The organism is Pseudomonas sp. B8(2017) (genome assembly GCF_002113575.1).
GTDB classification, from domain to species: domain Bacteria; phylum Pseudomonadota; class Gammaproteobacteria; order Pseudomonadales; family Pseudomonadaceae; genus Aquipseudomonas; species Aquipseudomonas putida_Z.
In genome coordinates this window covers 1-115,343 of sequence record NZ_NEIO01000011.1, presented here as the reverse complement: position 1 = coordinate 115,343, position 115,343 = coordinate 1, and the positions used below count along the sequence as shown (strand labels likewise).

Annotated in this window: 97 protein-coding genes, 4 tRNA genes and 1 pseudogene; 38 read left to right on the top strand and 64 right to left on the bottom strand. The window is 63.7% G+C overall.

Going from position 1 to position 115,343, the window contains the following annotated elements:
- Nucleotides 1–107: 107 nt before the first annotated feature.
- From rfbA to mtnA, 29 genes and pseudogenes are all read right to left on the bottom strand, one after another.
- Nucleotides 108–989, bottom strand: coding sequence for a glucose-1-phosphate thymidylyltransferase RfbA (gene rfbA / locus CAG22_RS17040; protein WP_085590156.1), 882 nt, complete (start codon nt 987–989; stop codon nt 108–110).
- Between the two features lie 5 nt (nt 990–994).
- Entirely contained in the window at nt 995–1,891 is an 897-nt protein-coding gene (gene rfbD, locus CAG22_RS17035; RefSeq protein WP_061550844.1) for a dTDP-4-dehydrorhamnose reductase, read from the bottom strand.
- A complete protein-coding gene (gene rfbB / locus CAG22_RS17030) occupies nt 1,888–2,958 on the bottom strand; it encodes a dTDP-glucose 4,6-dehydratase (protein ID WP_085692414.1) in 1,071 nt (356 codons plus the stop codon). The genes rfbD and rfbB overlap by 4 nt, the downstream gene beginning before the upstream one ends.
- Nucleotides 2,959–3,059: 101 nt before the next feature.
- A complete protein-coding gene (locus CAG22_RS17025) occupies nt 3,060–5,057 on the bottom strand; it encodes a nucleoside-diphosphate sugar epimerase/dehydratase (RefSeq protein ID WP_085590023.1) in 1,998 nt (665 codons plus the stop codon).
- A 58-nt stretch (nt 5,058–5,115) separates the two neighbouring features.
- Nucleotides 5,116–6,129: a glycosyltransferase family 4 protein gene (locus CAG22_RS17020; protein WP_085617693.1), complete on the bottom strand. Its 1,014-nt coding sequence runs from the start codon at nt 6,127–6,129 to the stop codon at nt 5,116–5,118.
- Complete coding sequence (locus tag CAG22_RS17015; protein ID WP_085590018.1) at nt 6,126–7,115, bottom strand: SDR family oxidoreductase; 990 nt, start codon at nt 7,113–7,115, stop codon at nt 6,126–6,128. The genes CAG22_RS17020 and CAG22_RS17015 overlap by 4 nt, the downstream gene beginning before the upstream one ends.
- On the bottom strand, nt 7,115–8,224 hold the full coding sequence (locus tag CAG22_RS17010) for a DUF1972 domain-containing protein (protein WP_085590016.1): 1,110 nt from the start codon (nt 8,222–8,224) through the stop codon (nt 7,115–7,117). The genes CAG22_RS17015 and CAG22_RS17010 overlap by 1 nt, the downstream gene beginning before the upstream one ends.
- The gene (locus CAG22_RS17005) at nt 8,214–9,305 is read right to left on the bottom strand and encodes a glycosyltransferase family 4 protein (RefSeq protein ID WP_085692412.1); all 1,092 of its coding nucleotides are present in this window, start codon (nt 9,303–9,305) and stop codon (nt 8,214–8,216) included. Before CAG22_RS17005 ends, CAG22_RS17010 begins: the two co-directional genes overlap by 11 nt.
- A complete protein-coding gene (locus CAG22_RS17000; protein ID WP_046615532.1) occupies nt 9,302–10,009 on the bottom strand; it encodes an acyltransferase in 708 nt (235 codons plus the stop codon). Before CAG22_RS17000 ends, CAG22_RS17005 begins: the two co-directional genes overlap by 4 nt.
- A complete protein-coding gene (locus CAG22_RS16995; RefSeq protein WP_085590012.1) occupies nt 10,006–10,854 on the bottom strand; it encodes a hypothetical protein in 849 nt (282 codons plus the stop codon). The genes CAG22_RS17000 and CAG22_RS16995 overlap by 4 nt, the downstream gene beginning before the upstream one ends.
- Nucleotides 10,814–12,079, bottom strand: coding sequence for a hypothetical protein (locus CAG22_RS16990; RefSeq protein WP_170929315.1), 1,266 nt, complete (start codon nt 12,077–12,079; stop codon nt 10,814–10,816). The genes CAG22_RS16995 and CAG22_RS16990 overlap by 41 nt, the downstream gene beginning before the upstream one ends.
- Before the next feature lie 2 nt (nt 12,080–12,081).
- Nucleotides 12,082–13,515, bottom strand: coding sequence for a hypothetical protein (locus tag CAG22_RS16985; protein WP_085590008.1), 1,434 nt, complete (start codon nt 13,513–13,515; stop codon nt 12,082–12,084).
- Nucleotides 13,516–13,521: 6 nt separating this feature from the next.
- Entirely contained in the window at nt 13,522–14,793 is a 1,272-nt protein-coding gene (locus tag CAG22_RS16980; protein ID WP_085590006.1) for an O-antigen translocase, read from the bottom strand.
- Nucleotides 14,794–14,796: 3 nt separating this feature from the next.
- The gene (locus CAG22_RS16975) at nt 14,797–15,909 is read right to left on the bottom strand and encodes a DegT/DnrJ/EryC1/StrS aminotransferase family protein (RefSeq protein WP_085590004.1); all 1,113 of its coding nucleotides are present in this window, start codon (nt 15,907–15,909) and stop codon (nt 14,797–14,799) included.
- The gene (locus tag CAG22_RS16970; RefSeq protein ID WP_085590002.1) at nt 15,902–16,369 is read right to left on the bottom strand and encodes an acyltransferase; all 468 of its coding nucleotides are present in this window, start codon (nt 16,367–16,369) and stop codon (nt 15,902–15,904) included. The genes CAG22_RS16975 and CAG22_RS16970 overlap by 8 nt, the downstream gene beginning before the upstream one ends.
- Entirely contained in the window at nt 16,362–16,748 is a 387-nt protein-coding gene (locus CAG22_RS28770) for an FdtA/QdtA family cupin domain-containing protein (protein WP_223998121.1), read from the bottom strand. Before CAG22_RS28770 ends, CAG22_RS16970 begins: the two co-directional genes overlap by 8 nt.
- 27 nt (nt 16,749–16,775) lie before the next feature.
- Nucleotides 16,776–17,336, bottom strand: a pseudogene (gene rfbC, locus CAG22_RS28765) (dTDP-4-dehydrorhamnose 3,5-epimerase); the annotation flags it as partial.
- A gap of 79 nt (nt 17,337–17,415) precedes the next feature.
- Entirely contained in the window at nt 17,416–18,477 is a 1,062-nt protein-coding gene (locus CAG22_RS16960) for an LPS O-antigen chain length determinant protein WzzB (RefSeq protein WP_085692410.1), read from the bottom strand.
- Between the two features lie 234 nt (nt 18,478–18,711).
- On the bottom strand, nt 18,712–20,136 hold the full coding sequence (locus CAG22_RS16955) for an MBL fold metallo-hydrolase RNA specificity domain-containing protein (RefSeq protein ID WP_085705832.1): 1,425 nt from the start codon (nt 20,134–20,136) through the stop codon (nt 18,712–18,714).
- 102 nt (nt 20,137–20,238) lie between these two features.
- Nucleotides 20,239–20,502, bottom strand: coding sequence for a lipopolysaccharide assembly protein LapA domain-containing protein (locus CAG22_RS16950; RefSeq protein WP_085617676.1), 264 nt, complete (start codon nt 20,500–20,502; stop codon nt 20,239–20,241).
- A gap of 19 nt (nt 20,503–20,521) precedes the next feature.
- Complete coding sequence (gene ihfB, locus CAG22_RS16945) at nt 20,522–20,821, bottom strand: integration host factor subunit beta (RefSeq protein ID WP_013971456.1); 300 nt, start codon at nt 20,819–20,821, stop codon at nt 20,522–20,524.
- A gap of 190 nt (nt 20,822–21,011) precedes the next feature.
- Nucleotides 21,012–22,070 (bottom strand): acyltransferase, encoded by a 1,059-nt coding sequence (locus CAG22_RS16940; protein ID WP_170929314.1) that lies wholly within the window; start codon nt 22,068–22,070, stop codon nt 21,012–21,014.
- A gap of 86 nt (nt 22,071–22,156) precedes the next feature.
- Entirely contained in the window at nt 22,157–23,833 is a 1,677-nt protein-coding gene (gene rpsA / locus CAG22_RS16935; RefSeq protein WP_003252673.1) for a 30S ribosomal protein S1, read from the bottom strand.
- 124 nt (nt 23,834–23,957) lie between these two features.
- Nucleotides 23,958–24,644, bottom strand: coding sequence for a (d)CMP kinase (gene cmk, locus CAG22_RS16930; protein WP_003260862.1), 687 nt, complete (start codon nt 24,642–24,644; stop codon nt 23,958–23,960).
- Nucleotides 24,641–26,848 (bottom strand): bifunctional prephenate dehydrogenase/3-phosphoshikimate 1-carboxyvinyltransferase, encoded by a 2,208-nt coding sequence (locus tag CAG22_RS16925; RefSeq protein WP_256573550.1) that lies wholly within the window; start codon nt 26,846–26,848, stop codon nt 24,641–24,643. The genes cmk and CAG22_RS16925 overlap by 4 nt, the downstream gene beginning before the upstream one ends.
- Nucleotides 26,849–27,057: 209 nt before the next feature.
- The gene (gene pheA, locus CAG22_RS16920; RefSeq protein WP_085705831.1) at nt 27,058–28,152 is read right to left on the bottom strand and encodes a prephenate dehydratase; all 1,095 of its coding nucleotides are present in this window, start codon (nt 28,150–28,152) and stop codon (nt 27,058–27,060) included.
- The gene (gene serC, locus CAG22_RS16915) at nt 28,152–29,237 is read right to left on the bottom strand and encodes a 3-phosphoserine/phosphohydroxythreonine transaminase (RefSeq protein ID WP_025338101.1); all 1,086 of its coding nucleotides are present in this window, start codon (nt 29,235–29,237) and stop codon (nt 28,152–28,154) included. The genes pheA and serC overlap by 1 nt, the downstream gene beginning before the upstream one ends.
- A 257-nt stretch (nt 29,238–29,494) precedes the next feature.
- Nucleotides 29,495–32,260 (bottom strand): DNA gyrase subunit A, encoded by a 2,766-nt coding sequence (gyrA, locus tag CAG22_RS16910; RefSeq protein ID WP_085589990.1) that lies wholly within the window; start codon nt 32,258–32,260, stop codon nt 29,495–29,497.
- Between the two features lie 353 nt (nt 32,261–32,613).
- A complete protein-coding gene (gene mtnA, locus CAG22_RS16905; protein ID WP_025338099.1) occupies nt 32,614–33,690 on the bottom strand; it encodes an S-methyl-5-thioribose-1-phosphate isomerase in 1,077 nt (358 codons plus the stop codon).
- A gap of 111 nt (nt 33,691–33,801) precedes the next feature.
- On the opposite strand from mtnA, the gene ubiG reads away from it, so the two are divergent.
- The 3 genes from ubiG to CAG22_RS16890 all read left to right on the top strand — a co-directional run bounded on the left by ubiG (nt 33,802) and on the right by CAG22_RS16890 (nt 36,064).
- Nucleotides 33,802–34,500, top strand: a complete 699-nt coding sequence (gene ubiG / locus CAG22_RS16900; protein ID WP_025338098.1) for a bifunctional 2-polyprenyl-6-hydroxyphenol methylase/3-demethylubiquinol 3-O-methyltransferase UbiG — start codon at nt 33,802–33,804, stop codon at nt 34,498–34,500.
- A 2-nt stretch (nt 34,501–34,502) separates the two neighbouring features.
- Nucleotides 34,503–35,174 (top strand): N-acetylmuramic acid 6-phosphate phosphatase MupP, encoded by a 672-nt coding sequence (mupP, locus tag CAG22_RS16895; protein WP_085589988.1) that lies wholly within the window; start codon nt 34,503–34,505, stop codon nt 35,172–35,174.
- Nucleotides 35,175–35,323: 149 nt separating this feature from the next.
- Entirely contained in the window at nt 35,324–36,064 is a 741-nt protein-coding gene (locus CAG22_RS16890; RefSeq protein ID WP_025338096.1) for a YciK family oxidoreductase, read from the top strand.
- 118 nt (nt 36,065–36,182) lie between these two features.
- Here the strand turns inward: CAG22_RS16890 and CAG22_RS16885 are convergent, their stop codons facing one another.
- The 7 genes from CAG22_RS16885 to CAG22_RS16855 all read right to left on the bottom strand — a co-directional run bounded on the left by CAG22_RS16885 (nt 36,183) and on the right by CAG22_RS16855 (nt 44,138).
- Nucleotides 36,183–36,968, bottom strand: a complete 786-nt coding sequence (locus CAG22_RS16885; RefSeq protein WP_085705830.1) for a TenA family transcriptional regulator — start codon at nt 36,966–36,968, stop codon at nt 36,183–36,185.
- A gap of 30 nt (nt 36,969–36,998) precedes the next feature.
- On the bottom strand, nt 36,999–39,455 hold the full coding sequence (locus CAG22_RS16880) for an EAL domain-containing protein (RefSeq protein WP_025338095.1): 2,457 nt from the start codon (nt 39,453–39,455) through the stop codon (nt 36,999–37,001).
- Nucleotides 39,456–39,693: 238 nt separating this feature from the next.
- On the bottom strand, nt 39,694–41,526 hold the full coding sequence (locus tag CAG22_RS16875) for an ABC transporter ATP-binding protein (RefSeq protein ID WP_075044054.1): 1,833 nt from the start codon (nt 41,524–41,526) through the stop codon (nt 39,694–39,696).
- Nucleotides 41,519–42,151: a DsbA family protein gene (locus tag CAG22_RS16870; RefSeq protein ID WP_085589984.1), complete on the bottom strand. Its 633-nt coding sequence runs from the start codon at nt 42,149–42,151 to the stop codon at nt 41,519–41,521. The genes CAG22_RS16875 and CAG22_RS16870 overlap by 8 nt, the downstream gene beginning before the upstream one ends.
- Nucleotides 42,152–42,154: 3 nt before the next feature.
- Nucleotides 42,155–43,087, bottom strand: coding sequence for a rhodanese-related sulfurtransferase (locus tag CAG22_RS16865; RefSeq protein ID WP_025338092.1), 933 nt, complete (start codon nt 43,085–43,087; stop codon nt 42,155–42,157).
- A gap of 219 nt (nt 43,088–43,306) precedes the next feature.
- A complete protein-coding gene (locus CAG22_RS16860; RefSeq protein ID WP_085705829.1) occupies nt 43,307–43,603 on the bottom strand; it encodes a BolA family transcriptional regulator in 297 nt (98 codons plus the stop codon).
- Between the two features lie 10 nt (nt 43,604–43,613).
- Entirely contained in the window at nt 43,614–44,138 is a 525-nt protein-coding gene (locus CAG22_RS16855) for a DUF2059 domain-containing protein (protein WP_025338091.1), read from the bottom strand.
- 155 nt (nt 44,139–44,293) lie between these two features.
- On the opposite strand from CAG22_RS16855, the gene CAG22_RS16850 reads away from it, so the two are divergent.
- Nucleotides 44,294–45,688, top strand: coding sequence for a class II fumarate hydratase (locus CAG22_RS16850; protein WP_025338090.1), 1,395 nt, complete (start codon nt 44,294–44,296; stop codon nt 45,686–45,688).
- A gap of 123 nt (nt 45,689–45,811) precedes the next feature.
- Here CAG22_RS16850 and CAG22_RS16845 read toward each other — a convergent pair whose 3' ends face one another.
- Nucleotides 45,812–46,774, bottom strand: a complete 963-nt coding sequence (locus CAG22_RS16845) for a DMT family transporter (protein ID WP_085692406.1) — start codon at nt 46,772–46,774, stop codon at nt 45,812–45,814.
- A 252-nt stretch (nt 46,775–47,026) separates the two neighbouring features.
- A complete protein-coding gene (pap, locus tag CAG22_RS16840; RefSeq protein WP_085692405.1) occupies nt 47,027–48,520 on the bottom strand; it encodes a polyphosphate:AMP phosphotransferase in 1,494 nt (497 codons plus the stop codon).
- Between the two features lie 153 nt (nt 48,521–48,673).
- Here pap and mnmC point away from each other — a divergent pair, with 153 nt between their 5' ends.
- From mnmC to CAG22_RS16815, 5 genes are all read left to right on the top strand, one after another.
- Nucleotides 48,674–50,638, top strand: coding sequence for a bifunctional tRNA (5-methylaminomethyl-2-thiouridine)(34)-methyltransferase MnmD/FAD-dependent 5-carboxymethylaminomethyl-2-thiouridine(34) oxidoreductase MnmC (gene mnmC / locus CAG22_RS16835; RefSeq protein WP_085705828.1), 1,965 nt, complete (start codon nt 48,674–48,676; stop codon nt 50,636–50,638).
- 231 nt (nt 50,639–50,869) lie between these two features.
- Nucleotides 50,870–52,657 (top strand): N-acetylglutaminylglutamine amidotransferase, encoded by a 1,788-nt coding sequence (locus CAG22_RS16830; RefSeq protein WP_085589976.1) that lies wholly within the window; start codon nt 50,870–50,872, stop codon nt 52,655–52,657.
- Between the two features lie 3 nt (nt 52,658–52,660).
- Nucleotides 52,661–54,406, top strand: coding sequence for an N-acetylglutaminylglutamine synthetase (ngg, locus tag CAG22_RS16825; RefSeq protein ID WP_085705827.1), 1,746 nt, complete (start codon nt 52,661–52,663; stop codon nt 54,404–54,406).
- Between the two features lie 129 nt (nt 54,407–54,535).
- Nucleotides 54,536–55,720, top strand: coding sequence for an osmoprotectant NAGGN system M42 family peptidase (locus tag CAG22_RS16820; RefSeq protein WP_085705826.1), 1,185 nt, complete (start codon nt 54,536–54,538; stop codon nt 55,718–55,720).
- A gap of 183 nt (nt 55,721–55,903) precedes the next feature.
- Entirely contained in the window at nt 55,904–56,131 is a 228-nt protein-coding gene (locus CAG22_RS16815) for a YheU family protein (protein WP_003252629.1), read from the top strand.
- 114 nt (nt 56,132–56,245) lie between these two features.
- On the opposite strand, the gene csrA is transcribed toward CAG22_RS16815, so the two are convergent.
- A complete protein-coding gene (csrA, locus tag CAG22_RS16810; protein WP_085589970.1) occupies nt 56,246–56,434 on the bottom strand; it encodes a carbon storage regulator CsrA in 189 nt (62 codons plus the stop codon).
- Between the two features lie 120 nt (nt 56,435–56,554).
- On the bottom strand, nt 56,555–57,364 hold the full coding sequence (locus tag CAG22_RS16805; protein ID WP_085692402.1) for an SDR family oxidoreductase: 810 nt from the start codon (nt 57,362–57,364) through the stop codon (nt 56,555–56,557).
- Nucleotides 57,365–57,618: 254 nt separating this feature from the next.
- Here CAG22_RS16805 and CAG22_RS16800 point away from each other — a divergent pair, with 254 nt between their 5' ends.
- Nucleotides 57,619–57,771, top strand: a complete 153-nt coding sequence (locus CAG22_RS16800) for a DUF3309 family protein (RefSeq protein WP_013971433.1) — start codon at nt 57,619–57,621, stop codon at nt 57,769–57,771.
- A 54-nt stretch (nt 57,772–57,825) separates the two neighbouring features.
- On the opposite strand, the gene CAG22_RS16795 is transcribed toward CAG22_RS16800, so the two are convergent.
- The 3 genes from CAG22_RS16795 to CAG22_RS16785 all read right to left on the bottom strand — a co-directional run bounded on the left by CAG22_RS16795 (nt 57,826) and on the right by CAG22_RS16785 (nt 60,901).
- On the bottom strand, nt 57,826–59,490 hold the full coding sequence (locus CAG22_RS16795) for a cation acetate symporter (protein ID WP_013971432.1): 1,665 nt from the start codon (nt 59,488–59,490) through the stop codon (nt 57,826–57,828).
- Nucleotides 59,487–59,798 (bottom strand): DUF485 domain-containing protein, encoded by a 312-nt coding sequence (locus CAG22_RS16790; RefSeq protein ID WP_003260090.1) that lies wholly within the window; start codon nt 59,796–59,798, stop codon nt 59,487–59,489. The genes CAG22_RS16795 and CAG22_RS16790 overlap by 4 nt, the downstream gene beginning before the upstream one ends.
- A 242-nt stretch (nt 59,799–60,040) precedes the next feature.
- The gene (locus CAG22_RS16785) at nt 60,041–60,901 is read right to left on the bottom strand and encodes a glycine betaine ABC transporter substrate-binding protein (protein WP_025338075.1); all 861 of its coding nucleotides are present in this window, start codon (nt 60,899–60,901) and stop codon (nt 60,041–60,043) included.
- Nucleotides 60,902–61,098: 197 nt separating this feature from the next.
- On the opposite strand from CAG22_RS16785, the gene CAG22_RS16780 reads away from it, so the two are divergent.
- The gene (locus CAG22_RS16780; protein WP_085705825.1) at nt 61,099–62,664 is read left to right on the top strand and encodes a beta (1-6) glucans synthase; all 1,566 of its coding nucleotides are present in this window, start codon (nt 61,099–61,101) and stop codon (nt 62,662–62,664) included.
- Between the two features lie 133 nt (nt 62,665–62,797).
- Here CAG22_RS16780 and CAG22_RS16775 read toward each other — a convergent pair whose 3' ends face one another.
- Entirely contained in the window at nt 62,798–63,160 is a 363-nt protein-coding gene (locus CAG22_RS16775; protein ID WP_085589963.1) for a hypothetical protein, read from the bottom strand.
- A 190-nt stretch (nt 63,161–63,350) separates the two neighbouring features.
- Here CAG22_RS16775 and CAG22_RS16770 point away from each other — a divergent pair, with 190 nt between their 5' ends.
- Nucleotides 63,351–64,649 carry a serine/threonine protein kinase gene (locus CAG22_RS16770; RefSeq protein WP_025338072.1) on the top strand — a complete coding sequence of 433 codons (1,299 nt, stop codon included), beginning with the start codon at nt 63,351–63,353 and terminating at the stop codon, nt 64,647–64,649.
- Complete coding sequence (locus tag CAG22_RS16765; RefSeq protein WP_080958529.1) at nt 64,642–65,466, top strand: VacJ family lipoprotein; 825 nt, start codon at nt 64,642–64,644, stop codon at nt 65,464–65,466. The genes CAG22_RS16770 and CAG22_RS16765 overlap by 8 nt, the downstream gene beginning before the upstream one ends.
- Nucleotides 65,467–65,579: 113 nt before the next feature.
- On the opposite strand, the gene CAG22_RS16760 is transcribed toward CAG22_RS16765, so the two are convergent.
- A complete protein-coding gene (locus tag CAG22_RS16760; RefSeq protein WP_085705824.1) occupies nt 65,580–66,728 on the bottom strand; it encodes a patatin-like phospholipase family protein in 1,149 nt (382 codons plus the stop codon).
- 223 nt (nt 66,729–66,951) lie between these two features.
- Complete coding sequence (locus CAG22_RS16755; protein WP_024086430.1) at nt 66,952–67,887, bottom strand: lipid A biosynthesis lauroyl acyltransferase; 936 nt, start codon at nt 67,885–67,887, stop codon at nt 66,952–66,954.
- A gap of 111 nt (nt 67,888–67,998) precedes the next feature.
- Between CAG22_RS16755 and minC the strand changes: the two genes are divergently transcribed.
- The 7 genes from minC to CAG22_RS16725 all read left to right on the top strand — a co-directional run bounded on the left by minC (nt 67,999) and on the right by CAG22_RS16725 (nt 74,745).
- The gene (gene minC, locus CAG22_RS16750) at nt 67,999–68,757 is read left to right on the top strand and encodes a septum site-determining protein MinC (RefSeq protein WP_025338069.1); all 759 of its coding nucleotides are present in this window, start codon (nt 67,999–68,001) and stop codon (nt 68,755–68,757) included.
- A 101-nt stretch (nt 68,758–68,858) separates the two neighbouring features.
- Nucleotides 68,859–69,671 (top strand): septum site-determining protein MinD, encoded by an 813-nt coding sequence (gene minD, locus CAG22_RS16745; RefSeq protein WP_013971423.1) that lies wholly within the window; start codon nt 68,859–68,861, stop codon nt 69,669–69,671.
- A gap of 3 nt (nt 69,672–69,674) precedes the next feature.
- Nucleotides 69,675–69,929, top strand: coding sequence for a cell division topological specificity factor MinE (minE, locus tag CAG22_RS16740; protein WP_025338068.1), 255 nt, complete (start codon nt 69,675–69,677; stop codon nt 69,927–69,929).
- 159 nt (nt 69,930–70,088) lie between these two features.
- Complete coding sequence (locus tag CAG22_RS16735) at nt 70,089–70,724, top strand: RluA family pseudouridine synthase (protein ID WP_011532730.1); 636 nt, start codon at nt 70,089–70,091, stop codon at nt 70,722–70,724.
- A gap of 169 nt (nt 70,725–70,893) precedes the next feature.
- Nucleotides 70,894–72,183, top strand: a complete 1,290-nt coding sequence (locus tag CAG22_RS16730) for a M18 family aminopeptidase (protein ID WP_025338066.1) — start codon at nt 70,894–70,896, stop codon at nt 72,181–72,183.
- Nucleotides 72,184–72,379: 196 nt separating this feature from the next.
- The gene (locus CAG22_RS28525) at nt 72,380–72,547 is read left to right on the top strand and encodes a hypothetical protein (RefSeq protein WP_170929313.1); all 168 of its coding nucleotides are present in this window, start codon (nt 72,380–72,382) and stop codon (nt 72,545–72,547) included.
- Nucleotides 72,548–72,591: 44 nt separating this feature from the next.
- Nucleotides 72,592–74,745: a mechanosensitive ion channel family protein gene (locus CAG22_RS16725; protein WP_085705823.1), complete on the top strand. Its 2,154-nt coding sequence runs from the start codon at nt 72,592–72,594 to the stop codon at nt 74,743–74,745.
- Between the two features lie 118 nt (nt 74,746–74,863).
- Here CAG22_RS16725 and phnR read toward each other — a convergent pair whose 3' ends face one another.
- Nucleotides 74,864–75,577, bottom strand: coding sequence for a phosphonate utilization transcriptional regulator PhnR (phnR, locus tag CAG22_RS16720; RefSeq protein ID WP_085692397.1), 714 nt, complete (start codon nt 75,575–75,577; stop codon nt 74,864–74,866).
- A gap of 317 nt (nt 75,578–75,894) precedes the next feature.
- Here phnR and CAG22_RS16715 point away from each other — a divergent pair, with 317 nt between their 5' ends.
- The 6 genes from CAG22_RS16715 (at nt 75,895) to CAG22_RS16690 (ending at nt 81,203) form a co-directional block, all read left to right on the top strand.
- Complete coding sequence (locus tag CAG22_RS16715; protein ID WP_085692396.1) at nt 75,895–76,959, top strand: ABC transporter substrate-binding protein; 1,065 nt, start codon at nt 75,895–75,897, stop codon at nt 76,957–76,959.
- Between the two features lie 146 nt (nt 76,960–77,105).
- A complete protein-coding gene (locus tag CAG22_RS16710; protein ID WP_085705822.1) occupies nt 77,106–77,912 on the top strand; it encodes an alkaline phosphatase family protein in 807 nt (268 codons plus the stop codon).
- Nucleotides 77,909–78,760, top strand: a complete 852-nt coding sequence (locus CAG22_RS16705; RefSeq protein ID WP_046616725.1) for an ABC transporter permease subunit — start codon at nt 77,909–77,911, stop codon at nt 78,758–78,760. The genes CAG22_RS16710 and CAG22_RS16705 overlap by 4 nt, the downstream gene beginning before the upstream one ends.
- A complete protein-coding gene (locus CAG22_RS16700; RefSeq protein WP_013971414.1) occupies nt 78,750–79,544 on the top strand; it encodes an ABC transporter permease in 795 nt (264 codons plus the stop codon). Before CAG22_RS16705 ends, CAG22_RS16700 begins: the two co-directional genes overlap by 11 nt.
- Before the next feature lies 1 nt (nt 79,545).
- Nucleotides 79,546–80,535, top strand: coding sequence for an ABC transporter ATP-binding protein (locus CAG22_RS16695; protein WP_085705821.1), 990 nt, complete (start codon nt 79,546–79,548; stop codon nt 80,533–80,535).
- A gap of 14 nt (nt 80,536–80,549) precedes the next feature.
- Nucleotides 80,550–81,203, top strand: a complete 654-nt coding sequence (locus tag CAG22_RS16690; RefSeq protein ID WP_085705820.1) for an HAD family phosphatase — start codon at nt 80,550–80,552, stop codon at nt 81,201–81,203.
- A 113-nt stretch (nt 81,204–81,316) separates the two neighbouring features.
- Here CAG22_RS16690 and CAG22_RS16685 read toward each other — a convergent pair whose 3' ends face one another.
- Nucleotides 81,317–82,279: an NAD(P)H-quinone oxidoreductase gene (locus tag CAG22_RS16685; RefSeq protein ID WP_085589951.1), complete on the bottom strand. Its 963-nt coding sequence runs from the start codon at nt 82,277–82,279 to the stop codon at nt 81,317–81,319.
- A gap of 143 nt (nt 82,280–82,422) precedes the next feature.
- Between CAG22_RS16685 and CAG22_RS16680 the strand changes: the two genes are divergently transcribed.
- Together CAG22_RS16680 and CAG22_RS16675 are read left to right on the top strand one after the other, a co-directional pair.
- Complete coding sequence (locus CAG22_RS16680; protein ID WP_025338057.1) at nt 82,423–84,504, top strand: carboxy terminal-processing peptidase; 2,082 nt, start codon at nt 82,423–82,425, stop codon at nt 84,502–84,504.
- A 118-nt stretch (nt 84,505–84,622) separates the two neighbouring features.
- Complete coding sequence (locus CAG22_RS16675) at nt 84,623–85,591, top strand: EAL domain-containing protein (protein ID WP_085589918.1); 969 nt, start codon at nt 84,623–84,625, stop codon at nt 85,589–85,591.
- Nucleotides 85,592–85,651: 60 nt separating this feature from the next.
- On the opposite strand, the gene CAG22_RS16670 is transcribed toward CAG22_RS16675, so the two are convergent.
- The 6 genes from CAG22_RS16670 to CAG22_RS16645 all read right to left on the bottom strand — a co-directional run bounded on the left by CAG22_RS16670 (nt 85,652) and on the right by CAG22_RS16645 (nt 90,172).
- The gene (locus CAG22_RS16670; protein WP_013971408.1) at nt 85,652–86,020 is read right to left on the bottom strand and encodes a hypothetical protein; all 369 of its coding nucleotides are present in this window, start codon (nt 86,018–86,020) and stop codon (nt 85,652–85,654) included.
- On the bottom strand, nt 86,017–86,355 hold the full coding sequence (locus CAG22_RS16665; protein ID WP_039614580.1) for a helix-turn-helix transcriptional regulator: 339 nt from the start codon (nt 86,353–86,355) through the stop codon (nt 86,017–86,019). The genes CAG22_RS16670 and CAG22_RS16665 overlap by 4 nt, the downstream gene beginning before the upstream one ends.
- A gap of 111 nt (nt 86,356–86,466) precedes the next feature.
- On the bottom strand, nt 86,467–86,907 hold the full coding sequence (locus tag CAG22_RS16660) for a YkvA family protein (RefSeq protein ID WP_085705819.1): 441 nt from the start codon (nt 86,905–86,907) through the stop codon (nt 86,467–86,469).
- A gap of 293 nt (nt 86,908–87,200) precedes the next feature.
- On the bottom strand, nt 87,201–87,965 hold the full coding sequence (locus CAG22_RS16655) for an FKBP-type peptidyl-prolyl cis-trans isomerase (RefSeq protein ID WP_003257347.1): 765 nt from the start codon (nt 87,963–87,965) through the stop codon (nt 87,201–87,203).
- Between the two features lie 334 nt (nt 87,966–88,299).
- The gene (gene pcaQ, locus CAG22_RS16650) at nt 88,300–89,232 is read right to left on the bottom strand and encodes a pca operon transcription factor PcaQ (RefSeq protein WP_085692390.1); all 933 of its coding nucleotides are present in this window, start codon (nt 89,230–89,232) and stop codon (nt 88,300–88,302) included.
- 10 nt (nt 89,233–89,242) lie between these two features.
- Entirely contained in the window at nt 89,243–90,172 is a 930-nt protein-coding gene (locus CAG22_RS16645; RefSeq protein ID WP_085589916.1) for an AraC family transcriptional regulator, read from the bottom strand.
- A 416-nt stretch (nt 90,173–90,588) separates the two neighbouring features.
- Between CAG22_RS16645 and CAG22_RS16640 the strand changes: the two genes are divergently transcribed.
- From CAG22_RS16640 to CAG22_RS16625, 4 genes are all read left to right on the top strand, one after another.
- Nucleotides 90,589–91,929, top strand: coding sequence for an MFS transporter (locus CAG22_RS16640; protein ID WP_085589914.1), 1,341 nt, complete (start codon nt 90,589–90,591; stop codon nt 91,927–91,929).
- 131 nt (nt 91,930–92,060) lie between these two features.
- A complete protein-coding gene (locus CAG22_RS16635; protein ID WP_085589912.1) occupies nt 92,061–92,771 on the top strand; it encodes a fumarylacetoacetate hydrolase family protein in 711 nt (236 codons plus the stop codon).
- 17 nt (nt 92,772–92,788) lie between these two features.
- The gene (locus tag CAG22_RS16630) at nt 92,789–93,547 is read left to right on the top strand and encodes an SDR family oxidoreductase (protein WP_085589910.1); all 759 of its coding nucleotides are present in this window, start codon (nt 92,789–92,791) and stop codon (nt 93,545–93,547) included.
- Between the two features lie 24 nt (nt 93,548–93,571).
- Nucleotides 93,572–94,522: a 2-hydroxyacid dehydrogenase gene (locus tag CAG22_RS16625; RefSeq protein ID WP_085589908.1), complete on the top strand. Its 951-nt coding sequence runs from the start codon at nt 93,572–93,574 to the stop codon at nt 94,520–94,522.
- Nucleotides 94,523–94,646: 124 nt separating this feature from the next.
- Here the strand turns inward: CAG22_RS16625 and nirD are convergent, their stop codons facing one another.
- From nirD to CAG22_RS16610, 3 genes are all read right to left on the bottom strand, one after another.
- Nucleotides 94,647–95,009 carry a nitrite reductase small subunit NirD gene (gene nirD / locus CAG22_RS16620; protein WP_085589906.1) on the bottom strand — a complete coding sequence of 121 codons (363 nt, stop codon included), beginning with the start codon at nt 95,007–95,009 and terminating at the stop codon, nt 94,647–94,649.
- Nucleotides 95,009–97,561: a nitrite reductase large subunit NirB gene (gene nirB / locus CAG22_RS16615; RefSeq protein ID WP_025338051.1), complete on the bottom strand. Its 2,553-nt coding sequence runs from the start codon at nt 97,559–97,561 to the stop codon at nt 95,009–95,011. Before nirB ends, nirD begins: the two co-directional genes overlap by 1 nt.
- Before the next feature lie 305 nt (nt 97,562–97,866).
- Nucleotides 97,867–101,892, bottom strand: coding sequence for a bifunctional nitrate reductase/sulfite reductase flavoprotein subunit alpha (locus CAG22_RS16610; protein ID WP_085692389.1), 4,026 nt, complete (start codon nt 101,890–101,892; stop codon nt 97,867–97,869).
- Between the two features lie 338 nt (nt 101,893–102,230).
- Between CAG22_RS16610 and map the strand changes: the two genes are divergently transcribed.
- The gene (gene map, locus CAG22_RS16605) at nt 102,231–103,007 is read left to right on the top strand and encodes a type I methionyl aminopeptidase (RefSeq protein ID WP_371858039.1); all 777 of its coding nucleotides are present in this window, start codon (nt 102,231–102,233) and stop codon (nt 103,005–103,007) included.
- A 225-nt stretch (nt 103,008–103,232) separates the two neighbouring features.
- Here the strand turns inward: map and CAG22_RS16600 are convergent.
- The 4 genes from CAG22_RS16600 to CAG22_RS16585 all read right to left on the bottom strand — a co-directional run bounded on the left by CAG22_RS16600 (nt 103,233) and on the right by CAG22_RS16585 (nt 103,734).
- A tRNA-Asp gene (locus CAG22_RS16600) sits at nt 103,233–103,309 on the bottom strand.
- A 13-nt stretch (nt 103,310–103,322) separates the two neighbouring features.
- Nucleotides 103,323–103,398 (bottom strand) — tRNA-Val (locus CAG22_RS16595).
- A gap of 170 nt (nt 103,399–103,568) precedes the next feature.
- Nucleotides 103,569–103,645, bottom strand: a tRNA-Asp gene (locus CAG22_RS16590).
- Nucleotides 103,646–103,658: 13 nt separating this feature from the next.
- Nucleotides 103,659–103,734: transfer RNA gene (locus tag CAG22_RS16585), tRNA-Val, on the bottom strand.
- Nucleotides 103,735–103,951: 217 nt separating this feature from the next.
- On the opposite strand from CAG22_RS16585, the gene rdgC reads away from it, so the two are divergent.
- From rdgC to sugE, 3 genes are all read left to right on the top strand, one after another.
- Entirely contained in the window at nt 103,952–104,872 is a 921-nt protein-coding gene (rdgC, locus tag CAG22_RS16580) for a recombination-associated protein RdgC (protein WP_085589900.1), read from the top strand.
- Nucleotides 104,873–105,059: 187 nt separating this feature from the next.
- Nucleotides 105,060–106,025, top strand: a complete 966-nt coding sequence (locus CAG22_RS16575; RefSeq protein ID WP_013971400.1) for a bile acid:sodium symporter family protein — start codon at nt 105,060–105,062, stop codon at nt 106,023–106,025.
- A gap of 229 nt (nt 106,026–106,254) precedes the next feature.
- Nucleotides 106,255–106,572, top strand: a complete 318-nt coding sequence (gene sugE / locus CAG22_RS16570) for a quaternary ammonium compound efflux SMR transporter SugE (RefSeq protein WP_009686221.1) — start codon at nt 106,255–106,257, stop codon at nt 106,570–106,572.
- A gap of 9 nt (nt 106,573–106,581) precedes the next feature.
- Here sugE and CAG22_RS16565 read toward each other — a convergent pair whose 3' ends face one another.
- Complete coding sequence (locus CAG22_RS16565; RefSeq protein WP_015269262.1) at nt 106,582–108,459, bottom strand: MFS transporter; 1,878 nt, start codon at nt 108,457–108,459, stop codon at nt 106,582–106,584.
- Between the two features lie 269 nt (nt 108,460–108,728).
- Here CAG22_RS16565 and CAG22_RS16560 point away from each other — a divergent pair, with 269 nt between their 5' ends.
- Both CAG22_RS16560 and CAG22_RS16555 read left to right on the top strand, forming a co-directional pair.
- Nucleotides 108,729–109,907, top strand: coding sequence for an MFS transporter (locus CAG22_RS16560; protein WP_085693473.1), 1,179 nt, complete (start codon nt 108,729–108,731; stop codon nt 109,905–109,907).
- A 226-nt stretch (nt 109,908–110,133) separates the two neighbouring features.
- Entirely contained in the window at nt 110,134–113,610 is a 3,477-nt protein-coding gene (locus CAG22_RS16555; protein ID WP_085693475.1) for a hybrid sensor histidine kinase/response regulator, read from the top strand.
- On the opposite strand, the gene rmuC is transcribed toward CAG22_RS16555, so the two are convergent.
- Together rmuC and CAG22_RS16545 are read right to left on the bottom strand one after the other, a co-directional pair.
- Nucleotides 113,582–114,955: a DNA recombination protein RmuC gene (rmuC, locus tag CAG22_RS16550; protein WP_170929316.1), complete on the bottom strand. Its 1,374-nt coding sequence runs from the start codon at nt 114,953–114,955 to the stop codon at nt 113,582–113,584. The genes CAG22_RS16555 and rmuC overlap by 29 nt on opposite strands.
- A 273-nt stretch (nt 114,956–115,228) precedes the next feature.
- Nucleotides 115,229–115,343, bottom strand: a 115-nt coding sequence (locus CAG22_RS16545) for an IS3 family transposase (RefSeq protein WP_139833478.1), incomplete at its 5' end; no start/stop codon positions are given.

Genomic DNA, 115,343 nt, shown 5'->3' with positions numbered 1-115,343 from the left:
ACCTTGGTGAGTCACGATCTTAGTGGAAGTATAACGATATATATTAGCCAACCAGTCAGAATTAACTTCTACTATACGATTGAGGAGTAAATTGAAAATATTACTCCTCAATAAACCCTATCCCCCACCAACCTCTTCAAATACTGCCCATACCCATTCTTAGCCAACGGCTCCGCCAACTTCAGCAACTGCTCCGCCCCAATCCACCCCTGCCTGTACGCCACCTCTTCCGGACAAGCCACCTTCAACCCCTGCCGCCGCTCAATGGTCGCGATATACCCACTCGCCTCGAGCAACGAGTCATGCGTCCCGGTATCCAGCCAGGCATACCCGCGCCCCATTATCTCCACCGACAACCGGTTCTGCTCCAGGTACACCCGGTTCAAATCGGTAATCTCCAGCTCACCCCGCGCAGATGGCTTGATGCCTTTGGCAATCTCGACCACGTCCTTGTCGTAGAAGTACAACCCGGTCACGGCATAACTGGACTTCGGCTTGGTCGGTTTCTCCTCCAGGCTGATCGCCTTGCCCTTCTCATCGAACTCGACCACGCCGTAACGCTCGGGGTCGTGCACGTGGTAGGCGAACACGCTGGCGCCTTCGTCGCGATCCATGGCGTTGCGCAGCAGTTGCTGGAAGTCGTGGCCGTAATAGATGTTGTCGCCCAGCACCAGTGCCGACAGGTCGTTGCCAATGAAGTCTTCACCAATCAGGAAGGCCTGCGCCAGGCCGTCTGGCGAGGCCTGCACGGCGTAGCTGATGTTGATGCCCCACTGGTGGCCGTCGCCCAGCAGTTGCTCGAAACGCGGGGTGTCCTGCGGGGTGGAGATGATCAGGATGTCCTGGATACCCGCCAGCATCAGGGTGGTCAACGGGTAGTAGATCATCGGCTTGTCGTAAACCGGCAGCAGCTGCTTGGAAATAGCCAGTGTCGCGGGGTGCAGACGGGTACCCGACCCGCCCGCCAGAATGATGCCTTTACGCTTCATAGTGGTCATTTCTCGTGTATTTCCGTAAGCATGCGAGCCACACCCAGGCGCCAGTCTGGCAGGTTCAGGGCAAAGGCTTGCTGCAGTTTATGGGTGTCCAGACGCGAGTTGGCCGGCCGCTTGGCCGGGGTCGGGTAGGCGTCGGTGGTCAACGGGTTGACCTGTTCGGCGTGGGCTTTCAATGGCACACCCAACGCCGCTGCCTGCTCCAGCACGTAACGGGCGTAGCCGCACCAGGTGGTTTCACCGGCCGCCGCCAGGTGATACAGGCCAGCCAGGGCCGGGTCGCGGCGGGTGGCGGTGATGGCGTGGGCAGTGATGTCGGCGATCAGTTCGGCGCCGGTCGGGGCGCCGTGCTGGTCGTCGATCACGCCCAGGCTGTCGCGTTCCGCAGCCAGGCGCAGCATGGTCTTGGCGAAGTTGTTGCCGCGTGCGGCATACACCCAGCAGGTTCGGAAGATCAGGTGCTGGCAACCGGCGGCCTGGATGGCCTGTTCGCCGGCCAGCTTGCTTTCGCCATAGGCATTCAGTGGGCCGACGCTGTCGTCTTCGCGCCAGGCTTGAGTGCCCTGCCCCGGGAACACGTAATCGGTGGAGTAATGCACCAGCAATGCTCCGCAGTCGGCGGCGGCGCGGGCCAGCACGCCGACGGCTTCGGCGTTTACCTTGAAGGCTTGTTCACGGTCGCTTTCCGCCTTGTCCACGGCAGTGTAGGCGGCGGCGTTGACGATTACATCGGGGGCGTAGGCGCGCACTGTTTCGGCCAGGCCCGGCAGGTTGGCCAGGTCGCCGCAGTGTGCCTGGCTGCGGGAATTGAGCGCCAGCACCTGGCCCAGCGGGGCGAGGCTGCGTTGCAGCTCCCAACCTACCTGGCCGTCCTTGCCCAGTAGCAGAATCTTCATGCCGAGCGCCCTGCGTAGTTTTTCTCGACCCAGTCGCGGTAGTTGCCGGACTGTACGTTCTGCACCCACTCCTGGTTGTCGAGGTACCAGGCCACGGTCTTGCGAATGCCGGTTTCGAAGGTTTCGGCAGGCTTCCAGCCCAGTTCGCGCTCGAGCTTGCGGGCGTCGATGGCGTAGCGGCGGTCATGGCCCGGGCGGTCGGTCACGTAAGTGATCTGCTCGGCGTAGGGCTTGCCGTCGGCGCGGGGGCGCAGTTCGTCCAGCAGGGCGCACACGCGGTTGACGATTTCCAGGTTGGGCTTTTCGTTCCAGCCGCCCACGTTGTACACCTCGCCGGTCTTGCCGGCTTCCAGCACGCGGCGGATGGCGCTGCAGTGGTCCTTGACGTACAGCCAGTCGCGAATCTGCTGGCCGTCGCCGTATACCGGCAGCGGTTTGCCGGCCAGGGCGTTGACGATCATCAGCGGGATGAGCTTCTCCGGGAAGTGGTAAGGGCCGTAGTTGTTCGAGCAGTTGGTGGTCAGCACCGGCAGGCCGTAGGTGTGGTGGTACGAGCGCACCAGGTGGTCGCTGGCGGCCTTGCTGGCCGAGTACGGGCTGTTGGGCTGGTACTGGTGGGTTTCGGTGAAGGCCGGTTCATCGGCGGCCAGCGAACCATACACTTCGTCGGTGGACACATGCAGGAAGCGGAAGGCCTGACGCGATTGCTCATCCAGGCCGCCCCAGTAGGCGCGTACGGCTTCCAGCAGGCGGAAGGTGCCGACGATGTTGGTTTCGATGAAGTCTTCCGGGCCGTGGATCGAGCGGTCGACGTGGGACTCGGCGGCAAAGTTGACGATGGCGCGTGGCTGGTGGGTTTTCAGCAGCTGTTCCACCAGCGCGGAATCACCAATGTCGCCATGCACGAAAATGTGCCGCGCGTCGCTCTGCAGGCTGCTCAAGGTCTGCAGGTTGCCTGCGTAGGTGAGTTTGTCGAGGTTGACCACGGGCTCGTCATTGCCGGCCAGCCAGTCCAGCACGAAGTTCGCGCCAATGAAGCCCGCACCACCAGTTACCAGAATAGTCATCGTTCAGTTCTTCCCAATTCCCGCGTTCAAACTTCACAGCGTTTGAAGTTCATGTAGGCGTTCCTGTATCGGCACCGCCGTTCATTTTGTAAGTGCAGCGTTCAGGGCTCCATGCGCCGGCGCTGGTACAGCCAGTCCACAATGTCGCCGCCAGGCACGTAGCCGCTTACGGTGTCACGCAGCAGCTGTCGCACGGTGGCAAAGTCATCTTCCGCAGTCGCCGCGCGCAGGGCGTCAAGGCGCTGCTTCAGCACATCCCAGGGCAGGTAGTCCTCGTGTGCGCTCATGATCATGGGGTGGCGGGTGGCAATCACGTTGTCGCCGATCAGCAGCTCTTCGTACAACTTCTCGCCCGGGCGCAGGCCGGTGAAGTTGATGGCGATGTCGCCCAGCGGGTTGCGCTCGGAGCGGATGCTGAAGCCGGACAGGTGAATCATCTTTTCCGCCAGTTCCACGATCTTCACTGGTTCGCCCATGTCCAGCACGAACACATCGCCGCCCTGCCCCATGGAACCGGCCTGGATCACCAGCTGCGCGGCCTCGGGGATGGTCATGAAGTAGCGGGTGATTTTCGGGTGGGTCACGGTCAGCGGCCCACCGGCCTTGATCTGCTTGTGGAACAGCGGAATGACCGAGCCCGACGAGCCCAGCACGTTGCCGAAACGCACCATGGTGAAGCGGGTCTTGTTCACCTGTGAGACATTGCCGGTTTCGCCCATCAGTACCGGCGCCAGCTCACGGCTAAGGGCCTGCAGCACCATTTCGGCCAGGCGCTTGGTACTGCCCATCACGTTGGTGGGGCGCACGGCCTTGTCGGTGGAAATCAGCACGAAGTTGGCAACGCCGGCCTGCAGCGCCGCCTGGGCGGTGTACAGGGTGCCGAACACGTTGTTCGTCAGGCCTTCGGCAATGTTGTGCTCGACAATCGGCACATGCTTGTAGGCAGCGGCGTGGTACACGGTGTCCACCTGCCAGGCGCGCATCACGTCGAGCATCTTGGCCTGGTCGCGGACCGAGCCGAGGATGGGGATCAGTTGCACCGCCAGGCCTTCGCGAATGATGCGCTGCTCCAGTTCGCCGGCAATGGTGTACAGGTTGAATTCGCTGTGATCGAACAACAGCAGGGTGCGCGGTGTCTGCCCGAGGATCTGGCGGCACAGCTCGGAGCCGATAGAGCCGCCGGCACCGGTCACCATGACCGTCTGGTCGATGATGCAGTGCTGTAGCAGGTCGCCTTGCGCCGGTACCGCGTCGCGGCCCAGCAGGTCGGCAATGTCCACCTCCTGGATGTCGTCCACCTTGACCCGGCCGCTGGCCAGGTCCATGAAGCCGGGCACACTGCGCACGTGCAGCGGGTAGCCTTCCAGCAGGTTGAGGATTTCGCGGCGACGGCTGCGGCTGACCGAGGGCAGCGCCAGCAGGATTTCTTCGGCGCCGGTATCGTCGATCATGCGTTGCAGTTGTTCCGGCTGGTACACCTGCAGGCCGGCGATCACTCGGTCAGTGATGCTGGCATCGTCGTCGATAAACGCTACCGGGCGCATGGCCTTGCCCATGCGCAGCGCCGCCACCAGCTGGTTACCGGCCGAGCCGGCGCCGTAGATGGCCACCCGTGGCAGGCCGTCGTCGCGGTTGGCAAAGGGCACGTGCTGCACGGCAGTGGCAAACCAGTCGCCGAGGAAGTACTGGCGCATGGCCAGACGCAGGCCGCCGACCATGATCAGGCTCAGCCACCAGTAGTTGAAGGTGATCGAGCGCGGCACCACGTTCTGGTGGTTGCTGGCCCAGTAGATGATGAAACCGAGGATCAGCGCCGACAGGGTCACCGCCTTGATGATCGCGATCAGTGCGTCATTGCCGAAATAGCGCATCACCGCCCGGTAAAGACCAAAGCGGATGAACAACGGGATCGAGATGATCGGCGCCGTGATGAACAGCCAGGTGTGATCACGGACAGGGTTGGCCAGGTCATCGATGCCCAGGCGCACGACAAACGCCAGCCACAGCGCGAACCAGACCAGAATTACATCGGTCGCTACCTGGATCAGCCGTTTGTGGCGTCGAGGTAGTCCAAGCAGTCTTGAGCGCAGCTTATCCATAGAACCTCTGAGAGTGTTGCAAAGTGACATGTCTAGCGTCTTCTTTCTATCACTCTAGCTAGTGTTCGAGTTCACCGGCGCGCCAGCGCACGGCCAGAAACGCCAATGGCAGGTAGGCGATGATCACGCCCAACACGCCGTCCAGGCCCAGCAACAGCACACACAAGGCCACCGGCAGCAGCCAGAACAGGTTGAGCCCGGCCACAGCCAGGGTCACCGGCAGGTGCTTGCCATAGTGGCGCGAGGCGAACTGGTAGGCGTGGCTGCGGTGCGCTTCGTACACCTTGTCGCCGCGCAGCAGGCGGCGGATCAGGGTGAAGGTAGCGTCGACCACGAACACGCCCAACAGGATCAGCCAGCACCAGAACAGCTGCGGCGCAGCCCAGGCCGCCTGCAGCGACAGGCCTGCCAGCACGATACCAAGGAAGCCACTGCCAGCGTCACCCATGAAGATCCTGGCCGGCGGGAAGTTCCAGAACAGGAAGCCCAGCGTGGCCGCGGCCAGCAACAGTGGCAGCGCCATCAACTGTGGCACACCGGCCAGGGCCGAGAGCAGCACCATGCCCAGGCAGGCGGTCACCGCTTCGACGCTGGCGATGCCGTCGATACCATCCATGAAGTTATACAGGTTGAGCATCCACACGCTGTAGAACGCGGCCAGGATGTAGCCGAACCACTGCAGGTCCAGGGTAAAGCCGAACACTTGCAGCGGCGCCAGGCCACCCAGCCAGTACAGCATCCAGGCGGCCGCGGCGAAGTGGCCAAGCAGGCGCCAGCGGGCAGCGATGTGGCCGTGGTCGTCCATGAAGCCGATTACCGCGATCAGTGCCCCTGCCCCGCCGATGGCAACCAGTGCCGGCAGCGGCACAGCGCCCGCCAGGCCCAGCAGCGGCAGGCAGCCAAGAAAGCTCAGCACAATGGCCACACCGCCACCCCGTGGGGTTGGCACGGTGTGCGAACTGCGCGCGTTGGGCACGTCGATGATCTGCTTGTTCAGGGCGTAGCGCCGCAGCACTGCGGTCAAAAGCAGGGATGCCCCTGCGACCAGGGGGATAAGCCACCATGCCATCATTTGTCTTGCTCTTTCAGAAAGTTGAGTGCCGTGGCCCGCAGTGCCTGGTCGACATCCAGCGGAGGCTGCCAGCCCAGCAGTTCACGGGTTTTGCCAATGTCTACCTGCAGCGAACCGCACAGGCGTTGGGCCAGCCCGGCCTTGCCGGCCAAGGTGGCCGCGCCCTTCAACCAGGCGGCGGGCACGGGCAACAACCTGGCTGGCTTGCCCAGCGCCTTGCCCAACCGTTGCAGCAGTTCGGTGGTGGACAGGTCGTGGCCATCGCTAGCCAGAAAAGTCTGGTTGGCGGCGGCCGGGTGGTCGATGCAGGTCAGCAGCAGGTCCACCAGGTTGTCCAGCGCCACCAGGCTGCGTTTGTTGTGGATGGCGCCAAATGGCAGCGGCACACCTTTGCTCAGCCAGTTCATCATGCTGCGGAAGTTGGCTTTCACGCCTGGACCATACACCAGCACCGGGCGCACGATCACCACTTCCAGCCCGGTTTCAGCCGCCAATTGGCGCAGGCCGTCTTCGGCTTCGCGCTTGGAGATGCCGTACGGGTCCGAAGGCGCAGGGGTTTCATCGGCAGTGAACGGCTGGCGGCCGTTGGTGGTTTCGCCGTTCACCTTCACCGAGCTTACAAAAATGAAGCGCCGCACACCGGCCTGGGCGGCGGCTCGGGCCAGGCTCAGGGTACCTTCCACGTTTACCCGGCGGAACTCGGCCAGCGGATCGGCGGCGGTTTCCTGCATTACGTGCACGCGGGAGGCCAGGTGGATTACGGTGTCGACCTGCTCGAAATGCCCGGACGCAACATCCACCGCCGCCAGTTCGCTGAATGGCCGGTAGTCGACGCCCGCCAGCCGCTGGCCAGGCGCTTGCCGTACCAGCGCGCGCGGCGCCCAGCGTGTGTCTGCAGCAAGCCGCTGCAGCAACACCTTGCCGACAAAACCGCTACCGCCGGTGGCCAGGATACCTGGCCGTTGCCCGTTGCCTTGCTCGGCCATCAGCCTCTCCCCGCCCGGCCCAGCAGGCGGGTGAACACGCTACGGTACTGGTCTGCCACCACCGACCATCGGTAACGGCGGTTGGCAATTTCATGCAGGCGCGCCGAAAGCTGCGCACGGGCGCCTTCATCGGCAAACAGGGCTTGGGCGTGGTTGCGCAGCGAGGTGCTGTCGGCAAAGTACAGCGCCTGGTCTTCGGTGGTGGCGCGGTTGAACGACACATCGAAGGCCACCACCGGCAGGCCCAGCCACATGGCTTCGACAAGCGACGGGTTGGTGCCGCCGGCGCTGTGGCCATGCAGGTACACCGTGGCATTGCTGCGCAGCGGGCTCAGTTGCTCCACGTCGTAGATCGGGTCCAGCAGGTGAATGTTGCTTACCCCTTCGTATTGCTTGCGCAGTTGCACGCCGTATTCGCTGTGGTTCCAGTTGCCGATGATCGCCAGCGGCATGCCAGAGCCGGCGAAGGCTTCGAGAATGACATGGATGTTGTTCTCCGGCTCGATGCGGCACACCGTAAAGGCATAGGGCGCACCCAGGAAGGGGTAAGCCTGGCGGGCTTGCTCGCTTGGCTCGCCGGCCCGGGCCTGGTCGCCACCGTAGGCAATCAGTTCGCTGGGTTTGTTGTATTCGGCGGTCACGTATTCCTGCAACACCTTGTTGTCGGTGATGACCGCGTGGGCAAAACGCACGGCCACCGCTTCGGACAACTTCAGGAACCAGCGGGCGAAGTTGGACCACTTGGCGCGCTTCCATTCATAGCCGTCGATGTTCACCACGATCGGCTTGCGGGTCAGCAGGCGCATGAATGGCAGGGCAATGCAGCCGGAAACACCCAGAATCAGCATCAGGTCATGCTTGCGGTAGGCGTGCAGCATGCTCAGCACATCGTACGGAATGCTTTGCACGCCATTGGCCTTGAGGTTCAGGTAGACCAGGCGGGCACGCTCGAAAAACTTCGGGCGCTGGGGGTAATGGGGCGCACTGCAATATACGGTGAGTTCGCAGTCACCCGGCAGGTTGCGCACCAATTGCTCGGTCAGTGTTTCCCAACCACCGTATTGAGCGGGTAAACCGACCGTACCAATCACTGCAATCTTATAGGTCATCAAACACCATCACGATTTTTTTCTGGAAGTTGGCAGTGGAAAACTCACTCGCTTTCCTGCGTGCGCACTCGGACAGTGCCTGGCACACCTGTGGGTCCTGCGACAGGCGCGCAACGGTGCGCACCAGTTGTTCATGGTTTTTCGAATCGATCTGGTAGCCCTCAACCCCGTCACTGACCAGTTCGACCGGGCCGCCTACCGGGGGCACTATGGTCGGGATGCCGAAAGCCATCGCCTCGAGAATGGTCAGGCCAAAGGTTTCAACCCAGCCGTCCACATGGGACAGGTTCAGCACCAGGCTGGCATTGCGGTAGAACTTCGCCACCTCGGCACTGGCCGGGCTGAGCATGAGGTTTTGCGGCAGAACCTTGCCGGCAAAGTAGGCGTCCACTTCCTGCGGGCTGGCATTGAGCACCAGGGTGAACTTCAGCACAGGGTTCGCGGACAGTGCGGTGGCCAGGGCGACAAATTCGTCCACCCCTTTGTAGCCCTTCAACGACGCCAGCATCAGCACGTTGAAGCTGCCGTCGTGCAAGTGCTGGTACGGCGTGGCCATTGCCTGCTGCTGGAAGCCCTCGGCCAGCCCGTTGTACACGGTCACCGCTGGCACGCCGGCCACGCCCTCTTGTACCTGAAGGTACTTCGACACGTAGACCACCTTGCTGGCACAGCCGGCAATCACTCGGCGCAGGAACGCCTTGAGCAGCGCAGGCCGGATGGAGGTTTCGTGCACGTGGTAGACCACCTTGGCACCGCGCAAACGGGCGGCCAGGGCGGCACCAAAGGGCAGCATGGTGTTAACCAGCACGATCGACCCCGGCCGCACCTGGCGCAACAGGCTGAAGAACAGCGCCACCTGCGAGCCGGCATACGCCAGCAAGGTCAGCCAGCGGTTGTCGAAGCGCTTGTAGGCAAACCTGCAGGTGCGTACCTGCAGCTCGTCGAGCACACCGTGGCCGCTGCTGCCCACATGCAGGGTGCAGTCGGCGCCGTGTCGCTGTAGCGCGGTGATGGTCTGGTTCAACACCCGGGGGCTGCCGCTGTAGTCATTCAGCAGATGGACAAAGTGCAACGTTTTCATGCCACCCCTTCTTCCGCTACGCGCGCCTTGATGAACTTGGCCGGCACACCGCCATAAATCGAATTCTTGCGGTACACGCCCGCGGCCACCACCGCCCCTGCGGCGAACACGCAGCCGTCTTCGATCACCGCGCCATCGAGTACGGTCACCTTGGCGCCGATCCAGCAGTTGCGGCCCACCTTGATGCCCTGGCGGGTCACGCCCTGCAGGCGGATGGGTTGCAGCGGGTCTTCGAAGTTGTGGTTTTCCGAATGGAAGCTGACGAAGTTGCCGATGATGGTGTCGCTGCCAATCTCGATGCCGCCGGCGCAGCCCAGGAAGCAGCCGGCACCCAGGCCGACGTTGTCGCCGATCACCAGGCCCTTGCCGATGTTGGCCAGGCTGCCGGTGCACTCGATGATGATGTGCTTGTTCAGCGACACGGCGGTGCCGAAGCGGATGCCGTCATTGGACAAGGCATCGACGAAGCAGCCCTGGTCGATGACCAGCCCCGGGCCGTACTCGATCTTGCCCACTTCCTTCAGGGTTACCCCCGAGCCGATGAACGCCAGGCGCCGCCGGCGCAGGCGGATCACGCCGCGGCAGGCCATCAGCAGCTTGGTCACGAACAGCCCCAGCAGATAGCCCGACGAGATGCGCCGGTCGACAACCAATGGGCGCTTTTTAACCAGCAGCACCAGCTTTTCGAGCAAGGCATGCATCATTTCACGGCCCTCACCTGGGTAAACAAGGCCTTGACGAAGGCCGGGCGGCGGTAGGCCACCGCTTTGCGAATGGCTGCATAGACCAGGTACAGGTCAAGCAGGCCTCGCTCCAGCAGGCCGTGGGAATGGAAGCTGATACGCAGCCCGTGGATCATTTCCTCGAAGCGGAACAAGGCACGCTCGGGGGTATCGGCACTGTGCTCGGACAGGTCGTGGGCAATCTCCACATCCAGCACGCAGGCCTTGGGGAAATAACCCTCGTAGCGGATGAAAAAGTCGGTATCGGTGGCATAGAAGCGCAACCGCTCGTCATAGAAAGGCGTCATGCGCTGGAAGCACTCGCGAGTGAAGATCAGGCCACTGTTGATGCCCAGCAGGTTTTTCGAGTCCACCAGCCCCGCGGCCACGTTGGGGGTAAGGCGGCCCATGAACAGCCAGCGCTTGCCGGGGCTGACCAGTTGCCCATGGCTGACCAGCCGGGGCATGAACACGCCCACCTGCTCGCCGCCTGGCGCACGGCGTACCTGGCCGATCTGCGCCAGGCAGCTGGACAGGCGGATGTTCGAGTAGTTGGTGTCGTCGTCCGAGATCATGAACAGGTCGACCCCGGCGGCAAACGCCTGTTCGGCCACCTGGTTGTAGACCACCGACAACCGCTGGTTGTCCGCCTCGTACCAGCGTACGCCCGGGCACGGCTGTGCCACGCCGGGGGAGTTGTTCCAGACGTACAGCTGCAGGTCGATACCCTCGTCACGCAGTAACGCCTGCTGCGCGAGCAACGACTGCAGGGCAATCGAGTCCTGGCTAGCTTTCCGATACAGAACGATCAGGACTGCCAGGCTCAACTTTTGTTCTTCTGTTTTCACCAATGATCACCATCACCACGATCGCGAAAATGTAGAGGACAACACTGTTCGTATAGGACTGGAAAAAGAACGAGCTCAGGAAGAACGGATAGCTGGCAATCACGAAGTTGCCCAGGCCGTTTTTCCAGGAGCTGCCGTGAGGCCTGTCCCGGACGATGATCGTCACCAGCTTGTGATACCAAAGGATCAACCCGGCCATGATCAGCAGGCCGACCAGACCGCAGGTGGCCAGCAGGTTGAGCCAGAACGAATCGAACCAGTGCGGCTGGCCCGGGCCTACCGCGCCAAAGCCATAGCCCATGGGGTGCGCGCCAAGCACCTCAAACATGTGTAGCCACTGCCGCTCACGGTCCAGTGCCGACAAGTCCTCGGTGTAGCCCATCGACAGGTAGGCGAAAATCGCCACGGTCAGGCCCACGAACTGCAGGTAGCCCAGCAGGGAGATCAGCCAGGCCGTACGCAGTACCCGGGCCGCCACCAGCATCGAGCAGATGCACACCAGGCCGATCATGGCCGTACGCACCGAACCGATCACAATCAGCCCGCACAGCAGCAGGAAGGCAACACTCAGCAGCAGGCGCCGGGTCAAAGACCAGTTGCGCCCGCTGAGCAACACGGCCAGGGTCATGGCTGCGGTATTGAGGATTACCGCAGAAAACTCCAGCGTGCCGGTAAAGAAGCCGGAAACCCGCGGCAGCCCGTCACGCATCGAGTTGTAGGGTTGCAGCTCATAGCCTTTGGCGGTAAGCAGCGGCCAGTACCAGAACTGCTCGGCCGAGACGATGGTCAGGTACTGGTAAAACGCATACGCGCCGGTAAGTACGCTCATCGCCAGCACCGACCAGTACACATGGCGCAGCTTCTTCTCGGTCGACACCGCGTGGGCCCAGATGGCCACCGCCATGCCGACGAACACCGGCACGGCCAGTGCGCGGAACATGCGCACCGACGACGCGCTAAGGTCGCCGAACAGCAGATACAGGAAGACGAAGAACAGCACGACCAGCAACCACCGCCCGACTTCGAGGTTGACCATGCCACGTGCCGTGACACTGGCCAGCACCCGCAGCAGCAGCCACATGATCATCAGCAGGCTGATCATTTCTCGCCAACCGGCAAACACACTGCCCAGCCCCAGCGTCAACACGACGAAGTCGCTGAAGAACAGCAGGCAGAACAGCACGCCGATAAATATCCTGATCACACTCACCCTCGCGCTCTGGTCAGCCTGGCCAGCCGGAACAGCACGACCTTGATCAAGAGTTTGATTCTCGGCACCCAGGCGTAGGCAAACAGGGTTCGCAACGCCAGGTTCGTGTCTATGCGGCACAGGGCGTCGAAGACATCCGCAGGGATCATGCTAGTGACCTTACCTGTCGGTTTCATGAAATCGAGGTTGCCCGTCCACGGCAACATGGCTGCCAGTTCGTTCTCGCTGAATTCGCCCCGCTCGATGCAAGCCAGGTAACGCGCTTTCACCGACTCCAGCGAGTTGACCCGCTGCACCGCTTCCACCACCGAGGCACTGGGCCGGGGTTGTTCGATGCTGTCCAGCAGCTGGTCGATGCTGGCCACCTTCAGGCCGTCTGCCGGGGAATAGCCCTGAATCGGCGCCACCAACCCCACGCAACGCCGGCCCTTGAGCAATTGCTCGGCGAACGCCGTGCCACCGGGTATAGGGTAGCTGTCCAGGTAGAAGTCGGCTTTTTCCGCAAAGGCCAGGTAGTCCTTGTACGGCAGGTGGCGGCGGATGAAGAAGCGCTTGGGGTAGCGCAGCTTCACTGTCCACCACCAGGTGTTGGTCAGGGGGTTGGCACCGATGATCCAGCACTCGGCATTGGGGAAGCGCTGAAGAATCGCCGTGATCGACGGACGCATGTCCAGGCCGCCGTGGGGCTTGTACTTGGCCGCCGAGGCAGCGCTGAACACCTTGATCCGCTCATGGGTTGGCACGGCATCCGGCACTCTGGCGCCGCTGGTCTCGATCGGGATCGCCAGGAAGCTCTTCTGGCAGGATAGGTGCTTTTTCTTGTCCAGATGGTGCCCGTAGGCGCTGATCTCGAAATACACGTCGGCCACCGACGCGCCAAAGCTGAACACGTGGTCGGCATGGTTGACGAAATACACTGTCAGCGCGGCGCCACGTTGTTGCTTCAGCAGGCCGCAGGCGACGGTGGTGATGATGTCGTCCGGGTGAATGTGCAACACCACCTTGTCGTACTGGGCCAGGATGTCGACGATGGACTGCAGGCGGGCGCACGGGTCATCGCCGCGCGCCACCTCGATATGGGCGAAATAGCCTGCCAGGCGTTCGAGCACCTGGGGCTTGGCGCTGCGCGCGACCAGCAGGTCCACAGGCCCCTCGTGCATGTGCGCCAGGCGCTCCATCAGCCGGGTGTGCCCGCCTTGCATATAGGGTTCGCTGACCACATGCAGGCAGCCGCGCGATACGCTGCTGACAGCCGGCAGCGTGACCTGGCTGGCGCATCGGGCCACCAGGTGGCGCTCCAGCGCGGTGGCATCATAAATACCCAGGTCCACCGCCCAGAGCAGTGCCCCATAGACCTGCGCCTGCACCAATGCCTGGGCAGGTTCAGCGCCAAGGATGCGCCCATGTAACTGTTCGATGACGTCCTTCATCTCTACTCAGCTCCGCGCCGTATCGCCAACAATAATGTGCAAACGACGGAATACCGAGAAATACATCACGACTCCGTACAACAGGTAGTTTGCCGCGTATGCAAGGGTAACTTTTTCATACCCCCACAACTGGGTGAAATAGACCGTCAGAGCATAAAGCGAAAGCGTCGAGAGGACTTCGGTAATCAGATACAACCGGGTGAGTGCCTTGCCGAGCATCAGGTAGGCCATCAACCAACTGATGACCTTCAAGCTGTCCCCTACCATCTGCCATGCGAACAGCTCACGCATGGGCAGGAATGACGCCGAGAAAAGGACATGGATGATGAAGTCCCTGAGCAGGTAGATAACCAGGCCGGCAGCAATGGTCAGGGGCAGGATGAGCTTGTATCCCTGAATGATTTCCCGACGAAGTTCACCTGCATCTGAAAGCTCCGAGAGCCTCGGCAGGTAATAGACCGCAAGCGTCGTGGTGATCAACATGAGATAGGCCGTGCTCAACCGCCACATGGCCTCCCAGTAACCAGCGTGATCCCAGCCGAACTCCGCCCCCAGGTAATCCCGGATGAACACATGGCAAACGGGCAGAGAACATGCTGTCACAACGGCCATGAGGGCAAACTTTGCCAGCCGGGACAAGGACTGCTTGTCCAGCGCCCCGATGAAATCTGAGAGGCGGAACCATGATGTGCGCATGCAGATGACCAAGGTGGCCACGAAGCTCAACGACTGGTACACAGCCAGCGAAACCAGCGCACCGTACAACCCCAGCCTGATGGTCAGGGCACAGGTCACCACCAGCGATATCAGGCTGCCAGAAATATTGGCAAGCACGTAGCGCTGAACGTCTTTCTTGCCGTTCAGAATGCCCAGCAGCAAAGAGTTGAAGGCAAAAAATACCAAGGTAGCGGCAAACCACACCAGCACTGGGGCGAGTTTTTCGTCGTTGAAAAACCAACCTGCCAATGGTGCCCGCATGGCCACGATCAGCACTGCCAATACACACGAAACCAGCAGTGACAGCGTCCCGGCAGTTCGCCAGATCCTGTGTTGTTCGTCCGGCCGATCAGCAAACTCCGCCGTGTACTTGGTTACCCCTGTGCTGACAGCGCCGCTGGCCAGTGTCGTGAACATGGTAACGGCATTCTGCAATTGCCCGATCGCCGCGTAACCCGCTGGCCCTACATAAAGGGCCAGCACCTTGTTGAGCCCCAGCAATGTCGCCATCTTTACAAAAACAGCAATAGCATTCAGCAGACTGGTCTTGATCAACGTCATGTATTATTGCCCGGACACAGTAAAACTGTTGCAGGCATCGATGACCGTCTGAATATCCGCGTCGCTCATGGTGGGGTCGACAGGCAGGCTGAGCACTTCATCATGAATTTTTTCAGTCAGCGGCAGGCTCAAACCGTTGTACTGACTGTAAGCCTGCTGCCTGTGAGGCGGGATTGGGTAGTGAACCAGCGTCTGTATCCCTTGCTCGCGAAGATGTTGCTGCAAATCGTTTCTGTGCGGCGTGCGTACTACATACAGATGCCAGACATGCTCCTCGACAACTTTATTTTGCGGCTGGACGATTTGAGCATTTTGAATGCCCGCGCGGTAGCACTTGGTGATGTGCCGGCGCCGGCTGATTTCTTCACCCAGATACTTGAGCTTCACGTCCAGCATAGCCGCCTGGATCTCGTCCAAACGACTGTTCACTCCGACGTACAAGTTCTTGTACTTCTCATGGGAGCCGTAGTTTCTGAGGGCGCGCAGCACTTCCGCCAACTCGGCATCCGAGGTGGTTATCGCCCCGGCATCGCCGAGCGCACCCAGATTCTTGCCCGGATAGAAGCTGAAGCCCGAGGCATTCCCCCAGCTCCCCGCCCGCTTGCCATCGATTGAGGCACCGTGAGCCTGGGCCGAGTCTTCGAGTACCAGCAAACCGTATTCGGCGGCAATCTCGGTGATCGCCTTCATGTCTGCAATTTGCCCATACAGGTGTACCGGCAGGATGACGCGCGTCTTGTCGGTAATAGCCTGGCGTATGAGGGAGGTATCAATATTGAAGGTTGCGGGGTCAGGTTCGACGAGCACAGGCTCAAGCCCACTGGCGGTGATTGCCAGGATGCTCGCAATGTAGGTATTGGCCGGGACGATGACTTCATCACCCTGCTTCACCCGCCCCAGCTGTTTCCAGGCGGTCAAGGTCAACGTCAGCGCATCGAGACCGTTTGCCACGCCAATGCAATGAGCGGTACCGCAATAAGCGGCAAAGTTGCTTTCAAAGCGGGCCAGAGCGCTACCGCCGATGTACCAGCCGGAATCGATGACATCGGCACACGCTTGCAACAATTCTTCGCGGTACTGTTTATTGACGGCCTTGAGATTCAGGAAATCAACCATGCTCTAGCTCCCTTGTTATTTTTGCCGGATTACCCACTACCACGCAGTAATCAGGTACATCCTTTGTCACGACGGCACCGGCACCTACCATGGCGTGTCGACCAATCGTGACGCCCGGGAGCAATGTTGCGTTGGCACCGATGCTGCAGCCTTCCTTCAGCACCGTGACTTCGTAAGCCTCGGGGTAACACTTGGAGCGCGGTACTCTGTCGTTGGTGAATGTAGCATTGGGGCCAATGAAGACATTGTCCTCGATCACGAGCCCCTCCCACAGAAACACACCACTTTTCACGGTGACGTTGTCCCCGACTACAACCCCTCCTTCGATCAGGGTGTGGGCGCATATGTTGCAGTTGCTGCCAATTCGCGCACCTTTGAGGATGACCGCGTATTGCCAGACTCTGGTTTTTTCACCGATGGCATCGGTTTGTACATCGGCCAAGGCATGAATGCTAGGCATGGGCGATCAGCCTCTTGAAGTCATCGTAACTGCGAATGTAATCACGCTCGTCGTAGGTTTCACTGGCGATGACCATGAGTACGCAGTCTTCACTGAAATCATGCATTTCACGCCAGACCATATTCTTGATCAGCAAGGCTTTCTGTGGCGCGTCAAGCATATGGTCGACTCGGCCGGTACCGTCATCCAGGGTCATGCGGCAACTGCCGGCCAGGCAGATTATCAGTTGCTGGAGATCCCGGTGGGCATGGAAGCCGCGGCTGACGCCGGCCTTGGTACCGAAGATGTAGTAGACGCGACGGATGGCAAACGGGATATTCAACGCCTTTTCAATACTGATCAGGCTCCCGCGATCATCACCAATAATCGGTAGTACCAAGTCTTCCGCCTGCCCTTTCAGGATCAGCGGTGGCAAGTCAGCCTCGGCAAGGGTTGGCGCAATCGCATCCTTGTCACTGATCAGCAGCCCCTCCAGCTGTGGCCATTCGATGGCAAGGTCCGGGTCATTCCAGGCAATGCTGCGTTCATGCTCTTTGGAGTAGACATTGGTCGTGCGGTACTGGAACACCGTATCTTCTTCCAGCGCGATAAAACCATGGGCGAAGCCTTCAGGCACCCACATCATCTTGCGGTTGGCCGCCGACAGCTCCATGCCTACCCACTGCCCGAAGGTAGGGGAGCCTTTTCGAATATCCACTGCCACGTCGAACACTGCGCCCTTGACCACGCTTACCAACTTGCCTTGGGCAAATGGATAAAGCTGATAGTGCAAGCCGCGCATGACGCCCTTTTTGGATAAAGAGCAATTTTCCTGAACAAAAGAAGGCGGAAGGGTAATACCTTGCGCACTGAGCAAGGCATGAAACTTAGGCTCGCTATAAGACTCATAGAACCAGCCCCTGTCGTCCTCGAAAACGGTAGGTTCAAAAACGACTACGTCCGAGATATTTGTTTCTATGAGCTTCACGCAACCAGCCTCTTGTTGAAATTTATTACTATCAGTTCGACTCTTCCCGCAGCATACAGGCTCGGGGGTGCGGGGTAGCTCAAACGCGTCCCAGACGACGCTCTCTTTCAGTAGATACCAGGTGGGTAAATGCGGCCAGGAGCACACCCAGTACCAGCCCTGCGAACACACCCCCTACGACAATAAGCAATTTGCGCAGCCGGACCGGGGTATCAGGCACCTCGATGGCACCATCCTGCTGAAACACCTCGATCACGGCCGGGTTCAGCTGCAGATTGCGGTAAAAGTCGAGTTTCTCCTGGATCTCCCGCAAACCGGCGACGAATGGGTCATCGGACTCCCGCGTGCGAAGGTTTGCAAGCTCTGCCTCAAGGGCCTGGCTACCGCGCATGTAGGTCAGTGCGCCCTGCATGCCGCCAGACACCTCAGTATCCATGCCACTGGCAATGATGGGTGGCTTGCTCAGGTTCACTGCCTTGGCAACTTTCAGCGCCTCTTCAAGGCGGGCGATTTGATCTTCCCGCTGCTTGTGCGCCGCATCTCGCGCGCTGCGGATCTGTTGCTCCAGGTTCTTGACCACCACCTTCACTTCAGTATCGGCATCTTCAACCAGCGTCTTTTTAGCAAGGTCGCTGGCCATTTCCGAAAAACGCGTTACCCACTTCACACTCATCTTGGGGTCGTCGCTTAACGCCCTGATCAAAAAGCGCTCGGCACTATCTCCCGCCACAGCCCCCACAGTCAATACCTTGCCAAACTGGTCATAAAGTGCATCTTGAGAGCCTTGGCGGGCGACCTCTGGCAAATTAGGCAAATAGACCGCGCGAAAAAACTGGCGCCGCAGTGACTCGGATTGCAGGGAACGCAGGTAAATCTGATAAACATCTTTGGGTGTAAACGCTTTGAGGCCGCTGGCTTCAGTGCGGCCATAGTTCAACTGGGCAATATCATTCTTGGTAGGTGGCAATATAAAAGACTTGGCCTCATACATCGGCGTCTTTAGCCAAACATAAACAAGAGTAGCTGCAGTAACTAAAACAACGCACGAAAGGATGAGCAGTTTACGACTCCACAAGACATGCCAGAGTTCGAGAACATCAACTTCGTCATTTTCGACTCCGGGACTACGTTCATTTCGCATTTGTTCTCGTTTTCCTTAGATCCGGCCATTTGCATGATTCCTCTGCCAGCCAGGCTTAGCCTTGGCTGCAGCTGACCTGACGAAAGACCAGCTGAAGCTAAGCGTAGCGGCATTTTGCTCATCCACCGCAGACCGCTCGAAACGACCTACAGCTTTAGCACTTATCCGATCTAAGAGAAAGATACCGTCAACAAAGTTCCACCGCCGTTCCACGAGCCGACGGCCTGCGGCTCGCTACTGGGCAACCATGACGTCGACCTCCCTACCGCCGCGCTTGCTTAATGCTTCGGCCAAAGCTGATTTCGCCCGAGCTTCTCCATGTACCAGCACAACCTTCCTTGCGGCTTTCGCACCATCCAGCGCGAAGCTCACCAACCCCTGCTGATCCGCATGACCAGAGTAGCCCGGCAAGGTTACGACTTTTGCGCGCACCTCATACATCCGCCCATCCAGATCAATCTGCACAAACCCTTCCGCCCCTTCACTCGCCTGTATCACCGCGCCCGGCGTGCCCTTGGCCTGGTAACCGACAAACATTACCTCGTGCCGCGGATCCCCGAGCATGGCCTTGAGGTAATTGACGATGCGCCCACCCGAACACATGCCATTGCCGGCAATCACGATCGCCGGGCGCCCGGTGCTCTTCAGGTAATTGACCACCTGCTGGTGGCGGGCATGGGTGTCCACGCTGATCAACTGGCTGAAGCCAAGCGGGTCGCGCCCTTCGGCCAGGCGCGCCCTGGCTTCGGCATCCCAGTAGTCGTGCAACTCCCGGTACACACCGGTAATGCGCTGGGCCAGTGGTGAGTCAAGGATGATGGGCAGCTGTGACCAGTCGAGCGGGTCGCCCTCGGAGGCCGGGCCGGCCTTGTTCAGCAAGGCCTTGCGATGAAGAATGCCTTCGAGCTCATACAGCAGCTCCTGGGTGCGGCCGAGACTGAAGGCCGGAATGAGCAGCGTGCCCTGGTCGGCAAGGGCGCGGTCGATGGCCGCTTCCAGCCGCTGCTGCCGGTCGCCTGCAGGCGGGTGCAGGCGGTCGCCGTAGGTGCTTTCCAGTACCAGCACATCGGCCCGTTCCGGGGGCAGCACAGGGCGCAGCAAAGGGTTGCCACCGGCGCCAAGGTCACCGGAGAACACATATCGGGTATTGGCTTGTTCACGCTGCACATCGCATTCGACATAGGCCGAACCCAGCAGATGACCAGCGCGCTGCAGGCGAATGCGGCAACCGAGGCCGGGGCGCTCGACCAGGGTGTGCCACTGCTCGAAAGGCACGGGCTCGATAAGGTCGCGGATGAACTCCAGATACCTCGCCACTTGGGCGGGCTCACTGCTGATACTCAGTTTGTAGGCATCTTCCAGCACCAGAGGCAGCAGCCGGGCGGACGGCTCGCTGCACAGGATCGGGCCACGGTAGCCGGCAGCCAGCAATGCCGGAATGCGACCTACATGGTCGAGATGCACATGGGTGATGACCAGAGCCTGAATACCCTGCACGTCGAAGCCCAACGGTGCCGATGCTGCGCCTGGCGCGGCCTCGGCGCCCTGCTCCAGGCCGCAGTCGATCAGCAGGCTGGTGGACGGGGCGAGGTGCAGTTGATGGCAGGAGCCGGTGACGCCACGGGCACCACCGTGATGGGAAAGGACAGGATATTCCATGTTGCGCACACTCGCCTGGGCCGAAAATGAAGTGCGTTATTACTCCATGACGGCCGGTACAGGCATAGGTGAGACTTTCCCAAACAGTTGTAGGAAATATCCTTAGTTACCGTTCAGTGCTGCCTGGCGGGCAGAAGCCCTGATCTTGCGCTTGCTGCGCTGCACGCCGTAGGCACCCAGCAGCGGCCCGACTGCCAGGCCAATGACCAGGGCGGCCAGGACCAGCACGGCGACTGGCACGGCCGGGGCTGCCCAACCGAACAGGACCAACGAGACGGTTTGCTGGTTCTCCAGCACGAAGAACAGCACCACAGCCGCCAACAGCAGCACGAACACCGCCGCCAGGGCGCGCTTGAGGTTACGCATCAGATTGCTCCTTGTGGAATCAGGTATGGGCCTCATGTTCTTCTTCATTGACCCGATCGCGCAACTCCTTGCCAGGCTTGAAGTGCGGCACGAACTTGCCTTCGAGGCTGACCGACTGGCCGGTCTTCGGGTTACGGCCTACGCGAGGGGCGCGATAGTGCAGCGAGAAGCTGCCAAAACCGCGGATCTCGATGCGATCGCCAGTGGCAAGGCATTGTGACATCTGCTCAAGCATGGTCTTGATGGCCAGCTCCACGTCCTTGGACGAGAGCAGCCCCTGATGGGTGACAATACGTTCGATCAGCTCCGACTTCGTCATATTTTTCCCTTCGTTATCAAGCAGCTAGATCATTGCTTAACCAGTTTGTAGCACGCTGGGAGGGATTTGAACAGGGTGGTTCTTGACTTAATAAAAAAATTCAAGATTGAAGTTTTACAGGGATGGTCTAGCCGGCGGCACCCGAGCGCGCCCGCCACAGATGCAGCGGGCACACCGACACCCTGAACACCTATGCCAATTGTTCCCGGGAGACCGCTTGGGAAAAGCGCTTTCGCATCGCCAAGGCAGGCTTCTCTACCAGCTCCCACGAAACATAGCCCGCAAACCACGACGCCGGCACCGCAGCCAACATCAACCAGTAGGGACCGGCCCATGGCATGGCCCCCGCCAACACTTGCTGGATCGGAAATGCATACAGGTAGATACCGTACGAGTAATCCTGCACCAACGAAGGCAGCTTCACCTGCGGGCAGTAAGCAAAGTACAAGGTGCCGTAAAGCGTCAGGATGGCGCAGGTAAACACCTCGAAGCGCCCACCCTTGCTCAGCAAGAACAATCCGGCGCAGGCAAGCAGCAGCCACCACCCATGCGGGATCACCGCCCGGCACGAATAGAACGCCGAACCCGCCAGGAAACACACCACCAACTTGAATGGGTACTCCCCATAAGCCGGATGCAGGGTATGCAGCCCCAGCGCAATCACCAGCGCCGCCAGCGTCAGCCCTGCCATCGGCCATCGACAAACCCTGGCCACCAGCACCAATACCCCCAGCACCAGGTACATGCGCATTTCCAGCGGAATGGTCCACAAACTGCCATTGACCGAAACCCCATGAAACCTCGGAGTAAAACTCACGCCTGGCAGCACGAACTGGGCATCCTTGAATATCAACAGCGGGCTGTAGACGTACTTGTAAACCTGGCCTTTCGAGAAATACTCGGCAAGCGGCAACGAGGTAACCACTGGCCCCAGCACAAAGGCCATGAGCAGCAGACACACCAGCAAACCAGGCAAGATCCTCAGTGCGCGCGCCAGGTAGAAATCCCGGGCACCATTGCGCTCACCACTGGCAGTGATCAAGAACCCGCTGACCATGAAGAACACTTCAACGCCCAGGCTGTGAACCGGCACCGGCATACCCAGCAGCAACGCCGGGTCGGCACAACTCAGGCACTCCAGGTAGGACAACGCAAAGGAATGCCCAACCACCACAGCGGTTGCCGCCAGCAACCTGATGATCAGGAAATTGTTATCACGCCCGCGACCTTTCATGACGTCGCCAAACATCAACATCATCCACCCCCGACATGGACCATTTCCGACATAAAAAAAGGGCGACCCGAGGGTCGCCCTTTTTACCGATCAAACAGAACTCAGTTCTGCTTGGCCATTGCTTCGCGCAGCAGCGCAGCCATGGTGGTGTCGGCAGCCGCTTCCGGAGCGTTTTTCAGGCTCTGGATGGCTTCGCGCTCTTCAGCATCGTCCTTCGACTTGATGGACAGGCTGATAACGCGGGACTTGCGGTCAACGCTGATGATCTTGGCTTCGATCTCTTCGCCTTCCTTCAGGACGTTACGCGCGTCTTCAACGCGGTCACGGCTGATTTCGGAAGCTTTCAGAGTAGCTTCGATGTCGTCGGCCAGAGTGACGATGGCGCCTTTGGCGTCAACTTCTTTCACGATGCCCTTGACGATAGCGCCCTTGTCATTGACAGCAACGAAGTTGGAGAACGGATCGTCTTCCAGCTGCTTGATGCCCAGGGAGATGCGCTCGCGCTCTGGGTCGACCGACAGGATGACGGTTTCCAGCTCGTCGCCCTTCTTGAAACGACGCACGGCTTCTTCGCCGGTTTCGTTCCAGGAGATGTCGGACAGGTGAACCAGACCGTCGATGCCGCCGTCCAGGCCGATGAAGATACCGAAGTCGGTGATCGACTTGATGGTACCGGTGATCTTGTCACCCTTGTTGAACTGGCCGGAGAAGTCTTCCCATGGGTTGGACTTGCACTGCTTGATGCCCAGGGAGATACGACGACGCTCTTCGTCGATGTCCAGAACCATGACTTCCACTTCGTCGCCAACCTGAACGACTTTCGACGGGTGGATGTTCTTGTTGGTCCAGTCCATTTCGGAAACGTGTACCAGACCTTCAACGCCTTCTTCCAGCTCAGCGAAGCAGCCGTAGTCGGTCAGGTTGGTAACGCGAGCCTGTACGCGAGTACCTTCTGGGTAACGGGCAGTGATAGCTACCCACGGATCTTCGCCCATCTGCTTCAGACCCAGCGAAACGCGGTTGCGCTCACGGTCGAACTTCAGAACGCGTACGTCGACTTCGTCGCCAACGTTAACGATTTCCGATGGGTGCTTGATGCGCTTCCAAGCCATGTCGGTGATGTGCAGCAGGCCGTCGATACCGCCCAGGTCCACGAAGGCGCCGTAGTCGGTGAGGTTCTTGACGATACCCTTGACCTGTTGGCCTTCCTGCAGGGTTTCCAGCAGGGCTTCGCGCTCGGCGCTGTTCTCGGCTTCCAGCACGCTGCGACGGGAAACGACAACGTTGTTGCGCTTCTGGTCCAGCTTGATGACCTTGAATTCCAGCTCTTTGCCTTCCAGGTGGGTGGTGTCGCGCACAGGGCGGACATCAACCAGGGAGCCCGGCAGGAACGCACGGATGCCGTTAACGTCGACAGTGAAGCCGCCCTTAACCTTACCGTTGATAACGCCCTTGACCACTTCTTCGGCGGCGAAAGCTGCTTCCAGAACAATCCAGCACTCGGCGCGCTTGGCTTTTTCACGGGACAGTTTGGTTTCGCCAAAGCCGTCTTCGACCGCGTCCAGCGCAACGTGAACTTCGTCACCGACCTTGATGGTCAGCTCGCCAGCTTCGTTGTAGAACTGCTCGAGCGGGATGACGCCCTCGGACTTCAGGCCAGCGTGTACGGTAACCCAGTCGCCGTCGATGTCGACAACGATACCGGTGATGATGGCACCCGGCTGAAGATTGAGGGTTTTCAGGCTTTCTTCAAAGAGTTCTGCAAAGCTTTCGCTCATTTTAATTCCTGTAGATTCGGGCGAAACAGACGCCCATAGCCACATTCCAGACAATGTGGGTTTGTTTTAAGTAAAGGAAAGCCGGCAGGACGTTGACTGGTGCCCCTGCCTGCTTTCCTGGCTATCAGAGAAGGTCGCGCAGTGCGATCTCGCTCCTGATACGTTGCAACACCTGCTCGATGGACAACTCGGTAGAGTCCAACTGAATGGCATCGACCGCTGGCTTCAGCGGGGCCACTGCACGTTGGGTGTCGCGCTCATCACGCGCACGAATCTCATCCAGCAGACTCGACAGACTAACATCTTCACCCTTGCCCTTCAACTGCAGGTAGCGGCGACGCGCCCGCTCCTCCGCGCTGGCGGTGAGGAAAACTTTCAACGGCGCGTCCGGGAACACCACGGTGCCCATGTCGCGGCCGTCGGCGATCAGGCCCGGCGCCTCGCGGAATTCGCGCTGGCGCACCAGCAGTGCATCACGCACGGCCGGCAGCGAAGCAACCATCGAAGCACCGGCACCGACGGTTTCGGTGCGGATGACGTTGCTGACGTCCTCGCCCTCGAGGATGATCTGTTGCAGCTTACCGGGCTCGGCGGCGATGAACTGCACATCCAGATGGGCGGCAAGCTTGGTCAGCAACTCTTCGTTGGTCAGGTCGACGCCGTGGTTGCTGGCGTTGAACGCCAGCAGACGGTACAGCGCGCCAGAGTCCAGCAACCTCCAGCCCAGCTCGCGAGCCAGCAGCCCGGCGACCGTACCCTTGCCCGAACCGCTTGGCCCGTCGATGGTGATGACCGGCGCCAGGGCACTCACGACTTGCCCTCTTCCGCCACGCGGATGCCCACCTCGGCGCACAGCGCCAGGAAGTTGGGGAACGAGGTGGCGACGTTGGCGCAATCGTGGATGCGGATCGGTGCGCTGGCGCGCAGCGAGGCAACGCTGAAGGCCATGGCGATACGGTGGTCACCGTGGCCATGCACTTCGCCGCCGCCCAACTGGCCGCCGTCGATGATGATGCCGTCCGGGGTCGGCTCGCACTTGATGCCCAGGGTGATCAGGCCGTCGGCCATGACCTGGATACGGTCGGATTCCTTCACCCGCAGCTCCTCGGCACCACGCAGCACGGTACGCCCTTCGGCGCAGGCAGCGGCGACGAACAACACCGGGAACTCGTCGATGGCCAGTGGCACCAGCTCTTCAGGGATGTCGATACCCTTCAGCTTGGCACCACGCACACGCAGGTCGGCCACCGGCTCGCCGCCGACTTCACGCTGGTTTTCCAGGGTGATGTCGCCGCCCATCAGGCGCAGGATGTCGATCACGCCGGTACGGGTCGGGTTGATGCCAACGTGCTCCAGCACCAGTTCGGAGCCTTCGGCGATGGATGCCGCCACCAGGAAGAACGCCGCCGAGGAAATGTCGGCCGGTACTTCGATACGGGTGGCAGTGAGCTTGCCGCCGGACTGCAGCGAGGCCACCGGGCCGTTGCTGTCGACGCTGTAGCCGAAGCCGCGCAGCATGCGCTCGGTGTGGTCACGGGTTGGCGCAGGCTCGGTGACGGTGGTCTTGCCTTCGGCGTACAGGCCGGCCAGCAGCAGGCAGGATTTGACCTGGGCACTGGCCATCGGCAGCGTGTAGGTCAGCGCCTTGAGCTTGTGGCCACCGCGGATGGTCAGCGGCGGGCGGCCTTCAGGGCCGGTCTCGACCACAGCACCCATTTCGCGCAGCGGGTTGGCCACACGGTTCATCGGGCGCTTGGACAGCGACGCGTCGCCGGTCATGGTCACGTCGAACGGCTGGCCGGCCAGCAGGCCCGACAGCAGGCGCATCGAGGTACCCGAGTTGCCCACATACAGCGGCCCGGGTGGCGGCTTGAGGCCGTGCAGGCCGACGCCGTGAATGGTCACGCGACCGTGGTTGGGGCCTTCGATGACCACACCCATGTCCCGGAATGCCTGCAGGGTCGCCAGCGCGTCCTCACCTTCGAGGAAGCCTTCGACCTCGGTGGTGCCTTCGGCCAGCGAGCCGAGCATGATCGAGCGGTGGGAAATCGACTTGTCGCCCGGTACGCGGATTCGCCCTGACAGGCGGCCACCCGGTTGGGCCAGGAAAATCAGATCGTTGGCGTTCATAGCGTCCACATAGGCCCGGCGGGCCAGGATTTTACTGAAATGCTCGCGGGCAACGCGTGCGCGGGTGAATACACCCAGCAGCTGGTGCCCGTCCCCTTCAGCGATCGCGTCGCGCAAGGCGTCGAGATCGCTGCGATATGTATCAAGCGTGCGCAGGACAGCGTCGCGGTTGGCGAGAAAGATGTCGTGCCACATGGTCGGGTCGCTGCCGGCGATTCTCGTGAAATCGCGGAAGCCTCCCGCAGCGTACCGGAAGATTTCGAGGTTTTCATTGCGCTTGGCCAGTGAATCGACCAGGCCGAAGGCCAGCAGATGCGGCAGGTGGCTGGTGGCGGCAAGCACTTCGTCGTGGCGTTCGACCGACATGTGCTCCACATCGGCGCCCAGCTCGCGCCACAGGCGGTCGACCAGGGCCAGGGCGGCCGGGTCGGTTTCGGCCAACGGCGTGAGGATGACCTTGTGCCGGCGGAACAGAGTGGCGTTGGAGGCTTCTACCCCGCTTTGCTCGGAGCCGGCGATGGGGTGGCCGGGGACGAAGCGCGGCAGGCGCTCCCCAAAGACGGCACGCGCCTCACGCACGACATTGCCCTTGGCGCTGCCGACGTCGGTGATGACGGCATCGCCAAGGTCGAGCTGGGCCAGGCGGGCCAGCAGTTTTTCCATGGCCAGGATCGGCACGGCCAGCTGGATGACATCGGCACCGACACAGGCGGCAGCGAGGTCTTCTTCGCAGCGGTCGACCACGCCCAGGGCCACGGCCTGCTTGCGCGAGGGCGCGTCCAGGTCGACACCGACCACTTCGCGGCACAGGCCGCTTTCACGCAGGCCCTTGGCGAACGAGCCACCGATCAGGCCGAGGCCGACCACGACCAGGCGGTTGATGATTGGTGCGGGTTTGGTTGTTACTGCTTTTACCACTGGTGCGAACCCTGTTCAGAAGTCAGGACAGTCTTTGAGACCGCAGGGGGCTGCTTTGCAGCCCATCGCCGGCAAGCCAGCTCCCACAGGTACGGCGCATGCCATGAGATTTGTGCGGCCCCTGTGGGAGCTGGCTTGCCGGCGATGGGCCGCACAGCGGCCCCGGCAATCTTCGATCAAAGCACCGCCTTCGGATACGAACCCAGCACCTTCAGCGCCACAGCCTCCTGGCTGATCTGCTCGAGCACCGCCTTGATCAGCGGGTCGCGGTGGTGGCCGACGAAGTCGATGAAGAACACGTAGGTCCACTTGCCGCTGCGCGATGGGCGGGTCTCGATGCGAGTCAGGTCGATGCCGTTCTGGTGGAACGGTACCAGCAGCTCGTGCAAGGCACCCGGCTTGTTGCTCATCGAAACGATGATCGAGGTCTTGTCGTCGCCGGTCGGCGGCACTTCCTGGCTGCCGATCATCAGGAAGCGCGTGGAGTTGTCCGGGCGGTCTTCGATCTTTTCGGCCAGGCGGGTCAAACCGTACAGGTTGGCCGCCATGTCGCCGGCGATCGCCGCCGAGTTCCACTCGCCCTTGACCCGCTTGGCCGCCTCGGCATTGCTCGACACGGCCACGCGCTCCACGTTCGGGTAGTGCGCGTCCAGCCACTTGCGGCACTGGGCCAGCGACTGGGCGTGGGAGTAGATGCGGGTGATGCTGTCGGTCTTGGTGTTCTCGCCCACCAGCAGGTGGTGGTGGATGCGCAGCTCGACCTCGCCGCAAATCACCATGTCGTGCTCGAGGAAGCTGTCCAGGGTGTGGCTGACCGCGCCTTCGGTGGAGTTTTCCACCGGCACCACGCCGAAGTTGACGGCACCGGCCGCCACTTCGCGGAACACTTCGTCGATGGCCGCCATCGGCCGGCTGATCACCGCGTGGCCGAAGTGCTTCATGGCCGCAGCTTGGGTGAAGGTGCCTTCAGGGCCGAGGTAGGCGATTTTCAGCGGCTCTTCCAGGGCCAGGCACGACGACATGATTTCGCGGAACAGCCGCGCCATCTCTTCGTTGTCCAGCGGGCCCTTGTTGCGCTCCATCACGCGCTTGAGCACGGCGGCTTCACGCTCGGGGCGGTAGAACACCGGCTTTTCGCCTTCCGCCAGCGAGGCGGTCTTGACCTTGGCCACTTCCTGGGCGCAACGGGCGCGCTCGCTGATCAGCTCGAGGATCTTCTCGTCGAGGCTGTCGATGCGAACGCGCAGCGCCTTCAGTTCGTACTCGGACATCAGCCGTGCTCCTTCTCGAATTCGGTCATGTAGGCCACCAGGGCTTCGACTGCTTCAAGGCCCAGGGCGTTGTAGATGGAGGCACGCATGCCGCCTACCGAACGGTGGCCCTTGAGGTTGAGCAGGCCACGGGCATCGGCGCCGGCGAGGAAGGCCTTGTCCAGGCGCTCGTCAGCCAGGCGGAACGGCACGTTCATCCACGAACGGGCGTTGTGGCTGATCGGGTTGGTGTAGAACTCGCTGCTGTCGATGAAACCGTACAGGCGGTCTTTCTTGGCGCGGTTGCGCTGCTCCATGGCATCGACGCCACCCTGCTCTTTCAGCCATTCGAACACCAGGCCCGAGAGGTACCAAGAGTAGGTGGCCGGGGTGTTGTACATCGAGCCGTTGTCGGCCGAGACCTTGTAGTCGAGCATGGTCGGGCAGCTGCTGCGGGCACGGCCCAGCAGGTCTTCGCGCACGATCACCACTACCAGGCCGCTCGGGCCGATGTTCTTCTGCGCGCCGGCGTAGATCAGGCCGTACTGCGACACGTCGATCGGGCGCGAGAGGATGTCGGACGACATGTCGACCACCAGCGGTACGTCACCGGTTTCCGGCACCCAGTCGAACTGCAGGCCACCAATGGTCTCGTTGGACGCATAGTGCACGTAGGCAGCGTTCTTGGTCAGCTTCCACTCGTTCTGGCCCGGGATGGCCAGGTAGTCGTAAGGCTTGGCGCTGGCGGCGACGTTGACGTTGCCGAAGCGGCGCCCTTCCTCGATGGCCTTTTTCGACCAGATGCCGGTTTCGATGTAGTCGGCGGTGCCGTTTTCCGGCAGCAGGTTCAGCGGGATTTCGGCGAACTGCTGGCTGGCGCCGCCCTGCAGGAACAGCACCTTGTAGTTGGAGGGGACGGACAGCAGGTCACGCAGGTCCTGCTCGGCCTTTTCGGCGATGGCCACGTAATCGTCGCTGCGATGGCTCATTTCCATCACCGACAAGCCCTTGCCACGCCAATCCAGCATCTCGGCCTGGGCGCGCTGCAGAACAGCGTCAGGAAGCGCGGCAGGGCCTGCGCAGAAGTTAAAGGCTCGTTTGCTCACATCCACTCTCGCTCTGCCAAATGGTACAAAATCGTAATTCGGTGCTGACCAACTAAAACTGTGTCGCCTGTCATGGGCCTGCCTTGCAGGCCATCGCCGGCAAGCCAGCTCCCACAGGGACTGCGCAAACCTCGAAGCTCGCGCTGAACCTGTGGGAGCCAGGCTTGCCGGCGATGGGCCGCACAGCGGCCCCAATGACCTGGCCTGATCAGTCAAACGGGGCGACCTTGGTCGCCCCGTTCGGGTTTTACGCTTGCTTACTCCTGCGGGGCCTCTTCGGCACCAGCAGCTTCTTCGTTGTCTGGCGCTTCAGCCTCGACGCCCTCTTCGTCCGTCTCGATCACATCATCGAGCTCGTCCTCGGAAGGCTCCTGGATACGCTCCAGGCCCACCAGCGTCTCGTCGGTAGCCAGCTTGATCAAGGTCACGCCCTGGGTGTTACGGCCCAGGCTGGACACTTCGCCAACGCGGGTACGCACCAGCGTGCCCTGATCGGAGATCAGCATGATCTCTTCGCCTTCCTGCACCTGGATGGCGCCGATCAGCAGGCCATTGCGCCCCTTGGTACCCATGGCGATCACGCCCTGGCCACCACGGCCGCGACGCGGGAACTTGGACAGCGGGGTGCGCTTGCCGAAGCCACGCTCGGAGGCGGTAAGGATCTGCGCGCCGGATTCCGGGATCAGCATGGAGATGATCTGCTGGCCCTTGCCCAGCTTCATGCCGCGCACGCCACGGGCATTACGGCCCATCTCGCGCACCACGCTTTCAGCGAAGCGGATCACCTTGCCGGCGTCGGAGAACATCATGACTTCCTTGGCACCGTCGGTGATGGCCGCGGCGATCAGGGTGTCACCTTCCTTCAGCTTCAGGGCGATCAGGCCGTTGGAGCGCGGACGGGCGAATTGCACCAGCGGGGTCTTCTTCACGGTACCCGAAGCGGTGGCCATGAAGATGTAGGCGCCGGTCGGCTCGGCCACCCACTCAGGGGTGTCGCCGTCTTCCTCGTCCACTTCCTCGGCCTCGACCACTTCGCCTTCGAGCACGGTGTCTTCCGCGTCCTCCAGCTCTTCGTCGGCGTCAGCGTTCTGCTGCAGGGCCTCGAGGTCGATCTGCAGCATGGCGGTGATGCGCTCACCTTCCTCCAGCGGCAACAGGTTGACCAGCGGGCGGCCGCGGGCGGCGCGGGACGCTTCAGGGATGTCGTAGGTCTTCAGCCAGTACACCTTGCCCTTGCTGGAGAACAGCAGCAGGGTGGCATGGCTGTTGGCAACCAGCAGGTGCTCGACGTAGTCCTCGTCCTTCACCCCGGTAGCCGACTTGCCTTTGCCGCCACGGCGCTGGGCCTGGTAGGCGGACAGCGGCTGGGTCTTGGCGTAGCCGCCGTGGGAGATGGTCACCACGCGCTCTTCTTCCGGGATCATGTCGCCGTAGTTGAGGTCGTGGCGCGCATCGAGGATTTCGGTACGGCGGGCATCGCCATATTCGGCGCGGATGGCTTCCAGCTCTTCGCGGATCACTTCCATCAGGCGCTCGGCGCTGCTGAGGATGCGGATCAGCTCGCCGATCTGCTCGAGGATTTCCTGGTACTCGGCCAGCAGCTTCTCGTGCTCCAGGCCGGTCAGGCGGTGCAGGCGCAGGTCGAGAATGGCCTGGGCCTGTTCCGGCGACAGGTAGTACTTGCCTTCACGCAGGCCGTACTGCTCCGGCAGGTCCTCGGGGCGGCAGGAGTCGGCGCCGGCGCGCTCGACCATGACCTGCACGGCACTGGATTCCCAGGCAGTGGAGATCAGGGCTTCCTTGGCTTCGGACGGGGTCGGCGAGGCCTTGATCAGGGCGATGACCGGGTCGATGTTGGACAGCGCGACCGCCTGGCCTTCGAGGATATGGCCGCGTTCGCGGGCCTTGCGCAGCTCGAACACGGTACGGCGGGTTACCACTTCACGGCGGTGACGCACGAACGCTTCGAGCAGGTCCTTGAGGTTGAGCAGGCGCGGACGGCCGTCGACCAGGGCCACCACGTTGATGCCGAATACGCTCTGCAGCTGGGTTTGCTGGTAGAGGTTGTTGAGCACCACCTCCGGCACCTCGCCGCGACGCAGCTCGATGACGATGCGCATGCCGTCCTTGTCGGACTCGTCGCGCAGCTCGGTGATGCCTTCGATCTTCTTCTCTTTGACCAGCTCGGCGATCTTCTCGATCAGGCGAGCCTTGTTCAGCTGGTACGGCAGCTCGGTAACCACGATCTGCTGGCGACCACCGACCTTGTCGATGTCTTCGATCTCGGAGCGGGCACGCATGTAGATGCGACCACGGCCGGTACGATAGGCCTCGATGATGCCCTGGCGGCCGTTGATCAGGCCGGCAGTCGGGAAGTCCGGGCCAGGGATGTGCTGCATCAGCTCATCGATGGTGACTTCGGGGTTGTCGATGAGTGCCAGGCAGCCATCGATGACCTCGCCGAGGTTGTGCGGCGGGATGTTGGTCGCCATGCCCACGGCGATACCGCTGGAACCGTTGACCAGCAGGTTGGGAATACGGGTCGGCATGACTGCCGGGATCTGCTCGGTGCCGTCGTAGTTGGGCACCCAGTCGACGGTCTCCTTGTGCAGGTCGGCCAGCAGCTCGTGGGCCAGCTTGGCCATGCGCACTTCGGTGTATCGCATGGCTGCGGCGTTGTCGCCGTCCACCGAACCGAAGTTGCCCTGGCCGTCGACCAGCAGGTAGCGCAGCGAGAACGGCTGGGCCATACGCACGATAGTGTCGTAGACCGCGGTGTCGCCGTGCGGGTGGTACTTACCGATCACGTCACCGACCACACGGGCGGATTTCTTGTACGGCTTGTTCCAGTCGTTGCCCAGTTCGCTCATCGCATAGAGAACGCGACGATGCACGGGCTTCAAGCCGTCACGCGCATCGGGCAGCGCTCGCCCGACAATCACGCTCATCGCGTAGTCGAGGTAAGACTGTCTCAGTTCGTCTTCGATATTGACCGGGAGGATTTCTTTGGCCAGTTCGCCCATGAGAAGCCTGATTCCTTTTTCTGGTGAAACTTCGCAGCTCCATCAAGGGCCGAACGAAGCTCGCCGCCGCAGCGCATAAGGGTGCGACGACTTACGACAAATCAATGAGTTGTGCCATGGATCTGCGCAATGAAGGCCGCCGTGATGGGCGGTCTTGGAAACTGCCGGATGTTATCACAAAGGCAGGGGCGGTGGGGAGATGTGGCAGGTGGCCTCACACGAGGTTGAATCTTCGGATTTTCACTGGCTTCTTCGCGGGCACGCCCGCTCCCACAGGGATATCGCAACACTCGAGAGTGGTGGTGTCCCTGTGGGAGCGGGCGCGCCCGCGAAGAGGCCAGCGAGCTTTCCGATCAGTGCAGGCGCTTGCGGCAGATCAATTGTGCCAGCTTGGCGGCATCCGGCCGTTCGACGATGCCGCGCTCGGTCACGATCACGTCGATCAGGTCGGCCGGGGTCACGTCGAACACCGGGTTGAACACCTCGACATCCGGCGCCACGCGGGTGCCGCCAATGTCCAGCAACTCGTCGGCAGCGCGCTCTTCCAGCGGGATGTCCTCGCCCGTGGCCAGGTTCAGGTCGATGCTGGTGCTCGGCGCCACCACCATGAAACGTACGCCGTGGTGCATGGCGCTGACCGCCAGCTGGTAGGTGCCGATCTTGCTGGCCACGTCGCCGTTGGCGGCGATGCAGTCCGCGCCCACCACCACCCAGGTGATGCCCTTGCTCTTCATCAGGTGGGCCAGCGCCGAGTCGGCGCACAGGGTCACCGGGATGCCTTCGTTGGCCAGTTCCCAGGCAGTCAGGCGCGAACCATGCAGCCAGGGGCGGGTCTCGCCGGCATACACCCGCTCGACCATGCCCTCCAGGTAACCGGCGCGGATCACCCCCAGCGCGGTGCCGAAACCACCACAGGCCAGGGCGCCGGCGTTGCCGTAGGTGAGCAGGGTCTGGGCGTTGCCCTGGTGGCGGCGGATCAGCTCGATACCGTGCTGGGCCATGGTCAGGTTGGCTTCGCGGTCGCTTTCGTGGATGGCCACCGCTTCGGCCTCCAGCGCCGCCAGCACGCCTTCGTCCGGACGCAGGCGCTGCAGGCGCTCACGCATGCGGTTCAGCGCCCAGAACAGGTTGGCGGCGGTAGGGCGCGCTTCAGCCAGGACAAGGAAGTCTTCTTCCAGGTCCATTTCCCAGTCGCCACCCTCGGCCAGTCGCTCTTCCAGGGCCAGCACCAGGCCATAGGCCGCGGCAATGCCGATGGCCGAGGCGCCGCGCACGGCCATGTCGCGGATCGCCGCTGCCACCTGCGCGACATTGTCGCAGGCCAGCCAGCGCTCTTCCGACGGCAGCAGGCGTTGGTCGAGCAGGTGCAAGACGCCGCCCTGCCAGCGGATCCCGGTCACCTTCTCCGCCGCCAAAAGTCGCTCGCGCATCGCCTCTCCCCGTCGTTCGGATATCAAAAGCCGGCGATTATAGCGACCCTCGGGGCCGAGCGCTCGGGTATACTCCGGCGCAATTTTGCGAAGTTTCAGAGGACTGTTCTAATGAGCAACGTCGACCGCGCCGAAATCGCCAAGTTCGAAGCGCTGGCCCACCGCTGGTGGGACCGCGAAAGCGAGTTCAAGCCGCTGCACGAAATCAACCCGCTGCGCGTCAACTGGATCGACGAGCGCGCCAGCCTCGCCGGCAAGAAAGTGCTGGACGTGGGCTGCGGCGGCGGCATCCTCAGTGAGGCGATGGCCCTGCGCGGCGCCACGGTCACCGGCATCGACATGGGCGAAGCGCCACTGGCCGTGGCCCAGCTGCACCAGCTGGAGTCGGGCGTGCAGGTGGAATACCGGCAGATCACCGCCGAAGCCCTGGCCGAGGAAATGCCTGAACAGTTCGACGTGGTCACTTGCCTGGAAATGCTCGAGCACGTGCCCGACCCGTCTTCGGTCATCCGCGCCTGCTACCGCATGGTCAAGCCTGGCGGCCAGGTGTTCTTCTCCACCATCAACCGCAACCCCAAGGCCTACCTGCTGGCCATCGTCGGCGCCGAGTACATCCTGAAGATGCTGCCGCGCGGCACCCACGACTTCAAGAAGTTCATCCGCCCGTCCGAGCTGGGCGCCTGGAGCCGCGTTGCCGGCCTGCAGGTGAAGGACATCATCGGCCTGACCTACAACCCGCTGACCAAGCACTACAAGCTCAGCAGCGACGTCGACGTCAACTACATGATCCAGACCCTGCGCGAGGAATAAGCATGCGTTTGCAAGCAGTACTCTTCGACATGGACGGCACCTTGCTCGACACGGCGCCGGACTTCATCGCCATCTGCCAGGCCATGCTCGCCGAGCGCGGCCTGCCGGCCGTCGATGACAAGCTGATCCGCGACGTGATCTCCGGCGGCGCCCGGGCGATGGTCGCCGCGACCTTCGCCATGAGCCCGAAGGCCGAAGGCTTCGAGGCCCTGCGCCTGGAGTTCCTCGAGCGCTACCAGCGCGACTGCGCGGTGCACAGCAAGCTGTTCGACGGCATGGCCGAGCTGCTGGCCGACATCGAGAAAGGCAACCTGCTGTGGGGCGTGGTCACCAACAAGCCGGTGCGTTTCGCCGAGCCGATCATGCAGCAACTGGGCCTGGCCGAGCGTTCGGCGCTGCTGATCTGCCCGGACCACGTCAAGAACAGCAAGCCCGACCCCGAGCCGCTGATCCTCGCCTGCAAGACCCTCGGCCTGGACCCGGCCAGCGTGCTGTTCGTCGGCGACGACCTGCGCGACATCGAGTCTGGCCGCGACGCCGGCACCCGCACGGCGGCGGTGCGCTACGGCTATATTCATCCAGAGGACAACCCCAACAACTGGGGCGCCGACGTGGTGGTGGACCACCCGCTGGAGCTGCGCAAAGTGATCGACAGCGCGCTGTGCGGCTGCTGAACCCCGTCTAGACCGCAGCACAGCCCCTGTGGGAGCGGGCACGCCCGCGAAGCAGGCCCTGAGGTGGATGGCACCGGCTTCGCCGGTGTTCGCGGGCTTGCCCGCTCCCACAGGGATCGGCGCTGCCCAATGAACAAGGGAACAATCTGATGTTCGACTACACCGCCCGCCCCGACCTGCTGCAAGGCCGGGTCATCCTGGTTACCGGTGCCGGCCGCGGCATCGGCGCCGCTGCCGCCAAGGCCTACGCTGCGCTGGGCGCCACTGTGCTGCTGCTGGGCAAGACCGAGGCCAACCTGAACGAGGTCTACGACCAGATCGAAGCCGCCGGGCACCCGCAACCGGTGGTGATCCCGTTCAACCTGGAAACCGCCCTGCCCCACCAGTACGACGAACTGGCGGTGATGATCGAAGACCAGTTCGGCCGCCTCGACGGCCTGCTGAACAACGCTTCGATCATCGGCCCGCGCACGCCGCTGGAGCAGCTGTCGGGTGACAACTTCATGCGCGTGATGCACATCAACGTCGATGCCACCTTCATGCTCACCAGCACCCTGCTGCCGCTGCTGAAGCTGTCGGAAGACGCTTCGGTGGTGTTCACCAGCAGCAGCGTCGGGCGCAAGGGCCGGGCCTACTGGGGCGCCTATGGCGTGTCCAAGTTCGCCACCGAGGGCCTGATGCAAACCCTGGCCGATGAACTGGAAGGCGTGGCACCGGTGCGCTCCAACAGCATCAACCCGGGTGCCACGCGCACGGCGATGCGGGCGCAGGCCTACCCTAGCGAAAACCCGCAGAACAACCCGCTGCCGGAAGAGATCATGCCGGTGTACCTGTACCTGATGGGGCCGGACAGCAAAGGGGTGAATGGGCAGGCGTTCAACGCCCAGTAAGCCTGCACCGGCCTCTTCGCGGGCACGCCCGCTCCCACAGGATCACCACAGCCCTTGAGGACTGCGCCATACCTGTGGGAGCGGGCGAGCCCGCGAAGAGGCCGGGACAGGAGAGCGATCAGCCCGCTGCCAACACCGGGCGCATGCGCCCCTGCTGGCGCCCTTCCAGCTGCATGCACCGCTCCAGGAACAGGTACATGCAGTCATAACTCTTGCAAATCGCCTTGCGCAGTTCATTGCGCAGCCCCTGGGTCGGGTTCTCGCCGGCCAGGGTGCAGATGATCTCCAGCGCCTCCCACGGGTGCGCGTCGTCATACTGGGCATGCATCTTCAGCCACTTCATCGCCCGCTTGCGCTGATCCTCCGGGAAGCCCAGCGCATAGGTGTCGGTGGAGCACACCACCGCCGACCATTCACCGGTCGCACCTTCGATGGCGTAGTTGGTCGCCGCCATGGAAATGGCCAGATTCTCGGTGGCGCACACGCGCCAGCACCAGTCATTCAGGCCATTCAGCTCTGGCGGCACCTCCTGGGCCTGCAGCTCGTGCAGGTGCACGCCATGCGCCTGGCACCAGTTCACCCAATAGTCGGCGTGGTTGAGCTCGACACGGATGTTGCGCATCAGCCAGCGCCGCGCCATGTCTTCGCCCTGATGACGGCCATAGCGGGTCTTGGTCAGGTTGTGAGCCATGTACAGCGAAAACTGCTCCACCACCGGCCAGCCACCGATCAGGTACTGGCGAATGGTCGATTGCTTCAACTGGCCATCGCGCAGGCGCGCGTAGAACTCATGCTCCACTACCCGGCGCTTGCTCTCGCGGCAGTCTTCAATCAGTTGCTGGGCCCATTGGGGGTAGCTGGCGGGATCCATCAAAGGCCCGATACGAACGAATGCGTCAATCACTTTCAGCTCCTTGATCCTTGTGATTTCTAGCTAGCGAAACGTGCCAGGTGCCCGCTGCAACAGAGGCCGGGCGGCGATCCGTTGGCGCTGCAGACTGTCACAGGTGAACACCTGGGGGCGTTCGATGAGGTAGCCCTGGGCGTAATCCACGCCAATTTCCTGCAAGGCCTGCTCGATCAAGGGTGTTTCGACGAATTCGGCAATGGTGCGCTTGCCCATTACGTGACCGATGTGGTTGATGACCTCGACCATGGCCCGGTTGACCGGGTCGTCGAGCATGTCCTTGACGAAACTACCGTCGATCTTCAGGTAATCCACGGGCAAATGCTTGAGATAGGCGAACGACGACATGCCAGCGCAGAAATCATCGAGCGAGAAGCGACAACCCAGCCCCTTCAACTCGTTGATGAAGCGGATGGCGCTGCCAAGGTTGGCTATGGCGCTGGTTTCGGTGATTTCGAAACAGATCATCCGCGGCGGTATGGCGTATTCGACGAACAGGCGTTGCAGGTATTCGAGGAACTTGTCATCGCCAATGCTCGACCCCGACAGGTTGATCGCACAGATCGACAGCGGCCCCTCGCGCCCTTCGTCCAGGCACTGGCGGATGACCAGGAACACATTGCGCACCACCCAGCGGTCCAGCGCGGTCATCAGGCCGTAGCGCTCGGCCGCCGGGATGAAGCTGCTGGGCAGGATGGTACGGCCGCTTTCGTCGTGCAGGCGTAGCAGGATCTCGATATGGCCGGGGCCTTCGAAGGTTTTCAGCGGGGCGATTTCCTGGGCGTACAGGCAGAAGCGGTTTTCTTCCAGGGCCACGTGCAAGCGCTGGATCCAGGCCATTTCGCCAAAGCGCATGGACAGCTCGCTGTCGTCGGCATGGTACACCTGCACACGGTTGCGGCCCTTTTCCTTGGCCATGTAGCAGGCCATGTCGGCGGCACGCAGCGAGGTTTCGAGGGTGCCGGGGGACTGGGCCATGTGCACCAGGCCGACACTGACGGTGGTGACGAACGGCCGCCCTTTCCACACGAAATGCAGGCTCTGCACCAGCTGGCGCAGCTGCTCGGCAATGCGCTCGGCCTGGTCGGGCGGGCAGTTTTCCAGCAGCACGCCGAATTCGTCACCACCCAGCCGGGCCAGGGTGTCGCCCTCGCGCAGGCCGGACTGCAGCACGGCACAGATGTGCCGCAGCAGCTCGTCGCCAGCGGCATGCCCGCAGGTATCGTTGACCAGCTTGAACTGGTCGAGGTCGAGGAACATCAGCGAATGCCGCCCGGCCTGGCGCGCCAGGTCATTGAGCGCCTGCTCCAGGCGGTATTCGAACTCGCGACGGTTGGCCAGCCCGGTCAGGGCATCGTGGGTCGCCTGCCAGGACAGGTTGGCGATGTACTGGCGCTCCTGGGTCATGTCGTGCAGCACCAGCACGATGCCGCTGACCTGGCCGTCATTGACGATCGGCGAACCGACCAGGTTGACCGACACGGTGCTACCGTCCAGGCGCTGGATCAGCCGGGCATGTTCGGCGCCACCCTTGAGGCTGCCGCTGAGCACCTGTTCGACCAGGCTGCGGCCCTCTTCCTCGGCCTGCTCGTCCACCAGGCTGAACAGCGCCGACAGCGGCAGGCCTTGGGCATGGCCGGCCTGCCAGTGGGTCAGTTGCTCGGCGGCGGGGTTCATGTAGCCGATACTGCCCTCCACGTCAGCGGTAATCACCGCATCACCAATGGCCTGCAGGGTGATCTGCGCCCGCTCCTTTTCTTCCTGCAGGGCACTGGCAAAGGCCTGACGCTGGGCCAACAGCTTGCTGGAGCGGCGCCAGGCAATGGCAATCAGGAACATCGCGGTCAGCAGGTTGGTGATCAGCAGCACCCGCAGCAGCATGCGCGAGCCCTCACCCAAGGCATCGCTGAACGCCTTGGCGGCCGGGGTAACCCCTTCGTTGATGGTGACGATGCGCGCCTTCCAGTCACTGACCGTGCGGGCGTCGACCGGGCCAGCGGCGAAGCTGCTGCGCATTTCCATGGCCAGCATATCCAGCTTGCCCAGGTAGTCGTCGCCGATGTCCCAATAGTCGATGGCCGTCTGCATGTAACTGACGTTGCGGAAGTTGCGGTAGAACCAGATGATCCGCTCGACATCGTCGGGGTGGTTGCCGCCTTGCAGCACGGCCTGGCGCGCGGCGTCCAGGTCGGGGCTGGGCTGGTCCAGCACTTCGCGCAGCTGGTGGTCGCCCTGGGGCACGGTAATGGCCTGGCGATAGCGATGGTAGGTGCTGTCGTCGCGGGTTTCGGCGTACAGGTTGAGGTAGTAGATGGCGTCTTTCTGCGCCTTGGACCACAGGCTTTCGCCCGCGACATAGGCACGCACGGCCGAGAGCGTATAAAGGCTGAGGCTGCCCAAGGCTACCTGGAAGACCACAACGGCGATGAAGGGCCAGGTGATGCCGAGCAACTTTGGCGCTTCTAGAGTGCGATGTCCCTTCATGGAGTCCCTGTCACAGAGCAGATAAGGCGCAAATCAACCCAGACAAGCACAGCGTAGGCCATTTGCCATCCTCGCGGTTGGGTTTTTTATGACAGGGAACCTGGAGATTTTCGCACGGCCTTCCCGGCCCTATCGCCGGCAAGCCAGCTCCCACAGGTAACCCCACAATGCTCAGGCCTGTGGTAATCCTGTGGGAGCTGGCTTGCCGGCGATAGGGCCCGCACAGGCTGCCAAAAATTCAGCTCTGCTGCAGGTGCCCATACAACTTGGCATACAACCCACCCTCGGCAATCAGCTGCTGATGGTCGCCATCCTCGGCCACATGCCCGCCGTCGAACACCAGCACCCGGTCGGCCTGTTTCACCGCCGACAGGCGGTGGGCAATGATCAGTGTGGTGCGGCCGCTGAGGAAGCGCGCCAGGGCCTGGTGCAGGTTGTATTCGGTGGCGGCATCCAGGGCCGAGGTGGCTTCGTCGAGGATCACCACCTTGGGTTCGGCCAGCACCATGCGGGCAATGGCCAGGCGCTGGCGCTGGCCACCGGACAAGCGCACGCCGGAGCGCCCCACCACACTGTCCAGGCCCTGCGGCAGGGCGGCGATGGTGGCATCCAGCTGGGCAATGCGCAGCGCCTGCCAGCAGGCCTCGTCGCTGCAGTCACGGCCCATGGTCAGGTTGGCGCGCACGGTGTCGTTGAACAACGACGGGTGCTGCAATACCACCGCGACGTTTTCACGCAGGGTTTCCAGGCCGATTTCCTGCAGGCTGGCACCGCCAAAGCGGATAGTGCCGGCCTGGGCGCTGTAGAGGCCCAGCAACAGCTGCACCAAGGTGCTCTTGCCACCACCGCTGGCGCCGACGATCGCCACCTTCTCGCCCGGGGCGATGGACAGGTCGAGGTGCTCGAGCACCGGCTCGTCGGCATAGGCAAAGCGCAGGTCGCGCACTTCGATGCCTACCGTCTCGCGGCCGGCGAACGGGTCGCTGGCAGCCGGGTACTGCGGCTCGTCGTCGCGTGCCAGCAGTTCGTTGAGGCGGCTCAGCGCACCACCGGCGGCGTAGTAGGCGTATTGCAGGTTGAGCAGCTGCTCCACCGGGCCGATCATGAACCACAGGTAGCTGAACACCGCCAGCATCTGGCCGATCGACAGGTCGGAGAACAGCACGGTGAGCATGGCCGCAGCGCGGAAGATATCGATGCCGAACTGGAACAGCAGGCCACTGGCGCGGCCGCTGGCATCGCTCTTCCACTGCGAATCCACGGCGTAGTCACGCACTTCGCGGGCGCGCAGGCCAAGGCGACCGAGGAAGTAGCCCTGGCGGTTGCCGGCGCGGATCTCCTGAATGGCGTCGAGGGTTTCCGCCAGCGCCTGGGTAAACCGTGCGGTGCTGTCGTTCTCGAGCTTTTTCAGGTGCTTGACGCGCTTGCCCAGCTGCACGGTGAAGTAGATCACCAGCGGGTTGAACAGCAAGATCAGCAAGGCCAGCTGCCAGTGCATCCAGATCAGGATGGCCGCCGTGCCGGTCAGGGTCAGCATGGCCACCAGGAAGCGGCTAAGGGTTTCGCCGACGAACTTGTCGAGGGTGTCCAGGTCGGTGACCAGGTGGGTGGTCACCGTGCCGCTGCCCAGGCTTTCGTATTCCTTCAGCGAGATGCGCTTGAGCCGCTCGATCAGCCGAATGCGCAGGCGGTAGACGATGTCCTTGGCCAGGCCGGCGAACAGCTTGGCCTGGATCACGTTGAACGCCAGGGCGGCCAGGCGCAGGCACAGGGTCAGCAGCAACATCAGGCCGATGTAGCCCGCGGCCACCTGCCAGCTGGACGGCAGCAGGTGGTTCATCCACTTCAGCGCGGCATCGCCATGGCCCAGCAGCACTTCGTCCACCAGCAGCGGCAGCAGCAGCGGGATAGGCACGCTGCAGCAGGCCGCCAATACGGCGATGAGGTTGGCGGACCAGAGGTTTTTCTTGTGATGCAGGGCCAGGCGGCGGATTTCCGCCCAGCTCAATCGATCGGCCACAGTGTGAGGTTTGCCCGGTACCGGGTCGGGTGACCCAGGCACATCAAGCACAGGCGGCCTGCTGCAGCCAGCGGCCGAGCAAGGGTTGCAGGCGATCCAGCGGCTGGTAGCCGTTGGTCAGCAGGGCCAGTTGGCCATTGCGTTCGGCAAGCAAGGTCGGGAAACCGGCGATGCCCAGGTCCTGGGCCCAGCTGAAATCGGCTGCAGTGGCGGCGCGGGTATCGGCACGGGCGAAGGCCTCGGCGAACACGGCACGGTCGAAGCCTGCCTGTTCGGCCAGATCGACCAGATGCGGTGCAACGGTAACGTCCACGCCTTGCTCGTAGAACGAACTCTGGATCAGCGCCAGCAGCGGCCAGACGCGCTCGGCGTCCAGTTCGCGGGCGGTGACCAGGGCACGGCAGGCCGGCTCGGTGTCGTAGACGAAGCCGTCGGGCATGGCCCCCTCGAAGCGGAACGGCTGGCCGGTGGCATCGGCCACCGCCTGCCAGTGTTCGAGGATGTACTTGCGGGTAGAGCTGTCCAGGGCACTGCCGCCGGTACGCAGCCCGCCCGGCACCAGGCGGGTGGGCACGCCTGCGTCACGCGCCTGGGCGATCAGGGCCGCGGCCACGGGTGCGAAACCCCAGCACCAGGAGCACATCGGGTCCATCACATAGATCAGGCGTGCAGACATGCATCAAGCCTCGGCTTTGTAGTTGTAACCGATCGGGTGCGGCAGGTTGCGGGCCTTGGCCAGCTCGATCTGCTTCTGCCGGTCGATGGCGCTACGCCGGGTCTTCTCGCTCAGGGTGTCCCAGCAATGCGGGCAGCTGACCCCTGGCGAATAGTGTTCGGACGCGCGCTCCTCTGCATTGATCGGGTGGCGGCAGGCGTGGCACTGGTCGTACTCGCCTTCGCTCAGGTCATGGCGCACCGTGACGCGGTTGTCGAAGACGAAGCAGTCGCCGTCCCACAGGCTTTCTTCCTGAGGCACTTCCTCGAAGTATTTCAGGATGCCGCCCTTAAGATGATAGACCGCCTCGAAGCCTTCACCGAGCATGTAGCTGGAGGCTTTTTCGCAACGGATACCGCCGGTGCAGAACATGGCAACCTTCTTGTGCTTGCTGGGGTCGAAGTTGGCCTTGATGTAGTCGGGGAACTCGCGGAAGGTTTCGGTCTTCGGGTCGATGGCGCCCTTGAAGGTACCGATGGCCACTTCGTAGTCGTTGCGGGTGTCGATCAGCAGCACTTCCGGGTCGCTGATCAGCGCGTTCCAGTCCTTGGGCTCGACGTAGGTGCCGACCGCCTGGTTCGGGTCAACGCCCGGCACGCCGAGGGTGACGATCTCTTTCTTGAGCTTGACCTTGGTGCGGTAGAACGGCTGTTCGTCGCAGTACGATTCCTTGTGGTCGACATCAACCAGGCGCGGGTCATTGCGCAGCCAGGCCAGCAAGCCGTCGATGCCTTCGCGGGTGGCCGACACGGTACCGTTGATGCCCTCGTGGGCCAGCAGCAGGGTGCCCTTGACGTTGTTGTCGAGCATGGTCTTGAGCAGCGGCTCGCGCAGCTCGACGTAGTCTTCCAGGGTGACGAACTTGTACAGCGCCGCGACGACGATGGGTTGGGACATGAAGCAGGATCTCCAGTGGTTGCCCTCGTAAGGGGCGGACCGGGTTACACAAGAAACAGGGGGCCGCTGCGCGCCCCATCGCCGGCAAGCCAGCTCCCACAGGTATTGCGCCACACTCAAGAAGGGCGCTTTACCTGTGGGAGCCGGCTTGCCGGCGATGGGCTGCACAGCAGCCCCCTTTTGGGATGTTGCGGATTCTACCAGAACAACAGCAAGGTTTCAGTGCCCGCCGCCCGCGCACACCGGCGAGGCCGGTGCAATGCCGACCTTGGCCCACTCTTCGGCAGTGTAGGTGTGGATGGCCAGGGCATGGATCTCGCCCATCAGCTCACCCATGGTGGCGTACACCTTCTGGTGGCGCTTGACGCTGTTCAACCCGGCAAACTGCTCGCTGACGATCACTGCCTTGTAGTGGGTCTCCTGACCACGACTGTGCATGTGGCTTTCATTGAGCACTTGCAGGTGTTGCGGCGCCAGGGCGGCCAGCTGCTGTTCGATACGCTGTTGCATGGTCATCGCGGCGTACTCACTTCTTCGCCGGGGCGGCGGCCTTGCCAGCGTTCGGGTCCAGTTCCTTGGTCATGTCGTCCAGCAGCTTGTTCACCACCGGTACCGCTGGTTCCAGGCTCTGCTGGGTCAGCTGGGCCGACTGCTGGGTGACCTTGGGCATTTCGCGCAGCACTTTCTTGCCCAGCGGCGATTCGTAGAACTTGACCAGGTCCTTGAGCTCCTGCTCGGTGAAGGTCTGAGTGTACAGGTCGACCATCTTCGGCTTCAGCTTGTTCCAGCCGATGGCGTTGTCCAGCGCGGCGTTGGCCTTGGCCTGGTAGCTTTCCAGCACCGCCTGCTTGGTGGTCGGGGCCTTGGTCTGGGCGAAACGCTGGGCGAACATCTGCTGGACCTGCATGTACACCGGGGTGCCCAGCTTGTCGGCGTTGGCCAGGGTCAGGAATTTCTCGGCAGCAGCGTTGTGGCTGGCGGTGGCAGCGAGTACCTGGCCGCTGGCGCAAGCCAGGGCAACGGCGGCACAAAGGACACGGAGACGGGTCATTGCATTTCCTTCAGAAGAGAGGGAGGCGGGTACCTCAGAGTAGAGCATTCTGCGCCGTGGTGGCGATGTGCTCAAGTGGCACGACGAGCGACGGAACCGCTCGGTCGAATCAGGGCCTAAACTGCGATTTCGAACTACACAGGAGTGAGTACAGAATGAGCCGTATCGAGACAGACAGCCTGGGCCCGGTCGAAGTTCCTGAGGACGCCTACTGGGGTGCGCAGACCCAGCGTTCGCTGATCAACTTCGCCATTGGCAAGGAACGCATGCCCATCGCGGTGCTGCACGCCCTGGCGCTGATCAAGAAGGCCGCGGCCCGCGTCAACGACCGTAACGGCGACTTGCCAGCCGACATCGCCCGGCTGATCGAGCAGGCCGCCGACGAAGTGCTGGGCGGCCAGCATGACGACCAGTTCCCACTGGTGGTCTGGCAGACCGGCAGCGGCACCCAGAGCAACATGAACGTCAACGAAGTGATCGCCGGGCGGGCCAACGAACTGGCCGGCAAGGGCCGTGGCGGCAAGGCACCCGTGCACCCCAACGACCACGTCAACCGCTCGCAGAGTTCCAACGACTGCTTCCCCACCGCCATGCACATCGCTGCGGCGCACGCGGTGCACGACAAGCTGCTGCCGGCCATCGCAGAGCTGTCCTCGGGGCTGGCCGAGCTGTCGGCACGCCACCACAAGCTGGTGAAGACCGGCCGCACGCACATGATGGACGCCACGCCGATCACCTTCGGCCAGGAAGTGTCGGCCTTCGTCGCCCAGCTCGACTATGCCCAGCGCGCCATCCGCGCCACCCTGCCGGCGGTGTGCGAACTGGCCCAGGGCGGCACTGCCGTGGGTACCGGGCTCAACGCCCCGCATGGTTTTGCCGAAGCCATCGCCGCCGAGCTGGCAGCGCTGTCCGGCCTGCCGTTCGTCACTGCGCCGAACAAGTTCGCTGCCCTCGCCGGCCACGAGCCGCTGACCAGCCTGGCCGGCGCCCTGAAGACCCTGGCCGTGGCCCTGATGAAAATCGCCAACGACCTGCGCCTGCTGGGTTCCGGCCCGCGCGCCGGGCTGGCCGAGGTACGCCTGCCGGCCAACGAGCCGGGCAGCTCGATCATGCCAGGCAAGGTCAACCCGACCCAGTGCGAAGCGCTGTCGATGCTGGCCTGCCAGGTGCTGGGCAACGACGCGGCGATCGGCTTTGCCGCCAGCCAGGGGCATTTGCAGCTGAACGTGTTCAAGCCGGTGATCATCCACAACCTGCTGCAGTCGATCGAATTGCTGGCTGACGGCTGTCGCAACTTCCAGCAGCACTGCGTGGCGGGCATCGAGCCGGATGCCGAGCAGATGGCGGCGCACCTGGAACGGGGGTTGATGCTGGTGACGGCACTGAACCCGCATATTGGCTATGACAAGGCGGCGGAAATTGCCAAGAAGGCCTATGGCGAAGGCAAGACCTTGCGCGAGGCGGCACTGGAGTTGAAGTACCTGACCAATGAGCAGTTCGACCAGTGGGTGAGGCCGGAGAACATGCTGGCTCCGGGGGGCAAGGGCTAAGTTCTTCATTGCCTGTACTGGCCCTATCGCCGGCAAGCCAGCTCCCACAGGTTCCCCATAATGCTCAGGCCTGTGGTAATCCTGTGGGAGCTGGCTTGCCGGCGATAGGGCCAGTACAGGCGATCAATTAACCTGGGCCAACCGCGCCCTGCGGGCTCGCCACCCGGCCACCAGCGAAGGCCCCAGCGCCACCAGCGCCGAACCCAGCACCACCGTCACTGCCCCCACATAGCCCAGGGCATTGATGTCCTCGGCGTGCACATACTCAGGCCACACCAACGCCGCCAGCGCCACCGCGACAAAGGTCACCAGCGGGGTCAGCGCCAGCGTGGCACTCACCCGCGACGCCTCCCAGTGCGCCAGCGCCTCGGCGAACGCGCCATAGGCCACCAGGGTATTCAGGCAACAGGCCAGCAACAGCCAGCCTTGCACCGGGGTCAGCTGCAACGCCTCCAACGGGTGAACCCAGGGCGTCAGCAGCGCGGCGCAGCTGAGGTAGATCACCATCATTACCTGCTGCGAATGCCACACAGTCAGCAGCTGCTTCTGGCTAAGCGCATAGAACACCCAGATGCTGGTGGCCAGCAGGATGGTCAGCACGCCGGTGGTATAGGTGCCGAGCGAGGTCAGCAACTCTTCCAGGCGTTGGTTGAAAAACAGCCCGAACCCCGCCAGCAGGATCAGCAGACCCACGCCCTGCCCCAGGCTGAAACGCTCGCGGAACACGAACACGCTGGCCACCAGCAACAGCACCGGGCCGATCTGCACGACCAGTTGCGCGGTGCCCGGGCTGAGCAGGTTGAGGCCGATCAGGTACAGCACATAGTTGCCCATCAGGCCAAGCACGGCCACTACCACAAGGCCTTTGCGCTTGGGAGCCAGTTTGCGCAAGGAGGGCAACCTGCGCTTGGCGGCCAGCCAGGCAAACAGCAGGCCACCGGAAACCAGCAGGCGGTACCAGGTGACGGTGACCGGGTCGACCACTTGCAGCACCTGCTTGAGCTTGATCGGCAGGATGCCCCAGAGCAATGCGGTCAGAAGTGCCAGGAACAGGCCATAGCCCCAGCGGCCGGTAATGGTGTGCATAAAATCCTCGATCAAGCCCGTGGTGGGGGTAGTTGAATTCTACGGGCTTGGAGGGCGGGAACGGTGGCGGATGCCGGGAAAAGAATTCATCAGGTCATTCTTCTGCGGCATGGCTTGGCAGGTGTGCGGCCTGTTCTGGCCCTTTCGCGGGCACGCCCGCTCCCACAGGAATACCACAGGGCTGAATTTTGTGGGATCCCTGTGGGAGCGGGCATGCCCGCGAAAGGGCCAGAACAGGCAACCAACAAGAGGCTATTTCTTGTCCTTGGCAAACGCCGCCTCAAGCGCCTGGTTGATGGTGCGCAACACCTTCACCCGCGCCCAGCGCTTGTCGTTGGCCTCCACCAGCGTCCACGGCGCGATCTCGGTGCTGGTGCGGTCGACCATGTCACCCACTGCCTGGACATAGTCGTCCCACTTGTCGCGGTTGCGCCAGTCGTCCTCGGTGATCTTGTAGCGCTTGAACGGGATCTGCTCGCGCTCTTCGAAGCGCTCCAGCTGGGTCTGCTGGTCGATCGCCAGCCAGAACTTGACCACAACCGTGCCGGCATTCACCAGCTGTTCCTCGAAATCGTTGATCTCGCTGTAGGCACGCATCCAGTCGGCCGGGCTGCAGAAGCCTTCCACCCGCTCCACCAGCACCCGGCCATACCAGGAACGGTCGAAGATGGTGAACTTGCCACGCGCCGGAATGTGCCGCCAGAACCGCCACAGGTAAGGCTGCGCGCGTTCTTCTTCAGTGGGCGCGGCAATCGGCACGATGCGGTACTGGCGCGGGTCCAGCGCGGCGGCCACGCGGCGGATGGCACCGCCCTTGCCGGCAGCGTCGTTGCCTTCGAACACCGCCACCAGGGCATGCCGGCGCATGTGCTTGTCGCGCAGCAGGCCGGCCAGGCGGGCCTGCTCGGTGACCAGTTGTTCCTGGTAGTCGGACTTGTCCAGGCGCAGGGTCATGTCCAGCGCGTCAAGCAGGCTGCGCTGGTCGATACTGCGGCCCAGCGGAGCAACGTTGCCCCGGTGCTTGCCTTTGGGGTTGTTGTCCAGTGCCGCCTGCAGGCTTTCCAGCAGGATGCGCCCTACCGCCAGGCTGCGGTAGTTCGGGTCGACGCCCTCGATGACATGCCATGGCGCGTAGTCGCGGCTGGTGCGGCGCAGCACGCGCTCACCAAAGCGCACGAAACGGTCGTAGGTCTCCGACTGCTGCCAGTCCAGCGGGCTGATCTTCCAGCTGTGCAGCGGGTCGTCCTTGAGCGATTTCAGCCGCGCCTTCATCTGTTTCTTGGACAGGTGGAACCAGAACTTGATGATCAGCGCACCTTCGTCGCACAGCATCTCCTCCAGCCGCTCGGCGCCGGTGATGGCTTGGTCGAGCACGGCGTCCTTGAACACCCCGTGCACCCGCCCCTGCAGCATCTGGCTGTACCAGTTGCCGAAAAACACGCCCATCCGCCCCTTCGGTGGCAGGGCCCGCCAGTAGCGCCAGGCCGGCGGGCGGGCCAGCTCTTCGTCGGTCTGCTGGTCGAAGGTGAGCACATCGATCATGCGCGGGTCCATCCACTCGTTGAGCAGTTTGACCGTCTCGCCCTTGCCGGCGCCTTCGATACCGTTGATCAGCACGATTACCGGGAAGCGTGCCTGCTGCTTGAGTTCGTACTGGGCTTCGAGCAGGGCCTCGCGCAAAGCGGGTACCTCGGCGTCGTAAGCCTCCTTGTCGATGCTGTGGCCGATTTCGGCGGATTCGAACATGCACTGGCTCCTTCAATGGATAAGCAAGACTAGCGGATTTGAAGGCTTGTGCAGTACCTGTGGGAGCGGGCGTGCCCGCGAAGAGGCCGGCACAGCCTGCGCAAACCTCCCGGATGGCATAAAATCCGCCCATCCGCTGCAACCGAGCCAACCATGTCCACCCTCCTCCAGCACGCCCAGATCGACTGGGACGACCAGGGCCGCCCCCATTCGCGGCAATACGACGACGTCTATTTCGCAGTCAACGAAGGCATCGAAGAAACCAAGCACGTGTTTCTTGGGCAAACCCGCCTGGCCGAGCGCTTTGCCAACCTCGCCCCGCACACCTGCCTGGTGATCGGCGAAACCGGTTTCGGCACCGGCATGAACTTCTACTGCGCCTGGCAACTGTTCGAGCAACACGCCCACGCCGAGGCCCGCCTGCATTTCGTCAGCGTCGAAAAATACCCCCTCGGTCGCGACGACCTGGCCCGCGCCATACGCCTGTGGCCGGAACTGGCGGCCTACAGCCAGCCCCTGCTGGAGCAGTACGTGGCAGTGCACCCTGGCTTCCAGCAGTTCACCTTCGACAACGGCCGGGTCACCCTCACCCTGTTGATAGGCGACGTACTGGAACAGCTGCCGCAACTCGATGCGCAGATCGATGTGTGGTTCCTCGACGGCTTCGCCCCGGCCAAGAACCCCGACATGTGGACCCCGGAGCTGTTCGCGCAGCTGGCACGGCTGTCACACCCGGGCACGGTGCTAGGCACCTTCACCACCACCGGCTGGGTACGCCGCAGCCTGGTCGACGCCGGCTTCGCCATGAAGAAGGTGCCGGGCATCGGCAAGAAATGGGAAGTAATGAGCGGCGCCTATGTCGGCCCTGTGCCCAGCCCCGGCGCGCCATGGTACGCGCGCCCGGCTGCCATAGCGGGGCCGCGTGAAGCGCTGGTGATAGGCGCCGGGCTCGCCGGTAGCACAACCGCCGCCAGCCTGGCCCGGCGTGGCTGGCAGGTTACCGTGCTGGAACGCCACGACACCCCGGCACAGGAAGCTTCGGGTAACCCGCAAGGGGTGCTGTACCTCAAGCTGTCCGCCCATGGCACGGCGCTGTCGCAGATGATCCTGGCCGGTTTCGGTTACACCCGGCGCCAGCTGCAGCGCCTGCAACGTGGCCGCGACTGGGATGCCTGCGGCGTGCTGCAACTGGCCTTCGACAGCAAGGAAGCCGAACGCCAAGGCAAACTGGCTGGCGCCTTCGAACCTGGCCTGTTGCGCTCGCTGGAGCGTGCAGAGGCCGAAGCCATCGCCGGGGTGGCGTTGCCGGCTGGTGGGCTGTTCTATCCCGAAGGTGGCTGGGTGCACCCGCCGGCGCTGTGCCAGCAGCAGTTGCAGCACCCGGGTATTCGCCTGCTGACGCACCAGGAGGTGCTTGAACTGCGCAAGGTCGACGGGCAGTGGCAAGCCTGGGCTGGCGAACGTTTGCTGGCCAGCGCGCCGGTGGTGGTCCTGGCCGGTGCCGCCGACGTACTGCGCTTCGAGCCATGCGCGCACCTTCCGCTCAAGCGCATCCGCGGGCAGATCACCCGCCTGCCGGCCACCGCCAGCAGCCGCGCGCTGCGCACCGTGGTGTGTGCGGAAGGCTATGTAGCGCCGCCGCGTGGGGATGAACACACCTTGGGCGCGAGTTTCGACTTCCACAGCACAGACCTGGCGCCGACGGTGGCCGAGCACCAGGGCAACCTGACGTTGCTGGACGAGATTTCGGTCGACCTGGCCCAGCGCCTGGGTACCGCCGAGCTGGACCCTGGGCAATTGCAGGGGCGAGCGGCGTTCCGTTGCACCAGCCCGGACTACCTGCCGATCGTCGGGCCGGTGGCGGATGCGCAGGCGTTCGCCCAGGCCTATGCAGTGCTGGGCCGGGATGCGCGGCAGGTGCCGGATGTGGCCTGCCCCTGGCTGAATGGGTTGTATGTGAACAGCGGGCATGGCTCGCGCGGGTTGATCACGGCGCCGTTGAGCGGCGAACTGGTGGCGGCGTGGGTATGCGGGGAACCGCTGCCGTTGCCACGGGCGGTGGCGGAGGCGTGCCACCCGAATCGGTTTGCCTTGCGCAGGTTGATTCGCGGGAAGTGATCGGGCCGGGGGCTGCTACGCAGCCCAATCGCCGGCAAGCCAGCTCCCACAGGGACCGCGCAAGTCCCCAGGCCTGTGGTGAACCGGTGGGAGCGGGCGAGCCCGCGAAAGACTGCACAGCAGCCCCATATAACAGATCGATCTAAAACTCTCACAAACCACATGGGTCAGTTCCTTAAGGTGCCCTAATCCGGGGCACCCCCTCCCCAACGGAAAAACCGGTAAGGACCTATGTGCGGATTAGCAGGAGAGTTGCGTTTCACCCCCATCGACCAAGCCTCTCGCCCAGCCGACCTGGCTGCGGTAGAGCGCATAACCCACCACTTGGCGCCCCGCGGCCCGGATGCCTGGGGCTTCCATAGCCAAGGCCCGATCGCCCTCGGCCACCGGCGCCTGAAAATCATGGACCTGTCCGACGGCTCTGCCCAGCCGATGGTCGACAACACCCTGGGCCTGTCGCTGGCCTTCAACGGCGCCATCTACAACTTCCCCGAACTGCGCCAGGAACTGCAGGCCCTGGGCTACAGCTTCTGGTCCGACGGCGACACCGAGGTGCTGCTCAAGGGCTACCACGCCTGGGGCGCGGCCCTGCTGCCCAAGCTCAATGGCATGTTCGCCCTGGCCATCTGGGAGCGCGACAACCAGCGCCTGTTCCTCGCCCGCGACCGCCTGGGCGTCAAACCCTTGTACCTGTCGCGCAACGGCGAGCGCCTGCGCTTCGCCTCGACCCTGCCGGCGCTGCTCAAGGGTGGTGACATCGACCCGATGCTCGACCCGGTGGCACTCAACCACTACCTGAATTTCCACGCCGTGGTGCCGGCGCCACGTACCCTGCTGGCCAACGTGCAAAAGCTGGAACCCGGTACCTGGATGCGCATCGACCGCCATGGCGAAGTGGAACGCCAGACCTGGTGGCAGCTGCACTACGGCGCCAACCCCGATGAACGTGAGCTGGATCTGGAAGGCTGGACCACCCGCGTGCTCGACGCCACCCGCGACGCCGTGGCCATTCGCCAACGGGCAGCGGTGGACGTGGGTGTGCTGCTGTCTGGCGGGGTCGACTCCAGCCTGCTGGTCGGCCTACTGCGCGAAGTGGGCGTGGACGACCTGTCGACCTTCTCCATCGGTTTCGAGGATGCCGGCGGCGAACGCGGCGACGAGTTCCAGTATTCCGACCTGATCGCCAAGCACTACGGCACCCGCCACCACCAGCTACGCATCGCCGAGCACGAGATCATCGAGCAATTGCCGGCCGCCTTCCGCGCCATGAGCGAGCCGATGGTCAGCCACGACTGCATCGCCTTTTACCTGCTGTCGCGGGAAGTGGCCCGGCACTGCAAGGGCGTGCAAAGCGGCCAGGGGGCCGACGAGCTGTTCGCCGGCTACCACTGGTACCCGCAGGTGGACGGCGCCGAAGATGCCTTTACCGCCTACCGCGAGGCCTTCTTCGATCGCAGCCACGCCGAGTACCGCGACACCGTGCAGGCACCCTGGCTTCTGGAAACCGACGCGGCCGGCGACTTCGTCCGTGAACACTTCGCCCGCCCCGGTGCCCCCGATGCGGTAGACAAGGCGCTGCGCCTGGACAGCACGGTGATGCTGGTCGACGACCCGGTCAAACGGGTCGACAACATGACCATGGCCTGGGGCCTGGAGGCGCGCACGCCGTTCCTCGACTACCGCCTGGTGGAGCTGTCGGCGCGCATTCCGGCACGCTTCAAGCTGCCCGACGGCGGCAAGCAGGTGCTCAAGCAGGCGGCGCGGCGGGTGATCCCGCACGAGGTGATCGACCGCAAGAAGGGCTACTTCCCGGTGCCGGGCCTGAAGCACCTGGAAGGCGCCACCCTCGGCTGGGTACGTGAATTGCTGACCGACCCCAGCCAGGATCGTGGGCTGTTCAACCCGGCCATGCTCGACCGCCTGTTGAGCAACCCGCACGGCCAGCTGACGCCGCTACGTGGCTCCAAGCTGTGGCAACTGGCGGCGCTGAACCTGTGGCTGAGCGAACAAGGAATCTGACCGATGAAAGCCCATGAAATCGCTTACGGTCAGCGCCTGCTGCGCGGCCAGGCGCCGTCCTACGAGCGCCTGCAGGCGCGCCTGGCCGGCGATGGCAGCCAGCCACACGACCAGCCGCGCGCCGTGCATTGCGGCTGGGGCCGGCTGCTGATCGGACACACCTACCCCAACCCGGCCGACCTGGCCGCCGACCTGCTGGAAGAACGCCCCGGCGAGCGCGACATCGCCCTGTACGTGGCCGCGCCGCAGCAGCTGCTGGCCCAGGCCCCGCAGCAACTGTTCCTCGACCCGTCCGACACCCTGCGCCTGTGGTTCACCGACTACCGCCCGGCGCAGCGGGTGTTCCGCGGCTTCCGCGTGCGCCGGGCGCAGAACCCGGGCGACTGGCAGGCGATCAACACCCTGTACCAGGCGCGCGGCATGTTGCCGGTCGACGCCGAGCTGCTCACCCCTCTGCACCTGGGCGGCCCGGTGTACTGGCTGGCCGAGGACGAAGACAGCGGCGCGGTGATCGGCAGCGTCATGGGCCTGAACCACGCCAAGGCGTTCGACGACCCCGAGCACGGCAGCAGCCTGTGGTGCCTGGCGGTAGACCCGCACTGCACCCGCCCCGGCGTAGGTGAAGTGCTGGTGCGCCACCTGATCGAGCACTTCATGAGCCGTGGGCTGGCCTACCTGGACCTGTCGGTGCTGCACGACAACCGCCAGGCCAAGCGCCTGTATCAGAAGCTGGGTTTTCGCAACCTGCCGACCTTCGCGGTCAAGCGCAAAAACGGCATCAACGAGCAGCTGTTTCTGGGGCCGGGGCCTCAAGCCGACCTCAACCCGTACGCACGCATCATCGTCGACGAGGCACTGCGCCGGGGCATCGAGGTACAAGTGGACGATGCTGCCGGCGGCCTGTTCACCCTCAGCCTGGGTGGGCGCCGCATTCGCTGCCGTGAGTCGCTCAGCGACCTGACCAGCGCCGTGACCATGACCCTGTGCCAGGACAAGCGCCTGACCCAGCATGCCCTGCACAATGCCGGGCTGCAGGTGCCGGCGCAGCAACTGGCCGGCAACGCCGACGACAACCTGGCGTTTCTCGACGAGCATGGCGCGGTGGTGGTCAAGCCGGTCGATGGCGAGCAAGGCCAGGGCGTGGCGGTGAACCTCACCTGCATCGACGACATCACCCACGCCGTGGCGCAGGCCCGCCAGTTCGACAGCCGCGTGTTGCTGGAAAGCTTCCACGCCGGGCATGACCTGCGCATCGTGGTGATCGGCTACGAAGTGGTCGCCGCAGCCATCCGTCACCCGGCGCATGTGCTGGGCGATGGCAAGCACAGCATCCGCCAGCTGATCGATGCCCAGAGCCGCCGGCGCCAGGCCGCAACCGGTGGCGAAAGCCGCATTCCGCTGGACGACGAAACCGAGCGCACCCTGCGCGCGGCGGGCTTTGGCTACGACGACGTGTTGCCCGCCGGCCAGCGCCTGGCCGTGCGACGCACCGCCAACCTGCACACCGGCGGCACCCTGGAAGACGTGACCGAACGCCTGCACCCGGTGCTGGCCGACGCCGCCGTGCGCGCTGCACGGGCGCTGGAGATCCCGGTGGTGGGGCTGGACTTCATGGTGCGTGATGCCGGGCAACCGGAGTACGTGATCATCGAGGCCAACGAGCGTGCCGGGTTGGCCAACCATGAACCGCAACCGACCGCCGAGCGTTTTATCGACCTGCTGTTTCCGCATAGCCGGCCTTTGGCGTAACTGCTGATGGCCCTATCGCCGGCAAGCCAGCTCCCACAGGTACCCCACAGGCGCTGAACTCTGTGGGTTTCCTGTGGGAGCGGGTTTACCCGCGAAGAGGCCGGCACAGGAGTAAAGGAGCCCCCAACCATGTCCGACCGACATCCCGAACCCGATCTCGACTACCTCAAGCGCGTGCTGCTGGAGATGCTCGCCATCCCCAGCCCCACCGGTTTCACCGACACCATCGTGCGCTACGTGGCCGAGCGCCTGGACGAACTGGGCATCCCCTTCGAACTGACCCGCCGCGGCACCATCCGCGCCACCCTCAAGGGCCGCCAGACCTCACCTGACCGCGCCGTGTCCGCTCACCTGGACACCATCGGCGCCAGCGTGCGCCAGTTGCAGGACAACGGCCGCCTGGCCCTGGCGCCGGTCGGTTGCTGGTCCAGCCGCTTCGCCGAAGGCAGCCGGGTCAGCGTGTTCACCGATACCGGCGTATACCGGGGCAGCGTGCTGCCGCTGATGGCCAGCGGGCATGCCTTCAACACCGCCATCGACCAGATGCCGATCAGCTGGGAGCACGTTGAGGTACGCCTGGACGCCTACTGCGCCACCCGCGCCGACTGCGAGGCGCTGGGTATAAGCATCGGTGATTTCGTTGCCTTCGACCCGCTGCCCGAATTCACCGAAAGCGGCCACATCAGCGCCCGCCACCTGGACGACAAGGCCGGTGTGGCAGCACTACTGGCGGCACTGAAAGCCGTTGTGGAAAGCGGCCGCCAGCCGTTGATCGACTGCCACCCGCTGTTCACCATCACCGAAGAGACCGGCTCGGGAGCGGCTGGCGCCCTGCCCTGGGATGTCAGCGAGTTCGTTGGCATCGACATTGCCCCGGTGGCGCCCGGGCAGGCCTCCAGCGAGCATGCGGTGAGCGTGGCCATGCAGGACTCGTCGGGGCCTTACGACTACCACCTGTCCCGGCACCTGCTGAAGCTGGCCGGCGACCACGACCTGCCGGTGCGGCGCGATCTGTTCCGCTATTACTTCAGCGATGCCCATTCGGCAGTGACGGCGGGGCACGATATTCGTACCGCGCTGGTGGCCTTTGGTTGCGATGCCACCCATGGCTACGAGCGAACACACATCGACAGCCTGGCGGCGTTGAGCCGCTTGTTGTCGGCGTACCTGCTGAGCCCGCCGGTGTTTGCCAGTGATTCGCAGCCGGCCAATGCGTCGTTGGAGCGCTTCAGCCATCAGCTGGAACATGATGCGCAGATGGAGAGCGATACGCGGGTGCCGGCGGTGGATAGCCTTGTCGGGAACAAGGCTTGAGGCCCTGGGGGCTGCGTTGCAGCCCAATCGCCGGCAAGCCAGCTCCCACAGGGACTGCATAAAGCTTGGGCCTGTGGTGATTCTGTGGGAGCCGGCTTGCCGGCGATTGGGCCGCAACGCGGCCCCAAAATCCCGAATGTTTCGCGTAGCATGCCCCCACCAACACCCTAGGCAACGCCCACCATGCTGATCCCCTACGACCAACTGCAAGCCGAAACCCTGACCCGCCTGATCGAGGACTTCGTCACCCGTGACGGTACCGACAACGGCGACGACACCCCGCTGGAAACCCGCGTGCTGCGGGTGCGCCAGGCATTGGCCAAGGGCCAGGCGTTCATCCTGTTCGACCTGGAAAGCCAGCAGTGCCAGTTGCTGGCCAAGCATGATGTGCCCCGCGAGCTGCTCGACTAGCAGGTATGGCCTCTTCGCGGGCTCGCCCGCTCCCACAGGAATTTCACAAGTCTTGAGAGCGGTGCAGTACCTGTGGGAGCGGGCGAGCCCGCGAAGAGGCCGGCACAGGCAACATCAGATTCCACGGGCTTTATCTTTCTGCCCTTCCTTGATGCGCTTGTACACCTCGGCCCGATGCACCGGCACCTGCCGTGGTGCATCCACGCCAAAGCGCACCACCCCGTCCCGCGTTTCCACGACCATGATCCGAATGTCATCACCAATCACGATGATCTCTCCCACTTCGCGCCCTATTACCAGCATGCTCCGATCCTCCAGCGAAAGGGAAAACCGGAGCCTGCCTTGACGGCATAGGGCTACTCAATAGTTCTGCCGTGTTTCAGAAGCGCCCTACATTTCCAGGTAATTTTCCTTACAGACGAATCATCGCGACTGAGCCTTGGCCCGCATTTTCACCGCCATCTCAGCCATCTCGTCGTACAGCCGCTCAGGGGCCTGGCGCTTCAGTTGCCAGGCCTGGCGCCCGGCCTCATGGGGCAGGATCAGGAACTCGCCAGCGGCAACCTGCCGGTGGATGTACTCGGCGATGTCCGCCGCATTGATCGGCGAGCCTTCCAGCAGCTTGCCAACCTGGGCTTTCATCGCCGGGTTCGGCCCGCGGAACGAGTCCAGCAGGTTGGTCTGGAAGAACGACGGGCACACCACGTGCACCGCCACCTCCAGTTGGCGTAGCTCGACCAGCAGGCTTTCCGACAGGGCCAGCACGCCGGCCTTGGCCACGTTGTAGTTGCTCATGCCCGGGCCCTGCATCAGCGCGGCCATCGAGGCGATGTTGATGATCCGCCCCTTGCTGCGCTCCAGCAGCGGCAGGAAGGCCTTGCAGCCCTTGACCACGCCCATCAGGTTGACCGCGATCTGCCAGTCCCAGTCCTCCAGCGACAGTTCGGCGAAGAACCCGCCCGAAGCAACGCCGGCATTGTTGACGATCACGTCGATGCCACCGAACTGTTCGGTGCAAGCCTGGGCCAGGGCGGTGAGCTGGCTGTAGTCGCGCACATCGCAACGCTGGACAAAGCCTTCGCCGCCAGCTGCGCGGGCCAGCTCCAGGGTTTCGCGCAGGCCGGCTTCGTTGACATCGGCCAGCGCCAGGCGCCAGCCCTCACGCGCCCAGCGCAGGGCGATCTCGCGACCGAGGCCGGATCCGGCGCCGGTGATCATGATGCGGTTTTGCATGGTGGCTGGCCTTGTTCGGCTGACTGGTGAAAGGAGTCTAAACAAGGGGCCGGGTAGCAGCAGGGTTTATCAGGGTAGTGAATGGAGGGGCATGACTGTGTGGATAGCCTGCACTGGCCCCTTCGCGGGCTTGCCCGCGAAGGGGCCGGTACAGGCAGCACACAAATGGAATCTTTAACACTTACCACCAGTCCTTACTTACAAGAGGCCAGCAGTCCGAGGCCCTTGACCCTCAACCACGCAAGGACTCCGTCATGACCACGATTCTCATCATCATCCTGATCCTTCTGCTGATTGGTGGCTTACCGGTCTTCCCGCACTCGCGCAGCTGGGGCTATGGCCCGTCCGGCATCATCGGCGTGGTGCTGGTAGTTCTGCTGGTTTTGTTGCTACTAGGCATGATCTAGCGACGAAACACAAAAAAACCGCGCCGAAGCGCGGTTTTTTCATTGCCGGAAGGATCAGTGCGAAACAGCACCCGAAGCGCCCAGGCCAGTCTGCGAACGCACGAACTGCGGGAAGAACAGCGCACGTTCGTCTTCGGCAGCCTTGGACTTGTCGGTGACCGAGAAGAACCAGATACCGACGAAGGCGATCAGCATCGAGAACAGCGCCGGGTACTCGTACGGGTAGATCGGCTTCTCGTGGCCGAGGATCTGCACCCAGATGGTCGGGCCGAGAATCATCAGCGTCACCGCACTCACCAGGCCCAGCCAGCCGCCGATCATGGCGCCGCGGGTGGTCAGCTTCTTCCAGTACATCGAGAGCAGCAGTACCGGGAAGTTGCAGCTGGCCGCGATGGAGAACGCCAGGCCGACCATGAAGGCGATGTTCTGCTTCTCGAACAGGATGCCCAGGCCGATCGCCAGTACGCCCAGGGCGACGGTGGTGATCTTCGACACGCGGATCTCGTCCTTGTCGTTGGCCTTGCCCTTGCGCCATACACTGGCGTACAGGTCGTGGGACACCGCCGAGGCACCGGCCAGGGTCAGGCCGGCAACCACTGCCAGGATGGTGGCGAAGGCAACAGCCGAGATGAAGCCGAGGAACACGCTGCCACCCACGGCATTGGCCAGGTGCACCGCTGCCATGTTGTTGCCACCCAGCAGGGCGCCAGCGGCGTCCTTGAAGTCCGGGTTGGTGCTGACCAGCAGGATGGCGCCAAAGCCGATGATGAAGGTGAGGATGTAGAAGTAGCCGATGAAGCCGGTGGCGTACAGCACGCTCTTGCGCGCTTCCTTGGCGTCACTGACGGTGAAGAAGCGCATCAGGATGTGCGGCAGGCCGGCGGTACCGAACATCAGCGCCAAGCCCAGCGAGAACGCCGAGATCGGGTCCTTGACCAGGCCGCCCGGGCTCATGATCGCCTCGCCCTTGGCGTGCACCTTGATTGCCTCGGAGAACAGGGTGTTGAAGTCGAAGCCCACGTGCTTCATTACCATCAGCGCCATGAAGCTGGCACCGGACAGCAGCAGCACGGCCTTGATGATCTGTACCCAGGTGGTGGCCAGCATGCCGCCGAACAGAACGTACAGGCACATCAGGATACCCACCAGAATCACCGCCACGTGGTAGTCCAGGCCGAACAGCAGCTCGATCAGCTTGCCGGCACCGACCATCTGCGCGATCAGGTAGAACGCCACCACCACCAGCGAACCGGAGGCCGACAGGGTGCGGATCTCCTTCTGCCCGAGGCGGTACGAGGCCACGTCAGCGAAGGTGTACTTGCCCAGGTTGCGCAGGCGTTCGGCGATCAGGAAGAGGATGATCGGCCAGCCGACCAGGAAGCCGATCGAGTAGATCAGGCCGTCGTAGCCAGAGGTGAACACGAGTGCGGAAATACCCAGGAACGAGGCGGCCGACATGTAGTCACCGGCAATCGCCAGGCCGTTCTGGAAGCCGGTGATCTTGCCACCGGCGGCATAGTAGTCCGACGCCGACTTGTTGCGCTTGGAGGCCCAGTAGGTGATGCCGAGGGTGAAGGCGACGAAGGCCACGAACATGGCGATCGCGGAGACGTTCAGCGGTTGCTTCTGCACCTCGCCGGTCAGGGCATCGGCGGCCCACACGGCGGGTGCGAAGGCTCCGCAGGCCAGTACGGCCAGGGCTTTGGCGTGGCGAATCATTGTTGCGCCTCCTTCAGGATGGCCTTGTTCAACTCATCGAATTCGCCGTTGGCGCGGCGTACGTAGATGGCGGTCAGGACGAATGCCGAGACGATCAGGCCGACGCCCAGGGGAATACCCCAGGTAATCGACGACTCAGGGCTGAGCTTGGTGCCCAGGATCTGAGGACCGTAGGCGATCAGGAGGATGAAGGCGCAGTACAGGCCGAGCATGATCGCCGAGAGAATCCAGGCGAACCGTTCGCGTTTGGTGACCAGCTCCTTGAAGCGGGGGCTGTTTTGTATCGAGAGGTAAATGCTGTCGTTCATTGTTTTTGTCCTAGCAGCACAGATAGGGGTGGAACCCACGACCCTTACTTTATGCGGCTATCGGACGCCAACCAGACGACCTTAGTCTTAGATGCAACGGTGTTTTACCGATTGCGTAACAAAGTGATGGCCTATTCGCGGGCACGCCCGCTCCCACAGGAACTGCACCAGCTTAAAGGGCAGCGAAAATCCTGTGGGAGCGGGCGTGCCCGCGAAACAGCAAAACTGGCCCTGACAGGTTGTTATTTGCCAGTCCACTCCTTCACACGCTCAGGGTGCTTGGCCACCCAGTCCTTGGCCGCCGCTTCAGGCTTGGCGCCCTCTTGGATAGCCAGCATCACTTCGCCAATCTCGTCCTTCGACTGCCAGTTGAACTTCTTCAGGAACTCCGCCACTTCCGGGGCCTTGGTGGCCAGTTCCTTGCTGCCGATGCTGTTCACGGTTTCCGCGGCGCCATACACGCCTTTCGGGTCTTCGAGGAACTTCAGTTTCCACTTCGCGAACATCCAGTGCGGTACCCAGCCGGTCACCGCAATCGACTGCTGCTTGGCATAGGCACGGCCCAGTTCCGCAGTCATCGCCGCGCCAGAGCTGGCCTGCAGCTTGTAACCGGTCAGGTCGTAGTCCTTGATGGCCTGGTCGGTCTTGAGCATTACGCCGGAGCCGGCGTCGATGCCGACGATCTTCTGCTTGAAGGTGTCGTCGGTCTTGAGGTCGGCGATGCTCACCGCCTTGACGTACTCAGGGACGATCAGGCCGATCTTGGCGTCCTTGAAGTTCGGGCCGTAGTCGACCACGTTGTCCTTGTTCTTGGCCCAGTACTCGCCATGGGTCACCGGCAACCAGGCCGACAACATGGCATCGAGCTTGCCGGTTGCCACGCCCTGCCACATGATCCCGGTGGCCACGGCCTGCAACTTCACGTCGTAGCCGAGCTTCTGCTTGATCACTTCGGCGGCCACGTTGGTGGTCGCCACGCTGTCAGCCCAACCATCCACGTAACCAATGCTGACTTCTTTGGCCATTGCCTGTGCCGCACTCATGGCCAGTACCATGGCGGTGCCCACACCCAGGAAACGTCGCATTCTTGTAATAGCAGCCATCAAAGCATCCCCTCGTCAGGTCTCGGAATTTGCATCATCGTCCTGCAACAATAGTCGACCTGCTCCAGCTACGACCTATATCAGCCCCATATGCGACAGCACTATGCCATTAGCGCCATCGGCCTATGCCGCCCTGCGCGATCCTTGCATGCCAAAAGTTTGGCGCCGGGCTACTATCTACCCTTTTGCGCCTGACGATGGACCGCCCGATGCCCAGTTCTACCCGCCTGCTGCTGCCGTTGTACCTGCTTGCCTGCCTGCTTGCCCTGCTCGGGCTCGGAGGGCTCTGGTACGGGCTTGGCAAGCCGGTGCAACTGCCCGACGCGGCCAGCCCGACGCACAAGCTGCAATGCGCCTCGTACACCCCGTTCGACAAGGACCAGTCGCCCTACGACCAGCCGTTGCGTCTGCGCCCGGCGCGCATGGATGCCGACCTGGCGTTGCTGGCCGAGCGTTTTCAGTGCATCCGTACCTATTCCCAGACCGGTCTTGAGGCAATCCCGGCGCTGGCACGCAAGCATGGCCTGAAGGTGATGCTGGGTGCCTGGGTCAACGCCCACCCGGCCGACACCGAGAAAGAAATCGAGCTGCTGATCGCCGCCGCCAATGCCAACCCCGACGTGGTCAGCGCGGTGATCGTCGGCAACGAGACGCTGCTGCGCAAGGAAGTGACCGGTGCGCACCTGGCCACGCTGATCGCCCGGGTGAAAAGCCAGGTCAAGGTGCCGGTGACCTACGCCGATGTGTGGGAGTTCTGGTTGCAGCACCCGCAGGTGGCGCCTGCGGTGGACTTCCTGACTATCCACCTGCTGCCTTACTGGGAAGACGACCCGCGTGGCATCGACGAAGCCCTGGCCCATGTCGCCGATGTACGCCGGGTGTTCGGCACACGCTTCGCGCCGAAGGACGTCCTGATCGGCGAAACCGGCTGGCCCAGCGAAGGCCGCCAGCGCGAAACCGCGGAGCCCAGCCGGGTCAACGAGGCGCGTTTCATTCGCGGGTTCGTGGCCATGGCCGAAAGCAACGGCTGGCACTACAACCTGATCGAGGCGTTCGACCAGCCATGGAAGCGCGCCAATGAGGGGGCGGTCGGCGGTTACTGGGGGCTATACGATGCCGACCGGCAGGACAAGGGCGTACTCGAAGGGCCGGTGAGCAACCTGCCTTACTGGCCGCAGTGGTTGCTGGCCAGTGCCCTGCTGATGGTGCTGATGCTGATGCTTGCCGGGCGCCCCACCACCCCGGCGGCGGCCATGCTGCTGCCGTTGCTGGCGGCGTTTGGGGCAGGCTGCCTGGGGCTTTGGGGCGAGTTGATGCGCACCCATGCGCGCTTTGCCGGGGAGTGGCTGTGGGCGGTGCTGCTGGCGGGGCTGAACCTGCTGGTGCTGGCCCATGCCGTGCTGGCCCTGGCGCGGCGCACGGGCTGGCGCGAGCGCCTGTACGCCTGGCTGCAGGCGCGGGCCGGCTGGCTGTTGCTGGCAGCGGGTTTTGCCGCGGCGGTGAGCATGCTGGCGATGGTGTTCGACCCACGCTATCGCAGCTTCCCCAGCGCAGCGTTGGCATTGCCGGCGCTGGTGTTTGCCCTGTGGCCGGTGCCGGCGCGGCGGGCGGAGGTGGCGTTGCTGGCGTTCATCGTCGGTGCCGGCGTGGCGCCGCAGTTGTTTGTGGAAGGGTTGGAGAACCAACAGGCCTGGGGGTGGGCAGTGGTCAGTGTGCTGATGACCGCAGCCTTGTGGCGGAGCTTGCGCCTGCGCCCGGCCTGATATCCTTGGGACCGCTTCGCGCTCCATCGCAGGCAAGCCAGCTCCCACAGGAGTTATTCTGCCTATGAAATCGGCGCGGTCCCTGTGGGAGCTGGCTTGCCTGCGATGGGCCGCAAAGCGGCCCCTTTCAGCCTTACTCCGGCGACCTGACCAGCCGCAACCCCGCCAGCACCAGCGCGAACACGGCAATGCTGGCGGTATACAGCACCAGTGCCGGCACCGCGAACACCAACGCCACCACTGCCAGCCACCAGCCGCCACGCCCGGCAACCAACTGCGCCAGCAGCGCCAGCCCCAGCCCGCCCCAGGCCATCACCTGATGATGAATGCCCAGCCCCAGCAACGACCGCACCTCACACTGCCAGTACGCCGCCGGCGCCGTGCACAGCCCCACCCACTGCCCGTCCTCCATCAGCCCGTAGCGCACGCCATAACTGGCAGCAAGCCAAAGCCCCAGAAACAGCACAAGCAGCGCAGCCGGCAGCGAACGAGACATCCAGTTCTCCAATAGCGGAAATCGAAAGCATCCATGATCGCTTATGCCCAGTTGTAAGGCAAAATCACATCCCTGCAGCTATGTTGCAGATAACAAGCACACCAAAGACCACCGCGCCTGGCAACTTTGCCCGCCCCGTTGTGGTCCTAGCCTGCACACTGCTCGACCTTGCGTTCTTTTGGGGGATTACATGCTTCGATCTTTGCGCCTCGCTGCCTTGCTCGGCGGCCTGCTCATGGCTGTGGCCGCTTCGGCGCGGGATATCGACGCCGCAAGCTATGGCTACCCCTTGACCAACCCGTTCGAGGCAACCATCGCCACCACGCCGCCGGACCAGCGCCCCACCCTGCCCGGTGACGACGAAATCAGCCAGTCCGACTACAGCCTCAACCTGCGCCCGGACCGTGAGTTCACCCTGCCCGACAACTTCTGGGCAGTGAAAAAGCTCAAGTACCGCCTGGCCCGCCAGGACCACGAGGCGCCGCTGATCTTCATCATCGCCGGCACCGGTGCGCCCTACACCAGCAGCATCAACGAATACCTGAAAAAGCTGTTCTACCAGGCCGGCTTCCACGTGGTGCAGCTGTCCTCGCCCACCAGCTACGACTTCATGAGCGCCGCCTCGCGCTTCGCCACCCCAGGCGTCAGCCAGGATGATGCCGAAGACATGTACCGGGTGATGCAGGCCGTGCGCGCCCAGCACCCGCGCCTGCCGATCAGCGAGTTCTACCTCACCGGCTACAGCCTGGGCGCACTCGACGCTGCCTTTGTCAGCCACCTGGACGAAACCCGCCGCAGCTTCAACTTCAAGCGCGTGCTGCTGCTGAATCCGCCGGTCAACCTGTACACCTCGATCAACAACCTGGACAAGCTGGTGCAGACCCAGGTCAAGGGCATCGACCGCAGCACCACCTTCTACGAGCTGATGCTGGCCAAGCTGACCCGCTACTTCCAGGAAAAGGGCTACATCGACCTCAATGAAGCCCTGCTGTACGACTTCCAGCAGTCGCGCCAGCACCTGTCCAACGAGCAGATGGCCATGCTGATCGGCACCTCGTTCCGCTTCTCGGCGGCCGATATTGCCTTCACCTCCGACCTGATCAACCGCCGCGGCCTGATCATTCCGCCGAAATTCCCGATCACCGAGGGCAGCAGCCTCACGCCGTTCTTCAAGCGTGCCCTGCAGTGCGACTTCGACTGCTACATGACCGAGCAGGTCATCCCCATGTGGCGCGCCCGCACCGACGGCAACAGCATCCTGCAACTGGTCAACCAGGTCAGCCTGTATGCGCTGGAAGACTACCTGAGCAGCAGCGACAAGATTGCCGTGATGCACAACGCCGACGACGTCATCCTCGGCCCTGGCGACATCGGCTTCCTGCGCAAGGTGTTCGGTGAGCGCCTGACCCTTTACCCCCATGGCGGCCATTGCGGCAACCTCAATTACCGCGTCAACAGTGACGCCATGCTGGAGTTCTTCCGTGGTTAACAAACTCCTCTTCGCCACTGCCCTGTTCGCCGCCGGCCAGGCCCTGGCAGCCGAAACCGCCCCCCGGGCCAGCGTGATCGAGGCCGACCCGCAAGTCACAGAAGCACCACTGGCCCCCGAGGCCGATGGTTTCGTCGACCCGTTGCGCGAGCTGAAATTCAACCCGGGGCTGGACCAGCGCGAGTTCGAACGCTCCACCCTGCAAGCGCTGAACGTGTACGACCCACTGGAGTCGATCAACCGGCGCGTCTATCACTTCAACTACCGCCTGGACCAATGGGTGCTGCTGCCGATGGTAAGCGGCTACCAGTACGTCACCCCACGCTTCGTGCGCACCGGGGTGACCAACTTCTTCAACAACCTGGGCGACGTGCCGAACCTGTTCAACAGCGTGTTGCAGTTGAAGGCCAAGCGCTCGGCGGAGATCACCGCGCGGCTGATGTTCAACACCATCATCGGCGTGGGTGGGCTGTGGGACCCGGCGACCAAGATGGGCCTGCCGCGGCAAAGTGAAGACTTTGGCCAGACCTTGGGCTTCTATGGCGTACCGGACGGGCCGTACCTGATGCTGCCGGTGCTGGGGCCGTCGAACCTGCGCGATACCACCGGGCTGGTGGTGGACTATGCAGGCGAACAGGCGATCAACTACCTGAACGTGGCCGAAGCCAGCAGCGACCACCCGGAAATCTCCGTGCTGCGCGTGGTGGACAAGCGCTACAGCACCAAATTCCGCTATGGCCAGCTCAACTCGCCGTTCGAGTACGAGAAGGTGCGGTATGTGTATACCCAGGCGCGCAAGTTGCAGATAGCCGAGTAAGCCGATCCGGCCCTATCGCCGGCAAGCCAGCTCCCACAGGTCCTCACAATGCCCGGGCCTTCGGTGGTCCTGTGGGAGCTGGCTTGCCGGCGATAGGGCCATGACAGGCAACCTCAAATCCCCAGGAACTGGCAAAGCTCCCGCTTCTTGGCCAAGGCATCCTTTCGCCCCAGCTCTATCAGCTCGCAGCAGTAACTGGCCTCGAACAGCAAATAGCTCAACACCCCCGCCCCGCTGGTGCGTGTCGCCCCCGGCCCGCGCAGGAACATGCGCAAGGCCGCCGGCAACTCGCGCCGATGCCGCGCGGCAATTTCGTCCAGCGGCTGGCTGGGCGCCACCACCAGCACGTCGATTGGCGCCAGGCCCAGGCGCCGGGCGTCCAGGTGCGCCGGCAACAGGTGGCTCAGGTGGTTGAGGCGCTGCAGCAGCTCGATGTCGTCTTCCAGGCTGTCAATGAACGTGCTGTTGAGCATGTGCCCGCCGATCTGCGCCAGGCTCGGCTGCTGGCCGCTGAACACCCGCTGGGTCGGCAATGGTGGCGCCGGCCGCTGCGGGTTGCCGCTGACCCCGACTACCAGTACCCGGCTGGCGCCCAGGTGCAGGGCCGGGCTGATCGGTGCCGACTGGCGTACCGCGCCATCACCGAAATATTCATCGCCCAACCGCACCGGGGCGAACAGTAGCGGGATGGCCGCGCTGGCCAGCAGGTGGTCGATGGTCAACGGCGTGGGCATGCCGATGCGGCGGTGGCGCAACCAGGCTTCGATGGTGCCGCGGCCCTGGTAGAAGGTCACCGCCTGGCCGGACTCGTAGCCAAACGCGGTCACCGCGACGGCGCGCAGTTGCTCGGCGGCCAGGGAGTGGGCGATACCGTCCAGGTTCAGGTGCGCCTGCAGCAAGCCGCGCAATGGGCTGCTGTCCAGTAGTGCCACTGGCGCCGGGCCACCCACGCCCAGCAGGTTGTGGGCGACGAAGCGGCTGGCCTGGCGGACCACACCGGGCCAGTCGCTGCGGATGACCAGGTGGCTGCGGAAGTTCTGCCAGAAGGCAGTGAGCCGTTGTACGGCATCGTTGAAATGGGTGGCGCCGCTGGCCAGGGTGACGGCGTTGATGGCGCCGGCGGAGGTGCCGACGATGACCGGGAACGGGTTGTGCGCGCCAGCCGGCAGCAGCTCGGCGATGCCGGCCAGCACGCCGACCTGGTAGGCAGCGCGGGCGCCGCCGCCAGAAAGGATAAGACCGGTTACCGGGGGTGGGGCCATAGGAGTCCTTCCTGGGGTTGGTGTGCTTTCAGGCCCGGCCTATTCGCGGGCTTGCCCGCTCCCACAGGACCGCACAATGCCCGGCCCTGCGGGGAACCTGTGAGAGCGGGCGCGCCCGCGAATAGGCCGGCACAGGCAAACAGGACCGCACAATGCCCAGCCCTGTGGGGAACCTGTGGGAGCGGGCGCGCCCGCGAATAGGCCGGCACAGGCAAAGCAAGGCTCAGCGCTTCTTCTTGTCATACAGCCGCGGCTCCCCTTCGGGCCGCGACTTGAACCGGCGGTGCGCCCACAGGTACTGCTCGGGGCATTCGCGCAACACGCTTTCCACCCACTGGTTGATGCGCAGGCAGTCAGCCTCTTCGCTCTCCCCGGGGAAATCCGCCAGCGGCGGGTGGATCACCAGGCGATAGCCGCTGCCATCCTCCAGGCGCTTCTGGGTGAACGGAATCACCTGTGCCTTGCCCAACCGGGCAAACTTGGTGGTGGCGGTCACCGTCGCCGCCGGGATGCCGAACAGTGGCACGAACAGGCTCTGCTTGGCGCCGTAGTCCTGGTCGGGTGCGTACCAGATCGCCCGGCCCGAACGCAGCAGCTTGAGCATGCCGCGCACGTCCTCGCGCTCCACCGCCAGCGAGTCGAGGTTATGCCGCTCGCGGCCGCTGCGCTGGATGAAGTCGAACAGCGGGTTGCCGTGCTCGCGGTACATGCCGTCGATGGTGTGCTGCTGGCCCAGTAGCGCGGCGCCGATTTCCAGGGTGGTGAAGTGCACCGCCATCAGGATGGCCCCCTGCCCCGCCTGCTGGGCGGCCTGCAGGTGCTCCAGCCCCTCGACATGGGCCAGACGCGCCAGCCGGGCCTTGGGCCACCACCAGCTCATGGCCATTTCGAAGAAGGCGATACCGGTGGAGGCGAAGTTGGCCTTGAGCAGGCGCTGCCGTTCGTCGACCGACAGCTCCGGGAAGCACAGCTCCAGGTTGCGCGCGGCAATGCGCCGCCGCTCCCCGGCAAAGCGGTACATCACCGCTCCCAGCGCGGCACCGACTTTCAACAGGACCCGGTACGGCAACTGGACCACCAGCCACAGCAGGCCCAGGCCCAGCCACAGGCCCCAGAAACGTGGGTGAAGGAAATAGGGACGAAAACGCGGGCGTTCCATTGAAGCTTCCGGAAAGACAAAGGCCGCGCATTCTACAACGGATCAGCGCATGTTGCGGGCAACCGGTCTTATCGTTATAAGTCAGGGCACTTTTTTCGCAACAAGCCGTCTATGCAGACCATGAGCCCAAACCACACACCCGACACCGCCTCCGTGTTCCAGCTCAAGGGCAGCATGCTCGCCATTACAGTGCTGGAACTGGCGCGCAATGACCTTGAAGCCCTCGACCGCCAACTGGCGGCCAAAGTCGCCCAGGCACCGAACTTCTTCAGCAACACGCCGCTGGTGCTGGCGCTGGACAAGCTGCCGGCCGACGAGGGGGCAATCGACCTGCCCGGCTTGATGCGGATCTGCCGCCACCACGGCCTGCGTACCCTGGCCATCCGCGCCAACCGCATCGAGGACATCGCCGCCGCCATCGCCATCGACCTGCCGGTGCTGCCGCCATCCGGCGCCCGCGAACGGCCGCTGGAGCCCGAACCCGAGGTGAAGAAGCCCGAGCCGGCCCCTGTCCCGCCGCCAATCCTCGAACCCGAGGTGCGCCCGACCCGCATCATCACTTCGCCAGTACGTGGCGGCCAGCAGATCTACGCCCAGGGCGGCGACCTGGTGGTGACCGGTTCGGTCAGCCCGGGGGCGGAACTTCTGGCCGATGGCAACATCCATGTGTACGGCGCCATGCGCGGCCGCGCCCTGGCCGGCATCAAAGGCAATACCAAGGCACGTATCTTCTGCCAGCAGATGACCGCCGAAATGGTCTCCATCGCCGGCCAGTACAAGGTATGCGAAGACCTGCGCCGCGACCCGCTGTGGGGCACTGGCGTGCAAGTCAGCCTGTCTGGCGACGTGTTGAACATCACCCGTCTTTAACGGATACTTGCCAGCATTTTTAGTGCAACTTTTCTTACCGTTGCCGTTTATTTGTATTTTTGCAGGGACTTGTGTCCCGATTATTTTAGGGGTGAAACACCTTGGCCAAGATTATCGTGGTTACTTCCGGCAAGGGGGGTGTGGGCAAGACCACCACCAGCGCCGCCATTGGTACCGGCCTCGCACTGCGTGGCCACAAGACCGTCATCGTCGACTTCGACGTGGGCCTGCGTAACCTCGACCTGATCATGGGCTGCGAACGCCGCGTGGTGTACGACTTCGTCAACGTGGTCAACGGCGAAGCCAACCTGCAACAGGCCCTGATCAAGGACAAGCGCCTCGAGAACCTGTACGTGCTGGCCGCCAGCCAGACCCGTGACAAGGACGCGCTGACCCAGGAAGGCGTGGAAAAGGTCCTGATGGAGCTGAAGAAAGACTTCGACTTCGTCATCTGCGACTCGCCGGCCGGTATCGAGAAAGGCGCACACCTGGCCATGTACTTTGCCGACGAAGCCGTCGTGGTCACCAACCCCGAGGTGTCCTCGGTACGTGACTCCGACCGCATGCTGGGCATCCTGTCGAGCAAGTCGCGCCGCTCCGAGAACGGCGAAGAGCCGATCAAGGAACACCTGCTGATCACCCGCTACCACCCGGAGCGCGTGGAAAAGGGCGAAATGCTGAGCATCGCCGACGTCGAAGAGATCCTGGCGATCAAGCTCAAGGGTGTGATCCCCGAGAGCCAGGCAGTGCTCAAGGCTTCCAACCAGGGTATCCCGGTCATCCTCGACGACCAGAGCGATGCCGGCCAGGCCTATAGCGATACCGTCGACCGTCTGCTGGGCAAAGAAAAGCCCCTGCGGTTCATCGAAGTGCCGAAGCAAGGATTCTTCGCGCGCCTGTTTGGAGGCAAGTAAACCATGAACCTTTTTGACTTCTTTCGTGGCAGACAGAAAACTACCAGCGCGTCGGTAGCGAAAGAGCGTCTACAGATCATCGTGGCGCACGAGCGCGGCCAACGCAGCGAACCGGACTACCTGCCAGCGCTGCAGAAAGAACTGCTGGAAGTGATCCGCAAATATGTGAACATCGGCAACGATGATGTGCATATCGAGCTGGAAAACCAGGGTAGCTGCTCGATTCTGGAGCTGAACATCACCTTGCCGGATCGCTGATCCGGCGACCAGGCTTTAATCATTGGGGCTGCTTTGCAGCCCATCGCGACACAAGGCCGCTCCTACAGGGGAAATGCATAACCCTGTAGGAGCGGCCTTGTGTCGCGATGGGCCGCAAGGCGGCCCCAGTGTTTTCCCCGATATAACCGAGACCAAGCAATGCCGCTGTCCAACATCCAGATCCTGCACGAAGACGCCGCCATCCTGGTGATCAACAAACCGACCCTGCTGCTGTCGGTACCCGGCCGCGCCGAGGACAACAAGGACTGCCTGATCACTCGCCTGCAGGAAAACGGCTACCCCGACGCGTTGATCGTGCACCGCCTGGACTGGGAAACTTCCGGCATCATCCTGCTGGCCCGGGATGCCGACAGCCACCGTGAGCTGTCGCGCCAGTTCCACGACCGCGAAACCGAAAAGGCCTACACCGCGCTGTGCTGGGGCCAGCCGGCGCTGGACAGCGGCAGCATCGACCTGCCGCTGCGCTACGACCCGCCGACCAAGCCACGGCATGTGGTGGACCACGAACAGGGCAAGCATGCGCTGACCTTCTGGCGCATCGTCGAGCGCTGCGGTGATTACTGCCGGGTAGAGCTGACACCGATTACCGGGCGTTCGCACCAGTTGCGCGTGCACATGCTGTCGATCGGGCACCCGTTGCTGGGCGACCGGCTGTATGCCAACCCCGAGGCACTGGCTGCCCACGAGCGGCTGTGCCTGCATGCCTCGATGCTGAGCTTTACCCACCCGGTGTCCGGGGAGCGGTTGAAGTTCGAGTGCCCTGCGCCTTTCTGATTGTGTACAGCTTGTACTGGCCTCTTCGCGGCTAAAGCCGCTCCCACAGGGACCGCACCGCTTTCGACGGTTGTGCAGTACCTGTGGGAGCGGCTTTAGCCGCGAAGAGGCAGACACAATTTGTCGACCTAATACGCTAAACTCGCGCCACTGCTGTCTGGAGTGAGCTATGCGCGACGTACTGAATTCTGGCCTTATCGATTTCCTCAAGGCCTCCCCCACGCCCTTCCACGCCACCGCCAGCCTGGCCCAGCGCCTGGAAGCTGCCGGCTACCAGCGCCTGGACGAGCGCGACAGCTGGGCCACAGTGCCTGGCGGCCGCTACTACGTCACCCGCAACGACTCGTCGATCATCGCCATCAAGCTGGGCAAGCAGGCACCGTTGCTGAACGGTATCCGCATGGTCGGCGCCCACACCGACAGCCCGTGCCTGCGGGTCAAGCCGCAGCCCGAGCTGCAGCGCCAGGGCTTCCTGCAACTGGGCGTCGAAGTGTATGGCGGCGCCCTGCTGGCGCCATGGTTCGACCGCGACCTGTCGCTGGCCGGCCGGGTCACCTACCGCCGTGACGGCAAGGTCGAAAGCCAGCTGATCGACTTCAAGCTGCCGATCGCGGTCATCCCCAACCTGGCAATCCATCTCAACCGCACCGCCAACGAAGGCTGGGCGATCAACCCGCAGAACGAGCTGCCGCCGATCCTGGCCCAGGTGGCGGGTGACGAGCGCATCGACTTCCGCGCCCTGCTCACCGAGCAACTGGCCCGCGAGCACGAACTGATCGCCGATGTGGTGCTGGATTACGAGCTGAGCTTCTACGACACCCAGGACGCCGCACTGGTCGGCCTGAACGGCGACTTCATCGCCGGTGCGCGCCTGGACAACCTGTTGTCGTGCTACGCCGGCCTGCAGGCCCTGCTGGCCGCCGACAGCGACGAAACCTGCGTACTGGTGTGCAACGACCATGAAGAAGTCGGCAGCTGCTCGGCCTGTGGCGCCGACGGGCCGATGCTGGAGCAGACCCTGCAGCGCCTGCTGCCGGATGGCGACGCCTACGTGCGCACCATCCAGCGCTCGCTGATGGTGTCGGCCGACAACGCACACGGCGTGCACCCCAACTACGCCGACAAGCACGACGGCAACCACGGGCCCAAGCTCAACGCCGGGCCGGTAATCAAGGTGAACAACAACCAGCGCTACGCTACCAACAGCGAGACCGCCGGGTTCTTCCGCCACCTGTGCATGGCCGAGGAAGTGCCGGTGCAGAGCTTCGTGGTACGCAGCGACATGGGCTGTGGCTCGACCATCGGGCCGATTGCAGCCAGCCACCTGGGCGTGCGTACGGTGGATATCGGCTTGCCGACCTTTGCCATGCATTCGATTCGCGAGCTGTGCGGTAGCCATGACCTGGCGCACCTGGTGAAGGTGCTGAGCGCCTTCTACCGTTGCCGCGAGTTGCCTTGATGCCTTGATGCAAACAGGCTTGGCCTCTTCGCGGGCTCGCCCGCTCCCACAGGATCATCACAGCATTCAAGGTCTGTGCAGTACCTGTGGGAGCGGGCATGCCCGCGAAGAGGCCGGGCCTGCTCAAGGTCAATCCCGCTTCGCCCGCTACCCGCTATGCTTGTTACATGGCCCCACTGCAAAAGGATTGCTGTCCATGTCCCCGTTCCTGTCCCTGTTCGTGCCGGTGTTTCTGTTCCTGATGCTGCTGACCATCGGTTTCAGCCTGCGCGAGCGCAACATCGGCGTACTGATGATGTGGATCGGTACCTTGGGCATCTTCGGCCTCACCTGCTGGAAGATCCTCGAGAAACTGCCGTCATAAACCTCTACACTCGGCCAATCGTTTGACCTGAGGTAGTTTTGCCAGTGCCTGCCCTCCTGCGTTGCCTGTTCCTGCTGCTGTTCCTGTTTGTCACCCCGTTACAGGCTGCGGGCCTGCCAGGCCTGCTGGGTGGCAGCGCGCCCGCGCAACCTGAGGCCAGCGAACCGCTGGGCAAGTCGCTGGACGAGGTGATCAAGAACCTGGAAAACGACCAGCAGCGGGCCAAGTTGCTGGCCGACCTGAAAAAGCTGCGCGACGCCACCAGGCAATCGCAACCCACCGTCGAACAGGGCGTGCTCGGCCTGATCGGCGGCGCCCTGCATGACTTCGAAAAGCAGTTCAGCGGCGATGCCAGCCCGTTCCATCGCTGGGCCGCGGAAATCGAACAGGCCCAGGCCGAACTGACCGAGTTGATGGTGCCGGTGCACCAGTGGCCGGCCATCCTGTTCGGCTTTGCCGCCGTCATTGCCGTCTGGAGCGTGCTGGCCTACGCCTTCAACTGGGTCGGGCATCGGGTACGCCTGCGTTTTGGCCTGAGCGAGGAACTGCCACAGCACCCGCGCACCTGGGACCTGGTGCGCTTTGCCCTGCGCAAGCTGGGCCCGTGGCTGGTTGCGCTGTTGTTCACCGTGTACCTGAGCTTCGTGCTGCCGCCGTCGCTGGGCAAGTCGCTGGCCATGGTGCTGGCCTACGCACTGGTGGTCGGCACCTGCTTCTCGGCCATCTGCGTGATCGCCTTCTCGCTGCTCGACGGCCCCCACCGCCACCGCGCCCTGCACATCCTGCGCCACCAGGCGTTTCGCCCGCTGTGGCTGATCGGCAGCTTCGCCGCGTTTGGCGAAGCGATGAGCGACCCGCGCCTGATGGTCGCCCTCGGCACCCACCTGGCCCACGCACTGGCCACCCTGGCCAACGTGATTGCGGCGCTGTGCACCGGGCTGTTCATCCTGCGCTTCCGCCGCCCGATCGCCCACCTGATTCGCAACCAGCCACTGTCACGGCGCCTGACCCGACGCACCCTCAGCGACACCATCGAGATCCTCGGCAGCTTCTGGTTCGTGCCGGCACTGATCCTGGTGGCGATTTCGCTGTTCGCTACCTTTATCTCGGCCGGCGACACCAGCACCGCCCTGCGCCAGTCGCTGATGTGCACGGTGCTGGTGGTGGTGTGCATGGTGCTAAACGGCCTGGTGCGCCGCCACGCAGCCAACCCCAAGCGCGCCAACAAGCGCCAGGCGGTGTACGCCGAGCGCCTGCGCAACTTCGGTTACCTGCTGGTGCACCTGTTCATCTGGCTGGTGTTCATCGAGTTGGGGCTGCGCGTGTGGGGCCTGTCGATGATCAGCTTCGCCGAGGGCGACGGCCACGACATAAGCGTGCGCCTGCTGGGCCTGGCCGGCACGCTGATCGTCGCCTGGCTGGTGTGGATCCTTGCCGACACCGCCGTGCACCACGCCCTGGTGCGCTCGCGCCGAGGCCTGGCCAACGCCCGCGCGCAAACCATGATGCCGTTGATCCGCAACGTGATGTTCGTGGTCATCTTCATCATCGCGGTGATCGTCGCCCTGGCCAACATGGGCATGAACGTCACCCCGCTGCTGGCGGGTGCCGGTGTAATCGGCCTGGCCATCGGCTTTGGTGCGCAGTCACTGGTGGCCGACCTGATCACCGGGCTGTTCATCATCATCGAGGACTCGCTGGCCATCGACGACTACGTCGATGTGGGTGGGCACCTGGGCACGGTGGAGGGGCTGACCATCCGTACCGTGCGCCTGCGTGACATCGACGGCATCGTGCATACCATCCCGTTCAGCGAGATCAAGAGCATCAAGAACTACTCCCGCGAGTTCGGTTACGCGATCTTCCGCGTGGCGATCCCGCACAGCATGAACATCGACCAGGCGATCACGCTGATTCGCGAAGTGGGGCAGAAGCTGCGCAACGACCCGCTGATGCGCCGCAACATCTGGTCGCCGCTGGAGCTGCAGGGGGTGGAGAGCTTCGAGTCGGGGTCGGCGATCTTGCGGGCGCGGTTCAAGACTGCGCCGATCAAGCAGTGGGAGGTGTCGCGGGCGTTCAACCTGGCGTTGAAGCGGCAGCTGGATGAGGCGGGGCTGGATTTGGCTACGCCGCGGTTGTCGGTGCAGGTGGTGACGGCCGGGGGTGGCGGGATGGCGGAAACCGGTTCCGCCAGTTAGGACCCTATCGCCGGCAAGCCAGCTCCCACAGGGATAGCGCATGGCTCGAGGCCGATGCTTTCGGGGTGGGAGCTGGCTTGCCGGCGATGGGCTGCAAAGCAGCCCCAAAAAACCATGGTCAACCCGCCTGGGCGCGGATGCGGATGGCATCATGCCGCCAATACTCCAGGTCGCAGTCGATCAGGTGCCCATGCTGGTCACTGTTGACCCGGGTGATATGCAACCCTGGGCTTCCCGCCGACACCTTCAAGGCACTGGCCGCCTCCACCGGCAACGCCGTCGGCAAGATCTCGAAGCACACCTGCCCATACTGGATGCCATACACCCGCCCATAAATCTCGGTCAGCGACTGGGCCAGGTCCTGTTCGAGAATCTCCGGGAAGTACCGGGGGTTGAGGTAGTGCTCGGCATACAGCACTGCCCGCCCATCGATCCGCCGTAACCGGCAGATACGCACCACACTGGACAACGCCGGCAGCTGCAAGCGCGCACAGATGGCCGCCGAGGCCGGCTGCAGCCGCGCCGACAACAGTTCGGTACTGGGCGCCCGCCCCTGGTCGCGGACCATGGCATGGAAGTGGCTGCGCTCGATCAGGTCGTAGGTCAGCCGTTCGGGCGCGACGAACCAGCCGCGACGCTCTTCGCGGTAGATCAGCCCCTGGGCTTCCAGCTGCACCAGCGCCTCACGCAGGGTAATGCGCGTGGTATCGAACACCTCGCTGAGCTTGCGCTCGGCCGGCAGCTTGCCGCCCGGCGCCAGCAGGCCGTGCTCGATCTGCTCCTGCAGAGCGTGACAGATGGCTGTTACCGCACGCGGTGGCATCGACTGCATCAAAGGTTACCTATCTGGACTAGTCCAGCCCCAGAACAGGGCACTTGGAGAATAGTGCAAGCCTAGGCAGGGCTGATGAACATCCTGTGACAAAGGCTTTGGCCAGACACTGCCAGAAACGCGCCAACCCAGCAGAACCGGGGCGGCTGCGTGGTCTACGCTGTAGCTTCAGGGCCTTCACCGGCCCTTCCCTACATCAAACTGTCACGCAAGCAGCCTACCTTGGCTCAAGGTTTGCTGACCTAGACCAACGGTCACCAGACAACGGCTTCACTCATAACAACCATCGCTAAAGGCACCCACCCAAGGAGCTTCGGATGAAAAAGTTGTTCATGGCGTCACTGCTCGGTTCGGCCATCGCCCTGTGTACCACGGCCATGGCCGCCGATACCGACCTCAAGGCCCTGGAAGACGCCGCCCGCAAGGAAGGCAACGTCAACAGCGTGGGCATGCCCGATGCCTGGGCCAACTGGAAAGGCACCTGGGAAGATCTGGCCAGCAAGTACGGCCTCAAGCACAGCGACACCGACATGAGCTCGGCCCAGGAAATCGCCAAGTTCGAAGCCGAGAAGGACAACGCCAGCGCCGACATCGGCGACGTGGGTGCCGCCTTCGGCCCGATCGCCGTGAGCAAGGGCGTGAGCCAGCCGTACAAGCCGAGCACCTGGGACCAGGTGCCGACGTGGGCCAAGGACAAGGACGGCCACTGGGCGCTGGCCTATACCGGCACCATCGCCTTCATCATCAACAAGGACCTGGTCAAGGAAGGCGAGCGGCCAACCTCCTGGCATGACCTGGAAAAAGGCAAGTACAAGGTCGCCATCGGTGATGTCGGCACCGCTGCCCAGGCCGCCAACGGCGTGCTGGCTGCTGCGATCGCCTACAAGGGTGACGAGACCAACCTGGCACCGGGCCTGCAGCTGTTCACCAAGCTGGCCCAGCAGAAGCGCCTGTCGCTGGCCAACCCGACCATCCAGACCCTGGAGAAGGGCGAAGTGGAAGTGGGCGTGGTGTGGGACTTCAACGGCCTGAGCTACCGTGAACAGATCGACCCCAAGCGTTTCGAAGTGCTGATCCCGTCGGATGGCTCGGTGATCTCCGGCTATACCACCGTCATCAACAAGTACGCCAAGCACCCGAATGCGGCCAAGCTGACGCGTGAATACATCTTCAGCGACGCCGGGCAGATCAACCTGGCCAAGGGGCATGCGCGGCCGATCCGTGCCGAGCACCTGAAGCTGCCGGACGATGTGCAGGCCAAGCTGCTGCCCAACGAACAGTACAAGGCCGCGCAGCCGATCAAGAATGCCGAGGCCTGGGAAGCGAGCTCGAAGAAACTGCCGCAGATGTGGCAGGAGCAGGTGATCATCGAGATGGAGTAAGGGGCTATCTTCTGTAGCGCCTGAACAGGCCTCATCGCCGGCAAGCCAGCTCCCACAGGTACCCCACTGGGTCTGAATCCTGTGGTAGACCTGTGGGAGCTGGCTTGCCGGCGATGAAGGCAACGCGGTTTATGACTGGAGCCACCATGCAACACAACGTCATCCTGGTCCTGCTCGACGGCCTCAACTACCAGGTCGCCCACCACGCCATGGGCCACCTGCACGCCTACGTCGAGGCCGACCGTGCCGCGCTGTACCGCGTGGAATGCGAACTGCCGTCGCTGTCGCGGCCGCTGTACGAGTGCATCCTCACCGGTGTGCCGCCGATCGACAGCGGCATCGTGCACAACAACGTCAACCGCCTGTCCAACCAGCGCAGCGTGTTCCACTACGCCCGCGAGGCCAACCTGGGCACTGCGGCGGCGGCCTATCACTGGATGAGCGAGCTGTACAACCGCTCGCCCTTCGACCCGCAGCGCGACCGCCATACCCACGCACCGAAACTGCCGATCCAGCACGGGCTGTTCTACTGGGACGACCGTTACCCCGATTCGCACCTGCTGGCCGATGCCGAATACCTGCGCCGCCGCCACGCCCCCAACTTCCTGCTGGTGCACCCGATGAGCATCGACGATGTCGGCCACCATCACGGCCTGGACAGCAGCCAGTACCGCAACGCCGCGCGCAGCGCCGACATTCTGCTGGCCGACTACCTGCCGGGCTGGCTCGAAGAGGGCTACCAGGTAATGGTCACCGCCGACCACGGCATGAACAACGACCGCTCGCACAATGGCCTGCTGACCGAGGAGCGCGAAGTGCCACTGTTCGTCTTCGGCGATGCCTTCAGCCTCGACCCTGCGGCCAAACCGCTGCAGACCGAGCTGTGCGGGACCATCTGCGAGCTGCTCGGCGCACCGCATGACAAGAGTGTCTGTCGGGAGTTGCTGAAGTGACCACACCCAAGAGCAGCAGCGCCCGTGGCCGCTACCTGGCCCTGCTCTGCCTGCTACCGTTCGCCGTGTTCTTCGTCATCTTCCAGATCGCCCCGCTGGCCTGGGTGGCGATCAACAGCCTGCAATCGGAAGCAGGTTGGGGCGTGGACAACTTCAGCAAGGTATTCGCCTCGAAGTTCTACCTGCAGGCCCTGCAACGCAGCCTGGAGATCAGCTTCTGGTCGAGCCTGTTCGGCATCGTCATCGCCACCCTCGGCGCCTATTCGCTGCGCCAGGTGGACTCGAAGCTGCGCGACTTCGTCAGCGCCTTCGCCAACATGACCAGCAACTTCGCCGGGGTGCCGCTGGCCTTCGCCTTCATCATCCTGCTCGGTTTCAACGGCGCGCTGACCCTGCTGCTGAAGCAGGTCGGCCTGCTGGAGGACTTCAGCATCTATTCCAAGAGCGGGCTGATCCTGGTGTACACCTACTTCCAGATCCCGCTTGGCGTGTTGCTGCTGTACCCCGCGTTCGACGCCCTGCGTGAAGACTGGCGCGAGTCGGCCGCGCTGCTGGGCGCCAACCACTGGCAATTCTGGCGGCACATCGGCCTGCCGGTGCTGACCCCGGCACTGCTGGGCACCTTCGTCATCCTGTTGGCCAACGCCCTCGGTGCCTATGCCACCGTGTACGCGCTGACCACCGGCAACTTCAACGTACTGCCGATCCGCATCGCCGGCCTGGTGGCCGGTGACATCAGCCTCGATCCCAACCTGGCCAGCGCCCTGGCGATGGTCCTGGTGGGGCTGATGACGCTGGTCACTGTGGTGCATCAATGGCTGCTGAAAAGGAGCTACCATGCGCGCTGACGCCCGCTCCGGCGGCTGGTACCACCGCGCCGTGGTCTACCTGCTGTTCCTCATCCTGCTGCTGCCGCTGGCCGGCACCCTGCTCTACTCGCTGGCCACCAGCTGGTCGGCCAGCCTGCTGCCCAGCGGCCTGACCTTCAAGTGGTACATCGCGCTGTGGAGCGAGCCGCGCTTCCTGGCTGCCTTCGGCCAGTCGCTGCTGGTGTGCGTGGGCGCGCTGCTGCTGTCGGTGGTGCTGATCCTGCCGCTGCTGTTCGTGGTGCACTACCACTTCCCCAGGCTCGACGCGCTGATGAACATCCTCATCCTGCTGCCGTTCGCGGTGCCGCCGGTAGTGTCGTCGGTGGGGCTGCTGCAGCTGTATGGCAGCGGGCCCATGGCCATGGTCGGCACGCCGTGGATCCTGATCGGCTGCTACTTCACCATTGCCCTGCCGTTCATGTACCGGGCCATCACCAACAACCTGCAGGCGATCAACCTGCGCGACCTGATGGACGCCGCCCAGCTGCTGGGCGCCAGCACCTGGCAGGCGGCGCTGCTGGTGGTGCTGCCGAACCTGCGCAAGGGCCTGATGGTGGCACTGCTGCTGTCGTTCTCGTTCCTGTTTGGCGAGTTCGTGTTCGCCAACCTGCTGGTCGGCACCCGCTACGAGACCCTGCAGGTTTACCTGAACAACATGCGCAACAGCAGCGGCCACTTCAACAGCGCGCTGGTGATCTCGTACTTCGCCTTCGTGCTGGTACTGACCTGGGTCGCCAACCGCCTGAACAAGGACAAGACCTGACATGAGCTTCGTCAGCGTACAGAAACTGCAAAAAAGCTACGCCGGCAGCCCGGTGTTCGAGAACATCGACTGCCGTATCGAGCGCGGCGAGTTCGTTACCCTGCTTGGCCCGTCCGGTTGCGGCAAGTCCACGCTGCTGCGCTGCATCGCCGGGCTCACCCCGGTGGACAGCGGGCAGATCCTGCTCGACGGCCATGACATCGTGCCGCTGAGCCCGCAAAAGCGCGGTATCGGCATGGTGTTCCAGAGCTATGCGCTGTTCCCCAACATGACCGTGGAGCAGAACGTCGCCTTCGGCCTGCGCATGCAGAAGGTCAAGGCAGAAGAAAGCCAAGCCCGGGTACGCGAGGCGCTGGAGCTGGTGGAACTGGGCAACTTCGCCGGGCGCTACCCGCACCAGTTGTCCGGCGGCCAATGCCAGCGCGTGGCCCTGGCCCGCTCACTGGTCACCCGCCCGCGCCTGCTGCTGCTCGACGAGCCGCTGTCGGCGCTGGATGCGCGCATCCGCAAGCACCTGCGCGAGCAGATCCGCGCCATCCAGCGCGAGCTGGGGCTGACCACCATCTTCGTCACCCACGACCAAGAAGAGGCGCTGACCATGTCCGACCGCATCTTCCTGATGAACCAGGGCCGCATCGTCCAGAGCGGCGATGCCGAAACCCTCTACACTGCGCCGGTGGACCTGTTTGCCGCCGGCTTCATCGGCAACTACAACCTGCTCGACGCCGACAGCGCCAGCCGCCTGCTGCAGCGCCCGGTGGCCAGCCGCCTGGCGATCCGCCCCGAGTCGATCACATTGGGCATCAATGGCGAACTGGACGCCGAAGTGCACAGCCACAGCCTGCTGGGCAACGTGATCCGCTACCGGGTGCGGGTGCGCGAGGTGGAACTGGTGGTCGACGTGCTCAACCGCTCACCGTCCGACCTGCACGCGGACGGGCAACGGGTAAGCTTGTCGATCGACCCCACGGCGCTACGAGAAGTGGCCTAAGGAGAATCAACACCATGGCACTGGCAATTTTCGATCTGGACGAAACCCTGATCCACGGCGACTGCGCGTCGCTGTGGAGCGAGCAGATGGCCCGGCTGGGCTGGGTCGACGGCAAGGAATTCCTGCGCCGCGACCATGAGTTGATGGAGGCCTATGGCAGGGGCCACCTGCGGATGGAGGAGTACATGGCCTTCAGCCTGGAGCCGATTGCCGGGCGCACCCTGGAAGAGGTCGAGCACCTGGTGGCGCCGTGGGTCGAAGAGGTGATCGAGCCGATCATCTACGGCGACGCCTGCCGCTGCATTGCCGAGCACCGCAAGCGCGGGGATCGCATCCTGATCATTTCGGCTTCGGGTACGCACCTGGTCGGGCCGATTGCGGCGCGGCTGGGGGTGGACGAGTATCTGGCGATCGAACTGGAGGCGGTGAACGGGGTTTATACCGGCAAGACCCACGGGGTGCTGACCTATCGCGAAGGGAAGATCATGCGGTTGCTGGAGTGGCTGGACCAGGAGCAGGAGAACCTGGAGGGGGCGAGTTTCTATTCCGACTCGCGGAACGATTTGCCGTTGTTGCTGAGGGTGGATCATCCGCATGTGGTGAACCCGGATGCGGTGTTGCGGGAGCATGCCGAGATCAATGGCTGGCCGGTTCTGAGCTGGAGCTGAAGATTTGTGTGGGCCTCTTCGCGGGCACGCCCGCTCCCACAGGAATCACCACAAACTTGAATGTTGTGCGGTCCCTGTGGGAGCGGGCGTGCCCGCGAAAGGGCCAGGCCTGCTTACACCAGACTAGGGTCGATCACCATCACCAGCTTGCCCGACACCTGGTTGGTCTCCAGCTCGGCATACGCCGCCTGGGCAAACTCCACCGGGTAGGTATCCACCAGCTGCGGCGACAGGCGCCCTTCGGCAAACAGCGGCCAAACCTGCTGCTGCAAATCGCGCAGCAACTCGGCCTTGAAGCCGTCGTCGCGGTTGCGCAGCGTGGAGCCGGTAATCTCCAGGCGCTTGCCCAGTACCTGTGCCAGGTCCAGCTCGAACTTGCGCCCGCCCATCAGGCCGATGATCACCCAGCGCCCGTCACGCGCCAGCAGCTTGAGGTTGAGCTCGCCATAGCTGGCGCCCACCGGGTCGAGAATCACATCGAACGGGCCGAAACCTTCCAGCGCATCCAGGTTCTCGTTGCGTACCACACCGCCGGCGGCGCCCAGCGCCTCGCAGTAGGCCAGGCGGTCCTGCGAACCGACGCTGACCCACACCGGGCTGCCGAATGCCTTGCACAGCTGGATGGCGGCCGAGCCAACGCCGCTGGCGCCAGCGTGCACCAGCACTTTCTCGCCGGCTTTCACGCCACCCAGCTGGAAGATGTTCAGCCAGGCAGTGGCATACACCTCCGGCAACGCCGCCGCCTCGTGCAGGCTCAGGCCTTCGGGCACCGGCAGCACGTGGCGGGCATCCACCACCACTTCCTCGGCCATGGCGCCGCTGGCCAGCAGCGCGCACACCCGGTCACCCACCCGCCAGTCGGCACCGGCACCCACTTCCTCGATCACCCCGGCGCACTCCAGGCCCATGTATGGGCTGGCGCCTGGCGGTGGTGGATACAAACCTTTCATCTGCAGCAGATCGGCGCGGTTCAGCCCCGCTGCGGCTACGCGAATACGTACCTGGCCAGCGTCACAGGTCGGGCGCTGCGCCTCGACCCAAGCCACATGTCCGTCAACGCCTTGCAATGCCTTCACAGTGCCTCCATAGTTGAATCATATGACCGAGCCTGGGTGAGCATGTCCCAGGCTTTTTGCAGTATGCGCCCGGCTCCCATGGAACCGGCGAACGGAAAAGACGGCCTACTATGCGTGATCAATTGCCTCCACGTCGAATCAGCATGAAGCATTTCCTCCCAAGCACCGCCCTGGCCCTGATGATCGGCCTGGGCAGCCTCACGCTCGGCGGCAATGCGGCGGCCGCCAACAAGTGGGACAGCCTGCAGCCGGACCGCGACGAGATCGTCGCCAGCCTCAACGTGGTGGAATTGCTCAAGCGCCACCACTACAGCAAGCCGCCACTGGACGACGCCCGTTCGGCCATCATCTATGACAGCTACATCAAGCTGCTGGACCCGGCGCGCAGCTACTTCACCGCCGCCGACATCGCCGAATTCGACAAATGGAAAACGCAATTCGACGATTTCCTCAAGAGCGGTAACCTGGACCCGGGCTTCACCATCTACAAACGCTACCTGGACCGCGTCAAGCAACGCCTGGACTTCGCCCTGGCCGAGCTGAACAAGGGCGTGGACAAGATCGACTTCAACGCCAAGGAAACCTTGCTGATCGACCGCAAGGACGCCCCGTGGATGAAGGACCAGGCCGAGCTCGACGACTTGTGGCGCAAACGCGTCAAGGACGAAGTGCTGCGCCAGAAGATCGCCGGCAAGGAACCCAAGCAAATCCAGGAAACCCTGACCAAGCGCTACAAGAACCAACTGTCGCGCCTGGACCAGACCCGTGCCGAGGACATCTTCCAGGCCTACATCAACACCTTCGCCCAGTCCTACGACCCGCACACCAACTACCTGTCGCCGGACAACGCGGAAAACTTCGACATCAACATGAGCCTGTCGCTGGAAGGCATCGGCGCAGTGCTGCAAAGCGACAACGACCAGGTCAAGATCGTGCGCCTGGTGCCGGCTGGCCCGGCGGCCAAGACCAAGCAGGTGGCACCGGCCGACAAGATCATCGGCGTGGCCCAGGGCAACAAGGAAATGGTCGACGTGGTCGGCTGGCGCCTGGACGAAGTGGTCAAGCTGATCCGCGGCCCGAAAGGCTCGGTGGTGCGCCTGGAGATCATCCCGGCCAGCAACGCGCCTAGCGACCAGACCAGCAAGATCGTGTCGATCACCCGCGAGGCGGTGAAGCTCGAAGAGCAGGCAGCGAAGAAGTCGGTGCTCAAGCTCAAGCAGGACGGGCGCGACTACAAGCTGGGCATCATCGAGATCCCGGCCTTCTACCTCGACTTCAAGGCCTACCGCGCCGGTGACCCGGAGTACAAGAGCACCACGCGGGACGTGAAGAAGCTGCTCACCGAACTGCAGAAAGAAAAAGTCGACGGCGTGGTCATCGACCTGCGCAACAACGGCGGCGGCTCGCTGCAGGAAGCCACCGAGCTGACCAGCCTGTTCATCGAGAAAGGCCCGACCGTGCTGGTGCGCAACAGCGACGGCCGTGTCGACGTGCTGGAAGACGAAAACCCCGGTGCCTTCTACAAGGGCCCACTGGCACTGCTGGTCAACCGCCTGTCGGCCTCGGCTTCGGAGATCTTCGCCGGTGCCATGCAGGACTACCACCGTGCGCTGATCATCGGCGGCCAGACCTTCGGCAAAGGCACCGTGCAGACCATCCAGCCACTCAACCATGGCGAGCTGAAGCTAACCCTGGCCAAGTTCTACCGTGTTTCCGGGCAGAGCACCCAGCACCAGGGCGTGCTGCCGGACATCGACTACCCGTCGATCATCGACACCAAGGAAATCGGCGAAAGCGCCCTGCCCGAGGCCATGCCATGGGACACCATTCGCCCGGTGGTCAAGCCGGCGGCCGACCCGTTCAAGCCGTTCCTGGCCCAGCTCAAGGCGCAGCATGAAGCGCGCAGCGACAAGGACGCGGAGTTCACCTACATCCGCGACCGCCTGGCCCTGACCCAGAAGCTGATGAACGAGAAGACCGTCAGCCTCAACGAGCAGGACCGCCGTGCACGCCACGACGAAATCGAGGCCAAGCAGCTGGCGCTAGAGAACATCCGCCGCAAGGCCAAGGGTGAAGAGCCGCTGAAGGAGCTGAAGAAAGAGGACGAGGACGCGCTGCCGACCGAGGATGAAAACACCAAGCCGGAAGACGATGCCTACCTGTCGGAAACCGGTCGCATCCTGATCGACTACCTGAGTGCGAGCACCAAGGTGGCCAAGAAGTAAGGCACTGCGGCAATGATGGCAAATTAGTTTCGCTTGTCATCAAACAGTCATCGCGCTGTCGTGAAATAGAGGGGCCGGGCGTGGAAACGCCCGGCCCTTTCATTTTCAGGAATACGTCATGACCGTCGCCGAACAGCTCAGTGCCTTGAGTGCCATCCTGGCTCAACGCAGCATCCACAGTCTGTTCCAGCCGATCATGTGCCTGAGCGAGCAACGGGTTTTCGGCCATGAAGCATTGAGCCGAGGGCCCTCCAACAGCCCGCTGCACGCACCGCTGAACCTGTTTACCATCGCCCGCCAGGCCGGCCGCCTGACCGAGCTGGAGGCTGCCTGCCGGGAAAGCGCCTGCCGGCGTTTCAGCGAACAGCAGCTGCAGGGCAAGCTGTTTCTCAACATCTCGCCGGAATCGCTGCTGGAGCCGCACTACCCCTCCGGGCAGACCCTGAAACTGCTCGAACAGGTCGGCCTGCCGCCCAGCCGGGTGGTGATCGAATTGACCGAACACACCCCGACCGACGACTTTCAGCTGCTGTCCAATGCCCTGCACCACTACCGGGACATGGGCTTCTCGATTGCCATCGACGATCTGGGGGCGGGTTATTCGAGCCTGCGCCTGTGGTCGGAGCTGCGCCCCGAATACGTGAAGATCGACCGACATTTCATCGACGGCATCCACCGCGACCCGCTCAAGCGTGAGTTCGTAGGTTCGATTTTGCAGATTGCTCGGGCGTCGAAGGCGCAGGTGATTGCCGAAGGCATCGAGCTGGCGGAAGAGCTGGCGGTGCTGGTGGAGATGGGCGTGGACCTGGTGCAGGGCTACCTGCTGGGGCGGCCGCAGGAGCTGGGAGCGCGCGAAAGCAGGCCGCTACCGGCGCTGATGAGCGTTCCGCAGGCCGAACAGCCGACGGTGCGGCTCAATGCGACGATTGGGCAGTTGCTGGAGCTGTTTGGCCGGCACCGGCACCTGGAGGTATTGGAGGTGGTAGATGCCGATGGCAGGGCTTGTGGATTGATCCACAGGGATGCGCTGCCTGTTATGGCCTCTTCGCGGGCATGCCCGCTCCCACAGGTTCATCACGGATCTTGAGCCTTGTGCTGTACCTGTGGGAGCGGGCGTGCCCGCGAAGAGGCCGGAACAGGTAACGCTTCAGGCCGTTTCGGGGTAGCTGTACTCGAACACCCTGACCACCTCGGAGGCATGCCATGAGGCCGCTTCCATGCCGTCGACCGGCCCGGAAAATCGGCCCAACCGTTCAACGCATTCAAAGAAGCCGGTACGCGGCAAACGGCTGGCACCCTGGCTGATCACCAGCGAGCTGCGCAATGGCTGCTCGGCGCGGGCATCCAGCACCGCCAGGTACTCAAGCGCGGCTGTCAGCGTCTGCATGGCCGGGCTGGGCAACTGCAAGCGCTCGATCAGCGCTCGATACGTCAGCAAGTGACGTTGACGACGGGCCAGGTCAAGCTCGCCCAGCAGGTTATCCCAGTGCTGACGGCTGATCCTGACCTGGCTCATGATGGCTCGCTCCAGCCAGCCACCCCCAGATGCCAGGCCAGGGCTCGGCGGATGGCAGCATCCGGCTGGCGTTCGCCCGATTCGATCATGGCCAGGTAAGCCGGGCTTACCCCGACATTGCGCGCCAGTTGCTCAGGGGCAATGCCCTTGGCCTGGCGAATCTGTGCCACTTCGCTGAAGGCCGGCAATGGCGCACTGGCTGCATCGCCCTGTGCTTCACTGGCAACCACCTCGGCGGGTGCCTGCCCTGCGGCCTTGAGCAGTGCCTGGTACTGTTCCCAGGGAACGACGGCGTACTCGGGTTGACCGTCCCGGCTGATGACCTGAATACCCATTACAAACCCCTTTAAAAAGGATTACAGCATGTAATCCGTAGGCATAACCCTTATGCCAATTATATTACCAACTCTGGGGTCTGTGCAGTTGCGCTGCGGTTGCGGCCAGTTTCACTGCGTGTTGCGTTCCAACCGCAGCGCTTCGGGGGTGGCCGGCAGGCGCTCGACCACGCGCAGCCGTTCGGGCGCCTGGTTGTCACGCCAGGCCTTGAAGCGCGCCAGTTCGTCAGCCACGGTCTTCAGCACCCAACCCAGTACCGCGATGTCGTCGAGGAAACCCACGCCCAGCAGCCAGTCGGGGATGGCGTCGATGGGGCTGACGAAATACAGCAGCCCGGCGACGATGGTGACCAGCGCCTTGGGGCTGATGGCGCGATACTCGCCGCGCCACCAGGCCAGGCACAGCGACTGCAGCAGCTTCACGTCTTCACGCAACTGGCCGATGCGCGGGCCTTTGCGGGCTACCGCAAACAGCAAGGCCGGCAACCGGCCACGGCTGAGCAGGCGCTCGGCCAAGGGCAGGAAACGGGCGAAATTCCAGGGTGCGCTCATGGAGCCTCCAAGAGGAAAAGGTTATCCACATTTATTGTGGATAACCTTGTGAACAGGGCGACGTTTCCGACCCCAGGTGCCTGCCAGGCAAGGGCCCCGGTCAGATCGGGCGTTTTTTACACAGTCGTTTCACACCTTGGGTGCGTACGCCGCAAACGGTTTGCGTCAGAAGCATTCTGCTTCTTCACGCTGCATTTCCTCGGACAGTATCAGCAGTTGCAGGTTCGTCCAACTACCCGGCACAAACGAAAACGCCCCGTCAGGACGGGGCGTTTTGCGTGGGCCAGCCAGTGTTACTTGGCAGGCGCTTCGGCCGGGGCCTCGGCAGGAGCTTCCGCTTCCGGCTCGGCGCCTTGCAGCTGGGCCGGATCCTTGATGGCGATCAGTTCCAGGTCGAATACCAGTACCGAGTTGGCCGGGATCAGCGGGCTTGGGCTCTGCGCACCGTAGGCCAGTTCAGCCGGGATGAACAGCTTGTACTTCTCGCCGACGTGCATCAGCTGCAGGCCTTCGACCCAACCCGGGATCACGCCGCTGACCGGCAGGTCGATCGGGCTGCCGCGCTCGACGGAGCTGTCGAACACCTTGCCATCGATCAGCTTGCCTTCGTAGTGGACGGTGACCACGTCGGTCGCCTTGGGCTGCGGGCCGTCGGCCTTCTTGACCACTTCGTACTGCAGGCCCGAGGCAGTGGTGACCACGCCTGGCTTCTTGGCGTTTTCCTCGAGGAACTTCTTGCCGGCGGAGGCGGCTTCTTCGCTAGCCTTGGCCAGGCGCTCTTCGGCACGCTTCTGCAGCGCGGTGAAGGCCTCTACCAGCTCTTCGTCCTTGATGCGCTGTTCCTTCTTGCCAACGGCGTCTTCGATGCCGAGGGCGACTGCTTTCGAATCAAGGTCTTCCATGCCTTCCTGAGCCAGGCTCTTGCCCATGTTCAGGCCGATACCGTAGGAGGCTTTCTGTGCCGGAGTCTTCAGCTCGGGGCTGCTGGTCTGTTGATCACAGCCAGCCAGTACCAGGCCTACCAGGGCAACCGCAGCCGCCAAACGATGCTGTTTCATGCTATTTCCTTGTTCATGCGCCAAAAGGGCAATCAGGGTAAAGCCGCGAGCTTAGCAGGCGGCCATGACCAATGGCTACCGGCATAGGAGCCGGTTTTGGTAAGGAAGTTCAGTAGTTAAACGCTTATTCATCCAAGGATGTGCAGCCACTGGCCAGTATTGATCGGTTGCGGCGCCTTTGCCCGGTTTTGCGGGGAATTTATTTAGCTGAATGCTGAGAAGCCTGCACTGGCCCTATCGCCGGCAAGCCAGCTCCCACAGGTTGACCACAGGCCCCGAAGCAGGTGCTATCCCTGTGGGAGCTGGCTTGCCGGCGAAAGGGCCAAACCTGCGTTCAGGGGTAGCTGCCCTCTCGGTACTGCCCTGCCACCTCACGCAACACCTCGCATACCCACTGCCCAGGCAGGCTCTGCGGCAAGGCGGCATTGCGACAGATGCCGACCGAGCCGCCTGGCTCGCGCACACCCAGGTCGAGCTCGACCAGCTCGCCCCGGCGCAGGTCGAGCAACACCGCGTCGCGCGGCGCCACCCACACGGCATCGCTGCCCAGCAGGTAGCGCCGGCTCAGCGCCAGCGACAGGGTTTCCAGGCGCTGGGCGGGCATCTGGATGCCGCATTGCACGAACAGGCTGTCGGCATGCTGGCGGATGGTGGTGCCTGCGGGCGGCAATACCAACGGGTAACGGCCCACCTGCGCCCGCTCCACCGGCGTGCCGGCCAGCAGCGGGTGGCCGGGCCGCACCACCAGGCTCATCGACTCGCTGTACAGGTGCTCGAACGACAGGCCCTGGATCTGCGGGCTGTCGGTCATGCGCCCGACCACAAGTTCCAGTTCGCCCAGGCGCAACTGGCCGAGCAGCTGCGCGCTGACCCCGGTGACCACACTGATCACCAGCGCCTCATGGCGCTGGTGCAGGCGGCACAGCACTTCGGGCATGAGCAGGCCTTCGACCGTGGACAACACACCGATGCGCACTTGCGACGGCGCCCGCGCTTCGCCACGCAGGCTGCTGACGCCATCGCGCAGGGCCTGCACGCTGGGCCCGGCATAGCGCATGAAACGCGTGCCGGCCGGGGTCAGCTCGACGCCCTGGCGGCTGCGCGCGAACAGGCGCGTTTCCAGCAGGTCCTCGAGCTCCTTGAGGGTCTTGGAGATGGCTGGCTGGCTGATTGCCAGGATGTCGGCAGCCCTGGCCAGGCTGCCCTGCCGGGCAATCTCCAGGAAGCACAGCAGGTGGCGGTACTTGATGCGGGTGTCGAGATTCATGTCGCCAAGCTTACCGCATCGCCACCTGCGGCGTATCCGGGTCGCGTTGCTGGCGGCGGAACTGCCCCGGCGGCAAGCCATGAATCTGCCGAAAGCGCCGGGAAAAGTAGGCTTCATCGGCGAAGCCACAAAGCCGCGCCACCTCACCCACCGGGCGGCTGCCATTGAGCAGGTAGTTGCGCGCAGTATGCATACGCCGCTCCAGCACCAGCTCGCTGAAAGTCTTGCCGATTTCCTTGCGCAACCAATGGGTCAGGTAGGTCGGTGACAGGTAAGTAGCGGCGGCGACTTTCTGCAGGTTCAGGTCAGGGTCATCGATGTGCCGACGCAGGTACTCGCTCATGCGGCCCAGCGCGGCGCGGCGGCTGAGCTGGGCGGCATTGCTATCGGCCAGTTCGCGCAGCGGCTCGGCGTACAGGCCGCAGACCTGGCCGATCAGTTGCAGCAGCAGGCCCTTGAGCATTTCACGGCTACCGAACCGGCGGTTGGCATCCAGCGTGCGCATGCGTTCGAGGATCTGCCGCACCTCGGCGAAGTCAGCCTCATCGAGGCTGAAGTCGAGGTGCTCCTGGAAACGGAACGGTGACAGTTCCGGCGCCTGCAGGATCGACACCTCTTCCAGGTCCATCGGGTCGCAGGCCAGGTGTGGCAAGAGGAAGGTCTGGGAGAAGTTGATCACCACGAAGTCGCTGTCGTCCGGGTGCGGTATCACGTGCACCCGATGCGGCAGGATGAAGGCCAGGGTGTTGCGCGTGAACGGGCGCTGCACGCTGCCGATGTGCTGCACCGTATCGCCGCCGAAGTTGACCTGGATCTGGAAGTACTCGTGACGGTGCGGCGCGGTCTCGGCGGGACGGCCGCGCTGGTCGCGGATATAGAAATCCATCAGCTCGCTGCGCTGCTGCATGACGTAGGTCGGGACCTCGCGCTTGGGGGGCATTCGGCTTGCTCCATTCAGTGAGTGTGGCGCCGCCTGTTGTGGCCTCTTCGCGAGCGAGCCCGCTCCCAAGGGTCTCCAAAAAACTTGAAGCCTGCGCTGTACCTGTGGGAGCGGGCTTGCCCGCGAAGAAGCAGTGGCAGGCACGGCCTAGTTGTACGATGTCTAGATTTGGTGATTTAACCCCTTCTGCAAAAAGCAGCGCAACCGGAAATCCGTGCAGCCCTCAAAAAACGCGACCTTCAGCATGAAAACCGAGCAAAACCCAGCCCGCTGATTTTCTTGGACAGCGCTGCCATACCCCGTCTCCTGTGAAAAAAACGGTCTAAAACGGCCGTTGCATTCACGCTGTTGTACGACCACCTTAGAAAAGGGACTGCAGCCCAACCTCTACCAACAACAACAAACGAGGTCGACTCATGTCGAGCACGCCTACCCCCCGCACCGCGTCGTCATACGCGCTGGACGCGGCCCCTGCCCAGCGCCTGCCCACCCGCCGCCGCTGGTTCATGCTGTCGCTGCTGCTGGTGGCGACCATCATCAATTATGTCGACCGGGTGAACATTTCCATCGCAGCGCCGTTCATGGCCAAGGACCTGGGGCTGGACAAGGTCGAGATGGGGCTGATCTTCTCCGCCTTCGCCTGGACCTACGCCCTGGCCTTGGTGCCTGCCGGTTTCATCGCCGACCGTTTCGGTTCGCGCCTGACCTACGGCGTATCGCTGATCAGCTGGTCTGCGGTCACCGTGGCCCAGGGCCTGGCCAGCGGCTTTGCCTCGCTGTTCGGCCTGCGCCTGGCAGTCGGTGCCATGGAGGCCCCGGCATTTCCGGCCAACAGCCGTGCGGTCACGGTGTGGTTCCCCGCCCGTGAACGCGGCTTGGCCAGCAGCATCTACGTGTGTGGCCAGTACCTGGGCACCGCGCTGTTCACCGGCGCGCTGTTGTGGCTGGCAACCACCTATGACTGGCGCCATGTGTTCTACAGCACCGGCCTGGTCGGCATCCTGTTCGGCGCGGTGTGGCTATGGCTGTACCGCGACCCGCTGAACTGCAAGAAGGTCAGCAAGGAAGAGCTGGCCTACATCGAAGGCGGCGGCGGGCTGGTGAAAAGCAGCCGGGCGCGCACCCGTTTTGCCTGGCGCCAGGTGGCTGAGCTGTTCCGCTATCGCCAGGTCTGGGCCATCTGCCTTGGCAAGTTCGCCAGCACCTCGGCGCTGTATTTCTTCCTCACCTGGTTCCCCACCTACCTGATCGAGGAGCGCCAGTTGACGCTGATCAAGGTCGGCATCTTCGCCGTCATGCCGTTCATTGGTGCCACGGTCGGCATCCTCCTCGCGGGGATCGTCTCCGATCTGCTGATCCGCAAGGGCTACTCGCTGTCGTTCGCCCGCAAACTGCCTCTGGTGGTGGGTTCGATGCTGGGCATGTCGATCGTGCTGGTGAACTTCACCGACTCCAATGTGCTGTGCATTGCCATCCTCACCCTGGCGTTCTTCGCCCAGGGCATCGCCTCGGCGTCGTGGGCGGCGGTGTCGGAAGTAGCGCCCAAGGAGCTGATCGGCCTGACCGGCGGGGTCACCAGCCTGGCGGCGAACATTGGCGGCATCGTCACGCCGATCGTGATTGGCGCGATCGTGCATGCCAGCGGCTCGTTTGCCATGGCGTTCTGGTTCATCGGCGCCGTGGCGTTGATGGGCACCCTCTCTTACTCGCTGCTGCTCGGGAAGCTGTATCGCATCGAGCTGAAGTCCGCAGCTTGAGCGTTGTCTGTCCTTGCCCGCAAAGAAGCCGCTACAGGTTGCTTGGATAGTCCAAGCCATCCCCGTTTTCGTCCAACTTTACCGGCCAGCCGCTGACTTACGCTGACCACTCCAGTACGGAGGATCCACCCATGACCTACCTGTTCAACCCACCGGCCACCGTCAGCCTGCCGATCCGCGGCAGCGCTGCGCGCTTCCCGGTCGGCCGGGTGTTCTGCCTGGGCCGCAACTACCCTTGGCCGGAATCCTACGGAGCGGCACCGCAGGAGCCTGTGTTCTTCATGAAACCGGCGAGCAACGTGGTCCAGGCGCAGGGCGAGCTGCCCTTTCCGCCGCAGACCGATGAGTTCTGCCACGAAATCGAACTGGTAGCCGCCATCGCCAAGGGCGGTGCCAACATTGCCACGGAGCATGCCCTGGCACATGTGTTCGGCTTTGCCGCCGGCCTCGACCTGACCCGCCGCGACCACCAGCGCAAAGCCAAGGCCGAGGGCCTGCCCTGGGAAGGCGCCAAGGTGTTCGAGGCCTCGGCACCGATGACCGCCATCGTTCCCGCCAGCGAATGTGCCTGGCCGCTGGACGCGTCGCTGTGGTTGCAGGTCAATGGCCAGGAGCGCCAGCGTGCGCACCTGCGCCAGCAGACCTGGGCCCTGTCCGAGGTGATCAGCAGGCTGTCCCGCCAACTGCCGCTGCGCCCCGGCGACCTGATCATGACCGGCAGCCCGCCCGGGGTGGCGCCGCTCAACCCGGGCGACACGATCCACGCCGGCATTGATGGCATCGGCGAACTGCAACTGCGCGTCGGCCCCCGCCCTGCCGGACAAGCCGCCAGCGCTGCCTGAATCTACCGGAGCCCCACATGAGCCAAAACAAGAAAATCGCCCTGGTCACCGGCGCTGGCAGCGGCATCGGCCGCGCCGTCGCCCTCGCCCTGCTGGAGGATGGCTTCAGCCTGGTCCTCGCCGGGCGCCGCGCAGAACCGCTGCAAGCAGTGGTCGAACAGGCTCAGGCAGCGGGCGGTGAAGCCCTGGCCGTGCCAACCGACGTGCGCGACGAGCAGAGCGTTGCGCAACTGTTCGCTACCATCGAGGAGGTGCATGGCCGCCTCGATGTGATCTTCAACAATGCCGGGGTCAACGCCCCCGCCGTACCGGTCGACGAGCTGCCGCTGGAGTACTGGCGCAACGTCATCGCCACCAACGTCGACGGCGTGTTTCTGTGCGCCCGCGCCGCCTTCGGCCTGATGCGCCGCCAGCAGCCGCAGGGCGGGCGAATCATCAACAACGGCTCGATCTCGGCGCACACCCCGCGCCCGTTCACCGCCCCCTACACCGCCAGCAAGCACGCGGTGCTGGGCCTGACCAAGGCACTGGCGCTGGATGGTCGGTCGTACAACATCGTCTGCAGCCAGGTGGACATCGGCAACGCCCTGACCGAGCTGTCCGAGCGCATGACCCGTGGAGTGCGCCAGGCCAATGGCGAGACCGCCGCCGAACCGATGCTCGACGTGCGCCATGTGGCCGACGCGGTGCGCTACATCGCCGCGCTGCCGCTGGACGCCAACGTACTGAACATGACCGTGATGGCCAGCAACATGCCGTTCGTAGGCCGTGGCTGACCTTTGTTCCTGATGGAGTGACCGATGAAACCCGAAGTCCTGCAACTGAGCCCGATCCTCATCCCGCAAATCCGCGAGCGCCTGGACCAACTGTTCACTGTGCACCGCTACTACGAACAGACCGACAAGGACGCCTTCGTCAACCAGCATGCCGGCAATATTCGCGGTGTGATCACCGGTGGCCACACCGGCATCAGCCAGGCGCTGATGGCGCGCCTGCCCAACCTTGAAGTGGTCGCGGTCAATGGCGTCGGCACCGACGCAGTGGACCTGGCCTATGCCCGTGATCGCGGCATCCGGGTCACCGCCACCATCGGCGCCCTCACCGAGGACGTCGCCGACCTCGCCATCGGTCTGCTGATCGGCTTGTGCCGTGGCATCTGCACCGGCGACCGTTTCGTACGCGCAGGCCACTGGGCCACCAGCGCCACACCGCTGGCACCGCTGCCACTGGCCCGCCAGGTGACAGGCATGCGGGTGGGCATCGTCGGCATGGGCCGGGTCGGCCGCGCCGTGGCGCAGCGAGCGGCGGCGTTCGGTTGCCCGATTCGCTATACCGACCTGCAGGCGCTGGATGTGCCCTATGGTTTCGAAGCGGATCTCGTACAGTTGGCCCAGGGCAGCGATGCGCTGATCTTGGCAGCCGCAGCCGACAAAGGCGAAGCGCTGGTCAACCGCGAGGTTCTGCGGGCATTGGGGTCGCAGGGGTACCTGATCAACATCGCGCGCGGCAAGCTGGTGGATGAGCCAGCGTTGATCGCGGCGCTGGAGGCCGGCGAGATCGCGGGCGCAGCGCTGGATGTGTTTGCCGATGAACCACGGGCGCCCGAGGCCTTGTTCGAGCGAGAGGATGTGGTGCTGCAACCGCACCGGGCCAGCGCCACGGTGCAGACCCGCACGCGCATGGGCGAGATGGTGGTGGCCAGCCTGGTGGATGTGTTTGCAGGGCGTAAGCCGCTGGGGTTGGTTATCTGACTCAAGATCCTGGGGCTGCTTTGCAGCCCTTTCGCGACCCAAGGCCGCTCCTACAGGGGGACGCAATTTCCTGTAGGAGCGGCCTTGTGTCGCGAAAGGGGCGCAAAGCGCCCCCAGCGATTTATCAGGCCACCGCCAACTCCACAGCACTTCCACTCAACCGCACCGGCCACACCCGCAACCGCTGCCCGGCATCTTCCAGGCACTCGCCACTTTGCAGGCTGAAGTGCTGCTTGTACAACGGCGCCGCCACCACCAGCTCGCCCTGCACACTGCCCACCAGCCCGCGGCCGATGATGTTGGCGCCGGACCGCGGGTCGCGGTTGTCCACCGCGTACAGCGGCTGCGCCTGCCCCGGCAGGTAGAACAGCGCCACCTGGGCCCCGTCGAGCCAGACCACCACCCCGGAATCGGCCACCAGGTCATCCGCCTGGCACACCGCCTGCCAGTTCTCGTGGGTTTTCACAGCAGCATTGGACAGGTTCATCAGACAGCCTCCTCGACGGTTGGGATCAGGTGCAGTGGCGCAGCAGGCCGGCGCTGTTCGCGTTCGCGCACGAAGTGCACGTCCGGGTCGGCGCGGCGGTCGTTGACGAAAGTACGGAAGCGCTTCAGCTTCTCGGGGTCGTTGAGGGCGTTGGCCCATTCGCATTCATACTGGTCGACCACATGCTGCATCTGCGCCTCCAGCTCGCTGGCCAGGCCCAGGCTGTCGTCGATGATCACCTGCTTCAGGTAGTCCAGCCCACCTTCCAGGTTCTCGCGCCACACCGAGGTGCGCTGCAGTTTGTCGGCGGTGCGGATGTAGAACATCAGCACGCGGTCGATCAGGCGCACCAGGGTTTCGTCGTCGAGGTCGGTGGCAAACAGTTCGGCATGCCGCGGGCGCATGCCGCCATTGCCGCACACGTACAGGTTCCAGCCCTTGTCGGTGGCGATCACGCCGATGTCCTTGCTCTGTGCCTCGGCGCATTCGCGAGTGCAGCCGGACACCGCGAACTTGAGCTTGTGCGGGCTGCGCAGGCCTTTGTAGCGGTCTTCCAGGCGCAGGGCCATGCCGACGCTGTCCTGCACGCCGTAACGGCACCAGGTGCTGCCGACGCACGATTTCACCGTGCGGGTCGACTTGCCGTAGGCATGGCCGGTTTCGAAGCCGGCCTCGATCAGCTCGCCCCAGATCAGCGGCAGCTCGTGCAACTGGGCGCCGAACAGGTCGATGCGCTGGCCGCCGGTGATCTTGGTGTACAGGTCGTACTTTTTCGCCACCTGGCCGATCACGATGAGCTTGTCGGGGGTAATTTCACCACCGGGGATGCGCGGCACCACCGAGTAGGTGCCGTTCTTCTGCATGTTGGCCATGAAGGTGTCGTTGGTGTCCTGCAGCGGCACCAGCGCCGGGTCCATGATCGGCTGGTTCCAGCACGAGGCGAGGATACTGCCCACCGCCGGCTTGCAGATGTCGCAGCCAACGTGGCCCTTGCCGTGGCGTTCGAGCAGTTCGTTGAAGGTGCGGATACCCTCTACCCGCACCAGCCCGTACAGCTCCTGACGAGTGTAGGCGAAGTGCTCGCACAGGCTCTTGTCCACCGCCACGCCACGGGCGGTCAGCTCGTGCTCGAACACCTGCTTGAGCAGTGCCGCGCAACCACCACAACCGGTGGCGGCCTTGGTGCAGCCCTTGACTGCGGCAAGGTCGCCGCAGCCGCTGTCGATGGCGGCGCAGACCGCGCCCTTGCTGACGTTGTGGCACGAGCAGATGGTCGCGCTGTCGGGCAGCGCATCAGCACCCAGGGCCGGTGCGCCGCCGCCTTGCGGCAGGATCAGTGCCGCGGGGTCGGCTGGCAGGGCGATGCCGTTCTGGGCGTACTGCAGCAGGGTGTCGTAGTAGCTGTTGTCGCCGACCAGCACCGCACCGAGCACGTGCTTGCCGCTGGCATCCACCACCAGCCGGCGGTAGGCGCTGTTGGCTTCGTCGATGAAGCGGTAGCTGCGTGCGCCCGGGGTGGCGCCATGGGCATCGCCGATGGAACCGACATCCACGCCCAGCAACTTGAGCTTGGTCGACATGTCGGCACCGGTGAATTCGCCAGCGGCTTCACCCATCAGCAATGCCGCCAGGTTGCGCGCCATGCTGTAGCCCGGGGCGACCAGGCCGAACACGCTGCCGTTCCACGAGGCGCACTCGCCGATGGCAAAGATGCGTGGGTCGCTGCTGCGGCAATGGTTGTCGATCACCACGCCGCCACGCGCGGCGATGTCCAGGCCACAGGCACGGCCCAGGGCATCCTGCGGGCGGATACCCGCAGAGAACACGATCAGGTCGGTTTCCAGGTGCTCGCCGCCATCGAAGTTCATGCGGTAGCGGTAGTCTTCACCCGCACTGATCGACTGGGTGGCGCGCGACAGATGCACGCCAACGCCCAGCGCTTCGATCTGTGCCTTGAGCGCGGCACCGCCCTCGCCGTCCAGCTGCACCGGCATCAGCCGCGGGGCGAATTCCACCACGTGGGCTTCCAGGCCCAGCGACTTGAGGGCGTTGGCTGCTTCCAGGCCAAGCAGGCCACCACCCACTACCACGCCACGGCGGGCACTGGCTGCGGCAGCGCGGATGCCGTCGAGGTCGTCAAGGGTGCGGTAGACCAGGCGGGCATTGCCGCTGGAACCTTCGATCGGCGGCACGAAGGGGTAGGAACCTGTGGCCAGCACCAGCTGGTCGTAGCCATAGCGGCCCTCCGCGGTGACCACTTCGCCGCGCTCACGGTCGATTTCCAGCACCGCTTCCCCGAGGTGCAGGTGCACACCGTTGGTACCGTAGAAGTCCTGCTCGCACAGGGCCAGGGTTTCGGCACAGCTGCCGCCGAAGTACTCGGACAGGTGCACGCGGTCGTAGGCGCGTTGGCGCTCTTCGCCGAACACATGCACTTCGAAGCGCTGCAGGGCGCCGCGGCTGACCAGTTGTTCGACGCAATGGTGGCCGACCATGCCGTTGCCGACGATGACCAGTCGCTCTCGTTGCCCGCTGCTCGCTGTTGCCTTCATAAGCCGATCCTCGATCAAAAAAAAAGCGCCTGGAGCCGAAGCTCCAGGCGCCTTTGCCTGTATTCATCACGGTAGGGGGCCCGGGTTGATCGCCGTTGATCAGTGGGCTTTGTTGTAACTGGGATAAAGCAGGGAGTGTGCCAACCCTGTTTCCTGTACCGGCCTCTTCGCGGGCACGCCCGCTCCCACAGGGTTCTCCACGTTTATTCAGACCTGTGCAGTACCTGTGGGAGCGGGCCTGCCCGCGAAGAGGCCAGTACAGTAAATGCACATTCCAAGTGCATCACTCCCCATCTTGGAGCACATCAATACACATCCCGCCGATACCGCTTGGCCCTGCCCAGCGCTTCGACATAAGCCGCAGCCGCCGCTGCATCCATGCCGCCATGCTCGGCCACGATCGCCCGCAACGCCGCATCCACATCCTTGGCCATGCGCTGCGCATCGCCACACACATAGAAGTACGCCCCCGCCTCCAGCCACTGCCACAGCTGCGCGCCCTGCTCGAGCATGCGCTGCTGCACGTAGACCTTCTCGGCCTGGTCGCGTGAAAACGCCGTGTCCAGACGCAGGTGCCCTGCAGCCTGCCAGGCCTGCAGCTGCTCCTGGTAATAGAAATCGGTGGCCGCGTACTGCTCGCCGAAGAACAGCCAGTTGGCCCCTTTCGCCCCACGTGCCTCTCGTTCTTCGAGGAAGGCCCTGAACGGTGCAATACCGGTGCCGGGGCCGACCATGATCACCGGCACGCTGTCGTCCTCGGGCAGGCGAAAGTGCTTCGACACCTGCGGGAAGATGGCAACCTTCAGCGCCTGCGCACGGTCGGCAAGGAAGCTTGAACACACCCCTTTGCGCGCGCCATAGCGCACCGTGGACACGGTCAGGTGCACCTGCTGCGGGTGCGCCAGCGGGCTGGAGCTGATCGAGTACAGGCGCGGCTGCAACGGCTTGAGCAGCTCCAGCCAGCTGGCCAGCGGCAGCTGCTGGGGGAAGGTGCGCAGCACATCGACCAGTTGCCGCCCCCACAACCAGTCCTGCAGCTCGGCCTTGCACTCGGGCTGCAGCAGGCGCTGCAGGTCCGGGGCATTGCCGGCGAAGGCCTGCAGCTGCTGCATGGTGACCTTGGCGATCTCCAGGTGCGCTTGCAGGGCTTCGGTCAGCGGCATGGCGGGATGGCCTTTCAGCTGAACCATGGTCTGGCCATCGAGCTGCATCAGCGCCAGCAGCTCGTCGACCAGGGCCGGACAGTTGCGCGGCCACACGCCCAAGGCATCACCGGCGGCATAGGTGAAGCCGCTGCCACTCAGGTCGAACACCAGTTGACGGGTTTCCTTGCTGGCACCCGGGCCGTTGAGCAGGCGGTTTTCCAGCAAGGTGGCAGCCCAGGGTTGCTGCTTGCCATAGGCCGCCACGGGCGCAGGCTCGGTGACCGGTTGCGGTGCAGCAGCGTTGCCTAGCGTGGGCAGCAGCGCATCCAGCCAGGCGGCGAAGGCGTCGTCGAAGTCCGGCTCGCAGTCCACCCGCTGCAGCAGGCGCCGCCCACCCAGCTCGGCCAGGCGTTGGTCGAGCTTGCGGCCAAAGCCGCAGAACTGGTCGTAACTGGAGTCGCCCAGGGCCAGCACGGCAAAAGGCAGTTCGGCGCAGTGGGCGCCCTCCTCGCCTTGCAAGGCTTGCCAGAATGCCGCTGCGCTGTCGGGCGCGTCGCCATCGCCAAAGGTGCTGGCGATCAGCACCACGCTGGCGGCGCCCTGCAGCTGGCGCGGGCTGACCGCTTCCATGCAACTGAGCTGCACGTCGAGGCCGGCACCGCGCAGGCGCTCGGCACAGCGTTCGGCCAACAGCTCGCCGTTGCCGGTTTGCGAAGCCCACAGCACCTGGTGCCGTGGTGCTATCAACGCTGCATCGGGCAGCACGGCCGGCTGGGCGAACAGCCCGGCCAGCAAGCCATCGACGAACAACCGGCGGTTGGCGGCCAGCGGCGCACTGGCCGGCAGGCAGGGCACGCCCTCGGCGCGAACCTGGTCCAGGCCCAGCAGGAAGCCTTGCAGGTAATGGCGCTCTTCCTCGGCCAGCACCGGAGCTGGCAGGGTGTCCAGGCCAAGCAGACGGGACAGGGTGGCGGTCGGCATGCGGGCAGGCTCCGGATTGGCAGTGTTCAGATCAAGGGCTTCGATGCGCTCACCGGCAACCCGCTCCAGGGTCACGGCACAATGCTTGAACGCCGGCTGCAGCGACAGCGGGTCGACCGCATCGCAGGTCACGGCGTTGATCGCCAGTTGCTCGCCGATCAGGTCATTCCAGTGGAACGGGGCAAAGCAGTTGCCAGGCATGACCCGGTCGCTGATTCGCGCGGGCAGCACGGCCTGCCCGCGGCGCGAGCGAATGGCCACCTGGTCCTTTTCGGCAATGCCCAGCCGGGCAGCATCGTCGCGGTGGATTTCCACGAAGGGTCCGGGCTCCAGCTTGTTCAGCGCCGGTACCTTGCCGGTCTTGGTCAGGGTGTGCCACTGGTGCTGCACGCGGCCGGTATTCAGCACCATGGGGTAATCGGCATCCGGCAGCTCCGCCGCCGGCAACCAGGGCCGGGCGAAGAAGCGGGCCTTGCCGCTGGCGGTCGGGAAGGCCAACACCGGGCACTCGCCCTGGGCATCGTGCAACAGCGTCTGGCTGCTGCCGTCGTTGCGATAGCGCAGCGAGCTGCGCGGGTTGTCGCGGCCCGGGGCGCAGGGCCACTGGTGCGGCTGCTCGCGCAGTTCGGCATAGCCGATGCCCCGCAGGTCGTAGCCGGTGCTTGGGTTGTGAAAGCGGCGGATCTCCTCGTATACCGCCTCGGCATCGGGGTAGTCGAAGGCGTCGGCATAGCCCATGGCACAGGCGACCCGGGCGATGATCTGCCAGTCTGGCAGGCTCTGCCCGGGCGGTTCGACGGCACGTGGCATGAGGGTGAGGTTGCGCTCGCTGTTGATCATCACGCCCTCGCCTTCGGCCCACAGCGCAGCCGGTAGCAGGATGTCGGCGTAGCGGTTGGTCTCGGTGTCGAGGAAGGCATCCTGGGTAATCACCAGTTCGGCCTGGCGCAGGCCGTCGATCACCTGCTGGCGGTTGGCGACACTGGCCACCGGGTTGCTGCAGATGACCCAGCAGGCCTTTACCACGCCGCTTTTCATCTGCTCGAACAGCGCCACCGTGCCCTCGCCGCCTTCGCTGCGCAGGCTGCCCGGGGCCAGTTGCCACTGCTGCTCGACGAAGGCGCGGTCTTGCGCTACCAGCGCCGAGCGCTGGCCTGGCAGGCCGGGGCCCATGTAGCCCATCTCGCGGCCGCCCATGGCATTGGGTTGGCCGGTCAGCGAGAACGGCCCACTGCCGGGGCGGCAGATGGCGCCCGTGGCCAGGTGCAGGTTGCAGATCGCATTGGTGTGCCAGGTGCCGTGGATGCTCTGGTTCAGGCCCATGGTCCAGCAGCTCATCCAGTTGCTGGCGCTGCCGATCCATTCGGCGGCCTTGATGATGTCGGCCTCGGCCAGCCCGGTGATGGCGGCCACCCGGTCAGGGGTGTAGTCATCGAGAAAGGCCGGCAGTTCGTCCCAGCCTTCGGTGTGGCGGGCGATGAAGTCGGGGTCGGTGTGGCCGTTACGCAGGAGCAGGTGCAGCAGGCCATTGAGCAAGGCCATGTCGCTGCCGGGGCGCACCTGCAGGAACAGGTCGGCCTTGTCGGCGGTGGCGCTGCGCCGCGGGTCGACGACGATCAGCTTGGCACCCGCCTTGACCCGGTCGAGCAGGCGCAGGAACAGGATCGGGTGACAGTCGGCCATGTTGGCGCCGATCACCAGGAATACGTCGGCGTGCTCGAAGTCCTGGTAGCTGCCGGGCGGGCCATCGGCACCGAGCGACAGCTTGTATCCGCTGCCGGCACTGGCCATGCACAGGCGCGAGTTGGACTCGATGTGGCGGGTGCGGATAAAGCCCTTGGCCAGCTTGTTGGCCAGGTACTGGGCCTCCAGCGACATCTGCCCGGACACGTACAGCGCCACGGCGTCGGGGCCGTGCTGGTCGATGATGCCGCGCAGGCGCGCAGCGGCGGCGGCAATGGCCTGGTCGATGCCGGTACGCGCTGGCTGCTGGCTGCGCTGCTGGCGTACATAGGCATCCTCCATGCGCCCGGCGGCGGTCAGCGGCAGGTGTGCGGTGAGGCCTTTGGTGCACAGGCGGCCGAAGTTGCTGGGGTGCTGCTTGTCGCCGCTGATCTTGCCGACCTTGCCATCGGCGACGCTCATGACGATGCCGCAACCGACGCCGCAGTAGGGGCAGACGCTGCGCACTTCGCTGTTGGCCATGGGCGGGCTCCTGTAGGGAACGCAAAAAGGCGCCGGCTGCCCCTGCTTGCTGGGCAAGCGGGGCAACACGGCGCCTTTGTCGTGAAGTTTTGTGGGCTGTCGACGTTGATAGCCCTGGATGGAGGTGAAACAGCAATTTATGGGCCAGCTGTGCCGCCCCTTTCGCGGGCATGCCCGCTCCCACAGGGATATCACAAGGCCTGAGGGCGGTGCTGTACCTGTGGGAGCGGGCGTGCCCGCGAAGAGGCCGGTACAGGCTGTGCACCATGCGATGGCACCCCCACACCCCATGGCGCTATGCTGGGGCACATTCCAGCACGAGCCACTGCACTCCCCCCATGTCCCAGGTGATTATCAAGACCCCCGCCCAACTCGACCTGATGCGCCGCGCCGGCCAGCTGCTTGCCCAGGTGTTCGCCGACCTCGACAGCTTCATCCGCCCTGGCGTGACCACCATGCAGATCAACGACCGCGCCGAGGCGTTCATCATCGACACGCTCAAGGCCCGCCCGGCGAGCAAGGGCCAGTACGGTTTCCCCTATTCGCTCAACACCTCGGTGGACCATGTGGTGTGCCATGGCATGCCCAAGGTCGATGAAGTGCTAAAGGAAGGCTCGATCATCAACGTCGACATCACCCTGGAACAAGGCGGCTATATCGCCGACTCGTCAAAGATGTACAGCATCGGGCCGATCAGCGATGAGGCGCAGCGCCTGGTCGACACCACCTATGACGCGCTATGGAAAGGCATCGAACAGGTACGCCCCGGGGCTACGCTGGGTGATATCGGCCATGCCATCCAGACCCATGCCGAAGCGGCGGGCTACAGCGTCGTACGTGAGTATTGCGGGCATGGCATTGGCCAACAGATGCATGAAGGGCCCGAGGTGCTGCACATTGGCCAGCGCGGGATGGGCCTGAAGTTGAAGCCGGGGATGGTGTTTACCATCGAACCGATGATCAACCAGGGCGGACGCGGGACGCGCACGCTGAAGGATGGCTGGACGGTGATTACCCGCGACCACAGCTTGTCGGCGCAGTGGGAGCATACGGTGGCGGTGACCGAGGAGGGGGTTGAGGTGCTCACCTTACGGGAAGAAGAGCGTCGCCGCTGAGATTGCCGGGGCTGCGTTGCAGCCCATTCGCCGGCAAGCCAGCTCCCACAGGGATAGCGTAGGGCTTGAGATCAATGCGGTCGAGGTGGGAGCTGGCTTGCCGGCGATGAGGCCCTGACAGGCAATACAAGATAGTTTTTTGCCAAAGGCAGAAACAAAAAAAGCGACCCTAAGGTCGCTTTCTCTGTTACTTCCGGGTGTTCAGTAGGCCCTGGAAGTGGAATATGGCGCAGCGGACGGGACTCGAACCCGCGACCCCCGGCGTGACAGGCCGGTATTCTAACCGACTGAACTACCGCTGCGCTAAACATCGAGTGGTGGGTGATGACGGGATCGAACCGCCGACCCTCTGCTTGTAAGGCAGATGCTCTCCCGGCTGAGCTAATCACCCATGTCTCTCGGTGTGGCGCGCATTCTACGGGCGACTTGGCGCTCTGGCAAGCACTTATCGAACTTTTTGCAAAATTCGCGAAAACACCAAATCGCAGGCACAAAAAAAGCGACCCTGAGGTCGCTTTCTCTGTTACTTCCGGGTGTTCAGTAGGCCCTGGAAGTGAAATATGGCGCAGCGGACGGGACTCGAACCCGCGACCCCCGGCGTGACAGGCCGGTATTCTAACCGACTGAACTACCGCTGCGCTAAACATCGAGTGGTGGGTGATGACGGGATCGAACCGCCGACCCTCTGCTTGTAAGGCAGATGCTCTCCCGGCTGAGCTAATCACCCTTCGTCTCGGTGTGGCGCGCATTCTACGGACGGCCCCGTACCCTGGCAAGCACTTTTTTAACTTTTTTCAAAAAAAACCTCAGGCCTTTCAAAGACCTAGCGTTGCCACGTGCATCTTTACATTCAGCTACAGCTACTGGCACTCCGACAGGGTTGGCCTGAGAGCACCGCTCGGAGAATAATGCCCGCCTTATGCATTAAGGAGAGATTGCCCCTCATGTGGTTCAAGAACCTGCTGACCTACCGCCTGACCCAGGAAGTCCCGTTCGAGCCTGAAGCGCTGGAAGCGGCCCTGGCCAGCAAGCCGGCCCGCCCCTGCGCCAGCCAGGAGCTGACCACCTATGGTTTCGTCGCGCCATTCGGCAAGGGCGAAGACGCTCCCCTGGTGCATGTCAGTGGCGAGTACCTGCTGATTGCCGCGCGCAAGGAAGAACGCATCCTGCCCAGCAGCGTGGTCAACGATGCGGTGAAGGAAAAGGTCGAAGAGATCGAGACCGAGCAGATGCGCAAGGTCTATAAAAAGGAACGCGACCAGATCAAGGACGAGATCATCCAGGCCTTCCTGCCGCGCGCGTTCATCCGCCGCTCGATGATCTTCGCGGCCATTGCCCCGCGCCTGGGCGTGATCCTGGTCAACTCGGCCAGCGCCAAGCGTGCCGAAGACCTGCTGTCGACCCTGCGTGAAGTGATGGGCTCGCTGCCGGTGCGCCCGGCCACCGTGAAAATCGCACCGGTTGCCACCATGACCGAGTGGGTCAAGTCGCAGCAAGCTGCCGAAGGCTTCTATGTGCTGGACGAGTGCGAACTGCGCGACACCGCCGAAGATGGCGGTATCGTGCGCTGCAAGCGCCAGGACCTGACCGGCGAGGAAATCCAGCTGCACCTGAGCACTGGCAAGGTGGTTACCCAGCTGGCCCTGGCCTGGCAGGACAAGCTGTCGTTCATTCTGGATGACAAGATGGTGATCAAGCGCCTGAAGTTCGAAGAGCTGCTGCAGGAGCAGGCCGAACAGGATGGTGGCGATGAGGCTGCGCAGCAGTTCGATGCCAGCTTCCAGCTGATGATGATGACCTTTGCCGAATTCCTGCCGGTGCTGTTCGAGGCACTGGGTGGGGAAGAGATTCCGCAAGGGGTCTGACTGGTTTTGAAATGCCGGTACTGGCCTGGGAGATATCCTCAGACAGTACTGGCCTCTTCGCGGGCTTGCCCGCTCCCACAGGTACACCACAGTTTCTGAGTACTGTGGTGTACCTGTGGGAGCGGGCAAGCCCGCGAAAGGGCCAGTGAAATTCTTGAAGCCATAAAACAGAAAAGGAATTGCCCCCATGCGTGCCCTCGCCACCCTCAGCCGCTTCGTCGGCAATACCTTCGCCCTGTGGGTGCTGGTGTTCGCCGTGCTGGCCTTCCTGCAACCGCAATGGTTCATCGCCCTGAAGGTGGCCATCGTGCCGTTGCTGGGCCTGGTGATGTTCGGCATGGGCCTCACCCTCAAGCTCGATGACTTCGCCGCCCTCGCCCGCCAGCCCTGGCGGGTGATGCTGGGTGTGGTCGCGCACTTCGTGATCATGCCGGGCATGGCCTGGCTGCTGTGCCAGCTGTTCCACCTGCCGCCGGAAATCGCCGTGGGCGTGATCCTGGTTGGCTGCTGCCCGAGCGGCACGGCGTCGAACGTGATGGTCTGGCTGTCCCGTGGCGACCTGGCGCTGGCGGTGGCGATCGCTGCGGTGACCACCCTGCTCGCCCCGCTGCTGACCCCGGCGCTGATCTGGTTCCTGGCCTCGGCCTGGCTGCCGGTGTCCTTCATGGACATGTTCTGGTCGATCCTGCAGCTGGTGATGCTGCCGATCGTGCTCGGCGTGCTGGCCCAGCGGCTGCTTGGCGCGCGGGTGCAGGCGGCGGTGCAGGTGCTGCCGCTGGTGTCGGTGGTGAGTATCGTGATGATCGTGTGCGCGGTGGTGGCGGCCAGCCAGGCGAAGATCGCCGAGTCGGGGCTGCTGATCATGGCGGTGGTGATATTGCACAACAGCTTCGGCTACTTGCTGGGGTACCTGACCGGCAGGCTGTGCAAGCTGCCACTGGCACAGCGCAAGTCGCTGGCGCTGGAGGTGGGCATGCAGAACTCCGGGCTGGGCGCGGCACTGGCGGCGGCGCATTTTTCGCCGCTGGCTGCGGTGCCGAGTGCGTTGTTCAGCGTTTGGCACAATATTTCCGGGGCGCTGCTGTCGACCTGGTTCCGGCGCATGGGGGAACCTGTGGCAGAAGCAGAAGGTGGGGAGCCGGCCAGGCATTGATGTTGCCTGCACTGGCCCTTTCGCGGGCACGCCCGCTCCCACAGAGATCTCCACAATCTTCAGACCTGTGCAGTACCTGTGGGAGCGGGCGTGCCCGCGAAAGGGCCGGTACAGGCTTGCCCCTAGGGCTGCAGGTGTGCACCATGTATCCACTGTGAGGACGACCTCACGACGCACCGCGTGACCATTCCGGGGACGGCCCCATCATTCACAACGATGGAGACGCACCATGTCCTGGATCATCCTGTTCTTCGCCGGCCTGTTCGAGGTCGGCTGGGCCGTCGGCCTGAAATACACCGACGGCTTCAGCAAGCCACTGCCCACCGTCCTCACCGTCGCCGCCATGGCCATCAGCCTGGGCCTGCTGGGCCTGGCCATGAAAGAGCTGCCGCTGGGTACCGCCTATGCCATCTGGACCGGCGTCGGCGCCGTCGGCACGGTGATCGCCGGCATCATCCTGTTCGGCGAGTCCATGGCCCTGGTACGCTTGGTCAGCGTGGCGCTGATCATTACCGGCCTGGTCGGCCTGAAAGTCAGCGCCAGCTGACGCCCTCCCCTAGCGCAGGTTGCCGCGCAGGCGGCTGACCTGCTCACGCAAGGCTTCTGGCTGCGCCGCCTCCACCGGGATGGCGGCGCCTGCCACGATGGTCACCCGCGACCACAGGCGCTTGAAAAAGCCCTTGGCCGGGTCACGGCTGAAGAAGCTGCCCCACAGCCCCTGCAAGGCCAACGGAATGACCGGCACCGGGGTTTCTTCGAGGATGCGGTTGACGCCTCCCTTGAACACATCGATTTCGCCATCCCCGGTCAGCTTGCCTTCAGGGAAGATGCATACCAGCTCGCCATCGGCCAGGTACTCGGCAATGCGCGCGAAAGCACGTTCGTAGATGGCCAGGTCTTCGTTGCGCCCGGCAATCGGGATGGCGCCTGCGGTGCGGAACACGAAGTTGAGTACCGGCAGGTTGTAGATCTTGTAGTACATGACGAAGCGGATCGGCCGGCGGATCGCCCCGCCCAGCAGCAGCGCATCGACGAACGACACGTGGTTGCACACCAGCAGCGCCGCGCCTTCGTCGGGGATGCGTTCGAGGTCGCGGTGCTGCACACGGTACATCGAATGGCTGAGCAGCCAGATCAGGAAGCGCATGGTGAACTCGGGCACGATCCTGAAGATATAGGCGTTGACCGCGATATTGAGCAGCGACACCACCAGGAACAGCTGCGGGATGGTCAGCTCGGCCAGGCCCAGCAGGATGATGGTGAGCACTGCCGACACCACCATGAACAGGGCATTGAGGATGTTGTTGGCAGCGATCACCCGGGCGCGCTGGTCTTCGGCGGTGCGGGCCTGGATCAGCGCATACAGCGGTACGATGTAGAAGCCGCCGAACACCCCAAGGCCGACGATCGACAGCAGGATCCACCAGGCCTGGCCCATGCCCAACAGCGCCAGCCAGTCGTGCGGTGCCGCCGCAGCCGGTACATCGCCGGAGTGCCACCACCAAAGCAGGCCGAACAGGCTCAGGCCGAACGAGCCGAACGGCACCAGGCCGATTTCCACCTTGCGCCCGCTCAGCCGCTCGCACAGCAGCGAACCCAAGGCAATCCCCACCGAGAACAGGGTCAGTACCAGTGTCACCACCGTGCCATCACCGTGCAGCCAGTCCTTGGCGTAGGCCGGGATCTGCGTGAGGTAGATGGCACCGACGAACCAGAACCACGAGTTGCCGACGATCGAGCGCGACACCGCCGGCGGCTGCCCCAGGCCCATGCGCAGGATCGCCCACGACTGCCTGAAGATGTTCCAGTCCAGCGGCATTTGCGGCGAAGCGGCAGCGGCCCGCGGGATCCAGCGGCTGGCCAGGTAACCGAGCACGGCGGTGCCGACCACGCCACCAGCCACCACGGTGGCATAGCTGTCAGCCGACATCATCACCCCGGCGCCGATGGTGCCGGCGAGGATGGCCAGGAAGGTACCGGTTTCCACCAGCCCGTTGCCGCCGACCAGTTCTTCTTCGCGCAGGGCCTGCGGCAGGATCGAGTACTTCACCGGGCCGAACAGCGCCGAGTGAGTCCCCATGCCGAACAGCGCCACCAGCATCAGCGCCAGGTGGTTGGTGATGAAGCCGAGCGCGCCTACCGCCATGATCGCGATCTCGGCCAGCTTGATGGCCCGGATCAGCGCATCCTTGGCGAACTTCTCGCCAAACTGCCCGCCCAGCGCAGAGAACAGGAAGAACGGCAGGATGAACAGCAGGGCGCACAGGTTGACCCAGATCGAACGGTCACCGTCGCCCAGGCTGAGCTTGAACAGGATCGCCAGGATCAGCGACTGCTTGAACAGGTTGTCGTTGAAGGCACCCAGCGACTGGGTGATGAAAAACGGCAGGAAACGCCGCTTGCCGAGCAAGGTGAATTGCGAGGAGTGACTCATCGTCCTTGGTCCTGAGGGCTTTTCAATTGGAGGCGCGCCGGGCGCGACAAGCCACAAATCTGCATGGGAAATGCACTGACTGGCAAGCGCGGTGATTCTGTAGCAAGCCTGTCCCGGCCTCATCGCCGGCAAGCCGGCTCCCACAGGTACCGCACATGGCTTGAGATCAATGCGGTCGAGGTGGGAGCTGGCTTGCCGGCGATGGGCTGCAGAGCAGCCCCCATTTGTCATATGCTCCGATTCGGCTATTCCACAACAAGGACGTGGCAATGCTCGCCGCCATCAAACGCTACCCGCACACTGTGCGCCTGCTGCTCACCACCACCTTCACCCTCACCGTCGCCCGTGCCCTTACCCTGCCCTACCTGGTGGTGTACCTGGCCGACAACTTCCAGCTGCCGATCAGCCAGATCGGCCTGCTGATCGGTGGCGCGCTGATCATCGCCTCGCTGCTGAGCCTGTATGGCGGCCATCTGGTGGATACCTTGCGCAACCACACACTGGTCAGCGCCAGCACCCTGCTGTTTGCCCTGGCCTTCGTCGGCGCGGTCGCCAGCAACTCGGCGCTGCTGTTCTTTCTCTGCCTGGTAATGATCAACCTGGCCCTGGCAGTGGTCGACATCGCCGCCAAGGCGGGCTTCTGCGCCTTGTTGCCGGTGGAGGAACGGGCCGAAGTGTTCGCCATCAAGTACACCCTCAGCAACGTCGGCTACGCCGCCGGCCCGCTGCTGGGCGTGGCCATGCTGGAGCTGAACGACCATATGCCGTTCATCGCCTCTGCCCTGCTCGGCCTGGCCATGTGCCTGGCCTACTGGCGCCTGGGGGACCGCAGCCTGCAGGCCAGTGCACCGGACAAGCCCGGGGCCGGCTTTGGCCAGGTGGCGCTGGGGCTGGCCCGTGACCGGCGGCTGGTATGCTTCACCCTGGGCGGGGTGCTGAGCGCGGTGGTATTCGGCCAGTTCACCGCCTACCTGTCACAGTACCTGGTGGTGACCAGCAGCCCGGCCGAGGCGGCGCGCCTGATCGGTTACCTGGTGACCACCAACGCGGTGACGGTGATTGCCCTGCAGTACCTGATCGGCCGCCGCATCAGCCGCCAGCGCCTGATGCCCTGGCTGCTGGCTGGCATGAGCCTGTTCATCGCCGGGCTGCTGGGCTTTGCCCTGGCCGGTTCGGCGCTGGCGTGGTGCCTGGCGATGCTGGTGTTCACCCTGGGCGAGATCATCGTGATCCCGGCCGAGTACATGTTCATCGACCTGATCGCACCGGAGCACTTGCGTGGGGTGTATTACGGTGCGCAGAACCTGTCCAACCTCGGTGCGGCGCTGGGGCCGGTGATGGTGGGGTTTGCCCTGGTGCATCTGTGGCCGGGGGCGATCTTCTACCTGCTGGTGTTGTCGGTGATACTGGCGGGGGTGTTTTATTGGCTGGGTACCCGCAGTAATTGATGTTGGCTGTACTGGCCTCTTCGCGGGCTTGCCCGCTCCCACAGGGATATCACATACCTTGAGGGCAGCGCCGTACCTGTGGGAGCGGGCAAGCCCGCGAAGAGGCCAGTACAGGATGCCCCCTGCGACCACCTGCCACTGCGACCATCGTCTGCGCTGACGAAGCGGCACCTGCGTGCCAGACTGATTGATCGGGACCGCGTTATCTTTTTGCTTCGGAGTCTTCATGTCGTTGTCCAGCGGGCTGATCGCCGTGGTCGCCCTGGCCTATATGGCCATCATGTTCGCCATCGCCTTCTACGGCGACCGCCGCAGTACGCCGTTGCCGCCGAAGCTGCGTGCCTGGGTGTACAGCCTGTCGCTGGCCGTGTACTGCACCAGCTGGACCTTCTTCGGCGCGGTCGGCCAGGCCGCCGAACAGCTCTGGGCATTCCTGCCGATCTACCTGGGCCCGGTGCTGCTGCTGATCTTCGCGCCCTGGGTGCTGCAGAAGATGGTGCTGATCAGCAAGCAACAGAACATCACCTCGATCGCCGACTTCATCGCCGCGCGCTACGGCAAGTCGCAGTCCCTGGCGGTGGTCGTTGCGCTGATCTGCCTGGTCGGCGTGCTGCCGTACATCGCCTTGCAGCTCAAGGGCATCGTGCTGGGGGTGAACCTGCTGATCGGCGCCAATGCCGACGCCACCGGCACCCGCGTGCAGGACACCGCACTGGTGGTGTCGCTGGTACTGGCACTGTTCGCCATCGTCTTCGGTACCCGCAGCCTGGACGTGACCGAACACCACCGTGGCATGGTCCTGGCGATTGCCTTCGAATCACTGATCAAGCTGCTGGCCTTCCTCGCCGTGGGCATCTTCGTCGTCTTCAACCTGTATGACGGCTTCGACGACCTGTTCAGCCAGGCGCGCCAGTCGATCCACCTTCAGGACTATTGGCAGGAGACCATCAATTGGCCGTCGATGGTGGTGCAGACCGCCGTGGCGATGATGGCGATCATCTGCCTGCCACGGCAGTTCCACGTCACCGTGGTGGAGAACATCGAACCCCAGGACATGCGCCTGGCGCGCTGGGTATTCCCGATGTACCTGGCGCTCGCCGCATTGTTCGTGGTGCCGATAGCCCTGGCCGGGCAGATGCTGCTGCCGGGCACGGTGATCTCCGATTCGTTCGTCATCAGCCTTCCTCTGGCCGAGGCACACCCGAGCCTGGCCCTGCTGGCATTCATCGGCGGCGCCTCGGCGGCCACCGGCATGGTCATCGTCGAGGCCGTGGCGCTGTCGACCATGGTCTCCAACGACATGCTGCTGCCCTGGCTGCTGCGCCGTACCAACGCCGAGCGGCCGTTCGAGGCGTTCCGCCACTGGATGCTCTCGGTACGCCGGGTGACCATCGTGGTGATCCTGCTGCTGGCGTATGTCAGCTACCGCCTGCTGGGCTCCACCGCCAGCCTGGCGACCATCGGCCAGATCGCCTTCGCCGCCGTGACCCAGCTGACCCCAGCCATGCTCGGTGCGCTGTACTGGAAGCAGGCCAACCGCCGCGGCGTGTTCGCTGGCCTGGCCGCAGGTATTTTCCTGTGGTTCTACACTTTGGTGCTGCCGATTGCCGCGCACAGCGTGGGCTGGTCGCTGCAGCTGTTCCCAGGGTTGGCGTGGCTGCACGGCAACCCGCTTGACCTGCCGATCAGCCCGCTGACCCAGGGCGTGGTGCTGTCGCTGGCGGGCAACTTCACCCTGTTCGCCTGGGTCTCGGTGCTGTCGCGCACGCGGGTTTCCGAGCATTGGCAGGCCGGCCGCTTCATCGGCCAGCAGACCAGCGCCAGGCCCAGCAGCAAGCCGCTGCTGGCGGTGCAGATCGACGACCTGCTGACCCTGGCCTCGCGCTTTGTCGGCGAAGAACGCGCCCGGCAGAGCTTCATCCGCTTCGCCTACCGCCAGGGCAAGGGCTTCAACCCCAACCAGAACGCCGACGGCGACTGGATCGAACACACCGAACGCCTGCTGGCCGGCGTGCTCGGCACCTCGTCGACCCGCGCCGTGGTCAAGGCCGCCATCGAAGGCCGCGACATGCAGCTGGAAGACGTGGTGCGTATTGCCGACGAAGCCAGTGAGGTGCTGCAGTTCAACCGCGCCCTGCTGCAAGGGGCCATCGAGAACATCAACCAGGGCATCAGCGTGGTCGACCAGAACCTGCACCTGGTGGCCTGGAACCGCCGTTACCTGGAACTGTTCAACTACCCCGACGGGCTGATCAGCGTGGGTCGGCCGATCGCCGACATCATCCGCTACAACGCCGAGCGTGGCCTGTGCGGCCCGGGCGAGGCGCAGGTGCATGTGGCGCGGCGCCTGCACTGGATGCGCCAGGGCCGTGCGCACTCCTCCGAGCGCTTGTTCCCCAATGGCCGGGTGATCGAACTGATCGGCAACCCGATGCCGGGCGGCGGTTTCGTCATGAGCTTCACCGACATCACCCCGTTCCGCGAGGCCGAGCAGGCCCTGCGCGATGCCAACGAAGGCCTGGAGCAACGGGTGGCGGAACGCACCCAAGAGCTGTCTCAACTGAACCAGGCGTTGTCCGAAGCCAAGAGCCGTGCCGAAGCGGTGAGCCAGTCCAAGACCCGCTTCCTGGCTGCGGTCAGCCATGACCTGATGCAGCCGCTGAACGCCGCCCGGCTGTTCTCCGCCGCCTTGTCGCAGCAGGCCGAGGGCATGAACGAAGAGGCCCGGCAACTGGTGCAGCACATGGACAGCTCGCTGCGCTCGGCCGAAGAGCTGATCAGCGACCTGCTGGACATCTCGCGCCTGGAAAACGGCAAGATCACCCCGGATGCCAAGCCCTTTGCCCTCAACGAGCTGTTCGATACCCTGGGTGCCGAATTCAAGGTGCTGGCCGCCGAGAAGGGCCTGGAGTTCCGCCTGCGCGGCAGCCGCCTGCGGGTGGACAGCGACATGAAGCTGCTGCGCAGGGTGCTGCAGAACTTCCTGACCAATGCCCTGCGCTATGGCAAGAGCCCGATCCTGCTGGGCGCACGGCGCCAGGGTGAACAGTTGTGGCTTGAGGTGTGGGACCGCGGCCCGGGCATCGCCGACGACAAGCTGCAGGTGATCTTCCAGGAGTTCAAGCGCCTGGACAGCCACCAGACCCGCGCCGAGAAGGGCCTGGGCCTGGGCCTGGCGATCGCCGACGGCCTGTGCCGGGTGCTGGGGCACAAGCTGGAAGTGCGCTCGTGGCCGGGCAAGGGCACGGTGTTCCGCGTCAGCGTACCGATTGCCCGCCAGGCCGCCCCGGCGCCCACCGCCCCGGTGGAACAGGGCGGCCAGCCACTGGCCGGGCTGCAGGTACTGTGCGTGGACAACGAAGACAGCATCCTGATCGGCATGAACAGCCTGCTCAGCCGCTGGGGTTGCCAGGTGTGGACCGCGCGCAACCGCGCCGAATGCGAAGCCCTGCTGACCAAGGGCATGCGCCCGCACCTGGCGCTGGTGGACTACCACCTGGACGACGGCGAGACTGGTACCGGGCTGATGGGCTGGCTACGTGCGCGCCTGGGTGAGCCGGTGCCGGGCGTGGTGATCAGCGCCGACGGCAGCAAGGAAACCATCGCCATGGTGCATGCCTCTGGCCTGGACTACCTGGCCAAGCCGGTCAAGCCGGCGGCCCTGCGCGCCATGCTCAATCGCCATCTGAGCCTGGTTCAGTAAGCGCTTCGTCCGGCAACGCCTCGTCGGACAGCGCCCGCTCCAGCAGGTCGGCCGGCAGGCTCTTGCTGGCGCGGGCGCCCAGCAGCTTCAGCTGTTCGCTGCGGCTGACCAGGTTGCCGCGCCCTTCGCACAGCTTGTTGCGCGCGGCGGCATAGGCCTTGTCCACCTGCTGCAGGCGGCTGCCCAACTCGTCCAGGTCCTGGATGAACAGCACGAACTTGTCGTACAGCCAGCCGGCGCGCTCGGCGATCTCGCGAGCGTTCTGGCCCTGGCGTTCCTGCTTCCACAGGCTGTCGATCACCCGCAAGGTGGCCAGCAAGGTGGTCGGGCTGACGATCACGATCTGCCGATCGAAGGCCTCCTGGAACAGGTTCGGCTCCGCCTGCAGGGCTGCCGAGAAGGCGGCCTCGATCGGCACGAACAGCAGCACGAAATCCAGGCTGTGCAGGCCTTCGAGGCGGTTGTAGTCCTTGCTCGACAGGCCTTTGACGTGGCTGCGCAGCGACTGCACATGCTGCTTGAGTGCGGCCTCGTCGTTGCCGGCGACGAACTGCTGGTAGGCGGTGAGGCTGACCTTGGCATCCACCACTACCTGCTTGTCGCCGGGCAGCATGATCAGCACATCAGGCTGGAAGCGCTCGCCATCGGCGCTCTTGAGGCTGACCTGGGTCTGGTATTCGCGGCCCTTTTCCAGGCCGGCATGCTCCAGTACCCGTTCGAGGATCAGCTCACCCCAGTTGCCCTGGGTTTTCTGGCCCTTCAGCGCCTGAGTCAGGTTGGTGGCTTCGTCGGACAGGCGCAGGTTGAGTTGCTGCAGGCGCTCCAGCTCCTTGCCCAGCGAGAAGCGCTCGCGGGCTTCCTGCTGGTAGCTCTCCTCCACGCGTTTTTCGAAAGCCTGGATGCGCTCCTTGAGCGGGTCGAGCAACTGGCCGAGATGCTGCTGGCTGGTCTGGGCGAAGCGCTGCTCGCGCTCGTCGAAGATCTTGGTAGCCATGTCGGCGAACTGGGCACGCAGGGTGTCGCGGGCTTCCTGCAGGTCTTCCAGGCGCTGCTGGTGGCTTTCCTGCTGCTCGCGCAGTTCGGCGTCCAGGCGTGCGGTCTGGGCCTCCAGGCGGCGCAGTTCGGCTTCGCGGTTGGCACGCTCGAGGTTCCAGGCGTGGGCGGCGTCTCGGGCGTTGTCGCGCTCGATCTGCAGCAGTTCCAGCTCACGCCCCTGGGCGGCCAGCTGGGTCTGCTTGACGGTGTTGGCTTCGCTGAGGTCGCTGACCTCGTCGCGGCTGGCATCCAGTTGCGCCTGCAGGCCGGCCAGGGCCAGCTGGGCGGCATTGAGGCGCTCTTCGAGCAAGGCCTGCTCGCCTTGCCGCGCACCCTGGCGGCGCTGCACCTGCATGACCCAACCCAGGCAAGGTAATGCACCTGCCACCAAGCCCAGCAGAATGCTGGCCAGATCCACTGTCATGCTTACCCCGATCGCTCTGTTGCAAATTGAGTGCAGCTTATCAGCCTGGCAGGTGTGTTGCCTGTTCCGGCCCTATCGCCGGCAAGCCAGCTCCTACAAGGTGCTCACAGTATTCGAACCTGTGGTGATCCTGGACTGCCCCCGAAAAGTTGGACAGTTTTAGCCAGTGGCCTGAGTCCTGTAGCTGACAGGGCTCAGGCCATTGAGTTTCAGCCTGATGCGGTCATGGTTGTAGTAATGGATGTACTCCTCCAGGCCCGCCTTCAGCTGTTCG

Excerpts from the sequence above, each read along its gene's own strand:
- rfbA (WP_085590156.1), bottom strand. The coding sequence starts at position 989 with ATGAAGCGTAAAGGCATCATTCTGGCGGGCGGGTCGGGTACCCGTCTG.
- rfbD (WP_061550844.1), bottom strand. The coding sequence starts at position 1,891 with ATGAAGATTCTGCTACTGGGCAAGGACGGCCAGGTAGGTTGGGAGCTG.
- rfbB (WP_085692414.1), bottom strand. The coding sequence starts at position 2,958 with ATGACTATTCTGGTAACTGGTGGTGCGGGCTTCATTGGCGCGAACTTC.
- CAG22_RS17025 (WP_085590023.1), bottom strand. The coding sequence starts at position 5,057 with ATGGATAAGCTGCGCTCAAGACTGCTTGGACTACCTCGACGCCACAAA.
- CAG22_RS17020 (WP_085617693.1), bottom strand. The coding sequence starts at position 6,129 with ATGATGGCATGGTGGCTTATCCCCCTGGTCGCAGGGGCATCCCTGCTT.
- CAG22_RS17015 (WP_085590018.1), bottom strand. The coding sequence starts at position 7,115 with ATGGCCGAGCAAGGCAACGGGCAACGGCCAGGTATCCTGGCCACCGGC.
- CAG22_RS17010 (WP_085590016.1), bottom strand. The coding sequence starts at position 8,224 with ATGACCTATAAGATTGCAGTGATTGGTACGGTCGGTTTACCCGCTCAA.
- CAG22_RS17005 (WP_085692412.1), bottom strand. The coding sequence starts at position 9,305 with ATGAAAACGTTGCACTTTGTCCATCTGCTGAATGACTACAGCGGCAGC.
- CAG22_RS17000 (WP_046615532.1), bottom strand. The coding sequence starts at position 10,009 with ATGATGCATGCCTTGCTCGAAAAGCTGGTGCTGCTGGTTAAAAAGCGC.
- CAG22_RS16985 (WP_085590008.1), bottom strand. The coding sequence starts at position 13,515 with ATGAAGGACGTCATCGAACAGTTACATGGGCGCATCCTTGGCGCTGAA.
- CAG22_RS16980 (WP_085590006.1), bottom strand. The coding sequence starts at position 14,793 with ATGACGTTGATCAAGACCAGTCTGCTGAATGCTATTGCTGTTTTTGTA.
- CAG22_RS16975 (WP_085590004.1), bottom strand. The coding sequence starts at position 15,909 with ATGGTTGATTTCCTGAATCTCAAGGCCGTCAATAAACAGTACCGCGAA.
- CAG22_RS16970 (WP_085590002.1), bottom strand. The coding sequence starts at position 16,369 with ATGCCTAGCATTCATGCCTTGGCCGATGTACAAACCGATGCCATCGGT.
- CAG22_RS16960 (WP_085692410.1), bottom strand. The coding sequence starts at position 18,477 with ATGCGAAATGAACGTAGTCCCGGAGTCGAAAATGACGAAGTTGATGTT.
- CAG22_RS16955 (WP_085705832.1), bottom strand. The coding sequence starts at position 20,136 with ATGGAATATCCTGTCCTTTCCCATCACGGTGGTGCCCGTGGCGTCACC.
- CAG22_RS16950 (WP_085617676.1), bottom strand. The coding sequence starts at position 20,502 with ATGCGTAACCTCAAGCGCGCCCTGGCGGCGGTGTTCGTGCTGCTGTTG.
- ihfB (WP_013971456.1), bottom strand. The coding sequence starts at position 20,821 with ATGACGAAGTCGGAGCTGATCGAACGTATTGTCACCCATCAGGGGCTG.
- CAG22_RS16940 (WP_170929314.1), bottom strand. The coding sequence starts at position 22,070 with ATGTTTGGCGACGTCATGAAAGGTCGCGGGCGTGATAACAATTTCCTG.
- rpsA (WP_003252673.1), bottom strand. The coding sequence starts at position 23,833 with ATGAGCGAAAGCTTTGCAGAACTCTTTGAAGAAAGCCTGAAAACCCTC.
- pheA (WP_085705831.1), bottom strand. The coding sequence starts at position 28,152 with ATGTCCGAGTACGAACTGAAGGCGCTGCGCGTTCGCATCGACAGCCTC.
- gyrA (WP_085589990.1), bottom strand. The coding sequence starts at position 32,260 with ATGGGCGAACTGGCCAAAGAAATCCTCCCGGTCAATATCGAAGACGAA.
- mtnA (WP_025338099.1), bottom strand. The coding sequence starts at position 33,690 with ATGCGCGAGCGACTTTTGGCGGCGGAGAAGGTGACCGGGATCCGCTGG.
- ubiG (WP_025338098.1), top strand. The coding sequence starts at position 33,802 with ATGAGCAACGTCGACCGCGCCGAAATCGCCAAGTTCGAAGCGCTGGCC.
- mupP (WP_085589988.1), top strand. The coding sequence starts at position 34,503 with ATGCGTTTGCAAGCAGTACTCTTCGACATGGACGGCACCTTGCTCGAC.
- CAG22_RS16890 (WP_025338096.1), top strand. The coding sequence starts at position 35,324 with ATGTTCGACTACACCGCCCGCCCCGACCTGCTGCAAGGCCGGGTCATC.
- CAG22_RS16880 (WP_025338095.1), bottom strand. The coding sequence starts at position 39,455 with ATGAAGGGACATCGCACTCTAGAAGCGCCAAAGTTGCTCGGCATCACC.
- CAG22_RS16870 (WP_085589984.1), bottom strand. The coding sequence starts at position 42,151 with ATGTCTGCACGCCTGATCTATGTGATGGACCCGATGTGCTCCTGGTGC.
- CAG22_RS16865 (WP_025338092.1), bottom strand. The coding sequence starts at position 43,087 with ATGTCCCAACCCATCGTCGTCGCGGCGCTGTACAAGTTCGTCACCCTG.
- CAG22_RS16860 (WP_085705829.1), bottom strand. The coding sequence starts at position 43,603 with ATGACCATGCAACAGCGTATCGAACAGCAGCTGGCCGCCCTGGCGCCG.
- CAG22_RS16855 (WP_025338091.1), bottom strand. The coding sequence starts at position 44,138 with ATGACCCGTCTCCGTGTCCTTTGTGCCGCCGTTGCCCTGGCTTGCGCC.
- CAG22_RS16850 (WP_025338090.1), top strand. The coding sequence starts at position 44,294 with ATGAGCCGTATCGAGACAGACAGCCTGGGCCCGGTCGAAGTTCCTGAG.
- CAG22_RS16845 (WP_085692406.1), bottom strand. The coding sequence starts at position 46,774 with ATGCACACCATTACCGGCCGCTGGGGCTATGGCCTGTTCCTGGCACTT.
- pap (WP_085692405.1), bottom strand. The coding sequence starts at position 48,520 with ATGTTCGAATCCGCCGAAATCGGCCACAGCATCGACAAGGAGGCTTAC.
- mnmC (WP_085705828.1), top strand. The coding sequence starts at position 48,674 with ATGTCCACCCTCCTCCAGCACGCCCAGATCGACTGGGACGACCAGGGC.
- CAG22_RS16830 (WP_085589976.1), top strand. The coding sequence starts at position 50,870 with ATGTGCGGATTAGCAGGAGAGTTGCGTTTCACCCCCATCGACCAAGCC.
- ngg (WP_085705827.1), top strand. The coding sequence starts at position 52,661 with ATGAAAGCCCATGAAATCGCTTACGGTCAGCGCCTGCTGCGCGGCCAG.
- CAG22_RS16820 (WP_085705826.1), top strand. The coding sequence starts at position 54,536 with ATGTCCGACCGACATCCCGAACCCGATCTCGACTACCTCAAGCGCGTG.
- CAG22_RS16815 (WP_003252629.1), top strand. The coding sequence starts at position 55,904 with ATGCTGATCCCCTACGACCAACTGCAAGCCGAAACCCTGACCCGCCTG.
- csrA (WP_085589970.1), bottom strand. The coding sequence starts at position 56,434 with ATGCTGGTAATAGGGCGCGAAGTGGGAGAGATCATCGTGATTGGTGAT.
- CAG22_RS16805 (WP_085692402.1), bottom strand. The coding sequence starts at position 57,364 with ATGCAAAACCGCATCATGATCACCGGCGCCGGATCCGGCCTCGGTCGC.
- CAG22_RS16800 (WP_013971433.1), top strand. The coding sequence starts at position 57,619 with ATGACCACGATTCTCATCATCATCCTGATCCTTCTGCTGATTGGTGGC.
- CAG22_RS16795 (WP_013971432.1), bottom strand. The coding sequence starts at position 59,490 with ATGATTCGCCACGCCAAAGCCCTGGCCGTACTGGCCTGCGGAGCCTTC.
- CAG22_RS16790 (WP_003260090.1), bottom strand. The coding sequence starts at position 59,798 with ATGAACGACAGCATTTACCTCTCGATACAAAACAGCCCCCGCTTCAAG.
- CAG22_RS16785 (WP_025338075.1), bottom strand. The coding sequence starts at position 60,901 with ATGGCTGCTATTACAAGAATGCGACGTTTCCTGGGTGTGGGCACCGCC.
- CAG22_RS16780 (WP_085705825.1), top strand. The coding sequence starts at position 61,099 with ATGGACCGCCCGATGCCCAGTTCTACCCGCCTGCTGCTGCCGTTGTAC.
- CAG22_RS16775 (WP_085589963.1), bottom strand. The coding sequence starts at position 63,160 with ATGTCTCGTTCGCTGCCGGCTGCGCTGCTTGTGCTGTTTCTGGGGCTT.
- CAG22_RS16770 (WP_025338072.1), top strand. The coding sequence starts at position 63,351 with ATGCTTCGATCTTTGCGCCTCGCTGCCTTGCTCGGCGGCCTGCTCATG.
- CAG22_RS16760 (WP_085705824.1), bottom strand. The coding sequence starts at position 66,728 with ATGGCCCCACCCCCGGTAACCGGTCTTATCCTTTCTGGCGGCGGCGCC.
- CAG22_RS16755 (WP_024086430.1), bottom strand. The coding sequence starts at position 67,887 with ATGGAACGCCCGCGTTTTCGTCCCTATTTCCTTCACCCACGTTTCTGG.
- minC (WP_025338069.1), top strand. The coding sequence starts at position 67,999 with ATGCAGACCATGAGCCCAAACCACACACCCGACACCGCCTCCGTGTTC.
- minE (WP_025338068.1), top strand. The coding sequence starts at position 69,675 with ATGAACCTTTTTGACTTCTTTCGTGGCAGACAGAAAACTACCAGCGCG.
- CAG22_RS16735 (WP_011532730.1), top strand. The coding sequence starts at position 70,089 with ATGCCGCTGTCCAACATCCAGATCCTGCACGAAGACGCCGCCATCCTG.
- CAG22_RS16730 (WP_025338066.1), top strand. The coding sequence starts at position 70,894 with ATGCGCGACGTACTGAATTCTGGCCTTATCGATTTCCTCAAGGCCTCC.
- CAG22_RS28525 (WP_170929313.1), top strand. The coding sequence starts at position 72,380 with ATGTCCCCGTTCCTGTCCCTGTTCGTGCCGGTGTTTCTGTTCCTGATG.
- phnR (WP_085692397.1), bottom strand. The coding sequence starts at position 75,577 with ATGCAGTCGATGCCACCGCGTGCGGTAACAGCCATCTGTCACGCTCTG.
- CAG22_RS16715 (WP_085692396.1), top strand. The coding sequence starts at position 75,895 with ATGAAAAAGTTGTTCATGGCGTCACTGCTCGGTTCGGCCATCGCCCTG.
- CAG22_RS16710 (WP_085705822.1), top strand. The coding sequence starts at position 77,106 with ATGCAACACAACGTCATCCTGGTCCTGCTCGACGGCCTCAACTACCAG.
- CAG22_RS16700 (WP_013971414.1), top strand. The coding sequence starts at position 78,750 with ATGCGCGCTGACGCCCGCTCCGGCGGCTGGTACCACCGCGCCGTGGTC.
- CAG22_RS16695 (WP_085705821.1), top strand. The coding sequence starts at position 79,546 with ATGAGCTTCGTCAGCGTACAGAAACTGCAAAAAAGCTACGCCGGCAGC.
- CAG22_RS16690 (WP_085705820.1), top strand. The coding sequence starts at position 80,550 with ATGGCACTGGCAATTTTCGATCTGGACGAAACCCTGATCCACGGCGAC.
- CAG22_RS16680 (WP_025338057.1), top strand. The coding sequence starts at position 82,423 with ATGAAGCATTTCCTCCCAAGCACCGCCCTGGCCCTGATGATCGGCCTG.
- CAG22_RS16675 (WP_085589918.1), top strand. The coding sequence starts at position 84,623 with ATGACCGTCGCCGAACAGCTCAGTGCCTTGAGTGCCATCCTGGCTCAA.
- CAG22_RS16670 (WP_013971408.1), bottom strand. The coding sequence starts at position 86,020 with ATGAGCCAGGTCAGGATCAGCCGTCAGCACTGGGATAACCTGCTGGGC.
- CAG22_RS16665 (WP_039614580.1), bottom strand. The coding sequence starts at position 86,355 with ATGGGTATTCAGGTCATCAGCCGGGACGGTCAACCCGAGTACGCCGTC.
- CAG22_RS16660 (WP_085705819.1), bottom strand. The coding sequence starts at position 86,907 with ATGAGCGCACCCTGGAATTTCGCCCGTTTCCTGCCCTTGGCCGAGCGC.
- CAG22_RS16655 (WP_003257347.1), bottom strand. The coding sequence starts at position 87,965 with ATGAAACAGCATCGTTTGGCGGCTGCGGTTGCCCTGGTAGGCCTGGTA.
- pcaQ (WP_085692390.1), bottom strand. The coding sequence starts at position 89,232 with ATGAATCTCGACACCCGCATCAAGTACCGCCACCTGCTGTGCTTCCTG.
- CAG22_RS16645 (WP_085589916.1), bottom strand. The coding sequence starts at position 90,172 with ATGCCCCCCAAGCGCGAGGTCCCGACCTACGTCATGCAGCAGCGCAGC.
- CAG22_RS16640 (WP_085589914.1), top strand. The coding sequence starts at position 90,589 with ATGTCGAGCACGCCTACCCCCCGCACCGCGTCGTCATACGCGCTGGAC.
- CAG22_RS16635 (WP_085589912.1), top strand. The coding sequence starts at position 92,061 with ATGACCTACCTGTTCAACCCACCGGCCACCGTCAGCCTGCCGATCCGC.
- CAG22_RS16630 (WP_085589910.1), top strand. The coding sequence starts at position 92,789 with ATGAGCCAAAACAAGAAAATCGCCCTGGTCACCGGCGCTGGCAGCGGC.
- CAG22_RS16625 (WP_085589908.1), top strand. The coding sequence starts at position 93,572 with ATGAAACCCGAAGTCCTGCAACTGAGCCCGATCCTCATCCCGCAAATC.
- nirD (WP_085589906.1), bottom strand. The coding sequence starts at position 95,009 with ATGAACCTGTCCAATGCTGCTGTGAAAACCCACGAGAACTGGCAGGCG.
- nirB (WP_025338051.1), bottom strand. The coding sequence starts at position 97,561 with ATGAAGGCAACAGCGAGCAGCGGGCAACGAGAGCGACTGGTCATCGTC.
- CAG22_RS16610 (WP_085692389.1), bottom strand. The coding sequence starts at position 101,892 with ATGGCCAACAGCGAAGTGCGCAGCGTCTGCCCCTACTGCGGCGTCGGT.
- map (WP_371858039.1), top strand. The coding sequence starts at position 102,231 with ATGTCCCAGGTGATTATCAAGACCCCCGCCCAACTCGACCTGATGCGC.
- rdgC (WP_085589900.1), top strand. The coding sequence starts at position 103,952 with ATGTGGTTCAAGAACCTGCTGACCTACCGCCTGACCCAGGAAGTCCCG.
- CAG22_RS16575 (WP_013971400.1), top strand. The coding sequence starts at position 105,060 with ATGCGTGCCCTCGCCACCCTCAGCCGCTTCGTCGGCAATACCTTCGCC.
- sugE (WP_009686221.1), top strand. The coding sequence starts at position 106,255 with ATGTCCTGGATCATCCTGTTCTTCGCCGGCCTGTTCGAGGTCGGCTGG.
- CAG22_RS16565 (WP_015269262.1), bottom strand. The coding sequence starts at position 108,459 with ATGAGTCACTCCTCGCAATTCACCTTGCTCGGCAAGCGGCGTTTCCTG.
- CAG22_RS16560 (WP_085693473.1), top strand. The coding sequence starts at position 108,729 with ATGCTCGCCGCCATCAAACGCTACCCGCACACTGTGCGCCTGCTGCTC.
- CAG22_RS16555 (WP_085693475.1), top strand. The coding sequence starts at position 110,134 with ATGTCGTTGTCCAGCGGGCTGATCGCCGTGGTCGCCCTGGCCTATATG.